This is a genomic window from Alloprevotella sp. OH1205_COT-284, from assembly GCF_003859795.1.
GTDB lineage: Bacteria > Bacteroidota > Bacteroidia > Bacteroidales > Bacteroidaceae > Alloprevotella.
Genome location: NZ_RQYI01000001.1, coordinates 115,344 through 229,747, shown reverse-complemented (window position 1 = coordinate 229,747; position 114,404 = coordinate 115,344). Strand labels below are relative to the sequence as shown.

General features: G+C 51.2%; 85 protein-coding genes and 7 tRNA genes (1 of these 92 only partly in view). 51 read left to right on the top strand and 41 right to left on the bottom strand.

The features are described 5' to 3' along the window. Positions 1–195: hypothetical protein (locus tag EII14_RS09430; protein WP_233569315.1), on the top strand; the 195-nt coding region annotated here is incomplete at its 5' end. A gap of 141 nt (positions 196–336) precedes the next feature. Here the strand turns inward: EII14_RS09430 and EII14_RS00900 are convergent. Next, positions 337–1,590, bottom strand: coding sequence for an acyloxyacyl hydrolase (locus tag EII14_RS00900; RefSeq protein WP_158608290.1), 1,254 nt, complete (start codon positions 1,588–1,590; stop codon positions 337–339). 140 nt (positions 1,591–1,730) lie between these two features. On the opposite strand from EII14_RS00900, the gene EII14_RS00895 reads away from it, so the two are divergent. From EII14_RS00895 to EII14_RS00880, 4 genes are all read left to right on the top strand, one after another. Further along, complete coding sequence (locus EII14_RS00895; RefSeq protein ID WP_124930684.1) at positions 1,731–2,447, top strand: M15 family metallopeptidase; 717 nt, start codon at positions 1,731–1,733, stop codon at positions 2,445–2,447. A 1-nt stretch (position 2,448) separates the two neighbouring features. After that, the gene (locus tag EII14_RS00890) at positions 2,449–3,639 is read left to right on the top strand and encodes an SAM-dependent methyltransferase (protein ID WP_124930683.1); all 1,191 of its coding nucleotides are present in this window, start codon (positions 2,449–2,451) and stop codon (positions 3,637–3,639) included. Positions 3,640–3,720: 81 nt separating this feature from the next. Beyond that, a complete protein-coding gene (locus tag EII14_RS00885; protein WP_124930682.1) occupies positions 3,721–4,242 on the top strand; it encodes an RNA polymerase sigma factor in 522 nt (173 codons plus the stop codon). A 102-nt stretch (positions 4,243–4,344) separates the two neighbouring features. Next, positions 4,345–4,854 (top strand): pyruvate ferredoxin oxidoreductase, encoded by a 510-nt coding sequence (locus EII14_RS00880; RefSeq protein ID WP_124930681.1) that lies wholly within the window; start codon positions 4,345–4,347, stop codon positions 4,852–4,854. Positions 4,855–5,149: 295 nt separating this feature from the next. On the opposite strand, the gene EII14_RS00875 is transcribed toward EII14_RS00880, so the two are convergent. From EII14_RS00875 to EII14_RS00865, 3 genes are all read right to left on the bottom strand, one after another. Then, positions 5,150–5,704: a DUF6155 family protein gene (locus EII14_RS00875; RefSeq protein ID WP_124930680.1), complete on the bottom strand. Its 555-nt coding sequence runs from the start codon at positions 5,702–5,704 to the stop codon at positions 5,150–5,152. A gap of 317 nt (positions 5,705–6,021) precedes the next feature. Beyond that, positions 6,022–8,403, bottom strand: coding sequence for a family 20 glycosylhydrolase (locus EII14_RS00870; protein WP_124930679.1), 2,382 nt, complete (start codon positions 8,401–8,403; stop codon positions 6,022–6,024). 104 nt (positions 8,404–8,507) lie between these two features. Next, positions 8,508–9,164, bottom strand: coding sequence for a carbohydrate binding domain-containing protein (locus tag EII14_RS00865; protein WP_124930678.1), 657 nt, complete (start codon positions 9,162–9,164; stop codon positions 8,508–8,510). Between the two features lie 1,034 nt (positions 9,165–10,198). On the opposite strand from EII14_RS00865, the gene EII14_RS00860 reads away from it, so the two are divergent. Beyond that, entirely contained in the window at positions 10,199–12,349 is a 2,151-nt protein-coding gene (locus EII14_RS00860; protein WP_158608289.1) for a beta-N-acetylhexosaminidase, read from the top strand. A 114-nt stretch (positions 12,350–12,463) separates the two neighbouring features. Continuing rightward, positions 12,464–13,486, top strand: a complete 1,023-nt coding sequence (ribD, locus tag EII14_RS00855) for a bifunctional diaminohydroxyphosphoribosylaminopyrimidine deaminase/5-amino-6-(5-phosphoribosylamino)uracil reductase RibD (protein ID WP_124930676.1) — start codon at positions 12,464–12,466, stop codon at positions 13,484–13,486. A 722-nt stretch (positions 13,487–14,208) separates the two neighbouring features. Here the strand turns inward: ribD and hisS are convergent. Then, positions 14,209–15,582, bottom strand: a complete 1,374-nt coding sequence (gene hisS, locus EII14_RS00850) for a histidine--tRNA ligase (RefSeq protein WP_124930675.1) — start codon at positions 15,580–15,582, stop codon at positions 14,209–14,211. A gap of 143 nt (positions 15,583–15,725) precedes the next feature. Next, positions 15,726–16,859, bottom strand: a complete 1,134-nt coding sequence (locus tag EII14_RS00845) for an endonuclease/exonuclease/phosphatase family protein (RefSeq protein ID WP_124930674.1) — start codon at positions 16,857–16,859, stop codon at positions 15,726–15,728. Positions 16,860–17,123: 264 nt separating this feature from the next. On the opposite strand from EII14_RS00845, the gene EII14_RS00840 reads away from it, so the two are divergent. The 4 genes from EII14_RS00840 (at position 17,124) to EII14_RS00825 (ending at position 22,999) form a co-directional block, all read left to right on the top strand. Next, the gene (locus EII14_RS00840) at positions 17,124–19,835 is read left to right on the top strand and encodes a TonB-dependent receptor (RefSeq protein ID WP_124930673.1); all 2,712 of its coding nucleotides are present in this window, start codon (positions 17,124–17,126) and stop codon (positions 19,833–19,835) included. Positions 19,836–19,847: 12 nt separating this feature from the next. Then, a complete protein-coding gene (locus EII14_RS00835) occupies positions 19,848–20,783 on the top strand; it encodes a DUF5689 domain-containing protein (RefSeq protein WP_124930672.1) in 936 nt (311 codons plus the stop codon). Between the two features lie 91 nt (positions 20,784–20,874). Beyond that, the gene (locus EII14_RS00830; RefSeq protein ID WP_124930671.1) at positions 20,875–22,017 is read left to right on the top strand and encodes a choice-of-anchor J domain-containing protein; all 1,143 of its coding nucleotides are present in this window, start codon (positions 20,875–20,877) and stop codon (positions 22,015–22,017) included. Positions 22,018–22,102: 85 nt separating this feature from the next. After that, positions 22,103–22,999 carry a DNA/RNA non-specific endonuclease gene (locus tag EII14_RS00825; protein ID WP_124930670.1) on the top strand — a complete coding sequence of 299 codons (897 nt, stop codon included), beginning with the start codon at positions 22,103–22,105 and terminating at the stop codon, positions 22,997–22,999. A 222-nt stretch (positions 23,000–23,221) separates the two neighbouring features. On the opposite strand, the gene EII14_RS00820 is transcribed toward EII14_RS00825, so the two are convergent. Further along, positions 23,222–23,303: transfer RNA gene (locus EII14_RS00820), tRNA-Leu, on the bottom strand. 229 nt (positions 23,304–23,532) lie between these two features. On the opposite strand from EII14_RS00820, the gene EII14_RS00815 reads away from it, so the two are divergent. The 5 genes from EII14_RS00815 to EII14_RS00795 all read left to right on the top strand — a co-directional run bounded on the left by EII14_RS00815 (position 23,533) and on the right by EII14_RS00795 (position 29,323). Further along, positions 23,533–24,606 carry a mannose-1-phosphate guanylyltransferase gene (locus EII14_RS00815; RefSeq protein ID WP_124930669.1) on the top strand — a complete coding sequence of 358 codons (1,074 nt, stop codon included), beginning with the start codon at positions 23,533–23,535 and terminating at the stop codon, positions 24,604–24,606. Positions 24,607–24,778: 172 nt separating this feature from the next. After that, positions 24,779–25,297 carry an OmpH family outer membrane protein gene (locus EII14_RS00810; protein ID WP_124930668.1) on the top strand — a complete coding sequence of 173 codons (519 nt, stop codon included), beginning with the start codon at positions 24,779–24,781 and terminating at the stop codon, positions 25,295–25,297. A 43-nt stretch (positions 25,298–25,340) separates the two neighbouring features. Then, a complete protein-coding gene (locus EII14_RS00805) occupies positions 25,341–25,847 on the top strand; it encodes an OmpH family outer membrane protein (RefSeq protein WP_124930667.1) in 507 nt (168 codons plus the stop codon). A 136-nt stretch (positions 25,848–25,983) separates the two neighbouring features. After that, positions 25,984–27,312: a D-alanyl-D-alanine carboxypeptidase/D-alanyl-D-alanine-endopeptidase gene (gene dacB / locus EII14_RS00800; RefSeq protein ID WP_124930666.1), complete on the top strand. Its 1,329-nt coding sequence runs from the start codon at positions 25,984–25,986 to the stop codon at positions 27,310–27,312. Between the two features lie 1,057 nt (positions 27,313–28,369). Continuing rightward, complete coding sequence (locus EII14_RS00795; RefSeq protein ID WP_124930665.1) at positions 28,370–29,323, top strand: NAD-dependent epimerase/dehydratase family protein; 954 nt, start codon at positions 28,370–28,372, stop codon at positions 29,321–29,323. A 146-nt stretch (positions 29,324–29,469) separates the two neighbouring features. Here the strand turns inward: EII14_RS00795 and EII14_RS00790 are convergent, their stop codons facing one another. The 3 genes from EII14_RS00790 to EII14_RS00780 all read right to left on the bottom strand — a co-directional run bounded on the left by EII14_RS00790 (position 29,470) and on the right by EII14_RS00780 (position 34,933). Continuing rightward, positions 29,470–31,128, bottom strand: coding sequence for a peptide MFS transporter (locus tag EII14_RS00790; protein WP_124930664.1), 1,659 nt, complete (start codon positions 31,126–31,128; stop codon positions 29,470–29,472). 162 nt (positions 31,129–31,290) lie between these two features. Next, positions 31,291–34,137, bottom strand: coding sequence for an excinuclease ABC subunit UvrA (gene uvrA / locus EII14_RS00785; RefSeq protein ID WP_124930663.1), 2,847 nt, complete (start codon positions 34,135–34,137; stop codon positions 31,291–31,293). 94 nt (positions 34,138–34,231) lie between these two features. After that, positions 34,232–34,933 carry a gliding motility-associated C-terminal domain-containing protein gene (locus EII14_RS00780; RefSeq protein WP_124930662.1) on the bottom strand — a complete coding sequence of 234 codons (702 nt, stop codon included), beginning with the start codon at positions 34,931–34,933 and terminating at the stop codon, positions 34,232–34,234. A 113-nt stretch (positions 34,934–35,046) separates the two neighbouring features. Here EII14_RS00780 and EII14_RS00775 point away from each other — a divergent pair. Beyond that, positions 35,047–35,131, top strand: a tRNA-Leu gene (locus EII14_RS00775). 319 nt (positions 35,132–35,450) lie between these two features. Here EII14_RS00775 and EII14_RS00770 read toward each other — a convergent pair. From EII14_RS00770 to EII14_RS00710, 13 genes are all read right to left on the bottom strand, one after another. Continuing rightward, entirely contained in the window at positions 35,451–36,128 is a 678-nt protein-coding gene (locus tag EII14_RS00770; protein ID WP_124930661.1) for a hypothetical protein, read from the bottom strand. Positions 36,129–36,301: 173 nt separating this feature from the next. Beyond that, on the bottom strand, positions 36,302–36,769 hold the full coding sequence (gene greA / locus EII14_RS00765; RefSeq protein ID WP_124930660.1) for a transcription elongation factor GreA: 468 nt from the start codon (positions 36,767–36,769) through the stop codon (positions 36,302–36,304). 35 nt (positions 36,770–36,804) lie between these two features. Continuing rightward, positions 36,805–38,880: a ribonuclease III gene (gene rnc, locus EII14_RS00760; RefSeq protein ID WP_124930659.1), complete on the bottom strand. Its 2,076-nt coding sequence runs from the start codon at positions 38,878–38,880 to the stop codon at positions 36,805–36,807. 141 nt (positions 38,881–39,021) lie between these two features. After that, the gene (fabF, locus tag EII14_RS00755) at positions 39,022–40,287 is read right to left on the bottom strand and encodes a beta-ketoacyl-ACP synthase II (RefSeq protein ID WP_124930658.1); all 1,266 of its coding nucleotides are present in this window, start codon (positions 40,285–40,287) and stop codon (positions 39,022–39,024) included. Between the two features lie 142 nt (positions 40,288–40,429). Continuing rightward, positions 40,430–40,663, bottom strand: a complete 234-nt coding sequence (locus EII14_RS00750; RefSeq protein WP_124930657.1) for an acyl carrier protein — start codon at positions 40,661–40,663, stop codon at positions 40,430–40,432. Between the two features lie 954 nt (positions 40,664–41,617). Beyond that, positions 41,618–42,121 (bottom strand): outer membrane beta-barrel protein, encoded by a 504-nt coding sequence (locus EII14_RS00745; RefSeq protein WP_158608288.1) that lies wholly within the window; start codon positions 42,119–42,121, stop codon positions 41,618–41,620. Positions 42,122–42,292: 171 nt separating this feature from the next. Further along, the gene (locus tag EII14_RS00740; protein ID WP_233569314.1) at positions 42,293–42,922 is read right to left on the bottom strand and encodes a metal ABC transporter ATP-binding protein; all 630 of its coding nucleotides are present in this window, start codon (positions 42,920–42,922) and stop codon (positions 42,293–42,295) included. A 45-nt stretch (positions 42,923–42,967) separates the two neighbouring features. Continuing rightward, on the bottom strand, positions 42,968–43,831 hold the full coding sequence (locus EII14_RS00735; protein ID WP_124930655.1) for a metal ABC transporter solute-binding protein, Zn/Mn family: 864 nt from the start codon (positions 43,829–43,831) through the stop codon (positions 42,968–42,970). 22 nt (positions 43,832–43,853) lie between these two features. After that, complete coding sequence (locus EII14_RS00730) at positions 43,854–44,270, bottom strand: YqaA family protein (RefSeq protein ID WP_233569313.1); 417 nt, start codon at positions 44,268–44,270, stop codon at positions 43,854–43,856. A 17-nt stretch (positions 44,271–44,287) separates the two neighbouring features. After that, the gene (locus EII14_RS00725; RefSeq protein WP_124930653.1) at positions 44,288–45,241 is read right to left on the bottom strand and encodes a hypothetical protein; all 954 of its coding nucleotides are present in this window, start codon (positions 45,239–45,241) and stop codon (positions 44,288–44,290) included. A gap of 54 nt (positions 45,242–45,295) precedes the next feature. Then, on the bottom strand, positions 45,296–46,567 hold the full coding sequence (purD, locus tag EII14_RS00720) for a phosphoribosylamine--glycine ligase (RefSeq protein WP_124930652.1): 1,272 nt from the start codon (positions 46,565–46,567) through the stop codon (positions 45,296–45,298). Between the two features lie 146 nt (positions 46,568–46,713). Beyond that, on the bottom strand, positions 46,714–48,378 hold the full coding sequence (locus EII14_RS00715; protein WP_124930651.1) for a S41 family peptidase: 1,665 nt from the start codon (positions 48,376–48,378) through the stop codon (positions 46,714–46,716). 16 nt (positions 48,379–48,394) lie between these two features. Then, positions 48,395–49,390 carry an adenosine kinase gene (locus EII14_RS00710; protein ID WP_124930650.1) on the bottom strand — a complete coding sequence of 332 codons (996 nt, stop codon included), beginning with the start codon at positions 49,388–49,390 and terminating at the stop codon, positions 48,395–48,397. Between the two features lie 123 nt (positions 49,391–49,513). Here EII14_RS00710 and EII14_RS00705 point away from each other — a divergent pair. Then, positions 49,514–49,587 (top strand) — tRNA-Asn (locus tag EII14_RS00705). 40 nt (positions 49,588–49,627) lie between these two features. Next, positions 49,628–49,701: transfer RNA gene (locus EII14_RS00700), tRNA-Asn, on the top strand. 1,312 nt (positions 49,702–51,013) lie between these two features. Here the strand turns inward: EII14_RS00700 and EII14_RS00695 are convergent. Next, positions 51,014–51,087: transfer RNA gene (locus tag EII14_RS00695), tRNA-Ile, on the bottom strand. 471 nt (positions 51,088–51,558) lie between these two features. Here EII14_RS00695 and EII14_RS00690 point away from each other — a divergent pair. The 8 genes from EII14_RS00690 (at position 51,559) to EII14_RS09425 (ending at position 59,868) form a co-directional block, all read left to right on the top strand. Further along, positions 51,559–52,911 carry a DUF2851 family protein gene (locus EII14_RS00690; RefSeq protein WP_124930649.1) on the top strand — a complete coding sequence of 451 codons (1,353 nt, stop codon included), beginning with the start codon at positions 51,559–51,561 and terminating at the stop codon, positions 52,909–52,911. Positions 52,912–52,915: 4 nt separating this feature from the next. Further along, on the top strand, positions 52,916–53,344 hold the full coding sequence (locus tag EII14_RS00685) for a thioesterase family protein (RefSeq protein WP_124930648.1): 429 nt from the start codon (positions 52,916–52,918) through the stop codon (positions 53,342–53,344). A gap of 167 nt (positions 53,345–53,511) precedes the next feature. Beyond that, a complete protein-coding gene (mnmG, locus tag EII14_RS00680; protein WP_124930647.1) occupies positions 53,512–55,404 on the top strand; it encodes a tRNA uridine-5-carboxymethylaminomethyl(34) synthesis enzyme MnmG in 1,893 nt (630 codons plus the stop codon). A 66-nt stretch (positions 55,405–55,470) separates the two neighbouring features. Further along, the gene (locus EII14_RS00675; RefSeq protein ID WP_124930646.1) at positions 55,471–56,007 is read left to right on the top strand and encodes an adenine phosphoribosyltransferase; all 537 of its coding nucleotides are present in this window, start codon (positions 55,471–55,473) and stop codon (positions 56,005–56,007) included. 191 nt (positions 56,008–56,198) lie between these two features. Beyond that, a complete protein-coding gene (gene uvrC / locus EII14_RS00670; protein ID WP_124930645.1) occupies positions 56,199–58,040 on the top strand; it encodes an excinuclease ABC subunit UvrC in 1,842 nt (613 codons plus the stop codon). A 10-nt stretch (positions 58,041–58,050) separates the two neighbouring features. After that, positions 58,051–58,503, top strand: a complete 453-nt coding sequence (gene dtd, locus EII14_RS00665) for a D-aminoacyl-tRNA deacylase (RefSeq protein ID WP_124930644.1) — start codon at positions 58,051–58,053, stop codon at positions 58,501–58,503. Positions 58,504–58,658: 155 nt separating this feature from the next. Beyond that, on the top strand, positions 58,659–59,594 hold the full coding sequence (deoC, locus tag EII14_RS00660) for a deoxyribose-phosphate aldolase (protein WP_124930643.1): 936 nt from the start codon (positions 58,659–58,661) through the stop codon (positions 59,592–59,594). A 79-nt stretch (positions 59,595–59,673) separates the two neighbouring features. Next, the gene (locus tag EII14_RS09425; RefSeq protein ID WP_124930642.1) at positions 59,674–59,868 is read left to right on the top strand and encodes a hypothetical protein; all 195 of its coding nucleotides are present in this window, start codon (positions 59,674–59,676) and stop codon (positions 59,866–59,868) included. A gap of 228 nt (positions 59,869–60,096) precedes the next feature. Here the strand turns inward: EII14_RS09425 and EII14_RS00650 are convergent, their stop codons facing one another. After that, positions 60,097–61,071, bottom strand: a complete 975-nt coding sequence (locus EII14_RS00650; protein ID WP_124930641.1) for a polyprenyl synthetase family protein — start codon at positions 61,069–61,071, stop codon at positions 60,097–60,099. Between the two features lie 166 nt (positions 61,072–61,237). Between EII14_RS00650 and polA the strand changes: the two genes are divergently transcribed. The 12 genes from polA to EII14_RS00590 all read left to right on the top strand — a co-directional run bounded on the left by polA (position 61,238) and on the right by EII14_RS00590 (position 80,176). Beyond that, the gene (gene polA / locus EII14_RS00645; RefSeq protein WP_124930640.1) at positions 61,238–64,024 is read left to right on the top strand and encodes a DNA polymerase I; all 2,787 of its coding nucleotides are present in this window, start codon (positions 61,238–61,240) and stop codon (positions 64,022–64,024) included. A 174-nt stretch (positions 64,025–64,198) separates the two neighbouring features. Then, on the top strand, positions 64,199–65,677 hold the full coding sequence (gene rpoN / locus EII14_RS00640) for an RNA polymerase factor sigma-54 (RefSeq protein WP_124930639.1): 1,479 nt from the start codon (positions 64,199–64,201) through the stop codon (positions 65,675–65,677). Positions 65,678–65,727: 50 nt separating this feature from the next. Continuing rightward, on the top strand, positions 65,728–66,345 hold the full coding sequence (locus EII14_RS00635) for a hypothetical protein (protein WP_199733838.1): 618 nt from the start codon (positions 65,728–65,730) through the stop codon (positions 66,343–66,345). 161 nt (positions 66,346–66,506) lie between these two features. Then, a complete protein-coding gene (purE, locus tag EII14_RS00630; RefSeq protein WP_124930637.1) occupies positions 66,507–67,010 on the top strand; it encodes a 5-(carboxyamino)imidazole ribonucleotide mutase in 504 nt (167 codons plus the stop codon). Between the two features lie 78 nt (positions 67,011–67,088). Continuing rightward, a complete protein-coding gene (locus EII14_RS00625; protein ID WP_124930636.1) occupies positions 67,089–68,948 on the top strand; it encodes a 4-hydroxy-3-methylbut-2-en-1-yl diphosphate synthase in 1,860 nt (619 codons plus the stop codon). A gap of 317 nt (positions 68,949–69,265) precedes the next feature. Further along, positions 69,266–70,603 carry a sialidase family protein gene (locus tag EII14_RS00620; RefSeq protein WP_158608287.1) on the top strand — a complete coding sequence of 446 codons (1,338 nt, stop codon included), beginning with the start codon at positions 69,266–69,268 and terminating at the stop codon, positions 70,601–70,603. A 716-nt stretch (positions 70,604–71,319) separates the two neighbouring features. Next, on the top strand, positions 71,320–73,182 hold the full coding sequence (locus EII14_RS00615; protein WP_124930634.1) for a DEAD/DEAH box helicase: 1,863 nt from the start codon (positions 71,320–71,322) through the stop codon (positions 73,180–73,182). A gap of 609 nt (positions 73,183–73,791) precedes the next feature. Then, on the top strand, positions 73,792–74,496 hold the full coding sequence (gene ispD, locus EII14_RS00610) for a 2-C-methyl-D-erythritol 4-phosphate cytidylyltransferase (RefSeq protein ID WP_124930633.1): 705 nt from the start codon (positions 73,792–73,794) through the stop codon (positions 74,494–74,496). Positions 74,497–74,550: 54 nt separating this feature from the next. Next, complete coding sequence (locus tag EII14_RS00605; RefSeq protein ID WP_124930632.1) at positions 74,551–76,056, top strand: GH3 auxin-responsive promoter family protein; 1,506 nt, start codon at positions 74,551–74,553, stop codon at positions 76,054–76,056. Between the two features lie 30 nt (positions 76,057–76,086). Then, entirely contained in the window at positions 76,087–78,018 is a 1,932-nt protein-coding gene (locus tag EII14_RS00600) for an Ig-like domain-containing protein (RefSeq protein WP_124930631.1), read from the top strand. A 78-nt stretch (positions 78,019–78,096) separates the two neighbouring features. After that, positions 78,097–79,155 (top strand): 4-phosphoerythronate dehydrogenase, encoded by a 1,059-nt coding sequence (locus tag EII14_RS00595; RefSeq protein WP_124930630.1) that lies wholly within the window; start codon positions 78,097–78,099, stop codon positions 79,153–79,155. Between the two features lie 91 nt (positions 79,156–79,246). Then, entirely contained in the window at positions 79,247–80,176 is a 930-nt protein-coding gene (locus tag EII14_RS00590; protein ID WP_124930629.1) for an acyltransferase family protein, read from the top strand. Positions 80,177–80,292: 116 nt separating this feature from the next. Here the strand turns inward: EII14_RS00590 and EII14_RS00585 are convergent, their stop codons facing one another. Further along, complete coding sequence (locus EII14_RS00585) at positions 80,293–80,649, bottom strand: L-rhamnose mutarotase (RefSeq protein ID WP_124930628.1); 357 nt, start codon at positions 80,647–80,649, stop codon at positions 80,293–80,295. Between the two features lie 36 nt (positions 80,650–80,685). Next, a complete protein-coding gene (gene xerD / locus EII14_RS00580; RefSeq protein ID WP_124930692.1) occupies positions 80,686–81,603 on the bottom strand; it encodes a site-specific tyrosine recombinase XerD in 918 nt (305 codons plus the stop codon). Between the two features lie 107 nt (positions 81,604–81,710). Between xerD and aroQ the strand changes: the two genes are divergently transcribed. Together aroQ and EII14_RS00570 are read left to right on the top strand one after the other, a co-directional pair. Beyond that, positions 81,711–82,157 carry a type II 3-dehydroquinate dehydratase gene (gene aroQ, locus EII14_RS00575; RefSeq protein ID WP_124930627.1) on the top strand — a complete coding sequence of 149 codons (447 nt, stop codon included), beginning with the start codon at positions 81,711–81,713 and terminating at the stop codon, positions 82,155–82,157. Positions 82,158–82,209: 52 nt separating this feature from the next. Further along, positions 82,210–83,658, top strand: a complete 1,449-nt coding sequence (locus EII14_RS00570; protein WP_124930626.1) for a MiaB/RimO family radical SAM methylthiotransferase — start codon at positions 82,210–82,212, stop codon at positions 83,656–83,658. 839 nt (positions 83,659–84,497) lie between these two features. On the opposite strand, the gene EII14_RS00565 is transcribed toward EII14_RS00570, so the two are convergent. Next, the gene (locus EII14_RS00565; protein WP_158608285.1) at positions 84,498–85,469 is read right to left on the bottom strand and encodes a glycosyltransferase family A protein; all 972 of its coding nucleotides are present in this window, start codon (positions 85,467–85,469) and stop codon (positions 84,498–84,500) included. Between the two features lie 236 nt (positions 85,470–85,705). Here EII14_RS00565 and EII14_RS09235 point away from each other — a divergent pair, with 236 nt between their 5' ends. Beyond that, positions 85,706–85,864, top strand: a complete 159-nt coding sequence (locus tag EII14_RS09235; RefSeq protein ID WP_158608284.1) for a hypothetical protein — start codon at positions 85,706–85,708, stop codon at positions 85,862–85,864. 523 nt (positions 85,865–86,387) lie between these two features. On the opposite strand, the gene EII14_RS00560 is transcribed toward EII14_RS09235, so the two are convergent. Together EII14_RS00560 and EII14_RS00555 are read right to left on the bottom strand one after the other, a co-directional pair. Then, positions 86,388–86,461, bottom strand: a tRNA-Pro gene (locus tag EII14_RS00560). Positions 86,462–86,647: 186 nt separating this feature from the next. Then, a tRNA-Arg gene (locus EII14_RS00555) sits at positions 86,648–86,719 on the bottom strand. Between the two features lie 155 nt (positions 86,720–86,874). Between EII14_RS00555 and nhaD the strand changes: the two genes are divergently transcribed. From nhaD to EII14_RS00515, 8 genes are all read left to right on the top strand, one after another. Continuing rightward, on the top strand, positions 86,875–88,245 hold the full coding sequence (nhaD, locus tag EII14_RS00550; protein WP_124930624.1) for a sodium:proton antiporter NhaD: 1,371 nt from the start codon (positions 86,875–86,877) through the stop codon (positions 88,243–88,245). A gap of 41 nt (positions 88,246–88,286) precedes the next feature. After that, positions 88,287–88,961 carry an outer membrane beta-barrel protein gene (locus EII14_RS00545; protein WP_124930623.1) on the top strand — a complete coding sequence of 225 codons (675 nt, stop codon included), beginning with the start codon at positions 88,287–88,289 and terminating at the stop codon, positions 88,959–88,961. Between the two features lie 48 nt (positions 88,962–89,009). Then, positions 89,010–89,285, top strand: coding sequence for a putative quinol monooxygenase (locus EII14_RS00540; protein WP_124930622.1), 276 nt, complete (start codon positions 89,010–89,012; stop codon positions 89,283–89,285). A 116-nt stretch (positions 89,286–89,401) separates the two neighbouring features. Beyond that, complete coding sequence (locus EII14_RS00535) at positions 89,402–90,409, top strand: rhomboid family intramembrane serine protease (protein WP_124930621.1); 1,008 nt, start codon at positions 89,402–89,404, stop codon at positions 90,407–90,409. Between the two features lie 25 nt (positions 90,410–90,434). Then, on the top strand, positions 90,435–91,565 hold the full coding sequence (locus tag EII14_RS00530) for an endonuclease/exonuclease/phosphatase family protein (protein ID WP_124930620.1): 1,131 nt from the start codon (positions 90,435–90,437) through the stop codon (positions 91,563–91,565). Between the two features lie 67 nt (positions 91,566–91,632). Next, the gene (gene argS / locus EII14_RS00525) at positions 91,633–93,450 is read left to right on the top strand and encodes an arginine--tRNA ligase (RefSeq protein WP_124930619.1); all 1,818 of its coding nucleotides are present in this window, start codon (positions 91,633–91,635) and stop codon (positions 93,448–93,450) included. A 94-nt stretch (positions 93,451–93,544) separates the two neighbouring features. Beyond that, positions 93,545–94,219 carry a viroplasmin family protein gene (locus tag EII14_RS00520; protein WP_124930618.1) on the top strand — a complete coding sequence of 225 codons (675 nt, stop codon included), beginning with the start codon at positions 93,545–93,547 and terminating at the stop codon, positions 94,217–94,219. 303 nt (positions 94,220–94,522) lie between these two features. Next, positions 94,523–94,966, top strand: coding sequence for a hypothetical protein (locus EII14_RS00515; protein ID WP_124930617.1), 444 nt, complete (start codon positions 94,523–94,525; stop codon positions 94,964–94,966). A 320-nt stretch (positions 94,967–95,286) separates the two neighbouring features. Here the strand turns inward: EII14_RS00515 and EII14_RS00510 are convergent, their stop codons facing one another. From EII14_RS00510 to ilvA, 6 genes are all read right to left on the bottom strand, one after another. Then, positions 95,287–95,631, bottom strand: a complete 345-nt coding sequence (locus EII14_RS00510; protein ID WP_124930616.1) for a MarR family winged helix-turn-helix transcriptional regulator — start codon at positions 95,629–95,631, stop codon at positions 95,287–95,289. Positions 95,632–96,007: 376 nt separating this feature from the next. Then, the gene (locus tag EII14_RS00505; protein ID WP_124930691.1) at positions 96,008–99,226 is read right to left on the bottom strand and encodes an efflux RND transporter permease subunit; all 3,219 of its coding nucleotides are present in this window, start codon (positions 99,224–99,226) and stop codon (positions 96,008–96,010) included. An 11-nt stretch (positions 99,227–99,237) separates the two neighbouring features. Beyond that, positions 99,238–100,341: an efflux RND transporter periplasmic adaptor subunit gene (locus EII14_RS00500; RefSeq protein WP_124930615.1), complete on the bottom strand. Its 1,104-nt coding sequence runs from the start codon at positions 100,339–100,341 to the stop codon at positions 99,238–99,240. A 39-nt stretch (positions 100,342–100,380) separates the two neighbouring features. Continuing rightward, the gene (locus EII14_RS00495) at positions 100,381–101,718 is read right to left on the bottom strand and encodes a TolC family protein (protein WP_124930614.1); all 1,338 of its coding nucleotides are present in this window, start codon (positions 101,716–101,718) and stop codon (positions 100,381–100,383) included. A 22-nt stretch (positions 101,719–101,740) separates the two neighbouring features. Further along, positions 101,741–102,100 carry a thioredoxin gene (trxA, locus tag EII14_RS00490; RefSeq protein WP_124930613.1) on the bottom strand — a complete coding sequence of 120 codons (360 nt, stop codon included), beginning with the start codon at positions 102,098–102,100 and terminating at the stop codon, positions 101,741–101,743. 667 nt (positions 102,101–102,767) lie between these two features. Beyond that, positions 102,768–103,961: a threonine ammonia-lyase gene (gene ilvA / locus EII14_RS00485; RefSeq protein ID WP_124930612.1), complete on the bottom strand. Its 1,194-nt coding sequence runs from the start codon at positions 103,959–103,961 to the stop codon at positions 102,768–102,770. Positions 103,962–104,517: 556 nt separating this feature from the next. On the opposite strand from ilvA, the gene EII14_RS00480 reads away from it, so the two are divergent. Beyond that, positions 104,518–105,060: an RNA methyltransferase gene (locus tag EII14_RS00480; RefSeq protein WP_124930611.1), complete on the top strand. Its 543-nt coding sequence runs from the start codon at positions 104,518–104,520 to the stop codon at positions 105,058–105,060. An 878-nt stretch (positions 105,061–105,938) separates the two neighbouring features. Here the strand turns inward: EII14_RS00480 and gpmA are convergent. The 5 genes from gpmA to EII14_RS00455 form a co-directional block, all read right to left on the bottom strand. Next, entirely contained in the window at positions 105,939–106,682 is a 744-nt protein-coding gene (gene gpmA / locus EII14_RS00475) for a 2,3-diphosphoglycerate-dependent phosphoglycerate mutase (protein WP_124930610.1), read from the bottom strand. A 96-nt stretch (positions 106,683–106,778) separates the two neighbouring features. Beyond that, positions 106,779–110,483: a phosphoribosylformylglycinamidine synthase gene (purL, locus tag EII14_RS00470; protein WP_124930609.1), complete on the bottom strand. Its 3,705-nt coding sequence runs from the start codon at positions 110,481–110,483 to the stop codon at positions 106,779–106,781. Positions 110,484–110,750: 267 nt separating this feature from the next. Then, complete coding sequence (locus EII14_RS00465) at positions 110,751–112,253, bottom strand: hypothetical protein (RefSeq protein WP_124930608.1); 1,503 nt, start codon at positions 112,251–112,253, stop codon at positions 110,751–110,753. A gap of 213 nt (positions 112,254–112,466) precedes the next feature. Further along, positions 112,467–114,125 (bottom strand): nucleoside kinase, encoded by a 1,659-nt coding sequence (locus tag EII14_RS00460; protein ID WP_124930607.1) that lies wholly within the window; start codon positions 114,123–114,125, stop codon positions 112,467–112,469. An 85-nt stretch (positions 114,126–114,210) separates the two neighbouring features. After that, a protein-coding gene (locus tag EII14_RS00455) for a C1 family peptidase (protein WP_124930606.1) crosses the window boundary here: on the bottom strand, positions 114,211–114,404 show its end. It continues 1,198 nt past the right edge of the window; 194 of the gene's 1,392 nt are visible here — the last part of the coding sequence; its start codon lies off the right edge, out of view; its stop codon occupies positions 114,211–114,213.

Below are 114,404 nucleotides of genomic sequence, written 5' to 3'. Positions count from 1 at the left end.
TATATTCGTTTTTTGCTTTCACATCGGCTCAAAATGCAAGCTTTCCCCACATGGGAAGCGGAAGCAGGTGAAAGGAGCAGCCGATTTTGCTTTCACCGTAACAACTATGATTATCAGCCGTTTGAAAAACACAAAAAGCGTTTGCCTTCACTTGCCTTCGCACAAAACCAACTGAATTTCAACGTCGTAGCCTAAAAAGCGAAGGTAAAACGGCAAAACATAAATTTCGGGTATAAATGGCAGCCAAAAACGGCGGTTTCATCGAGGCAGACGATTTTCGCGGCTTCAACATCTTTTCATTGCATCCTCCTTTGGGTCGCGGCACGCGCGCGCTCGTCAAAACTCCCACCCGATCGACATTTCGGCAAAATCAGCCTTGGTTTTGTGTGCCTTCACTCCGACGCCGAGGCTCATACCCTTTGAGCGCGACAAACGATAGCGCAGTCCGACACGTTCATAGTAGGGCGTTTCGTCGATCGGCTGCAAATAGCCGGTTCTGCGAAAAAGATAATATCCCAAACTCATGTAGAACGACAGACGTTCATAAAACGCTTCGTGTTTCAAGGCCAACCCCACCGAAAAGGGGTGATGACGGGCGGCAGGATCGACGACGGCCGCGAGGGTTTTCAGCCGTTCCACATAGGGTATGTAGAAAAGGTCGAGCCCCATGCCCGAAGCTCGGCAACGATGGTAGCGACGCATGCAGTCGAGCTGCAAATTGTAAGTGGGGTAAAGGCGAAAATCGGCCTTCCGATAGTCCGGATCGTCGGGCGAAAGGCCATACTGCGTGCGCAACCATTCTTCGAGCAATGTTCTTCCGCCCACACTCCATGTGGCTTTGCCATACCAAAAAGGTCGAAAAGGCCGAAACGATCGCCCTTCGACAGAAGCCAAACGCCGCGCTTCATCGAGATCATACTGCAAGGTCAGTTCGGGGGCAAGGGCGTTGCTTCCCTTGTTGGGACGGTCGAGTGCCCCATTGCTGACATGTCGAAAGGCAAGGTCTGCCCGCAGGCTCAACCTCTCGTCAAGACGACAGGCGGCATAGAGCGTCGCTCCGAAATAGAAAAGCAGATGCGACCCCGTCAGTTCGTTGTCGATATTGCCGTTTCGGTCGTAAGGGCGCGTATTGTAAGCCAAACCGCTTTCCAACGAATACCCCAACTGCCGGCCTCCCTTTCGCAAGACCGGCCGCGAAAACGAGCCGTAGAGGGCAATGAGCGTTCCCATGTCGGAAACATAATCGACCGGAACGAGCTGCCCCCAATCGGGCGAAGGGCGTTTTTGCATCTTCACGCCGGAGTAGTCGCCGACGGAAAGCGTCAAGCCCCATTCCGGATAGCCGTATTCTGCTGCAAAAACGTCGGTTTCATCGCAGTTTGTGCGGTGGCGAAGCCCGAAGCGGACACTCCTCATCGGTGTTGCCTGCAACCATTGACGCTGATAGGCATCGACCGCAAGCACATGCCCCGTCGAAATGCCGACCTCCGCCACGGGACGGCGAAACCAATCGGCGACGCCGAACCTTTCCGGCTCGACATCGCACTCATCGAAATGGAGGGCACGGGCTTCCGCCCCAAGGGTTGCCATTGCGGCCAAAGCGACTCGCAGGCAACTCCTGCACATAAAACGAAACATACGCCTTGCTTTTGGATACAAATATAGTCAATTCATTCGGGCTTCTTTTCCATTCTGGTGAAAAATCGTATTTTTGTGGCAAAATGCGATTTATGCAACGCTACATACTACTCTTTCTCTTACTTTTCCCGATCGGCTCTCTTTCGGGACAACAGACAACCTCCACCGAACTTGCCATGGAGTGCCAAGGGCTGGTCGATGTGCAGGATGTGGCGCCCGATGTTTTTGTGAGCCTGATGTATGCCCGCCCCGATAATTTCGTGGGAAAAACCCTCTATCGCGACCTCCGAAAGGCCTATTTGCTTCCCGAAGCGGCACAAGCACTCAAAAAGGCGCAACAGGCACTCAAACGCGCTCATCCGCAATACAGCCTTATCATTTTCGACGCCACGCGCCCCATGTCGGTGCAGCAAACCATGTGGAACGCCGTGGCCGGCACTTCAAAGTCGATCTATGTGAGCAATCCGAAAAACGGCGGAGGACTGCACAACTACGGACTTGCCGTAGATGTGGCACTTTGTTGGGCACGCGATGTGTTCGACCGAAAAGGCAGAAAGATCCATGCCGCAGGCGACACCGCCGGGATCGCCATGGGCACACCCGTAGACCACCTCGGACGACTGGCACACGTCAAAGACGAAACCCGGCTATACCGAAAAAAACTCCTGACCGACCGACATATCCGCAATCGGCACATTCTGAGAGAAGCGATGAAATCGGGAGGTTTCAAAGTTTTACCCACCGAATGGTGGCACTTCAATTTCAAAACGCGGGCAGAGGCCAAAGCGCGTTACCGCCCGATAAGATAGCATGGACAAAACACAAAAAACTGCCGATTTCATCGACAAAAACAGACATCGGAATGTCAAAGAAGTGGCTTTGGAACTCTCCAAACGACATGACCTCGACGCCGCTTTTGCCCTCCGACAAATCGAGGGGTGGCAAAAGTTGCACGACAAAGTCCCCTCTTGGGCACAATGCGACCAACTGATCTATCCGCCCCGACTTGCGCTCGAACAATGCAGCGGAGAAGCAGCCGCACGCTACAAAGCCGAAGTCGTCAGACGACTGCAAGCCGAAGGACGGCTCGGCATCAATTCTATGACCGACCTGACAGGTGGCATGGGGGTGGATTTCTCCTTTTTGTCACCGCTGTTTCAACGTGCCGCCTACGTTGAGCAACGCCCCGAACTGGTGACCGCCGCACGCCACAACTTCCCCCTCCTGCATCTTTCCAATGCCACCGTCACCCAAGCCGACGGCATCGCCCTGCTTCACACGCTCGACCCCGCCGACCTCCTCTTCATCGATCCGGCACGCCGCGATGAATTCGGACGAAAAACGGTGAGGCTCGAAGATTGCGAACCTCATGTGACGCCGTTGCTGCCGTTGCTGTTTGAAAAATGTCGTGTTTTGATGCTCAAACTCTCGACCATGCTCGATTTGCACCACACCGTCGACACCTTGGGCTGTGTGGCCGAAGCTCACATCTTTGCTTCGGGCGGAGAATGCAAAGACCTGCTGCTCGTTTGCACGGCCGAACCGGTGAGTGAAACCAAATATTTTTGCGCCAACGACACACAATCGTTTGCTTTCACACGCCGCGAAGAGGCCGAAGCTCTCAGCCCCATGGCCGACACAATAGCAGGCTATCTTTATGAACCGAATCCGGCGGTGATGAAAGCCGGTGCCTACAAGACTGTCGCGCAACGCCACGCTCTGCAAAAACTCCACCCCAATACTCATCTTTATTGCAGTTCGGAACGGCACGCCGACTTCCCCGGACGAGTGTTCCGCATCGACCGCGTCATGGGATTTTCAAAAAAAGACTTGCGAGAAATCACCGCCCTCGGCAAGGCCAACCTGACCGTGCGCAACTTTCCCGCGACGGTAGCCGAATTGCGCAAAAAGCTCAAACTTGGCGAAGGGGGCGACACGTTTCTCTTTGCCGCCACACAGGCCGACGGGCGAAAAATTCTTATTGTCTGCCGCCGCCCCTGACGACAAAAAATCGTTCTTTTGAAAAAAACTTTCTTTTTCCCGTAACTTTTTCGCTTCTCATCCGTCTTAATTTACAGAGGCATGAAAGAAATTGATTTCCAACACGACCTGCTGCCGCTCAAAAACAAACTTTTCAGAGTGGCATTGCGCATCACCCTCGACAGACCGGAGGCCGAAGACGTGGTGGAAGACACATTGGTCAGAACGTGGGAACAACGTCGAAAACTGACCGAAATCGACAATCTCGAAGCCTACTGCATCACCGTTTGCCGAAATTTGGCCATAGACAGAGCCGAAAAAAAAGAAGCACAACACCTATCGCTCGATCATTCCCTCACAGAACAAGCCGACAATGCCCTCGGAGCAGATGAAAAAATGGAGCAAGACGAGCGTCTGCAATGGATAAAAGAACTCTTCGACCGGCTTCCCGAAAAACAGCGTACTGCGCTGCAACTGCGCGACATCGAAGGATTTAGCTATCGAGATGTGGCGGAAATGATGAGCATCAGCGAAGCCGACGTGAAAGTGACCATTCACCGCGCAAGGCAGACACTAAAACAAAAAGTGGAGGCGATGCAGAAAACCAAACACAGCCTCATCTGAAAACCTTCATCGGCACGAACGAAAACAACTTCGCCGAAGCGTCGCATTCTCCTGCAAAACACCGCACAAGGCAGACACGACACACCGCAAATGACGAACTTTATGGACTACAAATATATCGAACAACTCATCGCACGCTACTTCGAAGCCGAGACTTCGAATGCGGAAGAAGACATTCTCCGTTCTTTCTTCCGCCAAAGCAGCCTGCCCCGACATTTGGAGCAATATGCGCCGCTCTTCGCCTATCAGTCGGAAGCGAAAACGGCAACCCCGCTCGACGAGGAATTCGATCGTCGCCTTCGGGCACGCCTCGAAGCCGAGGGCCATATGCCCGCCATCCACGTGAAAGCCATAAAGATGACTTGGAACGAACGTCTGCGCCCCTTGTGGCGATCGGTGGCCGCAGTGGCCGTTGTGGTGCTCGTGATCGGATCGGCACGACAAACCGCCGTACAGACCACCCAAACCTCCATCGTATTCGGAACGGAAGCCCACCAAAACAAACCTTCCGAATCGTCACTCATACATCCCGAAGCTCCCTATCGGCAAGCACGGGAACACATGAAAATGGCCGTCACACAAGACACACTGACCACCAAAGACGGACAATAAAAAGACAAACAATAAAAGACCGACAACAAAAGCGACAAAATCGCTTCGGCAAACGGGCGAAAGCTCTATCATTTCCCAAAAGAAAGTATAACAACTTTGCTTCATATTAAAACACCCCCTCTCTGAACTTTTGGTTTCAGTTCTCTCTCAAACACACAAGTCCGACGGGACATGACGAAACACACCGGGAAGCGGCTCACGCCACTTTCCGGTGTTTCGTGTTTTGACCGATACTGCCCGAAACAAGCAAGCAATTCACGTTCGGTTTGCTTCTTGGCTGCGCTGATGTCCGAACTTACGTTATTGTAGGATCTTTCGGTGCAAGCGATTGAGCTTTCGCCTTGCCGATCTCATATATTTCGGCTATGTAATCCGCAAAGCCATAGCCGCTATTCGAAGCCCATTTCACACATTTCACGAGCCTTGTTTCGTATTTCGCCCATAAGTCGTTGGTGATAATAAAATTGATCGTTTGGTCGAAGTTGATTTCAACCGAATTGTAATATTGCTCCCACATATCGCCATAATCGTATGTGAACTTGGTAGCCCATTCCATATACGACACCATCAGTTCGGCAATCGCATCTGCCGACGGTTTTAGTTTTTTGAAGTCAGCCACAGCTTTTCTGCAAACGGAGAAGCGTGTCTGAGGCTCTCGCCGTCTTTGGGGATAAAACTCTTCACGAATAATATTCTTGTATTCTTCGAGTTTTCCTTGCTCGTCAGGCATTGCGTAAAATTCCAAATACTCCTTGGCTTCCTTGCGAGCGGAATACATTTCAAGCACCATGGCGATAATCTCCTCTTTCGGCATGGATTGAAGGAGTTTCTTTACTGTTGATTTTGACATAACTTTCCTTTTGATGTTTCTTCCGACCTATTCTTTTCAAGCGGATTTCCCTACTTTTCACAATTTTGTGCGATTCTCCATTTGCGGAAGATACAAATTTCAAAATCGGCGAAAGAGCTGCGAGGCGTTGTTGTCATATGGTTGCAACGTGAGCCTTGCATAAGAAAGTGGCTCAAATCTTCTCCTCTCTTATCAACACACAGACACCGGGTAAAATAAGGGGGAGGGGGTAAGATCAAGCTCTTATGTCAAGCTCACGTTGCATGTATTCTAATAAACTGCGAGGAAATCCCGTTTCACATCTATCGTTGAAACCGTCATTTCACGACGATTTCATCGACAAAGAGGAATCCACGCTTTCCTTTGGCTCCCTCGTGCCAATCGGGAATGAACTTCTCGGGTTCGGCCAACACTTTGAGGTAGCGCGCCTGCGTTCCCTGTGGCAACAAGTAGGTGTGAGGCGTCACGCCATTTGGGTCGCTCTCTTTCAAGGCCGGGTATTCTTTCGTCACGACAGACGTGAATGTTTCGCCATCGTCGGAAACGGCAATCACGACACGCCGGGCATCGTAAATCCAACAGCCTTTGTCTACGCAGGTGTTGAACGAAACGCTGCTCACGGACGTAGGCGTGCCCAAATCGATGACGGCCTCCATGTCTTCGTTGTTGAAGCCGATCCAAAGCCCGCTTTGGAAGTTGGTGTTGGAGGCTTGCAATCCGTCCGACAAGGCGGACGCACCGCCAAACGCATATTGTTTGTTGGTGCCTTGCAGCAGGCGAATGGGCTTGGCCGTTGAGAGCGAGAAATTGAAGTCTTCGCCATCGACATATCCGCGCCCGGCGGTTTCGGTGACATCTCCCGAAGCCTCATCCCATTCTTGACGGAAAGGAGCGAAACGCAGCCGTGTGTCGGAAGCGATGACAATCGGTTCTACATAGCGCGGACTGCTCAGGGTGGGCTGCTCGCCATTGAGGGTGTAGCGTATCTCAGCGTTGTCTATGGTTGAAAGAACGGCCACGATGCCGCGTTGCGCATCATGTTGGTAAGAGGCCTTGACATCATAGGCGTTTTTGGCGAAATTGTAGTCTTTCTCCCGATAAAGCTCGAAGAGTTTGAGCAAGCGATGAAGAAAGGCGTCGTAGTCTTTCGTTTCGGGCTGCCGCCATTGCACTTCGGACAAAGCCGCCAAACGAGGCAGTGCCATGTATTCGACCTGTCGATAGGTTTTCATATATTCCGTCCAGAGATTGGCCTGCACGCCGATAATGTGAGTTGCGATCTCCTTGGGTGTGGAAGCCGAAATGGGTTCGTAGCCGTAGACACGTTCGAGGGGGACGTATCCTCCGAAAGCAAGCGGATCGCGGTTGGAGTTTTTAGACTGATAGTAGTCGAAATAGAGGTAGGTGTTGGGGGTCATAATGGCATCGTGACCGAGTCGGGCAGCTTTCAACCCACCCTCTTCGCCGCGCCATGACATCACGGTGGCTCCCGCCGGCAAACCGCCTTCGAGAATTTCGTCCCAACCGATCATTTTGCGGCCATGACTCGCCAGGACGGCGGCGGCATGCCCGATGACGTGGCTTTGCAAACGCTCCTCGGCGGTGTGTCCGTCGGCAGCATGAAGCCCGTTTTTCTCAATCATGGCCTGACATTTCTCACAGGTTTTCCAGCGCGTTTTGGGACATTCGTCGCCACCGATGTGAATGTATTCGGAGGGGAAGATGCTCACGATCTCGTTGAGCACTCTGGCGATGAATTCGTAGGTTTTCGGATTGCCGGCACACAACACGTCGTCGCTAACGCCCCAACGTCCCCACACTTTATAGGGGCCGCCCGTGCAACCGAGTTCGGGATAGGCGGCCAACGCACCGAGCATGTGGCCGGGCAAATCGATTTCGGGAACGATGGTGATGTTGCGCTCCGCGGCATACTTCACGATGTCTTCACATTCTCTTCGCGTGTAGAAACCTCCATGGGGCACGCCGTCGAATTGGTCGGTATTGCGACCGATGACCGTTTCGGCACGCTGACTCCCCACTTTGGTAAGACGAGGATATTGTTTGATTTCGATGCGCCAACCCTGGTCGTCGGTCAGGTGCCAGTGAAAACGATTGACGTTGTGCAGGGCGAGCATGTCGATGAAGCGGCGGATGCTGTCGGCCGGCATGAAATGGCGCGAAACATCCAAATGCAGCCCCCGATAGGCAAAGCGCGGAGCATCGTCGATTTCAACGGCCGCAATATCGACATGAGCGGCAGAAGAGGTAGCATTGGTTCGACGGGAGGGCAACGATTTGCGCAGGGTCTGAATGCCGTAGAACGTACCGGCGGATGTCGCACCGCTGATTTGCACGAAATCGGCATCGACAACGATGCGATAGGCTTCGGGATTGTCGTGACGCAAATCATCGGTCAGAATAATGGCATTGGCGGAAGGTGTTTTGCCGACGATGCGCAACTCATGGCCGATGCGCTCCGACAGATACTGACGGAGAAAACGGGCATTGCGTCGGGCAGACTCGCTGTGGCCGCTCACAATAACGGTTTTGGCGTTGAGCACGAACTTTCCTTTGCCGGAAAATGGACGGATGTGCTGCGGACGTGGCACGACATTGAAATCGGCCGACGATTGCGCCAAAGCGGGGAGCAATGTCGAAACGCCCAAAAGCAACGTAAGAAAAATGCTTTTGTTTTTCATATTTCTATCAAAAAGGTTATACACTTGGGCAAAGATATGAAATTCCCCGCAAAGTCATGAGGACTTTGCGGGGAATTTGTGTATCCATATCGGACAAAGGGTGTTTACTTCACCACACGCTTCACGCCGTTGATGATGAAGATGCCGTTTTCGGCTTTTTGAACACGACGACCGGAGAGGTCGAAGATCACATCGACACCCTTACGGGTTTCAGCCTTTTCGATGGCGGTAGGTGCTTTCTTCGAAAGGGTAAAATCATCTACAAAAATAGAGCCTCCACTGCTTTTATCATTGCGTGCGAGCACCCAAATTTCTTTTTTCTCGGTCAATTTGAACTCCATGGTTATTTTTGTCCATTCCGTAGTAGACAAATCTATTTTTTTACCATATTTATAACCGGAAGCTTTCAATTCCGTAGCATAACCTGCAACGGCCTTTTTTCCTTCAACTGCTCCTTTGGCATAAAAAGTGATGACATATTCACCGGCTTCCAATTCCACCTTTTGGGACAGGCGAGTGTTTTGGTAGTTGTCTTTGTACTTCGAGTCAGAAATTTCAACGGCTTTTCCGGAGCGTCCGGCTTCCACCACTTTGGCAACAATGTTAGTGGCAGTTGGTGCATCAGTTTTGTCCTTGGGTGCCCATTCGGTGGGCAGATCGTTCTCCCATGCTTCAAAGTCGCCATTTTTCACTAAATTCTGTGCATTGACACCGACAGTGGCCATTGCAGCCACGAAAAGAGTAAGTAAAGTTTTCTTCATTTTTTATTGATTAAAAGTTACGAGTAATGTTATTTTTGCAAAGGTATAGAATTTATTCGGACTCTCCCAAACTCCGAGATAAGAAAATCATTAAAAGGACGACTTTTGTTTATTCATACGGATAAATGAGAGGAAAAGCACAGAAAGCACTTTGGAAGAGTTTTCCACAGGGTAAAGATACGAAGAAAGGGGGAAATGACAAAAGCGAAACAGCAACAGTTTCACAAAAAACTCCAAAGACAGAAAGGGCGATGAGCCTTTCGCCGTCGCGTCTTCGATGAAACCGCCCTTTTTCGCCGGTTTCCACCTCATAATTTTGTTTTTTGCCGTTTTGCCTTCACCAAAACACTTATCTCATTGAGCATTAGCGAGTTTCATGCGAAGGCAAGTGAAGGCAAACTTTCGGAAGAATTTGTAACGGCCTGTAAATCAAAAACTCTCGGTGAAGGCAAAATCACCGTTTTGCTTTCACCTCCTTTCACTGCCGCAGTGCAAAAAACGCCGTTTTCAAGGTTGTGAAAGCAAAAATCCCTCCCAACATATTGGTCTTCAACGACTTGAAAAGCAACTTTTCATTTTGCCTTCACTTGCCTTCGCACGAAACAAACTAACAATCAGGCATTTGTGTTGATTTGCGAAGGCAGTGAAAGCAAAATATAAGGTATAGGGATACGCGCGTGCGCGCGAGATTGCAGCATTTCCGTGCGCAGATAGGAGGAAGAAATTCTTACCTTGGAGGTAGAAATTCCCACCTCTGAGCTAAATTCCGAAAGCTCCCGTCCGTTCTCGTTTCTGTGTATTGAAGACTCCCGACATTGAGCGACATTTCTATTTTTATTTGGTAGGGCAAATCCCTTTCCCACCCTCCCGGCCTACAAATCCTTGTTTCAAATGACGGCGGAAAGCCCTTGTAAGATTTAGGTGTGATGCAGTGACGAAAAGCATGCCGGACTTTTCTGCGGGCAAGGAAGAAGAGGGTGCTTTGCATGATCAAAAATAATGATGTATCTTTGTCGTCAAATAAATATCTTTTTATGAAAAAGACACTTCTTTCTCTCTTGTTCCTTTTTGCCTTGGGCGTTTCGGCACGGGAACTTGCCCTCTTGCCCATGCCTCAAAAGGTGGTGGTGAAACAAGAAACGGAATTTGTGTTGTCGCCCAAGACACCGATTTCTTTTGACGCATCGCTGGAACCGCAGGCAATTTATCTGCGCGATTTGGTTCGTCGTTCCACAGGATATACGCTGCCCCTCAAAGTCGGCGGCGAGAAAGGGATTGTGATGCGGATCGACCCCAAAATCGGGAAAAGCGAGAGCTATCGCCTCGATGTGAATGCACGAAGGGTGACGGTAGTCGGAGCCGATGCCGCAGGAGCTTTTTACGGCATACAGACGTTGCTGCAACTTTTGCCGCCCAACATCTATGACAGCCGTTTGCAGCCGCAGACACGCTGGACGGTGCCGGCCGTAGACATTGCCGATGCGCCCAATCGTCCGTGGCGCGGATTGATGATCGACGTGGCGCGCTATTTTTATGACACGGACTTCGTGAAGCGCGTCATTGACCTCATGGCGCACTATAAGTTGAACAAACTGCAAATGCACCTGATCGACGATTCGGGGTGGAGGCTCGAAATCAAGAAGTATCCGCTGCTGACGCAAGTCGGGGCGTGGGCAGGAGCAAAAGAGCATCGCCTCGGCGGATTTTACACGCAAGAGGAGATGAGAGAGCTCATTGCTTATGCCGGAGTGCGCGGCGTGGAGATTATTCCCGAAATAGAATTTCCGGCGCATATCTTGTCGGCCATAGCGGCTTATCCTTGGCTGTCGTGTACGGGAGAACGCCACGAGGTTCCGGTGCAGCATTTCATCAGTCGCGACCTGCTCTGTGTCGGCAAAGAAAGTTCGTTTGATTTTTTGCGCGATGTGCTGAATGAAGTTGTGGAACTGTTTCCCTCACCCATCATTCACATCGGTGGCGACGAAGCCGTTTACGATCGTTGGGCGGCTTGCCCGCACTGCCAAGCGGTGATGAAACGCGAAGGGATCGAAAAGCCCGACGGACTGCAAGGGTGGCTGACCAACCGCGTTGCCCGCATGATGAAAGAAAAACAACGCACCTGCATGGGCTGGGAGGAAGTCATCATGAGGGGCGAGGTGGCCGAACCGGTCATTGCCCTCTTTTGGCATCAGGTGAACGACACGATACAGGCCGTCAAAACCGGCCATAAAGCCGTTTTGACGCCGGCGACACATCTGTATTTCGATTTTCCGGAACAGAAAACACCGGGCGAGGTGCAGGCCGCGACATGGATGCCGCCGATTTCGCTCGAAAAGGTGTATTCAATGCCGCTCAACGATTACAGCGAAGCAGCCACCGTGCTCGGAGCGCAGGCCTGCTATTGGAGCGACCAATTCATACACGGACGGAAATTGCAGGAGATCGATGTGCTCGACGAGAACAGAAGTGAGCGATATGCCGAATATCTTCTTTTCCCACGCTTAGTGGCATTGAGCGAAATCTGCTGGATCAATGAAGGGCGGCGTTCGTGGGAACGTTTTTCGAAAAGCAATGCTTACAATTATCGTCGTCTTGATGCGCTCGACGTACACTACCGCGTGCCCGAACCGCGCATCGTGAACAAGACGACCAATGCCGACAAAACCACGTCTTTCGAACTTGCTTCCGCCATGGAGGAAGGGGTCATTGTCTATACGACCGACGGCACGCACCCCACACGGCATTCGGCGCGCTACGACGGACAAGTGACGGTGGAAGACGAAGAACTGTTTCATGCCGCCACGCTGAGCGGACGACGCGTGTCGCTGCCCATTTACATCTACCCCGATTATTCGGCCTACGCCGCCTTGGGCGAATATGTGGGCAAGCATCGCACGCTTGCCGACAAGGTCGAGCCGGTGACCGAAAGTTTCGACCTCACGGGAAAGATACGCGGCAACGGAAACTATCAAATCACGGCCGTTTCGCAAACGGGAGCACCGCCCATTTTCCAACACTGGGAAGTAAGAAAGCGGGGAGAAATCATGGCCGACGGAACGGCCAACGACGAAAAAATAGAATTTTCGATCACCCAATTTGAAGCCGGAACACCCTTTACGCTCAAAGTATCCCGACAAACGCAGCCGCAGAAACAAGAGTTTTTGCTCTTCATCAAAAAGCGATGAGCCGGCATGAGAGGCGCGCCCACGGCCGCTGCCGAAAGCAGGAGTTGTGCCCTCCTCTCTTCGTTGCCCCACCCTCTTTCTCCTCCCCTCTTTTCTCACACAAAACACATTGTCATGCCTAATCATGAAATTTGGATGCGTCGCTGTCTTGAACTTGCTCGCAACGGCGAACTCACCACTGCTCCCAACCCTATGGTCGGTGCCGTCATCGTTCATACGGCCGACGGCGTTTCGCGCATATTGGGTGAGGGTTATCATGTGCGCGCCGGAGAAGCGCATGCCGAGGTGAATGCCTTTCGCAGTGTCAAACTCTCGGATCGGCATTTGCTGCCGGAGGCCACGATCTATGTCAGCCTCGAACCCTGCTCTCATCACGGACGCACTCCCCCTTGTTGCGAACTGATCATTCGCAGCGGCGTGCGTCGTTGTGTCGTAGGGTGTGTGGATCCTTTCAGCAAAGTGGGCGGTCGCGGCATCAGCCGCATGCGCGAAGCCGGAGTGGAAGTCGTTGTGGGAGTGTTGCGCGAGGAGTGCATTTATCTGAATCGCCATTTTTTCTGTGTCAATACGCTGCGCCGTCCGTTTATCACGCTTAAATGGGCTGTCAGTGCCGACGGTTTCATCGACCGCAGGCGCAAGCTCGACGAACAAGATCTTCCCATTGGTACGCCGGCACGGCTGTCTACTCGCTGCACCATGATGCGCGTACACCATTTTCGTGCGGCGCATCAGGCCATTCTTGTCGGCCGTCGCACCTTTCAGCTCGACCTCCCCTCGCTCAATGTGCGCCATTGGGCGGGACGTTCTCCCTTGAAGTGCGTGTTGGGCAGTGTGGACGAGCGTGCGCTCGATGCCGGTTTTCAAGCCTATGCCGACATCGACGAATTGCTTGAATCGCTCCGTCGCGAAAAAATCCAATCGCTTTTTGTGGAGGGCGGACTCGCCACCTTGCAGTCGTTCATCGAGCGCGACTTGTGGGACGAAGCGTGGGAGGAGCAGTCGAAAGTGATTTTGGGAAATGGCGTGGCGGCTCCCGAAATGCCGTCGGAATTTCGTTTCGAGCGCGAATGGCATTACGGCGTGGAATTTCGCCACTGGAAAAGCCCGGTGGTGCAGCAAAACTACGTTGATTTTTAGAGAAAGGCATGATCTGCCTGCTCCCAATTGCGGAAACAGCTCAGATGACACTTGTTGCTTCTCAAAGGTGAGACCGCTGCAAAGCCCTTCAAAACACCAAATTTCACATGTATAACAAAATGATAATCAAACTTCATGTTTGGTGATTGTGTAGTTTTGCAGCAGTCTCGAATGGGGAGAGAATGTACGGTTTATTGTAACTTCCCATCGCAACAACAAACTCGAAACCATTATGAGGTTGTAGATAAAGGGTTTGAAATACTTACACGGAAACAGGGTGTCGTGTGGAAAATTTAAGGCCAATCAATTCCGATTGTTTCCGTATGCCGCAACTTATGTCATGCTCTATGATTTGAAGCATAAAACATTTGCGGGCAGTGAAGTTGCCTCTTTTACAATGGACTCTTTTATCGAGAAATCATGCTGAGCGCAGTTCTGATAGCAGAGCAAAAGTGTGCAATAAGGGGCAGTTTTTCGCCCCACCACAGGTATCGGGTGGAGATCACAAAACTTTTAAGCACGATAGCCGCATAACAAAAGTTATACGCATAAAATCATATACTCTCCTCAAAAGGAGAGTATATTGTCGTATCCATACATGATTTTTACTCTTTCTTCCTTTCACCTGCCTTCAAAATAAGAACGAAGGGGATTTTGAGCCAAGATGTCACTATTTGGGAATGAGTTTTATCGAAAGGCATTGGCAAGACGTGTTGAAGAAATCAAATTGCCGAGGTATGAATTATACAGTTTATCACTTCTTCGAGCGTGAGATTGCGCTGTTCGCCGGTGATCATGTTTTTCAACGAAATTCGACCTTCCTGCATCTCGCTCTCGCCCACCAAGGCCACAAACGGAATGTTTCGCGCATTGGCATAGTTCATCTGCTTCTTCATTTTGACAGCATCGGGATAGACCTCGGTGGCAATACCGGCTGCACGGGTTTCGCGAGCCAACGAGAGGCAATGGGCGGATTCGGAAACTCCGAAATTGATGAAGAGCAAATCGACACCGGCACAAGTGGCGGCCGGATAGAGATCAAGTTGATTGAGCACATCATAAATGCGATCGGCACCAAAGGAGATGCCGACTCCCGACAAACCGGGAAGACCGAAAATGCCGGTGAGATTGTCGTAACGACCGCCGCCGGTGATGGAGCCGATCTCAACGTCGAGTGCCTTGACTTCAAAGATACAACCGGTGTAGTAGTTGAGTCCGCGGGCAAGCGTGAGGTCAAATTCGATGGGATTGCGGAGCGTATCTCCAAGTTTGTCAAGCACAAACTCAATTTCGTCGCATCCCTTACGCCCGACTTCACTGTCGGTCAGCACGTTGCGCAAAACCGCCATTTTCTCGGCATTCGTGCCCGATAGGGCGATGATGGGCTGAAGCATTCGGATTTGCACTTCGGAAAGTCCCACCGAAGCCAATTCTTCATTGACCTTATCAATACCGATTTTGTCGAGCTTGTCGATGGCAACGGTGATGTCCACGATTTTGTCGGCGGCACCGATGAGTTCGGCCATTCCGCTGAGCACCTTGCGATTGTTGATTTTGATGCAGACACGAATACCGAAGCGTGTGAACACCTCGTCGATGATCTGCATCAATTCGACTTCGTTGAGCAAAGAGTCGGAACCGACGACATCGGCATCGCATTGATAGAACTCGCGATAGCGGCCTTTCTGCGGACGATCGGCACGCCACACGGGCTGTATTTGGTAGCGTTTGAAAGGCATTTGCAGCTCGTCGCGATGCTGCACGACATAGCGGGCAAAGGGGACGGTGAGGTCGTAGCGCAGTCCTTTTTCACAGAAGCGGGCGGCAAGGGCGGCCGGAGCGGTTTCTTCGTATTGAACGGCAGAAACCGAACGTTTGAAATCGCCGCTGTTGAGGATTTTGAAAAGTAGCTTATCGCCCTCTTCCCCGTATTTTCCCATGAGGGTGGAAAGGTTTTCCATTGCCGGCGTTTCGATTTGCGAGAAGCCGTAGAGACGATAGACGCTTCTAATGGTGTCGAAGATATAATTGCGGCGTGCCATTTCGACTGTTCCGAAATCGCGGGTGCCTTTGGGTATTCCTGTTTTTTGTGCCACGGGTGTTATATGTTTGGAAAGTGAGAAAAAAAGGAAAGCGGACAAAAATAATCGTATCGACGCGGCATAGGCTACAAGGATTTATTATTTTTGTCCGCTCTCTTGACGCACGCCTTGAAAGTGTGCGAATGATGTTAGAGCGTTTATTCTATGTGTTTGATGAGAAACACCTGAGTGGGCAGGTGGTCGGAGTAACCATTGAGCCATGTTCCTCCGGCGGTGGTGCGTTTCGGACTGCCCTTATAGCGTCCCTCGGTTTGGTAGAGATAGTCGCGCGTAAATACGGCATGGGTGTAATACTGCAAATGGCGTTTATCTCCGGTAAACATATTGCCCGACAAGATGATCTGGTCGAAGAGGTTCCACTTTCCGTTGTAGAAGAGTGTTCCCACTCCTTGTCGGTAAAGCACGTCCCACCAAGGGTTGAACAGATCTGTCGAAGTGAGTTTTTTCTTTTCGTGCTTCGCTCCGAGTGCTTCGGGCGAGGAAACGGAAAGGTCGGCAGGGTCGTCGTTGAGGTCGCCCATCACAATGATTTTGGCATCGGGATCTTGCTTGAAGAGGGCGTCTTTGAGATGTCGCACCTGATAGCCGGCACGTTCGCGGGCTGGACTTTGGGCACCGCGCGAAGGCCAGTGGTTCACGATGAAATGAAATTTCTCTCCGCCCAACAGTCCTGAAACGACCAGAAAACCGCGCGTGATGTAAGTGGTGTCGCCAAGGAGCTTTCCATTTTCATGAGGATGCGGTTGCACCACCCCTTGTTCGTCCACATAAAACCCAAGATCGACATCGGGTTGATCGGGCGTGCGATAAACATAGGGGACGAGCATCGCGCGTTGGAGTTTGAAAGCCTTGGGATTGTAGAAAAATGCAGGATCCACTCCGCGGCGATCAGGCCCTTCGATGTGGACGATTTCGTAGCCGCGTCCTTGCAGTGCGGGTTGTTGCAGGAGGTCTTCGAGCACACGGCGGTTTTCCACTTCCGTCATGCCGATGACAGCCGCTCCGACAGGATTTTTCGTCTTACCGACTTCGGTGCAGAGCTCGCTCAACACCTGTGCCATGTTGTGGAGTTTGGCTGCATATTTCTTTTCGTTCCACTTATATGAGCCTTCGGGCAGAAACTCATAATCGTTCTTGCCGGCATCGTGCTGGGTGTCGAAAAGGTTCTCCACATTATAGAAACCGATGCCGTAAAGCGCCTTTTTCTGTGCTCCCGCATCCACGGCCACGGCGCAAAACAGCACGAGGATGGAGAATAGTACTTTTTTCATTGCTTAGACTTAAAATGATATTGGCCGCAAAATTAAACAAGAAATTCGAAACAAGAAGTTTTTCGACAATTATATTCGGAAAAAATCCACTTTTTATGGAAAAACAACAGATCACACCGAAAAAAGAAAGGTAGAGAAGCGGCGATATGGTATTTTTTTCTACTTTTGCGGAGACAATACGCGACTAACGAGGCGGAGGATTGCCGAGATATGCTTACTTTTGCACCCCGCACTTAGTCTGATTAACACTATATTATTCATCTTATGACAAAAGGAGTATCCGTATTGGCCACGATGTGGTGCATTGCCGGAGCTACGGCAATGGCACAAATACAAAAGGCCGATACATTAAAACTTCATGAGGATAACGCCGATTTCACTTTCACCGAATCGCAGTTGGACGAAGACCTCGACGCTTCGCAGGCTGTGGCCTCGGTGGTGGCCAAAAACGACCTTTTCCTCAACCAAGTGGGTTTCCGTTTCAGCCCGATGCGCTTCCGCGTGAGGGCTTTGGACAACATGTACAGCCAAACCTACATGAACGGTTTGCGCTTGAACGACACGGAACTCGGACGTTTCAACTACGCCTCGATCGGCGGCATGAACGACGCTACGCGCAACAAAGAAGGCGTCGATGCTTACGACTACACCACGTTTGGCCTTGTCGGCCCCGGAGGCGGACAGAGCCTTAACACGCGCGCTTCCCAATTTGCACAAGGCCGCAAAATCTCTCTCTCCGCCACCAACCGCAACTACTACGGACGTGCCATGTACACCCACGCCACAGGACTCATGGCCAACGGCTGGGCTTTTGCAGGAAGCGTCGGTTATCGCGGTGCCACCGAAGGGGTGATCGAAGGTACCTTCTACAACTCCGCCGCCTACTTCTTGGCCGCCGAAAAGCGATTCGGCAACAACCATGCCCTCTCGCTCGTCACCTATGGCAGCCCCACCGAACGCGCACAACAGGGAGCTTCGACCGAAGAAGCCTATTGGCTGGCCAACTCACACTACTACAACCCCAACTGGGGCTATCAAAACGGAGAAAAGCGCAATTCGCGCGTGGTAGAAACGTTCTCTCCCACCACCATTCTCACATGGGATTGGGAAAACGACGCCCACACCTCCCGACTGACCTCCAACCTCGGTTTTGCTTACAACCAATATAGCGGAACGGCACTCGGTTGGAACGGAAACGCCTACGACCCTCGCCCCGACTACTACAAAAACCTCCCTTCGGGTGTGGGCGACGTTTGGGATCGCAACAGCGAACACTATGTGGGCAAGGAGCAGTTCTTACTTGATCAATGGCAAAGCCTCTACGAGCGTTGGACAAGCAACAAGGCCAATCGCCAAGTAAACTGGGACAAGATGTATCACATCAACCGCCAAAACGAAGCCGCCGGTGGCGAAGCCCTCTATTATCAAGAACGGCGACACAACGATCAGCTGGTCGGAGCTTTCAGTTCGACGCTCAACCACACGTTCAACAAGAACCACAAAATTGCCATGGGCGTGAACCTCAACCACACACATGGCATGCACTATAAGACCATGGCCGATCTGCTCGGCGGAACGCGCTACACCGACATCGACAAATTTGCGGCCAAAGACTACGGCAGCAAAAGCCTCGAAGCCCAAAACGACCTGCGCAACCCCAATCGTCAGATCAAGGTGGGCGACCGATTCGGCTACGACTACAACATCGACGTAAACAAAGCCGATCTTTGGTCTAATTACCAATACACCGGCGGATACAGCCAAGTCATCGTTGCCGGTCACATTGACGGAACGACCATTGAGCGAGACGGACAAATGGAAAACGGCCGTTATCGCAACAACAGCTACGGCAAGAGCGGAATGGCCAAATTCCTTGGCGGCGGCGGAAAACTCACGTTGGCTTTCACTCCCACTCGCAATCATCGTTTGTCATTGAGTGCCAACGTCCTTTCGCAAGCCCCACTCGCACGCAACGCTTTCGTTGCAGCACGCACCCAAAACAATTTCATCAACAACCTCACCAACGAAGACCACATCGGTTTCGACCTCAGCTATGCTTTCCGCTTCGGTCGCGTGGTGGGTAAAGTGAGCGGCTACCACACGCAAATCACCAACCAAGTCAAACAAACGGCTTACTACAACGACCAGCAATCCACCTTCACCTACCTCACGATGAGCAATATAAGCAAGGCTCATTACGGTGTGGAGGCCGCTCTCGAAATTCAAGCCACCACCAACCTCTCGTTCTCGATGTTGGCTTCCGTGGGCGATGCTCTCTACAACAACAACCCCTACGCGCAAGTGAGCTATGAAGGCATGAATCCCGCGGAATTGGCGAAACTCAACTCCGTAAAAAATCCCGTGACCAAGCAACCCATGCCCATGCGCGTCATAGCCAAGGGAATGCGTGAAGACTCTACTCCGCTCACAGCTCTCTCCGCCGGTGTGAAATACAGCTACAAAGGCTGGTTCTTTGAAGCTTCGGCCAACTACTACGATCGCGTTTATGTCGGTTTCTCTCCCTATCGCCGCCTCAACAGCACCTATGCCACCGATGGGCACTTCTATCTTCCCACAGGCGTCAGCCCCTCCGGGCTGCCCGTGTTTGAACCCACGCTCGCCCAACTCGAAAACGAAGGCGGCATATTGTTCAGCAACGACGGTTTTGAAATGGCATCATATGCCGCTGCACAAGAGAAATTCAAGGGTGGCGTGATGTTCGACGCCTCCATCGGCCGCTACATTCGTTTGCGCGGTGGAAAGAGTCTGAGCATCAACCTATCGTTCCAAAACATCGGCAATAACACCAATCTCCGAACCGGTGGTTACGAACAAAACCGCTCCGACTTCTACTACAAAGAAAGCGGAGGCAGCTATTCCAAAGGAGAAGGCAAGGCCTACAAGTTCTCCAAAAACTCGAAGTACTACTACGCCAACGCTTTCAACTTCTTTCTCAACATTGGCTTCAAGTTCTAAAACCGCATTCGCATGAACAAGATATTCTCCATCATCTTCGGTGCAACGCTCGCCTTTTCGATGGCTTCCTGCATGGACAGCCACGATGAGCCCAACACCGACAATTTTCTCATAACAGCCAAACAAATCGGTGAACCCAACACCACCATCTACGGCGTGAAAGAGAAGTTCAAAACCCCGATTTCTACCAACAACACTTTCGAGCAAGTCAAAGAAGACATCATCTTCGAAGGAGTGGTAGTGGGTAATGATGTGTCCGGAAACCTCTACCAAACAATCGTCATCCGTCACATCGGCAGCACCCCCGAAGCCACCGACGACCAATGCATTCAAGTAGGCATCAAGCACACTATTCTCTATCCCTACTTCGCATTGGGACAACGCATCCGCGTCAATCTCAAAGGCCTTTATGTCGGCAATTACAGCCGCACGCCCAAAGTGGGACAACCCTACTACACCTCTTCGGGCAACCTTCGCCTCGGCCCGATGCTTCTGGAAAAGGTAGCCACCAACATCCAACTCATCGGCAAGCCCAACTCCGAAGCTCCAGAGCTCACTCCGCGTGATTTCACCACCTCCGAAGGCGAGCAGTGGCTGCGCGACTCAAACAACCGCAACTACCTCAACTCACCCATGCTCGCCAAAGTGAGCGGTTTGATCAAAGAGGTACAAGGAAGCGAGAAAGACAACCCGGCCACGGGAGCACTCTCCGGCCGCAAAGAACCGCTTCCAAAAATCTTTGCGCCCGAAGTGCTCTACGATGCCGGATATGCCGTGGATCGCACCCTGCTGCTGAAAAGCAACAATTCCAGCATCACCATCCGCACATCGACGCAAAACGACATTGCATTTCTTCCCATTCCGGCCGACACACACACCTACACCGGCATTATGTCTTATTACAGCAACTGGCAAATGCAAATGCGCAGCGTGAACGACATCAAATAAAAACTATCAAAACAACGCAGACATCAAAAGGATCACCTCCAACGGCGATGGTGCATCTGTTTTGTCTGCTTCCATACACAAAAAAATCATCATGAAAAAGTATTTTTCTATCGTAACCTCGCTCGCCCTCGCCCTCGGTTTCACCGCCTGCGAAGACGTGCCCGCACCTTACGAAATCCCTTCCGATCAAACCGAAACTCCCGTAGGCGACGAACTGCTCAGCGAAACCTTTGCCTCAACTCTCGGCTCCTTCACCAATGCCACCACACAAGGCGCAGGAGAATGGAAAATAGACTTTAAGACCGCCAAAGCCTCCGGTTACGACAAAGACACGAAGAAAACCACGGCCGGCACTTACTACCTCGTCAGTCCCGAAATCAACCTCTCAGGCATCGACGCCGCGCACGTGACGTTTGAATACATCCTTGCCTACAACAAAGGTGCCGAAAACCAACAACTCCTCATCACCGACAAGTATGACGCTGCAAAACCGGCCGAAGGCTGGACGCTCATCTCCCAAGAGTGGAAAGAACCCAACAAAAAGGAAGATGGAAAGATCGATTGGAAAACCTTCCATTCCGCAGCCATCAACCTCCCGGCTCAATTCATCGGCAAGAAAGTACGTATCGCACTCCGCTACAACACCGATGCCACAAGCGGTTCGACTTGGGAAGTGAGAAACCTCAAAGTAAAGAAAGGCAACGTCACACAGTCCACACCCGACACCCCTCAACCACCCGTGAACGGCGATCTACTCAACGAAACCTTTGCCTCAACTCTCGGTTCCTTCACCAATGTCACCACACAAGGCGCAGGAGAATGGAAAATAGACTTTAAGACCGCCAAAGCCTCCGGTTACGACAAAGACACAAGAAAAACCATTGCCGGAACCTACTACCTCATCAGTCCCGAAGTCAATCTCTCGGGCATCAACGCCGCAAATCTGACGTTTGAATATATTCTCGCCTACAACAAGAGTGCCGAAAACCAACAACTCCTCATCACCGACAAGTACGACGCCGCAAAACCGGCCGACGGTTGGACGCTTATCTCCCAAGACTGGAAAGAGCCCAACAAAAAAGCCGATGGAAAGATCGACTGGAAGACTTTCCACTCTGCAACCTTCGGTATTCCGGCTGAATTTATCGGCAAAAAAGTGCGCATCGCTTTCCGCTACAACACCGAAGCAGCAGGCGGTTCGACTTGGGAAATCAGAAATCTCAAAATGAAATAACCCCTTCTTTTCATCCGGCCTTCGCACCGCCCGACGGACTCTTTTCGCATCCTTCGGACGGTGCGTCGGTGCTTTTTCCAACGCCATGTTTCAACGCATTCTGCTCCTTTCGGCCGTCACGCTCCTTTTGGCCGCTTGCGACAACTCCTCAAACGATTCGTTCCAGTTGGGCGGAGGAGAAACTCCCACGCCCTCGCCTTCTGCAAGCGGAATGGCAGCCCGCATCGAGATGCCCCGCTTGTCGGGAAACTCCTCCGAGATTTTTGTCGTTCACAAGACAGCACCCTCGCACTCCGGCGGCGACTCCGTCGTAAACTATGCCTATGCCTACGACAAGCGCGAATACCACTCCAAATGGGTGGCATTTCGATTTGACGGCGACACTCGTCCGCGCCGTGTTAATCGCAAAGACAACAGCATCAGGCCGCTCTACCCTCGCGATCCGAAGCTCCCCGTGGTCTATGCTCTGCACGACGACGTCTCCTTCAACGGCTACGACCACGGACACCTCTGCGCATCGGCCGACCGGCTCTATTCCAGAGAGGCCAATGACCAAACTTTCTATCTCGGAAATCTCAGTCCTCAAAACAGACAATTCAATCGCGAATACTGGGTCGCCCTCGAACAACACGTTCAAAACCTCGGTCGAAAAGCCTCTTTCGCCGACACCCTCTACGTCGTTAAAGGCGGCACGATCAACACCGGAAACATTCTGCGCCATGTGGCCTCCAATCGCATGGCCGTGCCCAAATACTACTTCATGGCATTGCTCAAAGTGAAAAACGGCATTTACACCGGTATCGGATTTCTGCTCGAAAACAAAGATTATGGCATTGACGGCACCCTCCCTCTCATGGCCGGGCATGCCATGAGCATCCGCAGTCTCGAACAACGCACCGGGATAGACTTTTTCCACAATCTCCCCGATGTCATCGAAAACGGAATAGAAAACACGTTCTCACTCACAGCTTGGCACATGTAAAATCTGCCCGAAGCCCATTTTCCACCCCACAAGCCACTTTCACACCAAGAGCAGACACACAACAAAAGAACGGTTAAAATCCACAGAAGCAAAATACAGGAATACGGGCAACACGCCGACACGGGCTAAGAGGCTTTGCGGAAATCTCGACTGAACCATTAAAAAATAAGAAGAAAGAAAAAACGCGAAGAAAATAAACTTTTCTTCGCGTTTCGCATTTTGTACTCCGAGCCGGGGTCGAACCGGCACAGGTTTCCCTACTGGTGTTTGAGACCAGCGCGTCTACCGATTCCGCCATCGGAGCAACAAACGGTGAAACCCACCGACAAACTGCTTGTGGCAGCATTGCGACCGCAAAGATACGGCATTTTTCGCAACACGCCAAAAAAGAAAGAGAAAATATGAGGTGCATCGGATAAAAGTTTGTTTTTCCTCTCTTTTACGACAATTATAGAGAGTCGTTCGCGTTTTAATGTTTATATTCGCATAGGCAAAAGCCTCTGCAAAAAGATTTTTACCAAAATAAAGATATCATGAGAGCCAATGATTATTGCATCATCTTAGCCGGAGGCGTGGGGCGTCGCTTATGGCCGGCGAGCCGCGAACAGCATCCCAAGCAATTCATAGACTTTTTTGGTGTGGGAAAAACGCTTCTTCAACTCACCTTCGAGCGTTTTGCAGCTTTTCTCCCGATCGAAAACATCTACATCTCCACTTTTGCCGACTATGTCGGGCTTGTACGAGAACAGTTGCCTCAGATTTCCGATGCGCAAATTCTCGCCGAACCGGTGCAGCTGTCCACCGGTCCGGCTGCGGCTTGGGCTTCATGGAGTTTGGCGCGCAAACATCCCGACGCCTGCTTCGTGGCCACTCCGGCCGATCAGTTCATCACGAGCGATGCTTCTTTTACAAGAGAAATTGTTCAGGGTTTGGACTATGTGCGCCACTCCGATCACTTTTTGGCCATGAGTGTCAAAGCCAATTCTCCCGTGACGGCTTTCGGCTACATTCAAAAAGGGGAGCAGCTCGACGAACACCGCCGCACCGTCAAATCGTTTACCGAAAAACCGCCGATCGAGTTTGCACGCACCTTTATCGAGAGCGGCGAATTTCTTTGGAACACCGGTTTGTTTTTGTGGAAAGCCTCTACCATGCAGGAGGAATTTGCCCATTTATTTCCCGTTATCGCGCAAACAGACGCTTCACATCTTGCCGATGCCGACGAAGAAGCACTGCTCAAACGCTGTTTTCCCATGGCAGAATTTTGCACGCTCGACAGCATCATTCTCGAACGACGACAAGACACCGTGGTACAAGAATGCACGTTCGGTTGGCGCGATGTGGGATCGTGGCCGGTGATGAAAGAAACGCTTCCCGGCAATGTAGATGGCAATGTCACGATCGGTGGAGCGGGCGTGATTTTTCAAGGCACGAAAAACACGTTGGTCTGTCTGCCCGAAACGATGGGAGCCGTTGTTCGAGGTTTAGACAATTATCTTGTCGTGCTCGAAGGAAACATGCTCGTCATCATGCCCAACAACGACGCCTCAATACCTCGCAGGCTTGCCTCAGAAGTACACGTCAGATTGGGTGAAGAATTTTTATGACCACTCCGTCTTTGTCTTCTCACGGTAGTGTTCCATTGTTAAAACGGCTCGTTGCAACGGCATTGTTCTGTTAAAAAATGCCCGACACATCACGTTTTGCCGTCGGGTGTTTTATCGTTCAAGTATTATCCTCTACATTTGTAGCAGTTTTTTTCTTTTTTCCTTTTCCGACATGAAAAAGTTTTTAGTTCTTCTTTTCCTCACGATCGCCTGCATCGGCGGCAGTCGTGCCCAAAAGTTCGCCCTCATCGACATGGAATACATCATGAGCAACATTCCCGCTTATGAGCGTGCCAACGAACAACTCAACCAAGTTTCCAAAAAATGGCAGGCCGAGGTCGAAGCGTTCGACAACGAAGCCAAAACCCTCTATCGCAACTATCAGAACGAATCGGTGTTTCTCTCCGAAGCCCAAAAGAAGGAGCGCGAAGAGAGCATTGTGGCCAAAGAGAAATCGGCCGCCGAATTGAAGAAAAAGTATTTTGGCCCCGAAGGCGAACTGCATAAAAAGCGAATCGCCCTGCTCGAACCCATTCAAGACGAGGTTTACAATGCCATAAAAGGCATTGCGCAGGCCAAAGGCTTCCAGCTCATCCTCGATCGCGCCAGCGAAGGGGCGGGCATCGTTTTTGCTTCGCCGGCCATTGACATTAGCAATGAGGTGCTCTCTAAATTAGGCTATTCCAACTAAAAGTAGTACTTTTGTCACCGAAAATCAACAAACCTTTATCAACATGTTCAAAAAACTCATGATCTTGGTGCTGATGATGGCACCCCTCACGATCCTCGCTCAGAAGTTTGCACACTTCGACTCCGGAGAAATCTTGAAAATCTATCCCGAAGCACAAGCCGCACAAACCGCTCTCGAAGCCCTCGGCAAACAATATCAGGCCGATCTCGAAGCCATGGAAAAAGAGTTGCAAACAAAGGTGCAGAAATTTGAATCGGAAATCAACGAAAGCACACCGGCCAACATGCGCCAACGTCGCCAACAGGAATTGCAAGAGCTCCAACAGCGCATTCGTCAAGCCTATCAAGACAACGAGCAGGCTTTCCGCCAAGAATCTCAGAAAAAGATGCAGCCCATTCAAGAAAAGGTGTATGCTGCCATTGAAGCCGTGCTGAAAGAAGGCGGATACGTCTATGGCGTAGACAAGGCCATCGTAGCAGGGCTGAGCATCAACAGCGCGCTCTCCACCGACATCAGCGCACAAATCAAAGCCAAACTCGGCATCAAATAAAACAAACGGCTTTCGTCCGTCATCATTAGCATTTGAAACAGAGAAACACGGGCATTCCTTTGCCCTTCTCCGTTTCAAATGCTATTTTTCATTCCTTCCGTCTGTCTTTCTCGTTTTCGAACATCAGTTGCCGCCCATGCTTCGATTTGTTCTTTTCGCCCTGCTTCTCGTCTTTCGATTTTCAGCCCTTCCGGCTCAAAACCGCTCGCTTCACAGAGAAAACGCTGCCGATTTCACCGCTCGACACTCCACCGAAACTTTCGCCAAAGTCATTAAAAGCCGCATCGACGAACTCCTGCAAGGCGATCTTTCCCAACAATCGCAAATCGGGCTTTACGTCTACGACCTCACCGCCGACACCGCCCTCTACCGCTACGGTCATCGGCAATTGTTGCGGCCGGCATCGACGATGAAACTCCTCACTGCCATCGTCGCCCTCGACCGCCTCGGCAGCGACTACAAGCTCTCCACCAACCTCTATGCCACGGCCTCACCCATTGACACCCTCCTCCCCGGCCATATCATAGTGAAAGGAGGTTTCGACCCGCTTTTCGGGCGCGACGACCTTCGTGCCATGGTCGCTCATTTGAGTAAAAAAGGCATTCGCCATATCGGTGGCGACATCATTCTCGACCGTTCTCTGAAAGACACCGCCACGCTCGGCTGGGGCTGGTGTTGGGACGACCGCGAACCTCCCCTCACCCCTCTCGCCTACCGGGGACGCGAAACTCTCGCCGCAGCCTTTCAACGATCGCTGGCGGCGGCCGGCATCGCTTTCGACGGTCAAATGCGCCATGGGCTGTTGCCCGATTCCGCCACGCTCCTTGTGTCGCGCTCGCACAACATCGACCAAATTCTTCACCCAATGATGAAGCGATCCGACAATTTTTATGCCGAAAGCCTCTTCTATCACCTTGCCGCACAATCCGCACACCCTTACGCCGATCGCAAACAAGCGGTCAAGAAATTCGAGCGTTTCTTCTCTTCTCTCGGCCTTCAATCCTCCGACTACCAAGTGGCGGACGGCAGCGGCTTGTCGCTCTACAACTATCTCACGCCGGAACTCCTCGTTTGTGCCTTGCGCTACGCCTATCTCAACGAAGAAATCTACAACCATCTCCTTCCCTCACTACCGGTCATGGGGCGCGACGGCACCCTTCGCCGCCGCTGCATCGGCACATCGGCACAAGGCAACGTCCGTGCCAAAACGGGCACCGTGGAGGGCATCACCTCGCTGGCCGGCTATGCCCTTGCCGCCAATGGGCATCAGCTCTGTTTTGCCGTTATCAATCAAGGGCTGCTTCGCTCCTCCGTGGGGCGACGTTTTCAAGATCGGCTTTGTCGTGCTCTCACCGAAGATCTTCCCCAAAGCAAAAACAGTCCCGACAGCCTTGCCCTGCCGGCGGAAAAAGACATTATAGCCCCGTCTTCGGACGACAATGTCGGAAATCCACTACCGATGTAGCTCCCGACAATCTCAATGGGACGTTTCGATATTCTTCCCCGTCTTCCGCGAATGCCTCTTTTTGCGTAACAAGTAGGAACTTGCGGAAATTAGGTCCGTGATAGATTTTTCTACATAACGAGCAGAAAATTTTAAGTAACGAGTAGTTTTTTCTACTCGTTACTCCGTTTTCCACAACTCCTTGGGCAAGATGACGACGACGCATGGAAGGTAGATCCGGACAAGCCGAAGAGAAGTCGGGAGAAATTCTCGCGAAAACAGCAATTTTTCGCCTCTACCGGGATTTTTCCTTCTTTTTATCTACATTGTCTACATTTCGACACTAAATCACAGATATACAAACCGTTGCGAATGTAGACAACGCGAAAAAACAACTACATTCGTCATCACAACCTACACACACTATCGGTAAGGCATCCGAATGCCCGAAGTCCCAACCATGTAGGCCGTGTAGGTTTTCGGAAAATCTGCCTACATTCCTATTCCCCTGTGCCTCACGGACTTAATCTTTACCGATGTATAATAGCAAATCGCTGCATACACTCGCATACCATTGAAATTCAGCAACATGAAAGACGCAGTGTATGTTTTTCGACGATTTCACGAAATAAACATTGGGGAAGCCCACATAATGCGCTCCCTCCCCTAAAAAACACATTTGATGTGCCGCCAAAGGTGCGTTCGGCCACGTCACGAAAAAATGATCCGACAAGGGAGTTTGCTTTTTCAAAAAGAAAGTCCGAAATCCCATTATGCAAGATTTCGGGCAAGATTTTTATGCGGTTTTGAAGTTTGCCGGACAGCAACAATAAAAAAGACAGAAAAACAGCTGAATATACCTATATTTTCCTATTGAGAATAATTTTATCCGCATAAACATGACGATTTGCGTATATTAACGTGCATAAAAAGAAAATACTCTCTTTTTTCTTTGTTTAATCGCACGGCTTGCCGTACCTTTGCTTGCATAAAATGAATGATTTGCTTATTGAAAATGGCTCGCTTCGGCGAGCCATTCAATAGTATGTCCAAACTTATTTATCCTTATTAGATTTACATGAAAAAAATACTGGTGATTGGTGCCACAGGACAAATCGGTTCTGAGCTAACTATGGAGCTTCGTGGCATTTATGGCAACGAAAACGTTGTGGCCGGCTACATTGTCGGAGCAGAGCCTAAGGGTGAGCTTCTCGAATCGGGGCCTGCCGAGATTTGCGATGTGACCGACGCCGGTGCCATCGCGGAAGTTGTGAGAAAACACAACACGGACACCATTTACAACCTCGCCGCCCTCCTCTCGGTGGTGGCGGAAAGCAAACCGCGTTTGGCTTGGAAAATCGGTGTGGACGGGCTGTGGAACGTGCTCGAAGTGGCACGCGAAAACGGTTGTGCCGTCTTCACCCCGTCGAGCATCGGATCGTTCGGCCCCGAAACGCCGCGCGATGCCACGCCGCAAGACACGGTGCAACGCCCTCGCACGATTTACGGGGTGTCGAAAGTGACCACCGAATTGCTCTCCGACTACTACTACAACAAATTCGGCGTGGATACGCGATCGGTGCGCTTCCCCGGTCTGATTTCCAACGTCACGCCTCCGGGAGGCGGAACAACGGACTATGCCGTAGACATCTATTATGCCGCCGTCAAGGGCGAAAAGTTTGTTTGCCCCATCGCCGAAGGCACCTATATGGACATGATGTATATGCCCGACGCACTCGACGCCTGTGTACGCCTCATGGAAGCCGATCCCACGCGCCTTGTGCATCGCAACGGGTTCAACATCGCCTCGATGAGCTTTGAACCGGGACAGATCTGCGAAGCCATTCGCCACCACCGCCCCGATTTCGAAATAACCTATCAAGTGGACGCGCTCAAACAAAGCATCGCTTCTTCATGGCCGAACAGCCTCGACGACAGTTGTGCACGTGCCGAATGGGATTGGAACCCTCGTTTCGACCTCGAATCCATGACCGCAGATATGCTCGAAAAACTCTCGGAACGTCTGCGCTAAAATCATCGCGACATTTCACGCGACACACGCGCAACATTCCGCGCACTCCTCACACAAAAAGAGCACCGCCCTTTCAAGCAGCAAGCCTGAAAGGGCGGTGGTGTTTTGAGGCGATGCCGTGCCCACGGCAACGACAGCGAAGGGGATCAGCCTACTTTTTCGAGTTTCTTCATCTGAGAGAAGATAAACAGGAAAGAGAGGAGGCAGAGCACGATGAGGATTGCCCAGAGCGACCAGAGCGGCAAACCGCCCCAAAGGTAGCCGATGATGCTCACAAGGTAGTTGCCGATGGCCGTGGCGGCAAACCAGCCGCCCATCATGGCGCCTTTGAGCTTGGGGGGAGCCACTTTGGACACAAAAGAGATGCCCATGGGAGAGAGCAGCAATTCGGCGAAGGTGAGCACGAGATAGGTGCTGATGAGCCAGTTGGGCGAAACGAGCGTTTGCAGGCCGGCGTCGGCTTTGAGCGCGTCGGGCGTGGGCAGACCGAGCGAACCGATGGCGAGAATGAGGAAACCGAGCGAGGCAATGAACATACCGATACCGATTTTGCGCGGCGCGGAGGGTTCTTTGCCCGATTTGGCCAACGACGAGAAGATGGCGAGAGAAACGGGCGTGAGGGCTACCACAAAGAAGGGGTTGAACTGTTGGAAATCGGAGGGCAGGAACTTAACCACCTCTTCGGTATTGACATACTTGAAAGCGAGAGCACCCAAGCAACCCACGGCCACGAGGCCGGCAATGGTCTTGGCTTTGGCCGTGGCCGATTGCACAACGGCAAAAACTGCGTAAATAAAGGCGGCGATGAGCGCGAGGTTGAACACGTCGAAACCGATGCGGGTCAGGCCTGTGGCCGTGGATTCGGTGTAGTCGCGCGCGAAGAACGTCATGGTAAGACCGTTTTGGTGGAAGGCCATCCAGAAGAAAATCACCACCGCAAAGACGAGCACGAGTGCCACCACGCGGTCTTTGGTCTCTTGCGGAGAAAGTTCTTCTACGGTGTTTTGCGTGCTTGCGGCGGCAGCCTTGGCACTGCTTTCAACATGCTTGAAAGATTTGCGGAAACCGAAATAGATCAACACCGACACGATGAGCGAAACACAGGCCACACCGAAGCCGTAGTTGTAGGCTTCGGAAAGACGGGCGATGTAGTCATTGGCAAAAGCCGTCGTTTCGCCGGCATAGTTTTGAGCGGCTTTGAGGTTTTCAAGAATCGTGCTGTTGGCCGCTGAAATCGTACCGTCGAGGTGCTGGTGAGCCAAAGCGGGGATTTGAGCCTCGTAGGTGAAGCCATACTTGGCGAGCATGTAGTTGGTCATCTTCTTGGCCGCCGTCGGGGCAAACATGGCGCCGATGTTGATGGCCATGTAGAAGAGCGAAAAAGCGGTATCGCGCTTACCGGAATATTTGGCATCTTCGTAGAGATTACCCACCATCACTTGGAGATTTCCCTTGAAAAGCCCCGTACCGATGGCGATGAGCGTGAGCGATCCGAACATCATTATTTTACCGCTCACATTGTCGGTGGGAATGGAGAGGAGGATGTAGCCGAGAAACATGACGGCGAAGCCCGAAACGACCATGCGGCCGTAGCCGAACTTGTCGGCCAGAATTCCGCCAATGAGGGGCAGGAAGTAAACACCGGCCAGGAAGCCGCCGAAGATAGTTGAAGTTTCTGCTTCGGTATAGCCGAATTTGGCTTGCAGAAAGAGGGTGAAGATGGCGAGCATGGTGTAGTAACCAAACCGCTCACCCGTGTTGGCAAGAGCAAGGGCATATAGCCCTTTCGGTTGTCCTTCAAACATAAAAAATAGAATTAGGGGGTTATTGATGATGAAATTGTTTTGAAAATTATATGTCGTCGTATGTGGCTGCCAAACGAAGAGCAAGAGGCAAGAGTCGTTTTGAAGAGAAGAATAAGACCGTTATTGCCTTTTTTTCCGTCTTTTGCGTCTTTTCTCCCATCTTTATTTCAGCGCGGCAGAACTTTCCAACTCCTCTTTCAGGAATCGTGCGGTGTGTCCCTTTCCGCTTGCGGCGACTTCTTCGGGAGTTCCTTCGGCCACGACAATGCCGCCGCCGCGACCGCCTTCGGGTCCCATGTCGATGAGGTGGTCGGCCACTTTGATGACGTCAAGGTTGTGCTCGATGACAATGACGGTGTTGCCCTTTTCGACGAGGCGGTCGAGCACACCGAGCAAGACGCGGATGTCTTCAAAATGCAGCCCCGTGGTGGGTTCGTCGAGGATATAAACGGTCTGTCCCGTGTCGCGTTTGGAGAGTTCGGTGGCCAATTTCACGCGTTGGCTTTCGCCGCCCGAAAGGGTTGTACACGATTGTCCGAGTTTCAAATAGCCCAGTCCGACGTCTTGCAAGACTTTGATTTTATGGAGAATGTTGGGAACATTCTCAAAAAACTCGACGGCCTGATTGATTGTCATGTCGAGCACATCGCTGATGCTCTTTCCCTTGAAACGCACTTCGAGCGTTTCGCGATTGTAGCGTTTGCCGTGGCAGGTTTCGCAGGGAACGTAAACATCGGGCAAGAAGTTCATCTCGATGGTTTTGTAGCCGTTTCCTTTGCAAGTTTCACAGCGGCCGCCTTTCACGTTGAAAGAGAAGCGACCGGGCTTGTAAGCACGGATCTTGGCCTCGGGGAGATTGACAAACAGCGTTCGGATGTCCGAGAAAACGCCCGTGTAGGTCGCCGAGTTGGAACGCGGCGTGCGGCCGAGCGGACTTTGATCGACGGCAACGACCTTGTCGATGTGTTCCAAACCTTCGCAACGTTCGTAGCAGAGAGGTTCGCGCAGGGAGCGGTAGACGTGTCGGGAGAGAATGGGGAGGAGCGTGTCGTTGATCAGCGTGGATTTTCCCGATCCCGAAACACCGGTGACGCAGGTGAGTGTGCCGAGCGGAAAGCTGACGTCTACGCCTTTCAAGTTGTTGCCTTTTGCGCCGACAATGCGAAAAAAACGGCCGTTGCCTTTCCTACGAAGGGCAGGCAACGCAATGCGTCGTTTTCCGGTAAGGTATTGTGCGGTGAGCGTTTCGGTTTGAAGCATGGTTTCCGGCGTGCCTTGAAACACCACCTCACCGCCTTTTCTGCCGGCCTTGGGGCCGATGTCCACCACATAGTCGGCGGCCAACATCATGTCTTTGTCGTGCTCAACGACAACCACGGTGTTGCCGGTGTCGCGAAGACTGTGGAGCGAGCGTATCAGGCGGATGTTGTCGCGTTGGTGCAGACCGATCGACGGTTCGTCGAGAATATAGAGCACGTTTACCAGTTGCGAACCGATTTGTGTGGCCAGACGAATGCGTTGGCTTTCGCCGCCCGAAAGGGTCATCGTAGCGCGATCGAGAGAAAGATAGTCCAAGCCGACGTCGAGTAGAAAGGATAGGCGCGTGCGAATTTCTTTCAGTATTTCGGTGGCAATGGCGCGCTGTTTCCCATTGAGTGTTGTTTCGATGTCTGCGAGCCATTCCGACAATTCGGCGATGTCCATGTGTGCCAGTTCGGCGATGTTTTTGTCGCCAAACTTGAAAGACAGCGCCTCTTGGTTGAGGCGTTTTCCCTGACAGAGCGGACATACGGCAGTACTCGAAAATTGATCTGCCCATTTTTGCGCCGCAGCCGACATTTCTGCGTCGGCCATTTGCTGAATGTATTTCACCAATCCCGAAAACTCCACATAATAATCGTCTGTGGTTTTCGCCGTGGAGGCCGGAATGCGCAAACGCTCGCCCGAACCGTTGAAAACTTCCTCCATGGCCTCTTCGGATATGTCCTCCACCGGAGTGGTGAGCAGGCAGTCGTATTTCTTCAACACGGCCTCAATTTCCCAAAAGATGAGCGCATTTCGGTATTTCCCCAACGGTTCGAGTGCTCCGTCCTTGATGCTGAGCCGGGGGTTGGGACATACTTTGTCGCGGTCGATCACACTGACGCTGCCCAATCCTTTGCATCGCGGACAAGCTCCTTGTGCCGAGTTGAAAGAGAAATTGTGCGGAGCCGGTTCGCGATAGGCCATTCCGCTCACGGGACACATCAAACGCTTTGAATAGTAGCGCACAGTGCCGCTCTCAACGTCGAGAATGAGCATCAGCCCGTCCCCCTGTTGCAGACTTTGTCTGACACTTTTTTGCAACCGCTCGGCATCTTTGGATTGCACTTTGAGTTTGTCCACCACGACCTCAATGTCATGGTTCTTGTAGCGATCAAGGCGCATGCCATGTTCTACGGCGCGCAACTCACCATCGACGCGCACGTTGAGAAATCCCTTTTTGCGGATGCTTTCAAACAGCTCCTTGTAGTGCCCTTTTCGTTGCTTGACGAGAGGGGCAAGAAGATACACCTTTTTGTCGGCATACCGGTCGAGAATAAGGTCGAGAATTTGCTCTTCGGTGTATTTCACCATACGTTCACCGCTGATGTGCGAATAAGCATCTCCGGCGCGGGCATAGAGCAGGCGCAGGAAATCATAGATTTCCGTTACCGTGCCGACGGTCGAACGTGGGTTTTTGTTGGTCGTTTTTTGCTCGATGCTGATCACCGGCGAAAGTCCCGTGATCTTATCGACGTCGGGACGTTCGAGGTTGTCCAAGAAGTTTCGGGCATAAGCCGAAAATGTCTCGATATATCTTCTTTGTCCTTCGGCATAAATCGTGTCGAAAGCCAAAGAGGATTTTCCGCTGCCGCTCAACCCGGTGATGACCGTCATGGCGTGGCGCGGCAAAGAAACGTCCACATTCTTCAGATTGTGGACGCGAGCGCCGAGAACTTCTATTTTGCCTTTGTCTGTCGGTATCATGCGGTGAAGAGATAGATTGGGAGAGAAGTATAAGAGAGGGAATAAGGTTTAACGGCTGTTCGGCAGCAGTTTCGGCCAGTCTGACGAGGAGGTTCTAATGGCTCGAAGTGCCCCCTATTTCTTGGTGTTTTCGCAAGAGGGTAATGGTCTTTTTGATGTTGTAGCGTCGGCCGTCGGCTCCGCGAGCTTGCACAACGAGGTAGTAGGCTCCGTCGGGAGCATCGTTGCCATTGCAGCGGCCGTCCCAACCATCGGCCGGATCAAACCATTCGGCCAGCTTCTTCCCCCAGCGATTGATGACAACGGCCTTAAATTCCACAAGGCTGCGAAACCCTTCTTTGGCGCGAAACACATCGTTCACACCATCGCCGTTGGGGGTAAAAGCGTTGGGTAGTTCGAGTTTGCTCTCGCCGATATGTATGCGAAAGGGCTCGTCCATTTCATAATTGACAGTATCGGTGCCTTCCACAAAAGAAACCAACAATTTCACCAAAAACGTACCGCTTTCCTTGAAAATAAATTCAGTGTTTTCATCGTAGCGAATGAGCAACGGTTCGGCAATTCCTTCCTTGACAAATCGCCATTCAAAAAGGGCTGTACGTGTGCCGATGTTTTCGGGGTGTGCTTCAAATCGAACGCGGAGCGGAGCACCTCCCTCATATTCCGTTTCTTCGCTTTCTGTATCGTCGGCGGTCGTAACGAGCATCGTCGGCGAAACGGAGGGCAGAACGGAAGTCTGCGCTCTGACGCTCCATGACCATGTGAGAAACAAAAAAGAGAGCAGGGTTTTTGTCATGACGATAAGAAAATTTCAAAATGCAAAAATACCAATTCGGAGGCGAAAAGCAAAAAAATAACGCCTGTTTCTTTGCAATCTGAATAGATTGATGTATTTTTGCCTACAGTTTTGCGCCTGTGGCGAAATTGGCAGACGCGCCAGACTTAGGATCTGGTGTCGCGAGACGTGTAGGTTCGAGTCCTATCAGGCGCACCACAAAAAGAAAGAAATAGCAAAAAATCCAAACGACTGACCACAACAGTCCGTTTGGATTTTTCTTTTTCATTGCTGTCCGAGATCCAATCGTGCAGGGCAAACAGCGGCGGCCAAACGGCAAATTTCCTTATTGGAAGGCGTTGTTTCAAAAAAGGATTGCAGAGGGTATGCCGAGCGGCTAATGCTTAGGAAGAAGAAAAACGAGTGTGCGATAAAAGGGTTTGTGAGATCACAGCAGAAGATCCGTTTTGCGGTTCGACAACCCTCTTATCGCACACCCATTGTTTCTTTCGATGTTTCGGGCGAGCGGAATGCTGCCTTATCGACCGGGAGCATCATTCCCCTTGTTGCCGCGAACGACGGCGGAAGGGAAAATGGTATCCGTCTCCTCCGTTTGCGGAGCGTCCGGAGCAAAAGGAGTTATGCTCTTCTTCGGCGCATAGTTTCCGTCCGACCACACCCAATCGTCGTAGGGGGCGAAAGAATAATTGCCGTTGAAACTGTTCCAATCATTGAAGTTCATGAGTTTGAAGAGCTTGAACTTGAAGTTGGAATATCCGATGCGCCCCGTGAAAACGGATCTGTCCAAGTAGTAGTCGTGGATTTCGACATTGAGAGAGGCGTCGTAGGGGTAGACCAAGTAGAGCACTCCGCCTCTCACCGACCAGTTGAAGTGGTAGTATTGGTAGCGATAAGGGCCATTTCGATAGAAGTCCACTTGTTTACCCCAACCGCTGCGTGCTCCCTGGTAGTCGCTGTAAAAGCGTATGTTGGAATAATCGGCATCGAAGTGTATCCATTCGCCCGTGCGGGGATGCCGTGCTTTGTAGAACATGCCGAAATCGCCTTTCCACTGGCCGGAAATGATATTGGCGCGCTGACGATCGGTGTGGTGGTTATAGTCATCGTTTTCGATGTAGACGTCGCAGGCGTTGAGCGTAATCACACTGACGGTCAAAAGAAAAAGACGAAGGCAGAACAAGCGTATTTTTTTCATGGTCGTATGTTTTTTTGTGTGTTCGCAAATGTAGGCGAAAAAGGAATATGCTCCAAATGCACGGGACTTAAAAACAAAGAAATCCTCGAAATTTTCACATATTTCGAGGATTTTATGGGCGGAAATATTCAAATTGTCCATTGAAATGCTGCCACAGAGCGATGACCAAGACCTCAGCCGACGCTGATGTCGAGGATTTCGAGCTGCATCACGCCGCGAGGAGTGTTGGCGTCCACCACGTCGCCAATTTTGTGTCCGAGCAAGGCTTGAGCAATGGGCGTGGTGCTGGAAATCTTGCCGGCACGCAGGTCGGCCTCGCTCTCTGAAACGATGGTGTATTTCATGACCGAACCGAGCTTCACGTTTTTCATCTCTACGGTGGAGAGTATTTGCACGACATCGGTACGAATCATCGAGGTGTCGATGATTTTTGCGGCGGCAATGGTGGTTTTGAGTTCGTTTATTTTGGTTTCGAGTGTGGCTTGCGCCTCTTTGGCAGCATCGTATTCGGCGTTTTCCGAAAGGTCACCTTTGTCGCGCGCTTCGGCGATGGCTGCCGATGCTGCGGGGCGTTCGATCTGCTCCATGTGTTTGAGTTGAGCCACGAGTTTGTCGTAGCCCTCTTGTGTCATATATGCCATGGTATCTTGTTTTTTTTTCGAGTGATGAATGTTGTTTAGTTTTCGTTGTAGGCAGCGGCTTCGGCTTGTGCGATAAGATCTTCGCGTTCGCGTCGTTCGGCTTCCGTCGGCTCGTTTGAGGCGGCTTTTCGGTTTGTCCGTTTGTCGTTGCGTCGGCGTTGCGTTCGCTCTTCGCTTCCGTTTGTGCCGTTGTCACGGTTGTCCGAGGGGCGATCGGCGTTGCGGCGTTGCTTCCGACCTTCATTGCGTTTTTCTTCGCTTCCCTCCTCCGTTGCCGGCGGCAGGTTTTGCTCCTCGGGAGCCAAGTCGTTTCTTGCCTTTTCATAGGCTCTGCGTTTCAGTTCCTCTTGTTTCTTCCGTTCGGCCTTTTCGGCTCGACGGGAGGTTTCGGCCGGAATGCCTTCGGTATTGGCGTAGTCTTTTGCGCTTTGCCGTTTTCCGGAACGTCTGCGCCGCTTCTTCGTTGTCGCCTCTTCTTCCTCCCGTGCGCTCTCCGCTTCGGGTTGAGGGTTGGCGTTGTCTGGCGTTTCGCCGTCGTCCTCCTCCGCTTTCGGGGTTTCCGTGGGGTTTTCCGTCTGTTCGGCGGCAGCGAGGGGAGTGTCATCGGTGGTGAGCGGCGATTGAGCATTGGGGGCGACGGCCGCTTCGCCGGAAGAGGGGGAGGCTGTTTCCGCCACCGTTTCGCCGACGGCCTCAACCTGTTCGGCATTCTCTTTCGGCGGGAGGAGTGTGGTTTGCACGTCCGGTTCGGCTGCCGGCAAAAGGTTGTCTACGATGATGAGGTCGGCTGCCGGCGTCGGGTCGGAAACCTCGGAAGCAACGGCCGAAACTGAGGAAAGGGGCGCAGGGGAGGCATCGGGCTGCGGTGCGTCGGTCTTCGTTGTGAGCGGTTCGGATTGTGCGATGAGGTTTTCGACGATTTCGATGGCTTTTTTGAGAGATGCCTTTTCGTCTTCGTTCGTCGATGCCGACTCCTCTTGTCGGCGTTCCGCATCGGCGACGGCTTTTTGTCGCTCAGCTTGTTTTTTGGCGTTGCGTTGCTCTTTGGCTTCTGCGGCGGTTTCTCTGTCGCCGTTTTTGTGGCGTCCTTTCGTTTCGGCGCGTTCCTGCTTTCCGCCGTTTTTCGATTCGGCCTTTGTGTCGGCTTTGGGGGTGTTTTTGCTTCCGGCCGCCTTTTCGGTTTTGCTTTTGTCCTTTTCGCCTTTCGGTGTCGTTTTCTTTTCTTTCCTTTCTTGGCGTTTCGGACGTTCCGTTTTTTCGTGTTGTCCCCGATTTATTTCAGATTCGATTTCGTCGATTTTGGGCAGAACGAAAAACTCGTCGGCCTCCATGGCCGTGCGCTTCTCCTTGGAACGAAATATGCTGTCGAGGAATTGTGCGTCGCGCCTCATCTGCGTGAGTGCGTCTTTCGAAGCGTTTTGGTGGCTTTCTTTTTTTGAAAATCCTTTGCCTTCGCCGACGAACAGGCCTTCGATGATGATTTCGGTGAAGAAGTTGGGGGTGTTGCCGTTGTTGTTTCCGCTTTGGCTTTCCTTAAACTCGATTCGCATGCGGTTTTTCTGACTCCATTCGAGCAGTTTGCTCTTGAAGTTCACTTCCTTGTGTGCCACGCCTTCGAGGTCGAGCATGACTCCGATGATGCGTTTTTCGACGAACCGGAAAGCGTAGCGAAATCCTCTGTCCAAATAGATGGCTCCCATGAGGGCTTCAAAGGAGTTGCCGGCCAGATAGGAATTGTGGGATCGCGAGTGGGTTTGGCTTTGTATGAGGCGATCGATGCCCAGCTCCTTGGCCAATCGTCCGAGCGATTCGCGCGACACGATTTTGGCGCGTGTATTGGTCAGAAAGCCTTCTCGCTTGTTGTGGAAGCGGCGATAAACGATGTCGCTCACAACGGTTTCGAGCACCGCATCGCCGAGAAATTCGAGCCGTTCGTTGTTGAGCGGTTTGTTGCCCGATTTCTTCGACCGGTATTCTTGCGACTTATGGGCGAAGGCGATGCGATAGAGATCGATGTTGTGGGGGTAGAACCCCATGATGTGGTAGAGGGCAGAACGAAACTCCTTGTCTTTGCTGAAAAAGAATTTAGCCCGATCTATAAAATTTTTCATAAGTATAGTCAAACTGGTGACAGACGTTTTGCCGAGTGTTTCTCACGGATACAAAAATAGTTTTGTACGCTCAACCGGTTACTCTGTAACGGCTGAGCGTACAACTATTTCAAAAAGTCGACAATCTGTCCTAAAAGACGCTTAGTCTTGGTATTTCTTCACGATGCAGCAAGCATTGTGTCCGCCAAAGCCAAACGTGTTGGAAAGAGCGGCGCGCACGGTGCGCTGTTGTGCTTTGTTGAAGGTGAAGTTCATCTTGTAGTCGATGTTTTCGTCGCAATCGTCGTCTTCGTGGTTGATCGTTGGCGGAACGATGTCGTTCTTCACCGAGAGGCAGCAAACGATGGCTTCGACCGCTCCGGCTGCTCCGAGGAGGTGTCCGGTCATCGATTTGGTGGATGAAATGTTGAGTTTGTAGGCATGCTCTCCGAAGACCTGTCCGATGGCTTTGGCTTCCGACACGTCGCCCACGGGGGTGGAAGTGCCGTGTACGTTGATGTAGTCGATGTCTTCGGGCGCCATCCCCGCATCTTTCAATGCGCGGTTCATTACGAGATTTGCTCCCAAGCCTTCGGGGTGGGAGGCGGTGAGGTGGTGAGCGTCCGCACTCATGCCCACGCCTGCGATTTCGCAATAGATCTTCGCACCGCGTGCTTTGGCGTGTTCGAGTTCTTCAAGGATGAGGATGCCCGCACCTTCGCCCATCACAAAGCCGTCACGGCTTTTGCTGAACGGACGGCTGGCACGCATGGGGTCGTCGTTGCGCGTGGAAAGGGCGTGCATGGCGGTGAAGCCTCCCACGCCGCCTTCGGTGATGGCAGCTTCCGCGCCGCCCGTGACGATCACATTGGCTTTGCCCAGACGAATGAGGTTGAAAGCGTCGGCAATGGCGTTGGTGGACGAAGCGCAAGCCGACGTCGTGGTGTAGTTGGGGCCGTGAAATCCGTATTGAATGGAGATGCGTCCCGAAGCAATGTCGGCGATCATCTTGGGTATGAAAAACGGATTGAAACGAGGGCCTTTTTCTTCTTTGGTGAGCGCGTATTCGCTGATTTGCTCCTCAAAGGTGTGAATGCCTCCGATGCCGACGCCCAGCACCACGCCCACCTCGTTTTTGTCGATGGTTTCGAGGTTCATGCCGCTGTCTTTCACAGCTTCCATTGCTGCCACGAGCGCATATTGCTCATAAAGATCCATTTTGCGGATTTCTTTGCGGTCAATGAAATCTGTGGCCTGAAAGTTTTTGACTTCGCAGGCAAACCGAGTTTTGAACTGAGAAGCATCGAAACCTTTGATGGGAGCGGCGCCGCTGACACCTTTAACGATATTCTCCCATGTTTCTTCAAGATTGTTACCCACGGGGGTAAGTGCACCGAGACCGGTGACTACGACTCTTTTTAATTCCATAAGTATGAATGATGTGGGAAGGGGGTGGAGTTATGCTTAAATGTGCTAATATGTATGACTCTGAAAGAAATCCAAACACATTAGCACATTCAGTTTTACAAGTCTGCCCGAAAAGGAGGCCGACTCATGGCGCAGCCGTGATTTATACGTTGGCTTTGATGTATTCGATAGCCTCACCTACGGTGGAGATCTTTTCGGAAACTTCTTCGGGGATGGTGATGTTGAATTCCTTTTCGAGATCCATCATGAGTTCCACGGTTTCGAGAGAGTCGGCACCGAGGTCATTGGTGAAGCTTGCTTCGTCTTTCACGTCAGCTGCGTCAACGCTGAGCTTTTCAACGATGATAGCCTTTACTTTTTCTGCAATTTCAGACATGTTCTTAGATTGTTTTATAATTAGTAATTCTGTTGTTTGAAACAATTACGTCGGCAAAAATAGACTTTATATTTAAGATAAACAAATGATAGCGTGATTATTTGCCGTTTTTTGCGCAAAACACCTCATTTTGTGCATTCGAGTTGCAGGTTTTTCAAATATCGCTCCGTCATTCTGCCATTTTTGTCGCCCGAAGGGTTGTTTGCCGTCGGTTTTTGGGTGACGGCCGGGCGTTTCCTCTTTCAAAATCTACTTTTCCCCACTTTATCGCCGATGGGAAAACCTCCGGCCGAATCTCTCGCAAGGGCATCGCAGGGTGTTTTGCCATGGAGCTATTTCTTTCTACACGGCTTGTAGAAAATTCCGGCTCTGAGGTAGGGAAATCTACCTCCCGACAAATCGGAAAAACGGCCTCTTTCGCGCGCACGCGCGTATTCCTTGTGATAACATTTTGCTTTCACTGCCTCCGCAAAACAGCACAAAGCACTGAACACCAGAAAGTTTACGGTGAAGGCAAGTGAAGGCAAAACAAAAGTCCTTCTCCCAACTCCCTGCCAATCAACCTATTGGAGCTAAATTTTGCCTTCACCGCCTCGAAAAAGGAGAATTTACGCACCGCAATGGCGGAAGCAGGTGAAAGCAAAACGAGGGATTTGCCTTCACCGGGAATTACTGAAATTCAGCATATTACAAAATCTTCCGGGCGTTTGCCTTCACTTGCCTTCGCACAAAACGAACTCATAATCAACGCGATATGCGTTTTAGTGAAGGCAAAACGGCAAAAAATAAAATTATAGGGGGAAATGCACCCGAAAAAGGCGGTTTCATCGGAAACGCGACGACAACAAGAGCGGCTTTGCTTACGGCTTCGCCACATCAAAAAAGACACATCCCTCCCTGCTTCCGAATAAGGAAGATGCGGGGAGGGATGTGGCGGAGAGTCGGGGGGAGTGTTCAAAATCGCATGCCGATGCCGAGAGATACGACGGTTTGATCGTAGTCGCTGACCACCTGCTTCTTCACTTCCAAAAGCGAGAAAACACGATCGCTGATGTTGTATTGCGCTCCAAGACCGAAGTTGGCACCCAAACGGCTGCTATAACTCCAAATCTTTTCCGTTTTGTTCGTCACATTGTCCGTCACTTCTCTTGCCGCTCCCCAGTTGGTAAGGGTGAAACCGAGAATGGGATAGAAAGCCACTTTTTCGGAGAGGTTGAACACATAGTGGAGATTGGCATTGATGTCCCACATGTTGGTGTTGCTTTTGTTGAGAAAACGGTTAAATCCGAGCTCTGCCCGCACCTCGTCGGTGATGAAGTAAGCTCCTTTCAAGCCGACGCCGACGTTTTTGACTTCTGTGCCATAGGCCAGATTCAGACTTATGGACTTGCTATCCTTTTGAGCCATTGCCGTCATACCGAAAAAGACAATGCCCATGAGCAGTAAAATTCGTTTCATTGTCATAAAATTGTTGTTGAGAGAAAAAAGAAAGTTGATGTGAACGGTTTCCTCCGAAAAAGTCGGCGGCAAAGATGCCCATATGACCATAGGGAGGCGATTGCAAATATAGTGCTTTTTTATCAAACCGCTGCAAAAAGGAGATAAAATCGTAAAAGATGAAGAGAACACTCATCCGACCTCCACGATGCGTGCTTCGGGGGACAACGGAATTGTATTGTCGTGGCTCACTATCACGATGGCGCGAGATTGGTGTTCACGCAAGAGAGCGGCATACAGCTCTCCCTTGGCCTGAACGTCCAAATGCGTATCGGGTTCATCGAGCAGCAGCAGTTGGGGACTGCTCACCAGCGCACGCGCCAAAAGGGTGCGCTGCCATTGGCCGCCGCTAAGGGTGTGTATGGGACGCCGGGCGAGGTGGAGCAAATTGAGCTTTTCAAGTTGCCGCAACGTCGTTGCCCGATGAGAACTGCCGAAACGCTGCCACCAACGAAGCGAACTTTGAAGACCGCTCCGAACAGTTTCTTCGACCGTTATGGGAAAACGGCGATCGATGCTCCGATATTGCGGCAAATAGCCCAAGGTGAGCTTCGGCGCACGCTCCACACGCCCCTCCATAGGGGTCAGCAGGCCGACAAGAAGTTTGAGAAGGGTGGTTTTTCCGCCGCCGTTCTTTCCTCTCAACACGATAAAATCACGGTCGGAAACAACCAGCGAAAAATCGGAGAGCACAGGGCGACGGTCATAACCGGCAGTGACATGATGTAGCGACAACAGTTGCATGGGGCAGGAGGAAGACATACGGCAACAAAAAACAAAAAGACAGGCGAGCAAACGCATTGAGGCCTATTCGGCGAGCGAACGTGCGATGTGGAGCAATTGTTTGTCCCAATCGCGAGAAAGGGGAGCAATGCTCACCACGCGCCCGCCAATGGCTTCGGCAATGCGTCGTGCAGCCCTTCCGGCATGCTCTTCTTGGACGAACACTACTTTTACGCCTTCGGCACGAGATTGCCGAATCAGTTGTTGCATTCTCTCCACGGAGGGTTCCTTTCCGTCTTGTTCGACAGAAATCTGCCTCAGCCCGAAATCGCGCGCGAAATAGCCGAGTGCCGGATGATAAATGAGAAACGTGCGATGTTCGAGATCTTTAAGCTGCTCGCGCACTTGGGTTTCTATCGTGTCGATATGCCGCACGAGGCTGTCGTGGCGGGCAATATAGGTTGCAGCATTCATCGAGTCGGCGGCACAAAGGGCTTTCAACACATTTTTGGCTATTCTCCGCCCCGATGTGGTTGAAGGCCAAGTATGAAGATCCATGCCGTCGGCATGATGATGCCCGTCGGTTTTGCAACAATCGCCCTCCGTGAGCAGCGGAGCGATGCTGTCGGACACATTCACGATGAGCAGTCGGGGATTGTTGTGTGTGAGTTGTTGCAGACGTGTGTGTTCAAAGCCGAGCGTGCCGATCGTGCAATAAACGGCACTCTCATTGACTTCCACCACCTGCTTGGGCGTCGGCTCATAAGTTTCGGGGCTGACACCGGACGGCACAAGCGTGTTCACCTGACAACGATCACCGCCAACGGACTCCACAAAATAGCGAAGCGGATCGATGCTGACAGATACCAGCAACTTGTCGTGCAGATTTTCGGAACAAGACGCAAACAAACCGACAAGAGCCATACAGGCAAAAAGAGACTTCAACATAAGCAGAAAACAAAGAGAAGGTTCAAAACAAAGACAAAGCACCGGTCGTGGCGGCAATGATGAGCCAATAGCGCACCAATTTACCCACAAATATGGTGAACATGGTCAGTGGGAAATTGGTGCGCAAATAGCCCAAAGCGACCGTAATCAGTTCACCCAAAACAGGAATCCATGCCATCAGTCCTGCCCAATATCCGAAACGGCGGACATGACGCTTGCCGCGTTCGAGCTGTTCGGGTTTGATTTTCGTCCATCGCTCAATCCACTCCTCCTTGCCCAAACTTCCCAACCAGTAATTAAAACACGAACCGAGCGTATTGCCTGCGGTGGCAGAAAACAACAGTTCGAAAGGAGTACCTCCGACGGCCACCAAACCCATCAAAACAAACTCGGAAGAAAGCGGAACGACACTGCCGGCCAAAAAGGCGGAGAGAAACATGCCAACCGTACCGTTGTCTATAAAAAATTGCAGAACAGATTCCATAAATCAAAATAATTGGCCACTCCCGTCATCATCACGACCGACAGCCACAGACAGAACCAAAAATTAAGGCCGCGCCCACGTGCCAAAGCAAAGTAGTGGGCGATGAATGGGCTGTTGTTGAGAATAAGCAGAGGGAAAAGCACAGAAAACGCATGGGGATAGAGCAATGTCAAAGCCACAAGCGGAAACTCTTGAACGAGCAGAAAGTAGAAATACTGACGAGTGCGTATTTTGTCGTTGTAAGAGGTGCTCAGAAAATGCAAAATCGAAATCAAACCGAGGAAAACGAGTATCCCCCACCCCACTCCATGCGCCAAAGGCACAGAGGAATAATCCGAAAGACGGGGAAGCTGTCTGTTCCACCAAAGGAGCAGTTCCGAAACATTGAAACGCCCCTCTCGGAGCAACACCGGGAGATATATCCACAAAGGCAACAGCAATCCCAAAAAGCCGGCCAGCAGTCCCTTGAAACTCAACGCCCTCAACTGCACATGGATAGAAACGACCAAAAACGGAAGCAGCAATAGCAACGGCGGAAAGACGAAAGCTCCGAGGCTCAAAAACAAAAACGCATGAAACAGCAGTCCCTGAGGCTCATGTTCGCCGTAAGCGTTGAACAAAACGACATAACATAACTGCAAACAAACAACCGGCAGAAAACTCCACGACAGACGGTGCAGTTCGGGGAAAACGGCAAACAGCGTCAGAAAAACGGCAGCCGTCATCTGCGTGCGAATGCGCAACAGCTGAAAACGATTGTTGCACTCCACGAGAATATACGTCATCGCACCTATTACCAAAAGGCCGCCCCAAAGATAATGATCTTTGAAATCGGGCAAAACCCACAGCAATGCCCCGACGACGGCAACGACGGGCAGCGTTGCCACGCTATTGACGACACGATGCCGGAAAGTGCGTTCTCGCATAATCAGGGGTGTTTAAGGGAATATTTTTAAGAAGAGATGCGGCTCAACCATATATCAGAGATCGAGATCGAAACCGATGTCGCGACGGAAGTATTTCTTTTCAAAACGAATGCGTTCCGCTCCTTCCATAGACTTCTTCAATGCCTCTTGGCGAGTCGCCCCATAGGAGCTGACGGCAATGACCCGTCCGCCGTCGGTCACGACCTGTCCGTCTTTCAGCGTCGTACCGGCGTGGAAAACGACACTCCCCTCAATATCGGTATCGGTGACGGCAAATCCTTTTTCGTAGGTTTGAGGATAGCCACCGCTCACGCACATCACGCAGACGGCCGCACGCTCATCGAAGGCAATGGAACGAGTTTCCAAATCTTCGGCCGCCACTCCTTCGAACAAATCTACCAAATCGCTCTTGATGCGGAGCATCACGCTTTCCGTTTCGGGATCACCCATGCGACAATTATACTCGATGACTTTCGGATTGCCCTCGCAGTTGATCAATCCGAAGAAGATAAATCCTTTGTAGACAATGCCTTCTTGCTTCAAACCTTCGACCGTGGGACGGATGATTTCGCGATCGACACGCGCCAACCATTCGGGAGTGGCAAAAGGCACCGGACTCACCGACCCCATACCTCCGGTGTTCAGACCGGTATCTCCCTCTCCGATGCGCTTATAGTCTTTGGCTTCGGGGAGAATTTTATAGTTCGTGCCGTCGGTGATGACAAAAACCGAGCATTCGATGCCGGAAAGAAACTCTTCGACCACCACTCGGCTCGAAGCAGTGCCAAACATACCTCCGAGCATCTCTCGCAATTCGCGTTGCGCTTCTTCGAGCGTGGGAAGAATCAACACGCCTTTTCCGGCGCAAAGCCCGTCGGCTTTCAACACATAGGGAGGTTGGAGCGTGGCCAAAAAAGCACAGCCTTCTTCGACCTGCGTTCCGTCAAAAGTGCGATAAGCGGCCGTGGGAATGCCGTGACGCGACATGAAGGCCTTGGCAAAATCTTTCGACCCTTCGAGCACGGCACCGGCTTTGGAAGGGCCGATGACGGGAATATGTTTCACGTCTTCATGCGCAAGGAAATAGTCGTAAATCCCCTTGACCAAAGGATCTTCGGGGCCGACCATCACCATATCCACGCCATTTTCTCGCACAAAACGCGCGATGCCGGCGAAATCATCGGCCGCAATGGCCACGTTTTCTCCGACAGATGCCGTTCCCGCATTGCCGGGAGCAATGAAGAGCCGTTCTATTTTGGGACTTTGTGCGATTTTCCAAGCAAGGGCATGTTCGCGGCCGCCTGAGCCTAAAAGCAGAAGTTTCATGTGAAATAATGGGCTTTACGGACACGGCATCGGACGAAAACGCCGGCAGTGTCGGGAGTGAGGAAGCAGAATGAAGGTTTATTGAAAGTGCAATCAAGGAGCGAGGGACACAGTCGTCCGTCATCTCCTTGCTTTGAAGCATTATTTTATTTTTTACCCAAAATGGCCTTATAGCGCGCCTCATCGTTGAGGACTTTGACCGCCGCATCGAAATCCGGATCCCGTTCGAGCGTATATTCCACGATGCCGCGCTGTCCGTAGTAGTGTGCGACAATGGTCAACTCTACAATCTTTTTCACGTCCTTCTTCCACAGTTCGAGATCATCGGCCAATTTGTGGCTGAGTTTGGCTTCGAGGGCTTCAAACTCGGCTTTGGCCTCGGCGGCATAGCCCTCAAACTCCGCCCAACGGCGCACAAGTTGGAGCGCATTTTTGGTTTGATTGTCATAAGTAAAATTCGTCGCGGCCATGAAGCGTTTGAAGTTCTCAAACTCCTCATCGGAAAGCGAAAATTCACGAGCCGGAGCGATAGAGGCATGACGATTTCGGAAATCTACGCCATAGTCAAACAACTCCTCCGAAGCTCCGAGATAGGAGATGAGGTTGGGCAGGGAGTCTTGCTTCACGATAATGTCGGGAATGATACCCCCACCGTCTTTGACCGGTCGACCGCCTGCCGTTTTGAAGGTTTTGCAGAGAGAGTCGGGCAGGTGCTTGGGTTGTCCGTCGGCTCCGCGATTTTTGAAATCATACGCCTGCACACATCGCCCGGAGGGAATGTAGTATTTTGAGGTGGTGAGTTTCAAAACCGTTTCGTAAGGCAACGGGCGCGGTGTTTGCACCAATCCCTTTCCATAAGTTCTACGCCCGACGACCACCGCACGATCATAGTCTTGCAGGCCTCCCGAAGTAATTTCGGCCGCCGAGGCGGTAGCATAATCCACAAGCACGGCAATCGGCATTTCCGTATCGAAAGGGTCATCTTTGGTTTTCAGCGTCTGATTGGATTCCGGATCCTTGCCTTTGGTTTCGAGCACGAGTTTTCCTTTCGGAAGAAAAAGATTGAGCACCTTCACCGCTTCTCCCATCAAGCCTCCCCCATTCGATCTGAGATCTAAGACAAGGCGTTTTGCCCCTTTGCCTTTCAACGCTTCAAGAGTGGCTTTCATGTCGCGACCCGTATCTTCCGTATATCCGTCGAGCAGCACATAGCCGATGCCGTCCGGACGCAATGTACTGTACAACACGGAAGGACGTTTGATGGTTTCGCGCGTCAGTTTGAGATGCAGCGGTTTCTCCGTGCCGGGACGTTTCACGGTGAGAATGAACGACGTGCCTGGCTCTCCGCGCAAACGCGAGGTGACGGAGGCGGTGTATTCGGAACGGCTTTGCTTTCCGCAAACACCCACGTCCTCACCATTGACTTTCAAGATCACATCGCCCGTTCTGACACCGGCCTTTGCCGCCGGCATGTCTTCGTAAGGAGCATCGAACACACAACGATCCGATCCTTTGTGAAAACGTATGGGCGACCCTATTCCGGCATATTTTCCGGTGGTCAGCGTGCGCAACTCATCGGTGCGGTTTTCTTTATAAAACTCCGTGTAAGGATCAAGTCGTCCCAACATGTAGAGAATGGCATCGCCCACGGCCTTTTCGGCATTGAGCGTGTCTACATAGAAAAGATCGAGATCCCGATAGAGGGCATTGAAAATTTCGAGGGCTTTGGCCGTTTCAAAATTATGGTTTTCCTGCGCTTTGAGCGGAAAAACCGTCGTTAGCACAAGGAGAAAAGAAAATATTTTTCGCATAAGAAAAAGAGGAAAATCAAAATACACCGGATGGGCAACCGCTCCCGACATCGCCTCGAAGCCGCTGCCATGTCAAAGCGTCAAGTTTGGTGCCGAGCACCTGAATAACAGCTCCCGCACACCGCGTGCCTTCTCGCAAACAGGTTTTCAAATCCGCTCCGAGGGCATGCCGATACAGAAACCCTCCGGCAAAAAAGTCGCCGGCACCGGTTGTATCGACAACCCGCCCGACCTCTTCGGCAGAGACATGCACATACATTCCGTCGGTCATTCCCGTTGCCCCACCCGAACCCAGTTTCACAACGGCCGTTTCGCAATGTTCGGCCAAAGCAGCCAAGGCCAACTCCGGGATTTCTCCCGTCATCGCCAAAGCCTCCTCCTCGTTGGCAAACACCATGTCGGTTTTGGAAAGCAGGTATCGAAAAAAATCACGATCCTCCTCGACAATGTTCCATGAAGCCAGATCCAAACACACTTTGCATCCGCTTTTTCGCGCCATATCCACGGCCGTGTCGATGAGTTCGTGATTTTGCACGAGATAGCCCTCGATGAAGAAATAATCGCAGGCGGCAAACCACTCTTCCTTCAATTCTCCGGCCGTCATATCGGCTGCCGCTCCGAGATAGGTGGCAAAAGTTCTTTGTCCGTCGGGTGTCACAAAGGTCATGGCCACCCCGGTAGGCAGATGTTCGTCAAACAGTTCGATAGGGATCACCCCTTGCGCTTTGCGTTCACGAGCATAAAACGCTCCGTTTTCATCGCGACCCAACTTGCCGATGAAAGTCGCAGAGCCGCCCAAACCCGCCACGGCGAGCAGGGCATTGCCGGCAGAACCTCCCGTGCTGCGTTCGACAGAAAAATTCTTCAAGCGAAGGCAGATGGCCTCATACGTCTGCTCATCAATGAGCGTCATCCCCCCTTTGGGGAGATTCAACTCACTGAGAATAACATCATTGTCTATTCTTATGAGCATATCAACAAGAGCATTGCCAATGCCTAAAATTTTCTTCATGTCATTTTTTTCTAAAAAACTTCTGCAAAGATAGTGCTTTATTCAAAATAATATACTACTTTTGCACCGCAAACAACAAAAGTCCGTGCTTTTTTATTTCGGATTTTGAAACATTTGCACACTGCTTCAGTAGCTCAGTTGGTTAGAGCACCTGACTGTTAATCAGGGGGTCGTTGGTTCAAGCCCATCCTGAAGCGCAAACCGCTCATCCTTGGCGGTCAAAACAAAAAGGATACTGCTTCAGTAGCTCAGTTGGTTAGAGCACCTGACTGTTAATCAGGGGGTCGTTGGTTCAAGCCCATCCTGAAGCGCACAAAACAGACCGCATCAAGACTTATTGGTTTTGATGCGGTCTGTTCGATTTTTGATGTTTGCGCACCTCATTTTCCGAGGCCTCTGCAAAAGCCTCTTAAAATTGTCCTATCCATTCTTTTTCTCGGATTGGACAATTTTGCTTCGAAAATTCCGTGAATTTGACGTTTTTAGTTCTAAAAGGGCATTTTCGTAGCCCAATTTCCCCCTTATTGAGACCTCTGCATATAGCTATGAACAAATGGTGGAGTTTAACTCTTTGCTACTAAATAGTAAGGGGAAGAGGGAAGATGTTCTTGCTTTGCTTATGGCACTTTTAGATGAAGAAAAAGGTTTTATTATAGAAGAGTTCAAGAGCAAAATTTAACAGGTAAATATTTTACTGTTTCTACTTAATCTATTGAGACCTCTGCAAAACTATTTTCTTTGTTTATTTTGTCAATTCTTTTTTTGTATCTTCACCCTATGAAGGGGATTTTGCAGAGATCTCAGATTATAAACCATGAAAAATAAGGCTATTTGTTGCACTTTGATTCGGAAAGTACATCATCTCGTAAAATAGTCGAAAAACATACACTACACCTTTTACATCACTGAAATTCAGAAATATGCGAGTGTATGCAGGCGGTTTAGCATCATACATGGAAAGAAGGTAAATCAATGATACACAGACTAAAACAGATGTAGACAGTTTTTCCGAAAACCTACACTGCCTACATAGTCGTGATTTCGAACATCTGCACACCTTTATCCATGCCGTGTGTAGGTTGCAAGAACGAATGTAGTTAATTCCCCATATTGTCTACACTCACAACAATCTATATATCTGCAATTTAAGCAACAAAATGTAGATAATGTAGATAAAAAAAGAAAAAGTCCCGGTAGAGGCAGAAAGTTGCTTCTTTTATCCCCAATGTTTTCATCCTCTCTTCGGCTTGTCCGAATATGTCTCAACCGGTTGAAACGCATCTTACCTAAGGAGTAGTGCAAACGGAATAACGAGTAGAAAAATCTATGCCTGATCTAAATTTCAAAAGTATCTCATTCGGATTTTGATTGAAGTTTTTCCGAACAATAAAAATCCCTTACACATTCCGTAGAATGACGTCCTTATGAGCCTTTGCAAAGGCGTCCTTCATGGGGTAAAGACACAAAAAAGAAGGAATAGATAAAATAAAAAGAGTGTTGCAGAAGTCTTGGTGTTTTGTGCATGTATGCCCCACAGCGCAAGTTTTCCGTAAGACAGAGGAATGTTGAGCAGAAACAAAAAACAGCGGCCTACGCCGAAGCGTAAGTCGCTGAATAGAAGCGTGGACCAGCCTGGGCTTGAACCAGGGACCTCCAGATTATGAGTCTGTTGCTCTAACCAACTGAGCTACAAGTCCGAGAAAACCATAAGGCTTTCGATGTGCAAAGATAAAAAAAAAGGAAAAGGCAACCAAATTTTTGGCTGCCTTTTTGAGTTTTCGGAAAAGCGATGTGCAAAAAGGGGGTCTCTGCAAAACTCTTTTTATTTTATCTATTCCTTCTTTTTTGTGTCTTTACCCTATAAAGACTCCCCCTACTCCCAACTTAGTTTTGCCGACCAAATCGTTTCCGATCACAAAGTAAAAGATGTATTCGTTTATACCTCCATCACTCGAAATTCCTGATAAACCTCTTTTAGCGGAGGCAAAACGGCAAAAACAAAAAAATGAGGGTAGAAAAGCGACAAACGTCCATGCCTCGGTCGCCTTTTTCCGACTTCAACGAATGTCAGCTGCCGTTTTTCGCTAAATTCACGGAAGAAACATTCCATTTTGCCCGACTCGAAAAAGTTTCATAACTTTGCAGACTGATTCCCAACGCCCCATTCCATGGAACGCCTTCTTCACTATGTCTGGAAACATCGTTTGTTTGCCCAGAGCAGTTTGTACACCGACGACGGAAAACCGGTCGAAATCATCGATCCCGGACTGCACAACAACGACGCCGGCCCCGATTTCTTCAACGCCAAAATACGGATAGACCGACAGATGTGGGTCGGAAACGTAGAAATCCATCTCCGTTCTTCCGATTGGTTCAGGCATCGACACGACACCGACGCCCACTACAACAACGTCGTCTTGCACGTGGTAGAAACGATGGACTGCGAAGTGAAAACCGAAATGGGCAACGTCATCCCGCAACTCCGAATACAGATCCCCGAAAACGTGGCCGAAAACTACCGCCAACTGATGAAAGAAGACGATTTTCCGCCATGCCACCGCATCATTCCCTCCATTCCACCGATGCACGTACACCATTGGCTGAGCACATTGAGCCTCGAACGCCTTGAAGCCAAAACGGAGCGCATCGAGCGATGGTTGCGCGAAACAAACGGAGATTGGGAACGAGTGTTTTTCATCACCTTGGCACGAGCCTTCGGCTTTGGCAAAAACACCGATGCTTTCGAACTTTGGGCGGCCACGATCGATCCGCAACACATCGGAAAACATCGCGACAACCCGTTTCAAGTAGAAGCCTTTTTCTTGGGGCAAGCCGGTTTGCTCGAAGACGACAGCCTCAAAGCCGACCAACGAGACAAACACTTTCTGCGCCTCCAAAGCGAATACCGATTTTTGCAAAAGAAATTTCAAATTTCGCCCATTTCATCGACAAATTGGAAATTTCTCCGACTTCGACCTCAAAATTTCCCCTATCGCCGTTTGGCACAACTGTCGGCGCTCTATGCTGCGCGAGAACTAGATTTTTCGAAAGTAAGAGAAACCGCTTCGCACCCGGAAATACTCCGACTGCTCAACGCCGACACCCTGCCCTATTGGCACAACCGCTACACCTTCGGGCAAAAGACCAAAGAACGCGACGAACCCGAAGACTCGAACCTCGAAAAAAGACCAAAGAACACCGGCAAACGCCCGACCGACGGCGCATTGTCGGAAAGTTCCATCGATCTGCTCATCATCAACGCCGTTTCGCCAATGCTCCTCTCCTACGGCAAGCACCACCAAGACGAACGGCTCACGGAACGAGCCTTTGAACTGTTGGAAGCCATCCGCCCCGAACAGAACCACATCATTCGCGCGTGGCAAAAGGTCGGCATCTCCGCACAGCATGCCGCCGACTCTCAGGCACTCATCCATTTGCAACAACACTATTGCGATCGTCGCGACTGCCTGCGTTGCCGTTTCGGCAGCCGATATCTGCGACACGCTCCATCAAAACTATAAATACATGGAACCCATTTTTGTTCTCAAAATGCGCGTTCGCGACTACGAATGCGACATTCAAGGCATTGTCAACAATGCCATCTATCAACACTACACCGAACACTGCCGTCACGAATTCATCGAGACAAAAGGCATAGAGTTTGCCGAATTGCACAACCGCGGCATCGACGTGGTCGTGGCCAATCTCGAAATGCGCTTCAAAACCTCCTTGCGACCTCGCGATCACTTCGAAGTGCGTTTGAGCATGGAGAAAAGCGGTTTGCGCTACGTTTTCCACCAAGACATCGTGCGTGTTGTCGATCCCGTCCGCGCCCAGGCTGACCCGTCTTATGCCCAAGAGCGGCTTTGCGTGCGTGCCAAAACCGACATCGTCGCAGTTGTAAACGGACGACTCTCCGACTGCCCCGAACTCAACGAGAAATTCGGACTCTGACCCTCTTTCAAACCGAAAAATGCCTAAAAACTTCGGTTTCATCGAAAAATACACTTTTCTCATCCCCTCGACGCCTTTTCAAGACAACGAGGGGATTTTCTTTCTCCTATCCAAAACTCTCTTAATTTTACTTGCGTCTGCGGCAAAATCACTAAATTTGCATCCTTATGGAACAGACATTTACATACGACGTCATCGTCATCGGAGCCGGACACGCCGGATGTGAGGCCGCCTGCGCAGCGGCACGCATGGGTGCCAAAACCGTGCTCATCACGATGGACATGAACAAAATAGCACAAATGAGCTGCAACCCGGCCGTTGGCGGCATTGCCAAAGGGCAGATCGTCAGAGAGGTCGATGCATTGGGCGGCCACATCGGACAAGTGACCGATGCCACGGCCATACAGTTTCGAATGCTCAACCGCTCCAAAGGCCCTGCCATGTGGAGCCCAAGAGCGCAATGCGACCGCACACGCTTCATCGCCGAATGGAGAAAACGAGTGGAAAACACCGACAACCTCGACATCTGGCAAGACGAAGTGGCCGAAATCACCACCAAAAACGGTGCCGTCACCGGACTGCGCACGGTGTGGGGCGCGGAGTTTACGGCAAAATCCGTTATTGTCACGGCCGGAACATTTCTCAACGGCCTGATGCACATCGGACGGAGAATGATACCCGGAGGAAGATGTGCCGAACCGGCATCTACCCTGCTCACCGCCTCCATCAACGCCATGGGCATCGAAAACCTGCGCATGAAAACGGGAACTCCCGTACGCATCGACGCGAGGTCTGTTCATTTCGACGAAATGGAGGTGCAACACGGAGAAAACGATTTCCACCGATTTTCTTTCATCTCGCAAGAACGCCCGTTGCCCCAACTGACCTGCTGGACGTGCAACACCAATCCCGAAGTGCATCGCATTTTGCGAAAAGGGCTCGACGAATCGCCCCTCTACAACGGACAGATTCGTTCGATCGGGCCGCGATACTGCCCTTCCATCGAAACAAAGCTCGTCACATTTGAAGAAAGAGAATCGCACCCCCTATTTCTCGAACCCGAAGGCATCGACACACACGAGCTTTATCTGAATGGTTTTTCGTCTTCTCTCCCTATGGACATTCAAATCGAAGCATTGAAACAGATGCCGTGTTTTCGCGATTTGAAAATCTACCGTCCGGGCTACGCCATAGAATACGATTTCTTCCCGCCCACCCAGCTCCACCACTCGTTGGAATCGAAAAAAATGAGCGGTCTTTTCTTTGCCGGACAAGTAAACGGCACCACCGGCTACGAAGAAGCCGCCGGACAAGGGGTGGTCGCAGGCATCAATGCCGCCTTGCACTGCAACGGCAACGAACGCTTCACCCTCGGAAGAGACGAAGCCTATATCGGCGTACTCATCGACGATTTGGTCAATAAAGGTGTAGACGAACCGTATCGCATGTTTACTTCGCGCGCAGAATACAGAATACTGCTCCGACAAGACAATGCCGACATGCGCCTCACACCCTATGCCGAACAATACGGTTTGGCCTGCGCGGAAAGAAAACAAAGATTTCATCGCAAAAAAGAAAGCATAGAGCAAATCCTATCGCTGGCAAGAAACACGAATCTGAAACCCTCCGAGATCAATCCTCTGCTCGAACGCAAAGGTTCAAAAAAGCTCGCGCATGGTGCAAAATTATTTGAACTCATCGCCCGCCCCGAATTGCAGTTGTCGGATTTTATCGAAGACGAATCTGTCGAAACGCTCAACAACTTCCGTTCCGTAGTCCAAGCACTCCAAGAAGACAAAGCCGAAACCATGGAAGCGGCGGAAATACTCATCAAATACGACGGATACATCACACGCGAACGATCCTTGGCCGACAAAATGCAGCGTTTGGAGAATATCAAAATCATCGGAAAATTCGACTACGAAAACTTGACGCAACTCTCCACCGAAGCACGCCAAAAACTCGCAGCCATCAACCCCGAAACGCTCGCTCAGGCCTCTCGAATACCCGGAGTTTCTCCGTCCGACATTTCCGTACTTCTCGTGCTACTTGGCCGATGAATACGAACGAAAAGAAGCGTTCCACGTGAAACAAAAACAAATTACACAACAAAATATCAAGACTTTATGAAAAAAGAATTGTTGCTCGCTCATCTGAGAAACATTCCCGATTTTCCGAAACCCGGCATCCAATTCAAAGACGTATCCACGCTTTTCAAAGATCCGACCTGCATACGAGAAATGCTCGATGAAATGGTGCGTATCTACAAAGAAAAGGGCATCACAAAGGTCGTAGGCATCGAAAGCCGCGGTTTTGTGATGGGCGCAATTTTGGCCGCCGAACTCGGAGCCGGATTCGTGATGTGCAGAAAGATCGGAAAACTTCCGGGCGACACACGCCAAATGAAATATGGCAAAGAATATGGCGAAGACGTCATAGAAATCCACACCGACGCGTTTTCACCGAAAGACGTGGTTTTAATTCACGACGACTTGCTCGCAACCGGCGGTTCGATGAAAGCGGCCATTGATTTGGTAGAGTCATTCGGCGTGAAAGACATTTTCGTCAATTTCATCATCGAACTTCGCATGGAAGGATTGGAAGGACGCGAGTTTTTGGGAAACAAAGCCGATATTACCACCCTCCTCACGCTTTACAATTAAGACACAGACGCAACGGCAGAGCATACACGAAAGCATCAAAATCCACTCTCTGCCTCCCAACATCACGGACGGCAGCATTTTGCCGTCCGTTTCTTTATTTCGCACGATCAATTCGGCAACCTTTACTCAACAGCTTCGCGAAATAGCTATTGGCAGCCGTACGCAAAAGTCCAATTTCATCTCGCTTGACCATGACCGACAACGACAGAAAGGCACTCGAAAGCCATTTGAAAGGCATCGTAAACAATCTCCCCGAACTTCCGGGGAGCTACCAATACTATGACGAAACGGGGAGCATTATCTACGTGGGAAAGGCTAAGAATTTGAAACGCCGCGTGGCTTCCTATTTCAACAAAGACCGACAAAGCGGAAAAACGCGTGTATTGGTCTCGAAAATACGAAACATCACCTACACCGTGGTCAATTCGGAGGAAGACGCCCTACTTTTGGAAAATTCGCTCATCAAGCAATACAAACCGCGCTATAACGTATTGTTGAAAGACGACAAGACCTATCCGTCAATCGCCATTACGAAGGAATATCTGCCGAGAGTGTTCAGCACTCGAAAAATCGATCGAAAAGGCGCGACCTACTATGGCCCATACAGCCATTTGCCCACCATGCACGCCCTATTGGAGCTGTGTCAAAGACTTTATCATCCGCGGCCGTGTCGGCAACCAATGACGGAAGAAGGGGTAAAATCGGGGAAATACGAGGTTTGTTTGGACTATCACATCCGAAAATGTGCCGCTCCCTGCTGTGGGAAGCAATCTCGAGAAGATTATTTGAACAACATCGAGGCTTGTCGGGAGATTTTGAAAGGCAACACACGCGAAGTTGCACGAAAACTGCGCGAAGAAATGGAGCTTTTGTCGGAAGAAATGCGTTTCGAGGAGGCACATGTACTCAAAAAGAAGTATGAATTGATCGAGAATTTCCGTGCAAAATCGGAAGTAGTGTCGAACGTGAACTACGACATCGACGTTTTCTCTATGGAAAGCGACGAAAAAAACGCATACATCAATTTTCTACACGTGGTAAACGGTGCAATCACCCAATCGTTCACATTTGAATTTAAAAAGAAGCTCGATGAAACCGACGACGAGCTTCTGGCACTCGGCATCGTGGAAATGCGCAAACGCTTCGACTCTCAATCCAAAGAGCTGGTGCTGCCTTTTCCCGTGGAGTTACCCGAAGAATACGCCCGACAGACCATACCGCAAATGGGAGGCAAGAAAACCCTGCTCGACCTATCGCGGCAGAATGTCAGGCAATTTAAGTTTGACCGCCTCAAACAGGCCGAAAAGCTCAATCCGGAGCAAAAGCAAGTGAGGTTGATGAAAGAAATTCAAACCCAACTCGCCCTACCCTCCCTGCCGATGCACATCGAGCTGTTCGACAACTCAAACATATCGGGAGAAGACGCCGTGGCAGCCTGCGTGGTGTTTGAAAAACTGAAACCGGCAAAAAAACAATACCGTAAATTCAACATCAAATCCGTGGTGGGAGCCGACGACTACGCTTCGATGCGAGAAGTGGTGGAGCGCAGATACAGCCGCCTTGTGGCCGAAGAAGCCCCACTGCCCGACCTCATCATTGCCGACGGCGGTAAAGGACAAATGGAGGCCATACGGAGCATTGTGGTCGAGAAGCTGGGTTTGTCGATCCCGATTGCAGGTTTGGTGAAAGACGGGAAGCACCGCACACGGGAGATGCTCTTCGGAGCGTCGTACACGTCGGTGGCCGTACGTCCCGACACGCTCCTCTTCAAACTACTCACACAAATGCAGGACGAAGTACACCGCTTCGCCATCAGCTTTCACCGCGACAAGCGTTCAAAACGCCAACTTTCTTCCGAACTGGACAACATCAGCGGCATCGGCGAAAAGTCGAAAGCGTCATTGCTCAAAGAGTTTGGCAGCGTAAAACGCATTAAAGAAGCCACACTCGAACAAATTCAGAAGGTGTTGGGCAAGGCGAGAGGAAATCACTTTTTTATGCAGATTCATCCGGATTTCAAAGAAAAAGACTAACTTTGCAACAATGAGAATCGTCATTCAACGCGTTCGCCATGCCGGCGTCAGCATCGGCGGCCAAATTTTCAGCCAAATCAACCAAGGTCTTCTTATCCTTCTCGGAATAGAAAACACAGATAATCAAGAAGATATAGATTGGTTAGTCAAAAAAGTCGTCGCGCTTCGCATTTTCGACGACGACCAAGGGGTGATGAACCGCAGTGTTGCCGACATCGATGGAGAAGTGCTCGTCGTGAGCCAATTCACGCTCATGGCTTCTTATAAAAAAGGCAATCGCCCCGGCTATACTCGCGCCGCGCCGCCCGACATATCCGTTCCGCTCTACGAAGCATTTGTGAAAACCCTCGGCCAATCGCTCGGAAAGCCCGTGGCCACCGGCCGTTTCGGTGCCGACATGCAGGTAGATCTTCTCAACGACGGTCCTGTCACGATCTGCATGGACACGCGCAACAAAGAGTAAAGCGTTTCGCATTTTCTCATCCCCTACCCTCTCAACTCCCCCGTGGGGAGGGCAGGTTTTGCTACTATAAATCCGTTTAACCATCCGCCGACTTTTCCGAGCCATTGCCACAGCAAGACGGCACACGGGGGCAGGCCGACGGACGACTAATGATTATGTCAGAACAACATCAAGGTGAACTCCACCAAACAGACAAGTACGAACAAACGTTTGCTTTGTACGACATGAACCTCGACGATGCGCAGGTGAGCGCAGCCGTTCGCAAGATTGTGGCCGAAAATCGTGAGAAATACAACACGCCCGAAGTGCTCAAAACCCTTCTCAGCACCGTTGAGCTGACCACGCTCACCGTGACCGACTCGCAGGAAAGCGTGTTGCAGTTCACCGAAAACGTGAACCGTTGGAGCGATGCTCACCCCGACCTTCCTCCCCTCGCCACCATCTGCGTTTATCCCAACTTTGCCTCCACCGTGAGCCAAAGCCTCGAAGCCGACGGCGTGAAAGTGGCCTGCGTGAGCGGTGGTTTCCCCGCTTCGCAAACATTCCTCGAAGTGAAAACCGTGGAAACTTCACTTGCTTTGGCCGACGGTGCCGACGAAATCGACATGGTGCTCTCCGTGGGCACGTTCCAAAGCGGCGACTATGAGACTTGTGCCGACGAAATTGCCGAACTCAAAGACGTTTGCGGCGATCGCGCCCTCAAAGTTATCCTCGAAACCGGCGAACTGAAAACCGCCTCCGAAATCAAAAAGGCCTCTATCCTCTCGATGTATGCCGGAGCGGATTTCATCAAGACCTCAACCGGAAAAGTAGCCGTTGCCGCCACTCCCGAAGCGGCCTATGTGATGTGTAACGCCATCAAGGAATATCACGAAAAGACGGGTCGCCTTGTAGGTTTCAAGGCCGCCGGCGGCATCAAAACGGTAGACGAAGCCGTAGACTTCTACACCATTGTGGCCGAAGTGCTTGGCGAAGAATTCTGCAAGGACGGTCATTTCCGCATCGGCACGAGCCGTTTGGCCAACCTCTTGGCCTCGGCCATTTTGGGAGAAGACATCACTCCCTTCTCCGGAAGCGGAACGAAGTATTAAGCCTCCCTTTACACACAACAAACGCGCAACGCGGCTTTTCAGGCCACGCTGCGCGTTTTCTTTTGCACAAAGCAGAACGGTGCTTCGAGGAAAGCAAAACATCGCCAAATGCCGTTTTTCGACCATTTATCCGTTGGCAATGCTCCTTCAAATCAATGCCCGGCATAAAGATGAAGACGCCACAGAACGCAATGCTCCATTTTCAACATCCGACTTTCGACTGTCGGAAGGCGTTTCCATCTCTCCGCGCACCCTCGAAAAAAATATCAGATGAAACGGCCGAAAATCTACCTCTGAGCCCGTTTTTTCTACCTCTGAGGAAGAAATTTCTATCTCTGAGGTAAGTTTTTCCGCAACCATGGCAGGAGTGAATGCTTCGTTCAAGGCTTCGGTATTTTTTGAAGCAAATAGCTGTAACACAAGTTTCTCTTCGTCCCCCACACTCTCCCACACTCTCTATCCGCTCTCCAACACAAGCAGCTCGAAAAAAGTAAAACGCGCCTCAATGGGCGCGTCCTATCACAAAGTCGATGTATTGCTGCAAAGCGGTTTTGACGGCAGCGTTTCTAAAATCGGCAATGAGCGCAAAAGCCTCATCGCGCAATTCATTCATGCGGCGTTCGGCGTAGTCGATGCCGCCGTTTTCCTTGGCAAACGCAATGAGGAAGGCAATTTCATCGGGCGTGGCCTTTCCTTGCTTCACTTTTCGTGCGAGTTCGGCAGCTTTTGGGTCGGCCGTTTGGTTGAGCGCATAAATGAGGGGAAGGGTGAGTTTTCCCTCTGCCATGTCGTTTCCTCTGGGTTTCCCTATCGCGGGATCGTCGTAGTAATCAAAAATGTCGTCGCGAATTTGAAAACATGTGCCGACAATATCGCCGAAAGTGCGAACACGCCGTGTGAAATCGTCATCGGCCTCCATCGAAACCGCCGCCAATTCGCCGCAGGCCTCAAAGAGAGCTGCCGTTTTTCGACGAATAATGGTGTAATAAGCCGCTTCCGAAAACTCCTCGTTGCCGACATTGGACAACTGCAAAATCTCTCCTTCCGAAAGGGTCGATCCGAGACGCGCCACGGCATCGACCACCGACAGATTGCCCGTTTGTGCCGACTGTCTGAGGGTTTGTGCCAACAGGTAGTCGCCAAGCAAAACGGCTATCTTATTGCTATACAAGGCATGAAGACTGGCTTGCCCCCGACGCTCGTTGCTTTCATCGACCACGTCGTCGTGAATGAGCGAGGAGGTGTGGAGCAATTCGAGGGTGACGGCACTGCGCAAAGTGGGCATGCCGATTTCGCCCCATTCCTTGGCCAAAAGCAACACGAGAATGGGACGCATCATTTTGCCCTTTCGGCTGCGCACATAGGCCAAGGCCTTACTCATGAAATCTTCTTCATGCGTGAGGACTTCATCGAAGAGGAGATCGAAATGCTCCAACTCGGCGGCCACGGGTTGTCGAATTTGTAGCAATTGGTCCATCGGGGAAACACGGATACGAGAGGTTGAAAGTTTCGCAATGGAGAAGTATAAACTTCTGTTTTTGAGAGAAATAAGAAACTTTTATTTTTTCAATTTACAAAAGTACGAAAAAAAGGGGATAATGCAGATTATTTTGATTACTTTTGAGGGTCAAAAAACAGGATACATGCAAAAATTAATACTCCTTGACGCTTATGCTTTGATCTTCCGTGCCTACTACGGCTTGATCCGCTCTCCGCGCGTCAATTCAAAAGGTCAGAACACCTCGGCCGTTTTCGGTTTTGTCAATACGCTCGAAGACCTCCTTCGCACCCTCCGCCCCGACTTCGCGGCCGTTTGTTTCGATCCGCCCGGAGGCACATTCCGTCACGACATCTTCCCCGACTACAAAGCCCACCGCGAAGCCACGCCCGAAGACATCAAATGGGCGGTGCCCGAAATCAAACGCATCGTCGAAGCCTACCAAATTGCCACCATCGAAGTGCCCGGCTATGAAGCCGACGACGTTATCGGGACAATCGCCCGAAAGGCCGCACAAGAAGGCGTGGAGGTCTACATGATCACCCCCGACAAAGACTATGCCCAACTCGTGGCCGAAAACATCACCATGTGTCGCCCCGGAACGGGAGCCGCCGGATTGGAGAAACTCGGTGTCGAGGAGGTTTGTCGGAAATACTCGATCGACCACCCCACCCAAGTCATAGACTTGCTCGGACTGATGGGCGACACGGCCGACAACATTCCGGGATGTCCCGGTGTGGGAGAAAAAACAGCCATTAAGCTCATCGGAGAATTCGGATCCGTCGAAAATCTCCTCGCCTCGTCCGATCGCCTCAAAGGCGCACAAAAGAAAAAAGTGGAGGAGAATGCCGAACTGATCCGTCTTTCCAAATTTCTGGCCACGATCAAAACCGACGTCCCCCTACAACTCGACTGGGAGAAAATGAGCCGCAAGGAGCCGAACAAGGAAGAACTGAGAAAAATCTTTGAAGAATTGGAATTTCGCTCCTTCATCACTCGTTTTTTGGACGAAGAGAAGAAATTGCAAAAAAATCCCAACAAAGAGCCCTCGCTATTCGATCCCAGCCCCTCTCTCTTTGGCTCAGATTCGAGCAACTTGTCGGAAAACGATTTCGACGCCGATTTTGAGAGCATAAAAACAAGAGAGCACGAATATCATCTCATTGATAATCTTGAAAAAGCCCAAGAAGTTTGTAGAAAACTATTGACATTTGAAGTCGTAGCATTCGACACCGAAACGACTTCCGTCAATGCCCACGAGGCGGAATTGGTGGGAATAAGCTTTGCGGTCGAGGGAAATTGCGCTTGGTATGTTGTTGTTCCACGTGAAACAATCGAAGCTCGAAAAATGCTCGAAGTTTTCCGTCCGTTCTTTGAAAGCGAAAAAACAGAGAAGGTGGGGCAAAATCTCAAATACGACATCATCGTTCTCTCACGGTATGGCGTCGAGATCAAAGGCCGACTTTTCGACACCATGCTCGCACACTATGTCGTGCAACCCGAACAGCGGCACAACATGGACCACTTGGCCGAAGTCTATCTACACTATCGCACCATTCGTATCGAGGAACTCATCGGCAGCGGTCGCACACAAAAAAACATGGCCGACCTCCCGCCGTCCGAAATCAAAGACTACGCTTGCGAAGATGCCGACATCACTCTCGCCCTCAAAGCTCCGCTCGAAACCGAGATGAGAGAAAAGGAAGTTTACGACGTGTTTCGCAACATCGAAATGCCCCTCATGCCCGTCTTGGCACGAATGGAACAAAACGGCGTGCGACTCGACACCGATGCACTCCGAGAAACCGGCAACCAGTTCAGAGAAAGAATGCTCCGCCTCGAAAACGAGATTTACGAAATGGCCGGGCGTGAGTTTACCATCACCTCTCCAAAACAAGTGGGCGAAGTGCTGTTTGACGAACTCAAAATATCGGAGAAAGCCAAAAAGACCAAAACCGGACAATATTCCACCTCCGAAGAAGTGCTCGAAAGCCTCCGCGGAAAGCATCCTATCGTCGAAAAAATTCTGGCGCACCGCGGCTTGAAAAAGCTGCTTTCCACCTACGTCGAAGCCCTTCCGCAACTCATCAACCCCCACACCCGTCGCATCCACACCTCTTTCAATCAGGCCGTAACGGCCACCGGCCGCCTATCCTCTTCAAATCCGAACTTGCAAAACATTCCCGTGCGCGGCGACGACGGGCGAGAAATTCGACGCGCTTTCGTACCCGAAGAAGGCTGCACCTTTTTCAGTGCCGACTACTCCCAAATCGAGCTGCGCATCATGGCACACCTGAGTGGCGACACCCACATGATCGACGATTTCAACAACGGCCGCGACATCCACGCCGCCACGGCGGCACGCATCTTTCAAAAGCCGCTCGAAGAAATCGACCGAGACGAACGCCGAAAGGCCAAGACCGCAAATTTCGGCATCATCTACGGCATCTCCGCCTTCGGACTTTCGGAGCGCATGGGCGTATCGCGAACAGAGGCCAAGGAACTTATTGACAACTACTTCGCCACCTATCCTCGCGTACGGGAATTCATGGACGAAAGCATCGAACGAGCGCGCGAAACAGGACACATACTCACCCTCTTCGGACGCCGACGCTACCTGCCCGACATCAGTTCGCGCAACGCCACCGTGAGGGGGTATGCCGAGCGCAATGCCGTCAATGCTCCCATTCAAGGCACGGCGGCCGACATCATCAAACTGGCCATGATCGCCATTGACCGCAGATTGCAACACGAAGGTTTGCAAACAAAAATGATCCTGCAAGTACACGACGAACTCAACTTCTCCGTGCCTTTCGACGAACTCGAACGCGTCCGCACCCTCGTGGTGGAAGAAATGGAACGTGCCTACGCCATGCGGGTGCCCCTGCTCGCCGAATGCGGAGAGGGCAAGAACTGGCTGGAAGCCCACTGACGAGAGGCATGCGGCATCGGGCGGTGATTTTGGCCGAAAGCGTGTTTCGTGCGGAAAATGCCGCCACACGATTCACAAACGAAAAGCCTGCCACCTCCCCATGCAATAAATCGGCCTTTGATGCGGAGAATGCGGAAAAAATCGTATTTTTGCAGTAATAATCACGCGTAAAATATGGCTCACCGACAAGGTTTTCAACAACAGCAACAGCAAACGCAGGTGCAAATCGCATCGAGCGCACAAGTCTTGCTGTCGAGCCTCATAGAGATGCCGCTGGCCGATTTCGAGGAGCGGTTGCAAAACGAACTTCTCGACAACGAAGCCTTGGAAGTGGGCGAAAACGAAGACAACGAGTGGGGCGAACCCGACTACGACAAAGAAACGCCGGGCGACGCCTTGAACGATGCCCTCGGCGACTATCGCACACTCGACGACGTGCCCGAAAATCTGCGGGAGGCCTACAACCGTTTGGGCGACGACAACCGTCACGAACGTCAGATTGCCGACGACGAAACGTCTTACGAAAATCTGTATCGTCAAATCGGCGAACGCTCTCTTGACGAGCACGAAACAGCCATTCTCACCTATCTCGTCGGATCGCTCGACGAGAACGGTTTTCTCACAAAGGACAACGCAACGCTATGCGACGAGTTGGCTTTTCAAGAGTATATCGACACCACCCCCGAAGAGATCGATCGTCTGGCCGCGATGCTGCAAAGTTTCGAACCACGCGGCATCGGAGCGCGAAACCTTCGACAGTGCCTGCTGTTGCAGCTCCCTCTCACGGGTTGGACGCGGCAAGTGGTCGATGAGTGTTTCGACGACCTGATGCACTCTCGCTGGACAAAAATTCGGGAGCGGCTCGACGTAGATGAGGAAACCATTTCCTGCATCCGCCACGAGATAGCACACCTTAACCCACGCCCCGGCAGCATGCTCTCGGAAACGGCACGCAGCACCGCACCGACCATTGTACCCGACTTTCGCGTTTACCTCGACGAGAGCGGAGAACCCACGGTCGTGCAACACCGCGGACAAATTCCCGAACTGCGCGTCAGCCCCTCCTTTGCAGAAACCATCGTCATGCACCGACGGGCACACGACAAAGCCGCCGAAAAAGGCGAAAAAGGCGAAAAAGCCGCACTGACCCGCGCACAAGAGGAAGCTTTCCTTTATGCTCGACAAAAAGTGGAGGCGGCACAGTCGTTCATCGAAAGCATACGTCGCCGACATTATACCTTGCAGCGCGTCATGGAAGCCATAGTCGAACGGCAACGCGACTTTTTTGTGGCCGACGACGACGAAACCCTGCTCCACCCCATGGTGCTCAAAGACATCGCCGAAACGGCCGGCGTGGACATCAGCACCGTTTCGCGAGCCGTCAATTCAAAATATGTCGAAACCGACTTCGGCACTTATCCGCTCCGCCACTTCTTCTCGACACAATTCACCTCGGCCGACGGCGAAACCCTCGCCGCCCGAAAAGTCAAAGCCGCCATTGCCGAAATCGTGGCCGGCGAAGATCGAAAAGCCCCTCTTTCCGATGAAGCACTGGCCGCCATGCTCGCCGAACGCGGCATGAAAGTGGCACGACGCACCGTTTCCAAATATCGCGAGCAACTCGGCATTCCCAAATCGGGACTGCGCCGATGAAACTCACCAGCACAACACATTTTCGCCATCCACAACCATTCCGTCGGGCAATGAAAAACAGATATATCATCCTCACGGCCAAAGCGATTTCCGTATTCTTCACGCCGTTCTACCTCCCCACCGTGGCGGTCACGCTCTTGTTGCTGTTCAGCTACCTCAATCAGCTCGACAACCGATACCGACTCGCTTTCGGCAGCATCGTGATTATTTTCACTTGGATCTTTCCCCTTTCGGCCATCTACCTCTATCGTCGCATCAACGGCTGGACGAGCCACCAAATGAGCCGTCGCGAGCGACGCTTCGTGCCCTATATCATCAACATCCTCTGCTACGGCAGTCTGTACATCTTGATGAAATCGCTCCACATCCCCACTTTTCTCTCCACCGTGGTCATGTCGGCACTTCTGCTCCAAATCGTGTGTGCCGTGATCAACATGTGGATCAAAATCTCTACCCACGCGGCCGCTTCGGGAGGCGTCATCGGCATGCTCATGGCCTTTTCGCTCGTGTTTCAATTCAACGCCACCTTTTGGCTCTGCCTTGCCATTTTGCTCAGCGGTGCGGTTTGCAGCAGCCGCATGATTTTGCAAGTACACAACTACCGCGAATTGCTTTTCGGCGTCATCGTGGGCATTCTTTGCGGTTGGGGCGTTGTCTTTTTCATCTGAACACGCCGCGCGCCGTCGCCGGTGCGGTTCTTCCGACAAGCTCCCTGCACCCCACTCCTTCCGATCTGCTCAAAATCAATCCATAACCTCCGCTCCCTCCGAAAGATCCGGCCTCTCCTCCACACGCCGGTCATCGCAGAGCGTCTATTCTTTTCACCACTATGACTCCACTCATCAGTATCATCATGGGCAGCACGAGCGATCTCCCCATTATGGACAAAGCCGCACGTCTGCTCGACGAACTCGAAATTCCGTTTGAAATCAATGCCCTTTCGGCACATCGCACGCCGGCCGAAGTGGAAGAGTTTGCCACGGGAGCGGCCGATCGCGGCATTCGCGTCATCATCGCCGCCGCAGGCATGGCCGCCGCTCTGCCCGGTGTCATCGCCGCCAACACCACCCTGCCCGTCATCGGCGTGCCGATCAAGGGCATGCTCGACGGCCTTGACGCCCTCCTCTCCATTGTGCAGATGCCGCCCGGCATTCCCGTTGCGACGGTGGCCGTGAACGGAGCGATGAATGCCGCCATACTTGCCGTTCAGATGCTTGCTTTGGGAGACGAAACCGTGGCACGAAAACTTGCCGACTACAAGCGCAATCTCAAAAACAAAATCGTGAAAGCCAACGAAGAACTGGCCGCCACGGACTACAAATTCAAATGCTAAACAAAAGAAGTGGGCAGAACGGCGGCGGACGACGCATCCTCTCTGCCCACTTCTCTCTTCATCTGCCCCATTTCGAACATGGACTTATTCAACTACAATCCCCGTCCCAGCCACGAAGTGAGCGTGGGCAACACACCCCTCGGTGGCGGAAAGCCATTGCGCTTGCAGAGCATGACCACCACACTCACCACCGACACCGAGGCCAGCGTCGAACAGTGCATACGCATCATCGAAGCCGGAGCCGACTACATACGCCTCACCACTCAGGGAAAACGAGAGGCCGAAAACCTGCGCAACATCCGTGAAGAACTGCGCCGCCGCGGCTACAACACTCCCCTCGTGGCCGATGTGCACTTCAATCCCAACGTGGCCGACGTGGCCGCAACCATCGTCGAGAAAGTGCGCATCAATCCCGGCAACTACGTAGACCCCGCCCGCACGTTCAAAAGCCTCGAATACACACCCGAAGAGTATGCCGCCGAACTCGAACGCCTCGAAGCCCGATTTCGCCGACTGCTCGACATCTGCAAAACCCACGGCACTGCCCTGCGCATTGGCGTGAACCACGGCAGCCTCTCCGACCGCATCATGTGCCACTATGGCGACACGCCCGCCGGCATCGTCGAGAGTTGCATGGAGTTCTTGCGCGTTTGCGTGAAAGAGGACTTCCGCAACGCAGTCGTTTCCATCAAAGCCTCCAACACCGTTGTCATGGTCGAAAGCATGCGTCTGCTTGTCGACACTATGCGCCGCGAAGGCATGACCTTCCCGCTGCATCTCGGCGTGACCGAAGCCGGAGAGGGCGAAGACGGCCGCATCAAGAGCGCAGTGGGCATCGGCGCGCTTTTGGCCGACGGCATCGGCGACACCATTCGCGTTTCTCTCTCCGAAGCTCCCGAAGCCGAAATTCCCGTGGCCTATCAACTCGCGGCCTATGTGCTCAATTCGCGTTCCGGTCACAACCGCATTCCGGCCTCGCAATGCCCTCTTTTCGACTGGCTTCGACCGCAGCGTCGCCCCACCTGTCCGGTGCTCAACATCGGCGGCACACACGCTCCCGTCGTCGTGTCCTATCGCGCCGATGCCCGTTTGGCCGTGCCTTCCGCCACTCCCTCCACTCCCCTGCCCGACTACGCTTATTTCGGCGACACACTCCCTTCCGACTGGCGCAAACACACGGCTTCGGCCATTGTCGATGCTCCCTCGTGGACGGGAGAGGCAGGCACTTTCCCGGCCTACACGCCGCAGTATCTCATGTTTGTTCATCAGAGCACGGCAGCCGCCAAATTTCTCTTCCTTTCTTATGCTCAACTCAACGACGAAGTCAAAGCCTGCCTCCGCGTGCATCCCGAAATGGTGGTCATCGCGCAAAGCCACCATGCCAACCGCAGCGGCGAGCTCCGTGCCTTGGTACACGAAATGGGCAACGAGCGGCTCACAAATCCCATTATCTTCTGCCAACAATACGGCGACGCCGACAAAGAGGGCTTTCAAATCAAGGCGGCGGCCGACACGGGCGTTTTGATGTTCGACGGCTTCACCGACGGCCTCATGCTCGCCTCGCCTTTGGCCGAACGCGACGAAACGGCCTTTGCCATTTTGCAAGCCGGACGGCTCCGCATGACCAAAACGGAATACATCTCTTGTCCCGGTTGCGGACGCACGCTCTACGATCTGCCCGGCACGATCGCCCGCATCAAAGCCGCCACCTCCCACCTGAAAGGGCTGAAAATCGGCATTATGGGCTGCATCGTAAACGGCCCCGGCGAAATGGCCGATGCCGACTACGGATATGTCGGCGCAGCTCCCGGCAAAGTCAGTCTGTATCGCGGAAAAACCTGTGTCGAGCGCAACATCCCGACCGAAGATGCCGTCGATCGCTTGCTCCGCCTCATCGAAACCGACCAAGCCAAAAACGCATCTCCGTCAGAAACATAGTTTCGCCGAAGCCTCCACCCCTCCGCTTTGGCAGGCATCGGCTTCGCCCCTCTCTTCACTCCGCCCTATCCGCAAACGGTTTGGGCGGAGTTTTCTTTGCCCCACATTTTCCCTCGGCTTTTGGCGGATTTTCCGAAAAGACGCTTTCCGCTCCCCCCTTTCACTTTTTCGATTTTCAACGCGATGACCGCGTTTTTGTCCCCCAATGGTCGGAAAGCCGAAAATAGGCAAGGAAAAATCCATCAATTCTTTTCATTTTTCAACAATTATGAAAAGAATTTACTATATTTGCTCCATCACCAATGTCCGTCTTCATCATGAAACGTTCTCTCTTCGCCACTCTTTTTCTTCTTGCCGTCGGCCTCGGTCTTTCGGCACAACAATCCGGCATGCCCGCCCCTGCCGCCGCCCCCAAGTGTGACATCGGCATGGAGCAGCCTCTTTTCAAAACCCTGCCCGGACAAACTCCCTATCGCATCCCTGCCATTGCCTCCACCCACAACGGCACACTCCTCGCCATCACCGACTATCGTCCCTGTGGCGGCGACATCGGTTTCGGTCGGGTCGATCTCCGCTATCGGTTCTCCGCCAACAACGGCATGACATGGAGCGAAGAGCTGGTGTTGGCCGAAGGCGACGGTATCAAAGGCTCGCCCACCTGCGGCTATGGCGATGCGGCTATCGTGGCCGACAGTCGGTCTGACGAGGTGATTATTGTCTGCGTCACGGGCAACACCGTTTACTCCCACTCCTCCACCACGCGCCAAAACCCCAACCGCGTCGCCATTCTCCGCAGCCACGACAACGGCCACAGTTGGAGCACGCCGCAAGACATCACCGAGTCTGTCTACTCCCTTTTCGACGGCAGCCGTCTCGGCAACGTCAATGCCCTCTTCTTCGGCAGCGGCCGGATCTGCCAAAGCCGCATCATCAAAGTCGGCCGCTACTATCGCCTCTATGCCGCCCTCTGCGCACGCCCCGGCGGCAACCGCGTGGTGTATAGCGACGATTTCGGACGCACATGGAAATCGCTCGGCAGCATCCACACCTCGCCCGCTCCCGAAGGCGACGAACCCAAAATCGAAGAACTGCCCAACGGCAACGTCGTCTTGTCGAGCCGAGCATGGGGCGGACGCATCTACAACATCTACTCCTACATCAGCCGCCGCAAGGCCACCGGCGTGTGGAGCGAGCCTGTGGCTTCGGCCGGAGTGCAAGGCGGAGTGCAGGCGGTGAAAAACAGCTGCAACGGCGAGATACTCATCGTGGACGCCATCCACAAAAAGAGCCGAAAAACTGTGCGCCTTGCCTTGCAAAGCGTACCTCTGGGGCCCGGACGTTCGCGCGTGGGCATCTATTTCAAACCCCTTTACTCCCAGCTCTACTACCGCACCCCCTCGCAGTTTGCCGCCGATTGGAAAGGCCCTTACGAAGTGTCGAAAATCAACAGCGCATACAGCACCATGGTTCAGCAACCCGACGGCCGCATAGCTTTTTTCTACGAAGAGGAAACCTACGGCCAAGGAGCAGCCTACACGCAGATCTATGTTCCCCTCTGCATCGAACAGATCACTCACGGAGAATTTACGGCCAAGATGCCGCGCAAAAACCTCCTTGCGCCCATAAAGAAAACCCTTTCTCCCCAACATCGCTGACCCTCCGGCAACACACACACAGTGGGCAGCCGGCACTGCCCTTCGGTTCGACATACCCTCGTCCACAGCCCTCGACCTCAATACGCCACGCCCTTTGCGGAGAAGGTAGAAAAACCCAATTCTCCCACCGGGCGGCCTCATCGAAACCACATTGCCCTTTTTCGCCCACTGTTCGCCCGAAAATCTACCTCAGAGCTAAAAAAATCCGGCTCTGAGGTAGAAATTTTTAGCTCTGAGGTAGATTTTTTTCAACGCATAGGAGGCAAATCCGAGCCCGTCTGTCGGCGTCGCATCGGCACGCCGGAACATCGGGAAAACACGGAAAAAACAATCGGTCTTTTCAAAATTCGGCCGAGTATCGTCCATCGATTTTCGGATTTCAGCCCCACATCCCGCTCCCTTCATGCCATCGAAGCGAGCCTTCCGAACGGGCAATTTGCTTCATATCCCGAGCATTATCACTCCTATTCTTCGGAATGAAAGTTAAAACAAATTTGTTTTATCGAGTTTTTACACACAACTCAATCAAATCCGCTACCTTTGCAGTCGAACTGCACGACAATGAAAAGGCGAACATGAGAAATGGCTGCCCTGTTCAGAAATTCATTGTTTGCCTTTTGTATCGGTTTTCGCGCACGAAATGCTCTTGCAAAGCGATGGTTTATCGAGCCGAAGCGCAGAAAACTCGTTTTTATCATTGTTAAAACATTTCCTTTTTGAAAACATTTGCCGAACTGGGCGTCAAGGACGAAATCCTTACCGCCATCAGTGAAATAGGATACGCCTCCCCCACCCCTGTGCAGGAGGCCGTCATTCCTTGCTTGCTCCACAACGACGAGAGCAACACTCCACAAAACGACATCATCGCATTGGCACAAACCGGCACGGGCAAAACCGCCGCCTACGGCCTGCCCGTGCTCCACAACATCGATGCCGACGATCGCACCACGCAAGCCGTCATCCTCAGTCCCACACGAGAATTGTGTCTGCAAATCGCCGACGATCTCAAAGATTACAGCCGATACATCGACGGCCTGCACGTGGCCGCCGTATATGGCGGAACGAGCATCGAAGGACAGATCCGACAACTCAAAAAAGGCTGTCAGGTCATCGTCGCCACCCCCGGACGCCTCATCGACTTGATGAACCGCGGCGTGGCACGCCTCGAAAACGTGAAAAACATAGTGCTCGACGAAGCCGACGAGATGCTCAACATGGGCTTCACCGAAAGCATCGACGAAATCCTTGCCGGAATGCCCGAAGAGCGACAAACTCTACTCTTCTCGGCCACCATGGGACCCGCCATTGAGCGCATCGCCAAAAGCTACTTGAAAGAATATCGGGAAATCGTGGTGGGAAGCCGCAACGAAGGAGCCGAACACGTGAACCACGTGTATTACATGGTCAAGGCACAAGACAAATATCACGCACTCAAACGCATCGTGGACTACTATCCGCGCATCTACGCCATCGTCTTTTGCCGCACGCGCATGGAAACGCAGGAAGTGGCCGACCAACTCATCAAAGACGGCTACAACGCCGAAGCACTGCACGGAGATCTGGCACAGGCACAACGCGATCTGACCATGCAGAAATTCCGACAACACCGCACCCAGCTGCTCGTAGCCACCGATGTGGCCGCAAGAGGTCTCGATGTGGAAGAACTCACACACGTCATCAACTACGGACTGCCCGACGACGTCGAAAACTATACCCACCGATCCGGACGAACCGGAAGAGCCGGAAAACGAGGAACTTCGATCTCCATCATCCACCTGCGCGAAAAGAGCAAGGTGAAGCTCATCGAAAAGGTCATCGGCAAAAAATTTGAAGCCGGACTCCTGCCCGACCCCAAAGAAATCTGCACCAAACAGCTCTACAAGGTGATCGACGAGTTGGAACATGTCGATGTCGACGAAGAACAAATCGCACCCTTCCTCCTCGAAGTGACGCACAAACTGGAATGGCTCTCGAAAGAAGACCTCATCAAACGCATCGTGCAAAGCGAGTTCGGACGTTTTGCCAACTACTATGCCAACGCGCCACAAATCGTGCAACCCTCCGAACGACCCGAAAAAGAAAGCGCGAAAGGCGGAGAACGCCCCAAACGACAACGCAACGCCAACGGAGAACACGTCGCAGAAGAAGGCTACAAGCGGCTCTTCCTCAACTTCGGAAAACGCGACAACTTCTTTGCTCGCGAAATCATCAACCTACTCAACCGCTACATCAAGGGCAAGGTGGAAATCGGGCGTATCGACCTGCTGCCCAACTGCTCCTTCTTTGAAGTGCCCGAAGAAGATGCCGAAATGGTGATCCGCAAAATGGCAAAAGCCAAAGTGGGAGAACGCCGAGTCGTGGTAGACAGTGCCGACAAATCGGAACACGAACGTGCCGAAGACAAACAACGACGACAAAACAACAAACGCCGCACCGAACACTCCCGAAATGGCAAACAAAACGCCGAGGGAGGAAACGGCGCGAAAGACAAAAAGAAAAACCGAAAAGGAACGGAAAAAGATTTCGCCACGCCTTCAAAAAAATACGGCAAGGACGACTGGCGACAATTTTTCGACTGACCCCCACAACGGGCAACACACCCCTGTCTGCGGATGAGCCGATGCACACCCCGGCGACCATGGTCGCAACTGCAAACACTCACCACATGACAAGATTTTCACCCTTATTCTTGACATAATAAGCCGTTTTTCGGATCCAAATGGTGATAAATAACACTTACTACTCCGAAAAGGGTATCACAAAATCACTAAAAATAGGTATTGCGAGGCGCACAAAAACTCTCTACCTTTGCAGTGCAATCTGATAATAAGGCTGTCGGCCGAAAAGCCGAACCCTTTCTTATCAGAGTAAGAATTTAAATTGTTATGTCTATGTTCGAAAGATGGCCGTCTTCAGTGGAAGATGGCTTCTTTCGTTTCGGACACAGCGGCAATAGAAACGCCACTCCTCCCGACACACACCGAGAATTGCGTTTTTGGCACATACAACGCCAACTCCGTCGGCCGAACATCGGCCAACCTTTCTAAAAATGCCGCGAGGGCGTCACACTTTCGCGCGAAAACACTAACTTTGCGGAACACAAGGCCAAACGACAACAGCCCAACGCGATCCACCGACGGAAAACGACGATTGCACCCAACGGCCTTGCAACCATTCACCTCTTCATCATGCGAAAAAACATAGCCGTGTTGCTGGCCGGAGGCAGAGGCAGACGCTTGGGAGCGGAAAAGCCGAAACAGTTTCTGAAACTTGCCGAAAAAACCGTGCTCGAACACAGTTTGAACGCCTTTCAAACCTGCGACCTTATCGACGAGATCATCATCATCTCACACGCCGACTTCGTGCAAGAGGCAGAGAAGATCGTTTCGCAGACGGCGGCCGCGAAAGTGAAAGGCGTGTTGCCCGGCGGACGCGAACGCTACGACTCTTCGCTCGCCGCACTCGCCGCCTACGAAGGAGAAAGCGTCAATTTCGTGTTTCACGACGCCGTGCGCCCCGCCGTCAGCGTCGCCCTGATTGACAAAGTGTGTGCCGCGCTCGAAACGCACGAAGCCGTAAATGTCGTGTTGCCCGCCATCGACACCATGATCGAAGTCGATGACTGCGGCAAGATGATTTCCCTGCCCGACCGCTCACGACTTCGCCGAGTACAAACGCCGCAGGCTTTCCGCTCCGAAACTATCCGCGAAGCGTATCGGCGCGCATTGCTCGACCCTTCATTTTGCGGAACGGACGACTGCGGAGTCGTTTTTCGTTATCTTCCCGAAACCGAAATAGCCCTTGTCGAAGGCGAAGAAAGCAATATAAAACTGACCTATCCCGAAGACATCGCCACCCTCGAACTCCATCTCAGCCGCACACGCCGGCAATGAATCGCCGTGGGGCGGTGTGTTTTTCTTTCTTTTTCCACACCCCATTCTCACAACATGAACATCACTCCTCTTGTACGTCATTTTTTCAGTCGTCGCGTACGCATTATAGACAGTTATGCCCATCGTGCCGAAGAATTGCAACGAGCCGTTTTGACACGACTGATCCGTCAAGCCTCCCACACGTTGTGGGGCGAACAACACGGATATGCCGACATTCGTTCTTACGAAGATTTCGCAAACCGTGTGCCGACGGGTGACTACGAGATGCTCAAACACCACATCGACCGCATGCGACACGGAGAGAAAGACATTCTTTGGCCGGGCAGGGTGAGGTGGTACGCCAAGTCGTCGGGCACGACCAACGACAAGAGTAAATTCATCCCCGTCAGCGCACAAGGATTGCAAGACTTGCACTATTGCGGCGGTCGCGACTCCGTTGCACTCTACCTGCGCAACTATCCCGACAGCCGCCTGTTTTCGGGCAAAGCCCTCATTCTCGGCGGCAGCCACCAGCCCAACTACAATTCGCCCCACTCGCTCGTGGGCGACCTCTCGGCCATTCTCAACGAAAACGTCAGCCCCTTCGTGCGCCTCTTCCGCGTGCCGAAAAAAGAAACGGCACTGCTCGAAGATTTCGAACTCAAACGCGACCGCATTGCCCGCGAAACGATGAATCAGGACGTGACGTCGATCAGCGGCGTGCCATCGTGGATGATGTCGGTACTCAACCGCATGCTCGAAATCACGGGAGCGAAAACCGTCGATGAGGTGTGGCCTAATCTGGAAGTGTTTTTCCACGGCGGCGTGGCTTTCACACCCTATCGCGAACAATATCTGCGCATGATCCCCTCCGAGAAAATGCACTACATGGAAACCTACAACGCTTCGGAGGGCTTCTTCGGACTGCAAACCGACCCCGAAGACAAGGCCATGACACTCATGCTCGACTACGACGTGTTCTACGAGTTCATTCCCTTGGAAGAAGTCGGCACGGAGCACCCCACGCTGCTCCCCATTTGGGAAGTGGAGGCCGGCCGAAACTATGCGCTCGTCATTTCGACCTCTTGCGGTTTGTGGCGTTACCAAATCGGCGACACGTTGAAGTTCACCTCCGTCCGTCCCTACAAGTTCATCATTTCCGGTCGCACAAAGAGTTTCATCAACGCTTTTGGCGAAGAACTCATGGTAGACAATGCCGACCGCGGACTCAAAGCCGCCTGCGAGGCCACGGGAGCCGAAGTGAGCGAATATACCGCCGCACCCGTCTTCATGGATGCCGAAGGAAAATGCCGTCATCAATGGGTGGTGGAATTTCGACGCCGACCGGACGACATCGAGGCTTTTGCCGATGCACTCGACAACGCACTGCGCAACATCAACTCCGACTACGACGCCAAACGATACAAAGACATCACCCTCCAACGACTCGAAATCATTCCGGCACGCGAGGGACTGTTCAACGATTGGCTCAAAAGCCGCGGCAAACTCGGCGGACAACACAAAGTGCCCCGTCTGTCAAACCATCGCGACATCATCGAGCAGGTGCTGACCATGCTCTGATTTATTGTTTACACACCATTTTCATTCTCCGTGAAACGCATTTCCTTCTTCTTCCTCTTGCTCTCTGCCGCACTCCACCTGACAGTGAGTTGCGCCAATCAAGGCAACGGGCCCGACGGCGGAGCCTACGACGAGACACCGCCACGCATTGTCCACATGACGCCGCCCGAAAAAGTGGTGGGAACAAAGCGAACCAAGTTTTCGCTCATTTTCGACGAACTCATCAAAGTGGACAATCCGAGCGAAAAAATCGTGGTCTCGCCGCCACAAAACGAACCGCCCGAAGTAAAAGTGTCGGGCAGAAGGATCACCGTCGAAATTCTCGACACCATTCAGCCGAACACAACCTACACCGTAGATTTCTCCGACGCCATATCCGACAACAATGAGGGAAATCCGCTCGGCCTTTACACCTACATTTTTTCCACTGGAGCCGTGACCGACACCATGGAGATGTCGGGACGGGTGCTCAATGCCGAAGATCTCGAACCGATCAAAGGCATACTCGTGGGTTTGCACGAGAGCGATGCCGACACGGCATTTACGAAAACGCCTTTCCGAAGAGTGGCGCGGACGGATGCCTCCGGCTTTTTCTCTATCAAGGGCGTTTCGGCAGCAAAAAACTACAACATCTTTACTTTGCAAGACGCCGACGGAGATTTTCGTTTTTCGCAGCCCGGCGAACAAATTGCGTTTCACGACAAACAGCTCACGCCAAGCTCCATACCTGCCGTGCGCTACGACACACTGTGGGTAGACACCATTCGCTACGACTCCATTCGCGTCACTCCCTACACTCGCTTCCTGCCCGACGACATTGTGTTGCTGGCTTTCAAAGAAGCGCGACAGCCGCGACATTTTCTCAAAGCCCAACGCGACATTCCGGAGCTGTTCACCACGTTTTTCACCGCCCCTTCGACACATGTTCCCACCATTCGCGGCCTCAACTTCAAGGCCGAAAAAGCGTTCATCCAACAACGCTCGGAAGGCAACGACACCATACACTATTGGCTGGCAGACACCACTTTGCTACAACAAGACACCTTGCGATTTGCCTATACCTTTGAAGCGTGGGATGACTCCTTGCAAAAAAACTTTCTCAACACCGACACCCTCGAACTCGTGCCACGCACCACAATGGCCAAACGAAAGGCCGAAAAAAGCAAGGAACTGGCCAAATGGGAAAAACAACGCGAACGACGGCACAAACGGGGAGATTATTCCAACGAACAACCGCCCATCGATTTCCTGAAACTCACCGCCGGTGTGAGCGGCACGCTCGTGCCCGACAAAAATGTGATGATCCGATTCGACGAACCGCTCGCGCGCCTCGACATCAAGGGCATACACTTGATGCTGAAAGTCGATTCGCTATTACACGAAGCTCCTTTCGAACTCGACTCCGTCGCCGGAGATATCCTTGCCCGAACCCTCAGAGCCGAATGGCGACCGGGACAACAATACGAATTGCAAATAGACTCAACGGCATTTCAAAGCATCTATGGCCGCTTCAACAACAAATTGACGACCAACTTCTCTATCTCCAAACTTGAAGATTTCGGCACTGTCTTTCTCTCGCTCGCGGGAGCTTCCGAGAGTTTTCGGGTTCAGCTGCTTGACAATTCCGGCCGAGTGGTGCGCGAAAGCCCCGTTGTCGGAAATCGTGCCGAGTTCTACTACGTCACTCCGGGAGCTTATTATTTGCGCTGCTTCGACGACAAAAACGGCGACGGACGCTGGACGCCCGGAGAGTGGGCAACACGACAACCGCCCGAAGCCGTGTTCTATTTTCCGGAAGAGCTGGGCGTGCGTGCCAACTGGGACATCAACCAAAATTGGGATATTCGCTCGAAACCGCTCGATCGGCAAAAACCCGGTAAGCTCATCAAACAAAAAAAGGATCGCAAAGAGATCAACACTCACCAACGCAACATCGAACGCCTCAGAAACCGAGGCGAATAAGCTCTTTGCCACCCTGCTCTCCACACACTTGCAGCCGTTTTTCAACCGTTTGCCACACCGCAACCCACTTTCAAAGCCATGCTTCTCATCATCGACGACAACATTCCCTTTATCCGTGGCCATGCCGAGCGATTGGGCGAGTGCATCTACAAACCCGGAGCCGAAATCACGGCCGACGACGTACGCCATGCCGACGTCTTGATCGTTCGCACCCGCACCCGGGTTGATCGCAGATTGCTCGACGGGAGCAGCGTGCAACTTGTGGTCACGGCCACCATCGGCCATGACCACATCGACAAGGACTATCTCGAAAGCAAAGGCTTGGTTTGGAAAAACTGCCCCGGTTGCAACGCACAAAGCGTGGCACAATATGTGCGCAACTCCATGTTGCTCGCCTCGGCCAAAGGTTTGATCGACACGCGTTTTTCTTCGGGCACACTACCCTTCGACCGCCCGCTCACGGTGGGCATCGTCGGGATGGGAAATGTGGGGACGGCCGTGGCCGAAACCCTCCAAGCCGAAGGTTGCCGCATTCTGCGTTGCGATCCGCCGAAAGGCGAACCGGCCACTCTGGCCGATGTGGCACGCGAAGCAGACGTCGTCACGTTTCACACTCCGCTGACTACCGACACTCCTCACCCCACCCACCATTTGGCCGATGCCGACTTTTTCGGAAGCCTGCGCCGCCGTCCGCTTTTCATCAACGCCGCCCGCGGCGAATGCGCGGACACGGCCGCACTCAAAGCGGCTCTGCGCAAAGGTTTGATTTCGGGAGCGGTGATCGACACGTGGGAAAACGAGCCTTGCATAGACGAGGAATTGCTCGACAGGGCATTTATCGCCACCCCACACATTGCCGGTTACAGCGCAGACGGAAAAGCCAACGGCACACGAATGAGTCTTCAAGCCGTAGCCCTACATTTCTCTCTCGCCGTCGATTTCGACATCCGGCCACCCATGCTCCCTGCCGACTTCTCCTATGGCAACGCTCATCGCGAGCGGACGGCCGCCCTTTCGCCTGCCGCCAAAGAACAGTTGCGCCTCTACGACCCCTCCGAAGACACTCGCGCGCTCAAAGCCGATGTTTCGCTATTCGAACAGCTGCGCGGACACTACCCCTTGCGAAGAGAGCAATAGCCCTCCCTGCCTCTCGCCAATCGCCTACCCTACCGAATGCCAATCGCCGTTTTCACTCCCCTCCTCTCCCAAGGAAATTTCCGTTTCAACCATGACACAAAGAAATGAAAACATAGATTTTTTGAAAAGCGTATTTATCCTCTTGATGATTCTCTTTCATTTGGTCTACATCGGCGACAAATATCCTTATCTCAAATCGGTGGTCTACACCTTCCACATGTCGGGATTTCTGCTGTTGTCGGGGCTGCTGATGAATACAGCCAAATCACCGTTTCAATTCTTCAAAACGCTGCTTTGGCTGTTTGTGCCCTACGCCGTTATGGAAACGGGCTATGTGTTGATGGCTGCCGTGTTGCCCATTCGGGAACACATCGAAACGCTCACACCGCTCGTTTTTCTTGAAAAACTCCTTGTTCACCCTTTGGGGCCTTATTGGTATCTCCACACACTGATCCTTTGTTCGCTCGCGGCATACGGATGTCTTCGTCTGCCGCTTCGACACACGGCGAACCGATTTTTTCTGCTCGGCTTGGTCTTCTTTTTGTTTTCCGAAGTCGGTTTGCTTTCGTGGGACAATGCGCTCTATTTCGGCCTCGGCGTTGTGTTGCGTCAAAGCCGTCTTTCTTTTTCGGCGGTGTTCAGACCGAGTTTTCTCTCCCTTCTTCCGCTTGCTCTGCTGTGCTCTCATCCCGACAATCTTCATCGCGGCACGCTGCCGGGGCTTTTCATCACCTATCTCTCCTTCTCGCTGCTGCTCGCCCTCTATCCTCATTTGCCGCTACGCGTTCGCACGTGGAGCAATTTTGTGGGACGCAACACGCTTCCGTTGCTGTTGTTTTCTCCCATTTTCACCCTTTTGTGCAAACCGCTCGTTGCGGTCTTTTCGTTTGATCGGACGGGAGTTCTTTTTGCCGTCGTCGCGCTCTTCATCAGCGTTTCGGGAAGTTTCATCATCACTCGGGCAATGAAACTGTCGGGTGTCGCCCGCTTCTTTTTCGGCGATCGAAAAGTGTTGGTCTGACTTCTTTGGGCATTTCACTTTTGTGCCGAAACGAGCGAAAAAGGGCATGCGCCCCTGCCTTGTCGCGTTTTTCATCGACAAGTGTTTTGACACGAAGCCGCCCGTGGGGCAGAGGCCTACATTTCAGACAACTTAAAGAAACGTTCCGTCATTTTCCACTTTTCCGAAGAAGGACGTCCGGGAACACATTCCTGAAATCCGTCCATCAGCGTTTCCCACTCCTTTTGTCGGGGCAGGATAGAGAGTGTGTCGAAAGCCTCTTCCCAACAAAAGTCGTCGCCTGCCTCGACGATCATCACAAGCCGATTGTCGGCAATGTAGATTTCCATCTCTTCCACTCCGACGGCTCTGAGTCCGTCTACCACTTCGGGAAAGATGTGTCCTTTCGTGTGCCACTGTTTGTAGGTACGAATCAGTTCGGGATCGGATTTCAAAGATAGCACTTGCACGTATCGTTGTGTTTTTTTGTTCATGATTTTAGGTATTTTGAAGTTAAACCAATCGGTGTTTCAAAGCATCTCGTCGTCATTGAATTTTCTGTTTCTCGGAAAACATTCCAACACCTGTTTTCTCAGATTTCTGCTGTCGAGATGCGTGTAGATTTCGGTTGTTCCTATACTTTCGTGTCCCAACATGTCTTGAATAGCCCTGAGCGATGCCCCTCCCTCCAAGAGATGTGTGGCGAAGGTGTGGCGGAAGGTGTGTGGCGACACTTCTTTTTCGATGCCGGCAGTCGAAACATATTGTTTGATGTTGTGAAACACGGTGATGCGCGAAAGGTGTTTCCCCCGCCTCTGCGAAACAAAAACATAGTCTTCCTCTTCGGGTTTGATTTTGATCTGCCGGCGCGCGTCAAACCAGTTGTAAAGCTCATGAACGGCACGTTTGGAAATCGGAACGATGCGCTGTTTGTTGCCCTTGCCGATAATTCGGATAAAGCCCTCATCGAGAAAAAGATCGGAGAGCTTCAAACTGCAAATTTCACTCACGCGAAGTCCGCAACTGTAAAGCAACTCTATCATGCAATGATCCCGCTGCCCTTCCGGCAACTCCAAATCAATGGCCGCCATGATGCTTTCCACCTCTTCAAGACTCAACACATCGGGCAAATGCTTCGGAATGCGCGGACTTTCGAGCAACTCGGTGGGATCTTGTGCTATTTGTCCGTCGAGTTGAAGAAAACGATAAAACGAACGTACGCCGCTGAGCATTCGGGCTATGGATCGCGGAGAAATGCCCAACTCAAAGAGATGCCGGGTGTACAGATGCAGTTGGTCGAGCGTGACGGTGAGCGGATCCGTATCGTCTTGCGAGAGATATTCGAAGAAACGACGCAAATCTCGCTCGTAAGCCTCACAAGTGTTTTCCGATAATCCTTGTTCGAGGAGAAGATACATTTTATAGCGTTCGGTGTGGTCGGAGAGCATGGGCGCGGGGTTCACAAGTTTTAGAGCGTTAAGTTTGACGTAACGCACGGATTTTCGTATTTTTGCAGCCAAATTTACCACTTTTCTTCCACATAATTTTTCGTGTCATGAAGATTTTAGTGCTCAACGGCCCTAATCTGAATATGCTCGGCCGTCGCGAACCTCAAATTTACGGTGATCGCTCGCTCGACGACCTCCTTGCCGGTCTGCGTTCCGCCTTTCAAGACAGGGTCGAAATTTCGGCCCTCCAATTCAACAGCGAGGGCGCACTGATCGATGCACTCCAAACCGCATGGCACGAGGGGGTGGACGGAGTGGTGTTCAATGCCGGAGCCTACACCCACACCTCCGTCGCACTCCATGATGCCATCAAAAGCATCGCACCCATACCCGTGATCGAAGTACACATGAGCAATGTGCATGCCCGCGAAACCTTTCGCCACACATCGGTCATCGCCGCCGCGTGCAGAGGCGTGATTGCCGGCTTCGGCTTCGACAGCTACCGGCTCGCCATTGAGGCCGTTTTATCGTGCAAAGCAGACATTCCGCAATAAAAACGGAAGCACAACTTCGTCTTTGCCCCCCACATTTCCGACACCCAAACTCATGAAAAAACTTTTTATCGAAACCTACGGCTGCCAAATGAACGTGGCCGACTCCGAAGTCGTGGCCAGCGTGATGAAAATGGCAGGCTACGAACCCTGCGAATCGGTCGATGAGGCAGACGCCGTGTTTCTCAACACCTGTTCCGTGCGCGACAATGCGGAACAAAAGATCATACACCGTCTTGAAGCCCTCAATGCACTCAAACGAAAGGGCAGACCGCTCATTCTCGGCGTTTTGGGATGTATGGCCGAGCGCGTCAAAGAGGAATTACTCAACAAACACCATGCCGACCTCGTGGCAGGGCCCGATGCCTATCTCTCACTGCCCGACCTCATCGCACAGGCCGAAGTGGGACAAAAAGCCATCAACATCGAACTCTCGCTCACCGAAACCTACGGCAACGTGATGCCCGAACGCTATTGCGGTTCGAAAATATCGGGATTTGTGAGCATCACCCGCGGCTGCAACAACTTCTGCCACTATTGCATCGTGCCCTACACGAGAGGAAGAGAGCGCAGCCGATCGGTGCAAAGCATCATCAACGAATGCAAAGACTTGCAGCAAAGAGGGTTTAAGGAAGTCACCCTACTCGGGCAAAACGTGAACTCCTACAAAGCGCGGCGCGACAGCATGCTCGAAACCGAAAACGCTCCCACCGAAACACCGCCCAACGCACAAGACGAAGCAACCGCGCAAGCCGAAGCCATTGCCCAAACCCACATACAATCGACCGAAGCACAAGCCGACTTCAATCCCGAATACGTATTCTTCCCCGAATTGCTGCGCACCGTGGCACGTGCCGTGCCCGAAATGCGCATACGATTCTCGACGCCACACCCCAAAGACATGAGCGACGCCACACTCAGGGTCATCGCCGAAGAACCCAACGTGTGCCGACACATCCACCTGCCCGTGCAAAGCGGATCGGACGCCATTCTGAGAAGAATGAACCGAAAATACAACCGAGAGTGGTATTTGGGACGCGTAGAGGCTATTCGCAACATCGTGAAAGACTGCGCCATATCGACCGACATCTTTGCAGGATATTGCGGAGAAACGGAAGAAGACCACCGCGACAGCCTCGACATCATGCGCCGTGTGGGCTACGATTCGGCATTCATGTTCAAATACTCCGAACGACCCGGAACTTTTGCCTCCAAACATCTGCCCGACGACATCGACGAAGCCACCAAGGTAAGACGACTCAACGAACTCATCGCCTTGCAAAACGAACTCTCGCTGGCCGCCAACCGGGCATGGATCGGACGAGAAGCAGACATCCTCATCGAGGGCATCAGCAAACGAAGCAGAGAGGAACTCTTCGGACGAACCGAGCAAAACAAAGTGGTGATCATTCCTCGCGAAGGACGACGCATCGGGCAAACCGTGAGAGTACGCATTCTCGAAGCATCGAGCGCAACGCTCAAAGGAGAAGTCGTGAAAGACTGAACGCACAAAATCGACAGCAACGACAACGCAACCTCCTCCACCATTCGACACGATTGAGGTCGCGACATCCTTCTTCCACTTGATAAGGATGTCGCGACCTCTTTTTTGGCTTCCGTTTCCGCAAATTCCCCCCCTGTTTTTTTGTTTTTGCCGTTTTGCCTTCGCAAAACGAGATATTATGCTGTTTTTTAGCGAATTGGATGCGAAGGCAAGTGAAGGCAAAAAGAAAATGATATTTTCAAGCAACTGAAAATCAATATACATACGGTGAAGGCAAAACCCCTGTTCTCCTTTCACCTGCTTCCGCTTCGTTGCGCTCCGTTGCGTGTGAAAACAGCTTCTTTCGAGGTTTGCGGAAGCAAAAACAGCATTAAACAAATGATCTGCAAATACTTGCACGACACTTTTTCTTTTTGCCTTCATTTGCCTTCACCGTATGTATATTGATTTTCAGTTGTTTGAAAACAGTCTTGATTTTTTGCCTTCACTTGCCTTCGCATCCAATTCGCTAAAACACAGCACAATACTCCATTTTGCGAAGGCAGTGAAAGCAAAATTCAAACACAGGTAACGCGCGTGCGCGCGAGGGCAGGGTGGTCGTATGGATGCTGCAAGCAAGAAAAACGCCACTACCTCCAATGCCGCCGTTTCTACATAAGAGCTAAAAAACGCTACCTCTCACCTAATTCGTTCGACATACATACGACAACAAGTTTCCTTCTTTCCATGCCCCAATTCATTCCACCGACATTTTTGCAAGGGTGGAGTAGAGTAGGGTAGGGCAAAACTGTCGGAAATCGTTTTTTCAAGAGTGAGGCGTCGTTTTTGAAATCCCAACATCAAAGCATCAAGATGGCCAAACGCCAGGCACCCCGACCGCCCCAAAACACATAGTGGCGCAAAACAACACCGCACATGCGCGTCCACAGACTCATCCGATGACCCGATGCAAAGGGCTGTTCAAGAAACCGCGCGGCCAATTGCCGGTGTCCTTCGCGCAAGAGCAATCCGGCGACAATGGCACTGCGAAAAAATAAGGCTTTTCGGGCACGTTCACGCATCGGAGCAGAACAATCGCGGTCGATCGTTTCTTGCACGGCGCAAAGAGCGGCGGCAATCTGTTCGCACTTCCCGCCCACAGAATTGCCCGTGATGCTGTCGGCATGCTGATAGATGCGATGATACACCCCTTCGTTCCAAACAGGGTGGGGAGAGGCACAAAGAAGAGCCGCACCAAGCGCATAATCGTTCCAACAAGGCAAACTTTCATTCCATTTCCCGACATGGTCGAGCAGCTCACGATGAACAACAAACGATTGGGTGGAAATGAAATTTCCCAAAAGATGATGGCAAATCGACGGATTTTTCCAACCGGCTCTCACCACCTCACGACCGTCGGACATCACCATCAGCGTGCGAGCCACCACCCACGAAAAACGATTGCAAGATGCAGGTTGGGAAAGGAGAGATTGCATCATGTTTTCAATAAAACACGGCGACATCTCGTCGTCATCGTCAAAAAAGGCAATCCATTCTCCCCCGGCATGCCCAAGTCCGGCATTACGCGCCACACAAGCCCCTTGTCGCATCTCGTCCACAAGCAGACAATCCACTCGATGCCCATTGTTTCTCGTGAGCTCCCGTGTCATCCAGCGTTCGACAATGGCGCGCGAATTGTCGGAAGAAGCATTGTCTACCGCCACAATCTGCAACGGCCGATAGGTTTGTGCCGCCACCGATGCAAGAGCACGCTCGACGGTTGCTTCCCGATTGTGAACAGTAACAATTACGCTGACAAGGGGTTGATTCATGTTTTGGTGTTTAGTCCAAACCAATGTTCGGAATGAAAAGAATAGAAAAAGATAAAGTTCAAAGACAAAAATACGATTTTTTATTTGTTTCGTGCAAAATCGTATACAAAGAAACGTTTCAACCATTATCCCTGCATGGCATCACTGTCTTTTTTCCACAAAAAAAGCATTGATCATCAACTGATAGCCAATGCCTTCATTTAAGTCGGGGTGATCGGACTCGAACCGGCGACCTCATGCTTCGACAACGCATCACCACCGAGGAAACCGGTGTATCGCAAATATCGGACAAGATCGGCAACAAGCGGGTTGCCCAATCGTGGTTCTCCACCTCGTGGGCAATCTCCCGACGAGTGCTCGCTGACCGCCATGCCTTAGTCTTTGAAAAACACTGATCAAGCTGTTCGTTTCTCTCAAAAAAATGGCTAAACTCTTGGGAATATGGAAAAAATGTGCTATATTTACGGCATCAAAAGTTGAACCCTAAATATAATGTTATGGCTATTTTCTTTTGGATTTTATTATTCGCGTTCGCTGCTTTCTGCGGATATGTGCAAGGGAATTACAACGAAAAGCATCAAGATAAAGGTAAAAAACGTCTAAAAAAATTGGAGAGGGAACGATATAAGCGCATCGAATCAGAAGCGTACAGCAAATATCCCGGTATCGGGGGGCAAGTGATAAAACGTCGAGAATACATCGAAAAGAGATTGAGAGAATAGGACTTACCTAAGTTGTCCTTTTTCAGATACAAGCATGTTACTTTTGGATTTCCAAGAGAATACGCTTTACTTACGGACACAAAGAGCTTAAAACTTACGGTTCTTCCGCTGCCCTCCGTTTTCTACATCTCACGTTCGTTTTTTTTGAAATAAAAAAGCATTGATCATCAATTGATAACCAATGCTTTCATTTAAGTCGGGGTGACTGGACTCGAACCAGCGACCTCACGCCCCCCAGACGCGTACTCTAACCAACTGAGCTACACCCCGATTTTTTTGGAGGATTTGGAAACATGTCGTTTCCTTGTCGTTTGCGTGTGCAAAAGTACGACAATGAGATGACTTAACCAAATTATTCGGTGCCTTTTTCGTAAAAAAACGGACTTTTCCATTCTTTTCCGAATTTCATTTTGTCATTTTCGGCTTTTCGTCACTCGAAAAAGCAGACCCAAAAAGTAGCTCCGAGGGGAATCGAACCCCTATCTGCCCTTTAGGAGAGGGCCGTTCTATCCATTGAACTACAAAGCCTTATTTGGATAAATCGTGTGCAAAAATAAGGATAAAAAATCAAATCATATCATTATTTGCAGTTATTTTGAAGAGGGTGTTGTAAATGAGTGGCTGTTTGTTTGCGCATAAGAGATTTTTTTGCGAATTTTGCGCCAAGTATTTTCTGAAAATCCATATCTATGCTCACTCCTCTTATTGTCGCTGTTTTTGCGATAGGCTACTTGTGCATCACTCTTGAAGACGGCTTGAAGGTGAACAAGGCGGCGATTGCGCTGTTGATGTGTGTGACCTGCTGGGTGTTGTTTATGTTTGGTGCGGAGGAATATATCCCCCTTTTCCATGCGGAAGCCTTTGCCCAAGCCGGCGAGAGCGTACATCGTTTCGTCACATCTCACATCTTGCGCGAGCATTTGGGCGAAGTGGCCGAAACGCTGTTTTTCCTCATCGGAGCGATGACGGTCGTAGAAATCATCGACACAAACGGAGGTTTCAACTTTGTGCGCGACGCCCTCGATACACGATCGAAGCGTTTGCTGATGTGGAAAATGGCTTTCATGACGTTTTTTCTATCGGCCACGCTCGACAACCTCACCACGACGATTGTGATGATCATGGTGTTGCGCAAATTGGTGTTCGATCGAAACGACAGACTCATTTATGCCTCTCTCATTGTCATTGCCGCCAATGCGGGAGGAGCCTTTTCGCCCATCGGAGATGTCACCACCATTATGCTTTGGATCAAGGGAACGGTGAGCACGGCAGGTGTGATCCGAGAATTGTTTTTACCCAGTTTGGTGGCCATGGTGGTGCCGGTGTTCATCATGCAATATCAAATCAAAGGCCAACTGTCTGCATTCGCCCAAACGGAAACCGAAGAAATCATCTCGCACTATCAATTTTGCAGTTTTGAACGCAAAAGCATCTTTGCACTCGGTGTGGGCGGTTTGCTCTTCGTACCTGTGTTTCACAGTTTCACACACCTACCTCCCTTCATGGGAATGTTGCTCGTATTGGGAGTGCTGTGGACGCTTACGGAATTGTTTTATCGCAGAAAGAAGCACAAAGACAGCACGATGAAACAACGCGTCACGAGCATTTTGAGAAAAATAGACATGACGACGATTTTGTTTTTCTTGGGTATTCTTTTGGCAGTCGCCACTTTACAGGAAACTGGCGTGTTGCGCTCTTTCGGGCAATGGCTCAATGAGGTTTCCAATAAAAATCACTTCCTCGTTACGGGCGTGATAGGCTGTGCTTCGGCCGTTGTGGACAATGTGCCGCTTGTGGCCGGCTGCATGGGAATGTACGAGATCGCTCCCATGGGCGACTTTGCACGCGACGGAATTTTTTGGCAACTTTTGGCCTACTGTGCCGGCGTCGGCGGATCGATGCTCATCATTGGCAGCGCGGCAGGAGTAGTGGCCATGGGATTGGAGAAAATTCCTTTCGGATGGTATATGAAAAAAATCACATGGATAGCTGCCGTCGGATATTTTTCGGGAATAGCCACCTATTATGTGATACGTGTCGTTTTGGGTTTCTGAAACGGAAATCAAGTTATTATTTTCATTAAAACAAAGCTGTTATGAAAAAACTTTTTCTTTCCCTCATTGCCATGTTGGCAAGTTCGCTCACGGCGAATGCTTTCGTAGACATCGATTGGGGTGTGACGGGAGGCTACAACCTTTCCAGTTTGAACATTGACAAATCTGAAATCACCAATACGCTGAAAGGAAAAAGCGGAACTTCGGGGTGGTACATCGGCCCCAAAGTGAACGTAGGGCTGTTTCTCGGTCTGAGTGCCGACGCGGCGGCCGTGTATAACCAACGCGAGTTTAAGGTGAGCACAAACAACACCGACAACCAAACGAAGCATTCGAAAACGATCGATTTCCCCATTAACTTGAAATACCGGCTTTCGCTGGGAGGAACGGGCGTTTATGTCAGCACGGGCCCTCAATTTTCGTTTAATGTGGGCAACAAGAAGTGGGACATCGGCGAGCTGCTCGTCAATACGGGCATGGGCGGTTCTATCCCGACTCCGGTGAGCGGTGTGTTCAAGAGCGAAAACATGACCACCAAGTGGAATGTCGGCGCCGGCGTGATGCTGATGGATCGCCTCGAAATCGGTATTTCCTACAACAAAGCTCTCGGCAAAGAGGGAAAGACCTTGCTCGAAGGTGCCGGATTGCCTATCGGCTTTGGAGTTTCCGAATATAAGGCCGACACTTACAGCCTGCAAGCCACACTTTATTTCTAATCCGAAAATCGGATAGACCATTGTTTCAAACATTTCAATCATTTTTTTATGATTCGCATCAATTGTTTTTTTCAGGCCAACGAAGGCCAATATGATGCAGCCCTCGAAGCTGCCCTCACGCTGACCGCCGCCAGCCAAAAGCACGAAGGTTGCATCTCCTACGACGTGTTTGAGAGCGGCACCCGTGCCGATATCTTCATGTTTTGCGAAACTTGGAGCAACGCCGAAGCCGTAGCCGCACACACCGCCACCGAAGATTTCAAAACACAGGTGGAAAAACTGGAAAGCCTCGGCAAAATGAAAATCGAACAATTCGAATTTTAAGGCCAACGGCACAAGCCGTTCTACAAAAGAGAAAAAGGTTTAAGGAGGAAGGGTCGCCACGAGATCCGACCGCCTTAAACCTTCACTCATAAGAAAACGTATTCTCTCCGCACCACATGCTTAAAAATATACCTACCGTCACTCGTAACCTGCTGTTCATAAACATCATCATCTTTATGGTGCAGCAAGTCATCTCGCAACGCACGGAAGATGTTCTCACACATTATTTCGGCCTGCACTTCTACATGGCCGAAGATTTCAGAATTTGGCAGCTCGTCACCTATATGTTTCTGCACGGTTCGTGGCAGCACGTGTTGTTGAATATGTTTTCGCTTTGGATGTTTGGCCGCATCATCGAAAACACGATGGGGCAACAGCGTTTTTTGATCTATTATTTCGTTTGCGGCATAGGAGCCGGTTTGTGTCAGGAGCTTTGGCAAACGGGTGAGTTTTTCTTCAAACAACTTTACCTGCACGACATGGTCTATATCGAAAACACGGTGATTCCGTTGAGCGATTATCTCAACCTTTGGGTGACGATCGGTGCAAGCGGGGCGTGCTACGGCGTTTTGTTGGCTTTTGGCATGACGTTTCCCAACGACCGCATCATGCTGCTCATTCCCCCCATTCCGATGAAAGCCAAGTATTTTGTGATCTTCTATGCGCTCATCGAAGTTTGGTCGGCTTTCTCTTCAAACGGAAACATCGCCCACTTCGCCCACCTCGGCGGAATGCTTTTCGGTTTTCTTCTGATTTTGCATTGGCGCAAAAAAGAACGCCGAGGTTCGCAAGGGTTCAGTTGGGGAAGCTACGGCGGAAATCGCAACACACATTCAAAAAGCGGAGGAGTGTTGCAAAGCATACGAACGGCCTTTCAGCGTTTCGGTGCGGCCATAGAAGAAGGCGTTCGCTCCTTTTTCGGAGTGAACAACAAAAACGACGGTTACGATCGCAATTCCAACAGCCGTCACCGATATTCCAATCCCGACCACGAATACAACGCCCGAAAACGTGCCCAACAAGAACGTATCGATGAAATTCTCGACAAAGTGAGAAGATCGGGATACGCATCGCTCACGGAAGACGAAAAACGAGAACTTTTCGACAACAGCAACCGCCGTTGATTTCTCTTCCTCTTTCAATCGTCGCATGAAAAATCCGTTCAAGATATTCACCCGTCCCGAACGAAGCACCGGTTCGCGTGTTGTTTCGTCGATGGTCGCCGGCGCATCGTGGTTGTCGGTGCTGACGTTGTGGATATCGGCATCGAGCGTTTACGTCAATCCGGTTCACTTCAAGTGGTTTGGCATCATCGGTTTGGCCTTTCCCCTTTTTCTCGGCGGAACGGTGGTCATGTTGTTTGTCGCTTTGCTTTTTGCACCGCGCCGCAGCTGGATACCTCTGCTCGGCATTGCGGCCTGCTTCGGATCGATACGGAGCTACATCCCCTTTAATCCGTTCAAAGAAGCCGTCACTCCCGACCGGTCACATCTGCGTGTGGTGAGCTATAACGCCCACATGTTTTTGTTTGAAAACGACAAAAATTACACAGAAACCTCCGCATACCTGCGCGATCTCCACGCACAGATCATTTGCATTCAGGAAGGACCTCCTTCGCCGGCACTCAACGACACCCTCCGCCAACGATTTTCCAACACGTCCACTCCTCACTACGATTACGACTGCGTGAACGCCTCTTCGATAGGGATTATCTCTTCTTATCCGATCGTAAAAAAAGAGGTCATTTCACGCCATGAGGGAAACGGCATCGTGGCCTATTGGCTGCTGCCTTCAAAAGAAGACAGTTTGCTGGTCGTAAATTGCCACCTTCGCTCAAACATGCTTACTCCCGATGAACGCTCGCAATATCATGCCATGGTCAAATCGCCCGACACGCAAACGGAAGACGAAATGGTAAACACCTCCCAAAAACTGGCTTCCAAAATTGCATCTTCCGCACAAGTTCGTGCCGGCATGGCCGACACGTTGGCATTGTTTATAGAGAAACATTCCGACACGCCCACCATTGTTTGCGGAGATTTCAACGACACGCCCATTTCCTATTCGCGCTATCGTGTTGCACGCACCGGCATGACCGACGCATTCCGAGAAGTGGGCATGGGAGTCGGACGGACTTTCAACCGCGACGCCATCTACGTGCGAATCGACCACATGTTTTGCTCCTCACACTTCTCGCCCATTACCACGCGCATCGACGACCATTCGGATTTCTCCGACCACTACCCCATTATCTCCACCTTCCGACGGAAACGAGAATAAACGGGAAGTTTGGCATAATCATTGAAAAATAGTACTTTTGCAACTCACAACAAGCTCTCATAAAGACATGAACATAGAATCTTTGCTCACCGCCTCGATAGTGAAAGCCGTAAAGCAACTTTACGACACAGACATCACTTCCGAACAAGTGTCGATACAAAAGACAAGACCCGATTTTGAAGGACACCTCACCCTCGTGACCTTCCCCCTTCTGCGCATTTCCAAGAAAAAGCCCGAAGACACGGGAGAAGACATCGCCTTGTGGCTCGTGGAAAACACCGACCTTGTCTATACCTTCAACATCGTCAAGGGTTTTCTCAACCTCATCATCTCACCGGCAAAGTGGGTGGAGCTTCTCAACCACATACACGCACAACCACAGTTTGGCACCACGGAAGCCGGAAACGACGCTCCGCTCGTGATGATAGAATACTCGTCGCCCAACACCAATAAACCTCTCCACCTCGGCCATGTGCGCAACAATCTGCTCGGGTGGTCGGTAGCCAAAATAGCCGAAGCCAACGGAAACCGTGTCGTCAAAACAAACATCGTGAACGACCGCGGCATACACATTTGCAAATCCATGTTGGCTTGGCAAAAGTTCGGAAACGGCGAAACTCCCGAAACCTCCGGCAAGAAAGGCGACCATCTCATCGGGGACTACTACGTGGCCTTCGACAAGCATTATCGCGCCCAAATCAAAGAAATCGCAGAGCGACTGACCGCCGAAGGCATCGCACCCGAAGAGGCCGAAGCACGCGCCAAAAAAGAAGCTCCGCTCATGGTCGAAGCTCACCAAATGCTCGTCAAGTGGGAACAAGGCGACGAAGAGGTGAGGGCATTGTGGAGAAAAATGAACGAATGGGTATATGAAGGTTTCGATGAAACCTACAAAGCCCTCGGCGTTTCGTTCGACAAGATTTACTATGAGTCAGACACCTATCTCGAAGGTCGGGAGAAAGTGGAAGAAGGCTTGGAAAAAGGCATTTTTCATCGCAAAGACGACGGCTCGGTTTGGGCAGATCTCACGGGCGAAGGTCTTGACGAAAAACTCCTGCTCAGAGCCGACGGCACAAGCGTCTACATGACGCAAGACATCGGAACCGCCAAACTCCGATTCCAAGACTATCCCATCGACAAAATGGTCTATGTCGTCGGCAACGAGCAAAACTACCACTTCCAAGTGCTCTCCATTTTGCTCGACAAATTGGGATTCTCTTGGGGCAAAGATCTCGTACACTTCTCCTACGGCATGGTCGAACTGCCCAACGGAAAAATGAAAAGCCGGGAAGGCACCGTGGTCGATGCCGACGATCTGATCGAAGGCATGATCGAACAAGCCCGGCGAACCATGGACGAAGCCGGAAAAAACACCGATATGAGCGAAAGCGAAAAACAAGAAATCGCCCGCATCGTCGGACTCGGCGCACTCAAATACTTCCTCCTCAAAGTCGATGCACGCAAAAACATGGTGTTCAATCCCGAAGAGTCCATAGACTTCAACGGAAACACCGGCCCGTTCATACAATACACTTACGCACGCATACGCTCCATTCTCCGCAAAGCCGAAGATGCAGGCATGACCCTTCCCACCGAGCTGCCCGCAAATGTGGAGATTTCCACAAAAGAAGAAGAAATCATACAACATATCGCCGATTTCTCCGACGTCGTGCGTGCCGCCGGACAAGACTATTCGCCCTCGGCCATTGCCAACTACTGCTACGAATTGGTGAAAGAATACAATCAGTTTTACCACGAATTTCAAATTCTCCGCGAAACCGACACCGACAAGCGCAACTTCCGCCTCGTACTTTCGCAAAACGTGGCCAAAATCGTGCGTATCGGCATGGAAATGCTCGGCATAGAAATGCCCGAACGCATGTAGTCGTCGCCTCTATCCCCCTATACCACGGACGGCAAGGTGAACATAGCGTTCACTCTGCCGTCCGTTTTTCGTTTTATCGCAAAATTTCAGCGTCATGGCAAAATCTCCGAAATACTATGTCGTATGGCAGGGACACAATCCCGGCATCTACACTTCGTGGAGCGAATGCGAAGCCCAAATCAAAGGCTTTGAGAAAGCAATCTACAAGAGCTTCAAAACGCTCTCCGAAGCACAAGCCGCCGCACAAGCCGATCCGGCGAAATATATCGGAAAATCGGGCAACAATTCAGCTCCCACGACAACCACAGACCAAACCCGACCCCGAAGAACGGTAAACATGCCGGCCTCTCCCGACGTGCTCCGACACATCGAACACGAGGCCATAGCCGTAGATGCCGCCTGCTCGAAAAATCCCGGGCCGATGGAATACAGAGGAGTCTATTTAAGAACGGGAAAAGAAATCTTTCATTTCGGCCCCATCAAAGGCACCAACAACATCGGCGAATTTCTCGCCATTGTTCACGCCCTTGCCCTGCTCGAAAAAAAAGGACTGAAAATGACCATCTATTCCGATTCGGTCAATGCCATGTCGTGGGTGCGACGCAAACACTGTAAGACCACCTTACAACGAACCCCTCAAAATGCGCAGCTCTTCGAATTGATAGATCGCGCCGAAAGGTGGTTGAAAACACATCCCGTAAACTGCCCCATTCTGAAATGGGAAACACAGGAATGGGGAGAAATCCCGGCCGATTTCGGCAGAAAATAGAAAGTAGAAATCTGAGAGCAAAGCGTTCAGCCGATTTACAAACAGACACGCCAAATTTCATGACATCAACCCGCCTCCGAAAAAGGCAAACCCTTCAACGCTCCGCAAAAACGGCATCGCTCCAAAACTGCAACTTTTCATCGCTCGCGCCGCCGTTCTGCTTTCGGTGCTTCCTCCTCCGCGGCGTCTTCGATGAAACCGCTCTTTTCGGACGTTTTCTTACCCTATAATTTTATTTTTGCCGTTTTGCCTTCACCAAACGGATTATACCATTGAATATGAGTGAGTTTCGTGCGAAGGCAAGTGAAGGCAAAACTTTCGAAATCATCGCAATCTCCTGAAAATCAATATACCTTTGGTGAAAGCAAACCCCTCGTTTTGCTTTCACCTCCTTTCACTGTCGCAGTGCGTGACATCTCCGTTTTTCAAGGCAGTGAAGGCAAAAAATCGCATCAACAAATTGATTTTCAATTTATTAGAAAACACTTTTTCATTTTGCCTTCACTTGCCTTCGCACAAAACAAACTGATATTCAGAGGATTGCCTCATTTAGCGGAAGCAGTGAAAGCAAAATGTGATCACATGGTATACGCGCGCGTGCGCGAGAGCAACTGTTTTACAATTCGACAGGAGGCAGATTTCTCTACCTTGGAGTTAGAAAATTCTAACTCAGAGGTAGTTTTTCTTCGCTCAGAGGTAGTCGTGTCGGTCTGTCCTGCTCAAATCGATATTCGGGCAGGTATATAAAAATAAGGATTGGTGCAGCGCAACAACATGACAGTTGCACACATATTTGGTGTAAAACTCTTGCTTGGCAAAACAGCCCGACAAAGAGGCATGAGGTATAGAAAAAATGCGCTTACACGCATGTATGAGCATAAAGGCGATGCTCACTTCCGAGAACATAAATTCTGCGTAAATATCTTTATAAAAAGCCTTTCGGAGGATATTCGTTATTTCGTCGGGCAGCCATAATTTCAAAAAAGCGGAAAACGATCGTTTTCCGCAAAACAACGCATGATCCCGTCAATGAAAACGGGATCGATACATTTTATTTATCGACCGACTCAACGAAGCGGTTCGGGCAATTCGACGGGATCGGCTTTGAGCGTTGAGAGGCGATCGGTGCCCTGAGGGGTAAGGGAAAAGAGCATCTTTCTCTTGTCTTCCTTTCCCATCGAACGCTTGATGAGCTTTTTCTTTTCGGCCGAGGCTATCACTTTTGAAGTATTCGAGCAAGTAAGTCCGAGACGTTCGGCCAAATCTCCGGCGGTGAGCTTATTGTTTTCAAAAAGCGTGCAAAGAAGCATGGCCTCGTTGAGGTTGAGGTTGTAGTTTTCTTCGAAATAATGTTCCAAAGAAAGGACGGCACGATAAACGTCGCGCACCTTGCAAATATTGAAACTATTCATATTAGAATTGATAGACTGAACAAAAACAAAGCACGGTTTCCCATTCAAAAAATGCGAAACGAGCATAAAACACACCGCCGACACGACGAAGAAATCATCGCGTTGAACGGCAAAAGGCATATCTCGGATTTATTTCCGACTACAAAGATAGGAAGAAATGCCGCAATTTTGCGAAATAATGAGCAAAAGTTTTGTTTTTTATCTCCCAAGGGTACTTTTATGCCATTTTAATGGTCATAAAACGTCGCAAACGCTTGATATTCGCAATCATATTGTTTGTTTCACTAAATTGAAAAACGTAGATGAAAATCTCCCCGAAAGGGACTTTGCCGTACCCTTTCGGGGAGTTGAATAGGTGAGATGATGTCGAAAAGGGTCATTGCACTTTTCCGCGCATGGCTTTGAAATAGAGCAACGGCACTACGACGAGGGTGAGAACGGTGGACGAGATCGAACCACCGATGAGCGAAATGGCCAATCCTTGGAAAATGGGATCGAACAGCATGACAATCGCACCGAGCACCACACCTCCGGCGGTGAGGAATATGGGGGTGGTGCGCACTGCTCCCGACTCGACTATGGCCTGACGAAGCGGTATGCCGGCTTTCAAACGAAGGTTGATGAAGTCGATGAGCAAGACCGAATTGCGCACCATGATTCCTGCCAAGGCAATGAAGCCGATCATCGAGGGTGCGGAGAAGTAAGCTCCGAGCATCCAGTGTCCCAGCACAATGCCGATGAGAGAGAGGGGAATGGCGGTCATTTGCACAAGCGGAGTGACAAAACTTTGAAACCAGCCCACGATAAGGATGTAGATGATGATGAGCACGGCTGCAAAAGCCAATCCCAAATCACGGAACACTTCGTAGGTGATTTTCCACTCTCCATCCCATTTGACGGAAAAGTCTTCTTCATCGTGAGGTTGTGCGCCGTATTCCTCCGAAAGCGTGTAGCCTTGGGGAAGTTTGACCTCTTTCAGACGTTTGCTGACATCGGTCATGGGGTAGATCGGACTTTCGAGCTCTCCCGCCACTTCTGCCAACACGTAGACCACTCGTTTTTGATTTTTCCGGTGAATGGTCTTGGGCTTTATTCCTTGTTTTACTTCCACCACGTCGGCCATGGGAACGGGCATTCCCCGTGTGTTGATGATCGAGAGGTTTTTCAGATTTTCGGGCGTTGCCTTGTCGGCGTCCGACAGGCGCAGAGTGATGCGGGCAGGGTGTTCGGCTCCGGGTTGGCTGAGGCTTCCGACCTGAATTCCGGCCAGCGCACCGTGAATTGTTCCCGACACTTGCGCTGCGGCCACTCCGAGTTTTCCGGCCTTGTCCTTGTTTACTTCCAATAGTATTTCGCGTTGGTCGTCTTCCACCGTCCAATCGACATCGGCCACGTTGTCTGTCTTGGCCAAGAGTTCTTTAACCCGGCGGGCTATTTCGATCTGCTTGTCGTAGTCGGGGCCGTAGACTTCGGCCACGATCGTAGACATGACGGGAGGGCCCGGAGGGACTTCCACGATTTTGACGTTGGCTCCCAGACGTTGTCCGATTTTTTGGAGTTCGTCGCGCATTCCGGTCGAAATTTCGTGACTTTGCGCGCTGCGCTCGTTTTTATCCACCAGATTAACCTGTATGTCGGCCACGTTGTCGCCTTTTCTCAAATCGTAGTGGCGCACCAGTCCGTTGAAGTTGATGGGAGCCGATGTTCCGACATAGGTTTGGTAGTGTGTCACCATGTTTTGCCGGGCAATGTGTTGTGCCAACTCTGAGGCCACGGCAGCGGTGCGTTCGAGCGTTGTGCCTTCGGGCATGTCGATGACGACTTGAAATTCGTTTTTATTGTCGAAAGGCAGCATTTTCACCGCCACGCTCTTCGTGTAGAACAAACCGAAAGAGGCAAACAACACCGCCGTCAATCCGAGCATGAAAGCCCAACGGTTTCTGCGCTTTTCAAGGAAAGGGAGCATCACGCTTTCGTAGATGCGATAGAGCTTCGTGCGCGGCACGGTGTAGGTGTTTTCGTCTTCCGAGGCAACGGTCGTTTCGTTCTTACCGCTCTTATCCTTTGCCCTCAAAAACAGAAATCCGAAATAAGGAGTGAGTGTCAGTGCGAGCAAGAGCGAGAAAATCATCGCTATCGACGAACCAATGGGCATGGGGCTCATGTAAGGCCCCATCATGCCCGACACAAAAGCCATGGGGAGCACAGCGGCAATGACGGTGAAGGTGGCGAGAATGGTGGGATTGCCCACTTCGTCAATGGCCGCCAATGCGGCTTTGAGCGGCGGGAGGCGATTCATTTTGAAGTGGCGGTGCATGTTTTCGGCCACAATGATAGAGTCGTCCACCACGATACCCGTCACAAAGACAAGTGCAAAGAGCGTGATGCGATTGAGCGTGTAGTCCAAGAAATAATAGGCAAAAAGCGTAAGGGCGAAAGTGACGGGGACGGAGAGAAAAACCACCAATCCGCCGCGCCAGCCCATTGCCATCATCACAAAGATCGTGACCACAAGAATGGCCATGGCGAGGTGCATGAGCAATTCCGACACCTTTTGAGAAGCCGTTGCTCCGTAGTTGCGCGTCGATTCCACACGCACATCGTCGGTGATGACGGTTTGTTTGAGTTTTTCGATCTTTCGGGTCACCACTTCGGCCAGTTTCATGGCGTCGGCACCTTTCTTTTTGGCAATGGCAACGGTCACGGCTTCATACTCTCCGGGATGCTGTTTTCGGAGTTCCGGATTTGCCGCACCATATCCCATGGAGACGTAGTCGGAAGGAGTTTCGACGCCGTCTTCTATCCGTGCCACCTGATGCAGATAAACGGGCTGCCCTTCATTGACGCCGACAATGGTGTTTCTCACCTCTTCGGCCGAAGCAAAAAATCCTCCGGTCGAAACGGCAATGGCTTCATCTGCTGCCACCAGCTTTCCGCTGCGCATTTGTGCATTGTTGCCCTGCAACACCTGCGCCACGCCGAGCATATCGATCTTGGCCGAAGCCATTTTTTCTTTGTCGAGCACAACGTTGATGCTGCGCGACTGTCCGCCGATGACGTTCACCTGCGCCACATCGTGAATCTTTTTGATTTCATTGCCCACCACTTCGGCCACTTGTCTGAGGCGATAGCCGTCAAGACTGTCGCTCCACAACGTAAATCCGAGTGCGGGAACATCGTCGATGGCTCTTGTTTTCACCAAAGGCATCATCACTCCGCGAGGCATGCGATCCATATTTTTCATCAACTCGTTGTAGAGTTTCACCAACGACCGCTCCACGTCCTCACCGACGTAAAACTGCACGGTGAGCATGGCCATTCCATCCATGGAGGAGGAATAGACGTCTTCGACTCCTTTGATGTTGGAGGCTATTTTTTCGAGCGGAAGCGCAACTCCGGCTTCCACCTCGGCAGGCGTCGCTCCGGGATAGGCGACGAATATGTCGGCCATCGGCACATCGATCTGAGGCTCTTCTTCACGAGGTATGAAAGACACGGCAAACGCGCCCAACAACAGAAAAGCGATCATCAGCAACAAGCTGAGTTTGGATCGAATAAATCCTTTGGCTATAATTCCAGATAGTCCGTTTTCCAAATTCATGATGTTCAGGATTTAGAAGAATTTTGAATGGTGATTTTTCGACCGTTATACAGTTTTCCTTCTCCGATTCGGATCACTTGTTCGTTGGCATTCAAACCTGCCAACACCTCCACTTTTTCTCCAGAGGTTTCACCCGTCCGAACCCAACGCAGCTGCGCACGGCCGTCGGTAGAAACCACGTAAAGGCCGGTGAGTTGGTTGCGGCGCACGAGCGATGTCGTTTCTACCCAAACCCCCTCTTTGTCCGAAGCGGCAGCCGCTACCGAGCCGCCGGGAATGCGGAGCGAAACATACATGCCGGGATGGAGATCCGTTTGATTGGAAACGATCGGAGTGACTTTAATTTGGTAGCCTCCGCCAGTCATCGAAGCCGAAGGAGAAAGTTCCGAAACGATGCCCTTCAACGTTCGGCCGGCGGCCTTGACGTCGGCGCGCAGCGTATCGCCCACTTTAACCCATTTCAAATAGTCTTCGGGCAGGGCGGCGGTGATGTTCACATCGCCCGTCTGTTCCACCACGAGGAGCGGATGTCCGGGATTGGCCATCGAACCGGCATCGACCATTTTTTGCGTCACCACTCCCGAAAAAGGAGCTTTTATGGCCGTATAGGCCATCATGGCTTTCACTTCTTGCAAACCTTGTCGTGCCATCTGCAATTTGGCCTGCATGGAGGTGTTGTTGAGTTCTACGTTTTCGAGTTCTTTGTCCGACACGCTTTTTTGGGCATGAAGCGCACGAAAACGCTGACGATCGCGCTCTGCATTGGCCGCTGCCGCCTGCGCTTCGGCCACCATGGCCTCAGCTTGCGATCGGCGTGCTTTGAGGTCTTCGCTATTGATGGTGAGCAATAACTGTCCGGCTTTTACGCGATCTCCCTGTTTCACATAAACACGTTCCACAAAACCCATGTGGCGTGTGCTGATCATGGCTGTTTGACGAGCCGTAACGGTTCCGCTGACAAAAAGATTGCCGTCGGCGGAAACGTCGGGACGATATGTTTCCACGCCAATCGGAGCTTCTTCCGAGGCAGAGGGTTTGGGATTTGAGGTGCAAGCCGACACGAGAAGCATCATGGGAACGGCAAGCCATAACTTTGCGAAAAGTTTCATAGATGTATGATGTATATGGAGTATTTTTGTTCTAACGATTTAATGAGATGAAGTGATCAGTTGGCGATAGTAGTGAGCAATGTTGTGTTGCATCACCGCTTGCGCCCTTCCGAGACGCTGTTGCGAAAGTTGCGCCTGTGCTTGCAACAGGTCGGTGGTCGAGGCCAATCCCTCGTCGAAACGATGACGAATGATGCGAAGGGCTTCTTCGGCCTGTGCCACACTCATGCCGTGCTTACGGATTTCAAAATCGGAAACAACAAGATCGCGCCGGTTCTTATCGACTTCCGTTCGGATCTGATCCGTTCGGTTTTTGAGTTCTTCGCGCATCTTTTCCGATTTCAAAAGGGCAGACCGGGTTTTGTGAATGTTTTGAGTGCCTTGAAACAAATTCCATGTGAGATTGATGCCCATCATGTAGGCTTCGTTTTTGAAAGCAAAGGGTTTTCCGTTGTTGAGTTGAAACGTTCCGAAAGCGTTCACCTTCGGTATGAAAGCCGATTGTGCCGAGCGCGCCATCCAATCCGTTGCCTCCGATGCTGCTTCGAGCGCACGCAAATCTGCCCGATGAGGCGAAAACACCAATTCGTCGGCCGAAGAAGCAAGCGGCATCAAACTGTCCGTAGCGTAAACCATTCCCTCCACTTGCTTTTCTCCCATCAGAAGTGCCAATCCCTCGGAAGCAGAAGTGATATTGCTTTCGGCATTGGCCAAAGCCGCCTCAATGGTATTGACCTGCACTTGGGCATTGAGCACGTCGCTTCGTTGCACCAAACCTTGTTTTTCAAAAGAGAGCACCGTTTCGTGTATGCGACGCACATCCGAAAGCGCAAGTTCGAGCACGGATTTCGCACAATGCGCAAATTGAAGTTGCGTGTAGGCTTTCTGCGTTTCAAAGCGAATGTACCGACGAGTGTATTCGGCCTTGTGAGCATTCACTTTCTCCATGGCTTTCGCACCCTTTCGTGCATAAATCATGTCGAGATTGAAAATCGGCATTTTCACATCGAGAGAAACATTGTAGAGATCCGCAGCCGAAGGGTGATTCAAAACCGCCGGATTGAAATCGGCTTGCGAAACATTGCGCTGTTGAAGCAAAAATCCGAACGCATTGAGCGGATTGTCCGTAACCATGGCCGTATATCCCAAAGATACTTGCGGCAAAAACACGGCATCCGTGCTGCGATGATCGGCCGCACTGATACGGCGTTCGATTTCCGACACTCTGATTTGCGCATTTCCTTTTTCTACGGCAACAAGGGCTTGTTCGAGCGTCAACGGCTCCACATGTTGTGCCGAAACGACAAGAGTGGACAGAAATCCAAAAATTCCTGTCCATAATCTTATCGAAAAAAGCTGATGAAAACAGATATTCATTGCAGATACGAGTAATACAACATTATTTCAACAAGAAAGAATCAACGGCATCTTTGAGTTGTCCGTAAGAAAGTGCTCCTTGTGCCTGTTGAGGATTTCCCTCGCGAGGAATGAACAACAAAGTGGGCACGGAACGTATGCCAAAAATCTGCGACAATTCGGCTTCCTGATCGACATCCACTTTGAGCACATCGATCTGACCGTCGTATTCCTGAGCGATTTTATCCAAGTTGGGAGACATCGCTTTGCAAGGGCCGCACCAAGAAGCGTAAAAATCTACAATGGCCGGACGACTGCCCTTAAACTTCCATTCGGAAGGATTGTTTACGTAGTCAAACACGTTTTCCAAAAAGTAAGCATTCGTAATTTCTTTTGCTTTCATAATCTATTGTTTTTAAGTTGTTTTTTTGCTTTGTATTTATTTATTTCCAAAGGAAACTTGTGCAAAGATAAAACAAATTTCTAAACTAACAAATTTCCAAAAGAAAATATATTAAACAGATTAAGTTTCAGATCCGTTTCTGAAATATCCACATGCAATAATTCAACCATTCGGTTTGATCGAAAAAAAACAACGAAACAATTCAAAAGCACTATAAATACAATGGAAAACAATTATTTCAACGAAATTTATTTTCCTGCAAAATATAATAATTTTAGAAAGGGTCGTTGTAAAAGAAAAAATCGTTTACGAATAGCGGAAACAGACATTTATTTTGCCTGTTTTTTCATAGAAAAACAACTTTTTATGCAGAAATATTTGTTTATATCAAAAGCAAATGCTATCTTTGCAGCGTCGTTAAATAATAGGGTAAAACAAATGCAATTATTCCTTTTAACGAATTGATTCAGATAGTTTTTTCATCTCTATATAAGTTCTGTGAGGGAATGTTTCGTCGGGAGACGATTCATTCCCATTTTTTTGCAAAAAAAGACAATCGTATAAGAAATCGCCGAGAGGCTGTGATCAACATCCTTCCGGCGATTTTTGAAAAGTTGGGTCTTAAAAACGTTTTGTCAAGCCCACCACAGGGCTGCCCGCATCTGCATCACAAAATGAGAAATCCGGCTGCCGTAATGGCTTTTTTGATTTGAACGATGTGTTCAAAGTTTCTTGTTTCGAGCACGATGCGGAGATTGCAGGAATTGACGTCCGGACTTTCGCCGTTGCGTTCGTGGTGAATGGAGATGATATTGGCCACTTCTTTGGCAATGACGCGCGTCAAACTCAACAAAGATCCGGGACGGTCGGGAAGTTCGATGAGCATTTCGGTAGTGCGTCCCCCTTTCATCAAACCTCTGTTGATCACACGCGAAAGAATGGTCACATCGATGTTTCCGCCGCTCACAATGCAACACACGTTGCTGCCTTCCAACGGAACCTTCTCAAACATGGCCGCCGCCACGCTCACCGCACCTGCCCCTTCGGCTATCAGCTTATGCCCCTCGATCAAGGCGAGAATAGCGGCACAGATTTCGTCTTCGGTCACGGTGACGATCTCATCGACATATTGCTGACAGAGATCGAAGGTGTGTTCGCCGGGCGATTTCACGGCGATGCCGTCGGCAATGGTAAGTATGCGTGGGAGCATTTCGATGTGCTCGCTCTCCCGGCTCATTTTCATGCAAGCCGCTCCTTCGGCTTCGACACCGATCACTCTGACCGACGGTTTCAGCGATTTTATAGAATAGGCCACTCCTGCCGCCAAACCGCCGCCGCCGATAGGTACGAAAACAGTGTCTATATCCGGATTTTCGTTTAAGATTTCCATGCCGATCGTGCCTTGTCCGGCAATGACTTGCTCGTCATCGAAAGGATGCACAAAAGTCATGCCCGTCGATTCCTGCAATTCTATCGCCCGACGGTAAGCATCATCGTAAACACCGGGCACCAAACAAATTTCGGCTCCCAGTTCGCGAGTAGCTTCCACCTTCGAGATGGGCGCGCCTTCGGGCATGCAGATGAGTGCCTTGATGCCCAACTGACGTGCAGCCAGCGCCACGCCTTGCGCATGATTGCCGGCCGAACAGGCTATGACACCGCGTTCTTTTTCTTCGGGTGTGAGTTGAGAAATTTTGAAACCTGCGCCGCGCACCTTAAAAGAACCCGTCACTTGAAGATTTTCGGGTTTTATCCATACCCGACAATGCGAATTGACTTTGTCGGTGGCGATGAGTTCGGTGTGTCTAACCACACGATTGAGCACGGTAGAGGCTTTGTAAACCAGATCGAGTGAAAGCATAACAATATGGGATATAGGTTTCTTCTGTGAAAAAGGAGGCTTTCAAAACAGCCGGCCGTCAATTTTTCAAAAGAAGACAATGATCAAACAGAAGTTGCAAAAATAATCATTTTATTTTTTCTACATGCCCATTTACGATTTCAAAAATGATTTTCCACAGCCCACATCAATAAAAACATATTTCTTTCTTTTTTCAAAAAAGATATTGTTTATAAGAAAACAGAAAGATACCTGTGGTTATTGATATAGATTGCGGAAAGTGTGGATAAATGGGGATATTGACGAATCAAACCTTTGTAAATCTTATTTTTAGGAAAGGTTTGAAGGTTGCGAAAAAACGGGTGTTTTTTGGTGGAAACGATCTGTAAAAACGGGCGAAAACGGTGGAGAATGAAAGTAGGTTGAAACGGATTGTCCGTAAAATGTTTTCCTCATCTTTTCAACAAGGTTTTCCTTGTGTTTTGCACAGGTTTTTCCACAACTTTTCCCGATGTTTTTTGTAGAGCTTTTGACCTGTCGGAATGAGAATATTGTCGAAAACGATTATCTTTGCACCATGAACGAAAAACTGAATGTGGAAGAAATGGGACGCATGGACGTCGCCGCTTTCAAAGCATCTGAAAAAATCCCCCTCATCATCGTGTTGGACAATGTGAGAAGTCTGTACAACGTGGGCAGTGTGTTTCGCACGGCCGATGCGTTCAGAATTTCCGAAGTTTGGCTCTGCGGCATCACTGCCACGCCTCCCAATGTTGAAATTCACAAAACGGCACTCGGAGCCGAAGATGCCGTGCAATGGAAGTATTTCGATCAAACGCTTCGCGCCGTAGAACAATTAAAGGCAGAAGGCTGTCAAGTCATTTCGATCGAACAGTGCAGAAATTCCGTGATGCTCCCCGATTTTGAACTTGATCCCAATCGGCGTTATGCCTTGGTGTTGGGAAATGAAGTGAAAGGTGTTTCGCAAGAAGTGGTCGATGCAAGCGATTTGGTCATAGAAATTCCGCAATATGGCACGAAGCATTCGATGAACGTGAGCGTCACGGCAGGTATCATGATGTGGGAAATGGTGCGGCAATGGAATTATTTTAAGCCTTAAAACAGCTTTTTATTTGTGGAGCGTTGAAATGTTTTAGAGCCTTCAAAAGGGCTTTAATTCTATCGGACAAGTCGGCCATCGTTTGCTTCGACGCCTCTTTTCTCTCTCCGGTGATTTCTTCGTGTATTTTCTCCGTGATAGACTCGAACGCATCTTTGGATTCGCATCAAACGTGTTTTTTGGGAAGAAGAATGGCACTTTATGCGGGCTTTCCTCTATGTTCATCTCGTAAAATTGTCGAAAAACATACACTGCGACGACCATTTCGCTGAAATTCAGTGATATAAAAGTGTATGTGGCAGCGTTCCAATATACATTGACAGAAGCTAAGACAATGATAAACAGACGAAAAGGAATGTAGACAGATTTTCCAAAAACCTACACTGCCTACATGATTTGGGGTTAGGACATCTGCACACCTTCTTGATGCAGTGTGTAGGTTTCGGCTACGAATGTAGTTAATTTTCCGTGTTGTCTACATTCGCAACGGATTATATATCTGTGACTTGGCAAGGGTAGTGTAGACAATGTAGACAAAAATAACAAAAAGTCTTGGTAGGGAGTGAAAGTTGCTTCTTTTACGAAGCATTGTCCATCCTCCTCTTCGGGTTGTCCGGATATACCTTAATGCTTCGAAACGCGTTTTACCTAAGGGGTAGTGAAAACGGAGTAACGAGTAGAAAAATCTATCACTGAGGCAGTATCCGCAACATGGGGAGGGCAGTGTATTTTTTAAGGGAGGATGATCAACATTATCCGGACGGCACTCTGTTGATCTGACGAACACAAAAATAAGGGGTCTTGACAAAAAAGAAAGAGTTTGACAAACCTGTCAAACTCTTTCTTCGTTTTTCAAATAGACTTGTGAGACCGTTGGCTTATTTCTTGCCTTGGTTGGCCACTGCGTCCATGAGTTTTTTTACTTCTTCGGGATCTCCGAGGAAATAGTCTTTCACGAAGTTCAAATCGTCGTCGAATTCAAACACGTAAGGAATGGCAGTGGGGAGGTTGAGGCTGATGATGTCTTCGTCGCTGATGCCTTTGAGATGTTTGATCACTCCGCGAAGGCTGTTGCCGTGAGCAACGACGAGGAGATCGTCTACTTTTTTCAACGTGGGGAAGATGACGGCCGTCCAATAGGGGAGGGTGCGTGCGATGCACTCTTTCAAAGATTCTGTGCGAGGCAGTTCGGCATCGGCAATTTCGGCATAGCGTGCTTCAAACTTGGCGTTGCGCTTGTCGTCTTCGGGAATGGCATTGGGAGCGATGTCGAAGCTGCGACGCCATACCAACACTTGTTCTTCACCATATTTGGCTGCGGTTTCGCTCTTGTTGAGGCCTTGGAGTTCGCCGTAGTGCTTTTCGTTGAGGCGCCAGCTTTTTTTCACGGGAATCCAGTCGGCGTCCATTTTGTCGAGCACGTTGTTCAGGGTTTTAATGGCGCGCTTCAAATAGGAAGTGTAGGCCATGCCGAAGTTGAAACCTTCTTTTTTCAATAGTTCTCCGGCTTTTTGGGCTTCGCCGATGCCTTTTTCGGTGAGATCCACATCTGTCCAACCGGTGAAGCGGTTTTCTTGATTCCACTGACTTTCTCCGTGACGGAGCAATACGATTCTTTTCATATCATTATTTATTGGGTTTGTCTTTTGACGAAGATGTTTTTATGCTGAGCAAAGATACAAAGATTTTCTGATGAAAAGTTCATTTCTGCATCGAAATCATGCTTTGTGTGCTTCAACCCATTGACGGGCATTGACGAAGGCTTCGAGCCAGGGAGTGCAATCTTGTGTGCGGCGTTCGGCCGGATAGTGTGGATTTTGCCACGGCAGGAAAGAGCGTTCCAAGTGGGGCATCATCGCCACGTGGCGACCGTCGGCACTGGCAATGCCGGCCACTCCGTAGGAAGAGCCGTTGGGGTTGGCGGGATAGCCGTCGTAGTTGTATTTGAGCACAACGTTGTAGGCTTCCTCTTCGAGAGGGAGGGAGAATTTGCCTTCTCCGTGAGCCACCCAGATGCCGAGACGATCGCCGGAGAGCGAACCGAAGAGCACGCTGCGATTGGTTTGGACGGTGACGCCCACGAAGCCGCTTTCAAACTTGTGGGAATCGTTGTGGAGCATTCGGGCGCGGCTTTGGTGTTCGGGGTTGATGAGGTTGAGTTCGACCATGAGCTGACAGCCGTTGCAGACACCGAGCGAGAGGGTGTCTTGGCGGGCATAGAAGCGGTCGAGAGCGGCTTTGGCTTTGGGGTTGTAGAGGAAGGCTCCTGCCCATCCCTTGGCCGAACCGAACACGTCGGAGTTGGAGAAACCGCCGCAGAACACGATCATGTTGATGTCGTCGAGGGTTTCACGACCGGAAACGAGGTCGGTCATGGTGACGTCTTTCACGTCGAAGCCCGCGAGGTGGAGCATGTAGGCCATTTCGCGCTCGCCGTTGGTGCCCTTTTCGCGGATGATGGCGGCACGGACGCCCGACGGCTCTCGGCGGTCGGGATTGATGCCGAGACTTTTGAACGTACCCTTGAATTGAGGGCGGAAGTTGAATTCGAGGGGTTGTTGCTTGTAGTTCTCGAAACGTTCGGCGGCTTTTCCGTTGAAGCTCTGGCGGGTGTCGAGCAGGTAGGAGGTGGAATACCACACTTCGCGCAAGTGGTCGATGCCGAAATGATATTGTGCGCCGTCTTTTTCAACGAGGATGTGGCGTTCTCCGGTGGGTTGTCCGAGAGCAGTGTAGGCAATGCCTTGGGTGTCCATGAGCGAACGGAAGGCTCCGTCGTTGCTTTTCGACACTTGAACCACGATACCGGGATTTTCGGCAAAGAGGATTTTGACGAGATCGGTGTCGGCAAAGCCGTCGAGCGAAATGTTGAGGCCGCCCTCGACGTTGGCAAAACACATTTCGAGCAGGCAGGTGAGCAAGCCGCCGGCACTGATGTCGTGACCGGAGAGGATGACACCTTCCTTGATGAGCTGCTGAACGGAGTTGAAAGCGTCGCGGAAATATTCGGGATTTTTGACGGTGGGCACGTCACTACCGATTTTGCCGAGGGTTTGGGCAAAGGCCGAACCGCCGAGATGCAGATTGTCGAACGAGAAGTCGATGTGGTAGAGGGTGGTGTCGGCATTGTTGTCGACAACGGGACGCACAACCTTGCGCACGTCGCTCACTTCTCCGCCTGCGCTGACGATGACCGTGCCCGGACTGATGATTTTTTCGCCGTCGGGATATTGTTGTGTCATCGACAGGGAGTCCTTGCCGGTGGGTACGTTGATTTGCAATGCGCAGCAGAAGTCGCTCAGGGCTTCGACGGCGGCATAGAAGCGGGCGTCTTCGCCCTTTTGGGAGCGACACGGCCACATCCAGTTGGCCGAGAGGCTGACGCTGTCGAGCCCGTCGGCAAGGGGAGCGAAGACGAGGTTGGTGAGGGCTTCGGAAACGGAAAGCACCGAGCCGGCGGCGGGATCGGCCAAACCGGCCTGAGGAGCATGGCCGATGGCGGTGGCAATGCCGGAGCGGCCGCGATAGTCGAGAGCCACTACGCCACAGTCGGCAAGGGGAAGTTGCAATTCGCCCTGCGTTTGCTGATGAGCCACTTTTCCGGTGACGGAACGATCGACTTTGTTGGTGAGCCAGTCCTTGCAGGCCACGGCTTCAAGACGGAGCACGTTTTGAATGTAGCCATCGAGGCGGGTCACGTCGTAGGCGGCGTTTTCGTATTTGCGCTCCACGGTTTCGTCGGTCATGATCGTTTTGGGCGAATGGCCGAACATTTGTGCCACGTCGAGGTCGAAGGGGCGGACGCCGTCGGCCTGACGGAATGCGAAATGAGCATCGCCCGTGGTTTGGCCGACCACATACATCGGGGCGCGTTCGCGTTCGGCGATGCGGCGCACGTGGTCGATGTGTTCTTCCTGAATGAGGAAACCCATGCGCTCCTGACTCTCGTTGGCTATGATTTCCTTGGCCGAGAGGGTAGGGTCGCCGATGGGAAGTTGGTTCATATCGATGATGCCGCCACATTCCTCGACGAGTTCGGAGAGGCAGTTGACGTGTCCGGCAGATCCGTGGTCGTGAATGGAAACGACGGGGTTCACCTCTTCTTCGCAAAGGGCGCGCACGAGATTGGCGGCACGCTTTTGCATTTCGGGGTTGGCGCGCTGAACGGCATTCAGCTCGATGCCCGACGAGTAGCGACCCGTGTCTACACTCGACACCGAACCGCCGCCCAAACCGATGCGATAGTTGTCGCCACCCACGACAACGACTTTGTTGCCTTTTTCGGGAGTGCCTTTGAGGCAGTCGCGCTTCGTGCCGTAGCCCACGCCGCCGGCGAGCATGATGACTTTGTCGTAGGCGTATTTTTCGTTGTTTTCGTTGTGTTCGAACGTGAGCACCGATCCGGTGATGAGCGGTTGTCCGAATTTGTTGCCGAAGTCGGAAGCTCCGTTGGAGGCTTTGGTGAGAATTTGTTGTGGCGTTTGGTAGAGCCATTCGCGTTCGGGCAGGGTGTTTTCCCATTCGCGTTCATCGTTTTCAAGACGAGGGTAGGCGGTCATGTAGACGGCCGTTCCGGCAATGGGCAGCGAACCGACGCCACCGCCCATGCGGTCGCGAATTTCACCGCCCGTGCCCGTCGAGGCTCCGTTGAAGGGTTCGACCGTGGTGGGGAAATTGTGGGTTTCGGCTTTGAGGGAAATCACGCTTTCGATGTCGCGAATGACGAAGAAATCGCTCGTGTCGTGGCGGACGGGTGCAAATTGCTCCACCACGGGGCCGGCACTGAACGCCACGTTGTCCTTATAGGCAGAAAGAATGCGATGAGGATTTTCGGCCGTTGTTTTTTTGATCATCGCAAAGAGAGAAGAGGGTTTCTCTTCGCCGTCGATGATGAAGGTTCCGCCGAAAATTTTGTGGCGACAGTGTTCTGAATTGAGTTGGGCAAATCCGAATACCTCGGAGTCGGTGAGCGAACGTCCCAACTGCTGTTCCACTCCGTGCAAATATTCTATTTCGGCCGGCGAGAGCGCAAGACCTTCCTGTTCGTTGTAGGTTTCGAGATCGGTGATGGTTTCGATCTTGGCCGGCCGGCGGTCAATGGTGAAGATCTCTTGGTCGAGACCGTCGTAGAGTCTTTGCAACATCGGGTCGTGGTCGGCGGATTCGCTTTCGACGGGGAAGAACTCTTCGATACGAGAAATACCGCTGAGATTCATGTTTTGTGTAATCTCAACGGCATTTGTACTCCAAGGGGTGATCATTTCACGACGCGGGCCGACAAACCGACCTTTCAAGACGGTGTTTTCTTCGAGCACGGCATCGCCGTAGAGCCAGCAAAGCTCCTTCACTTCTTCGGGCGAGAGATGATGATCGACACTCGTGGCGATGATGCTCTTCGCAGGGGTGCGGAAAAAGAAAATCATGGGAAAGGATATTTGAAAAATACTATTTTTTCGAGAGAAACACCGACCCGAAAACCGACTTGCGAAAGATAAGAGCCATCGGGCTATCGGGCGGAAACGGATCAGCCGTTGTTTTATAGGGCAAAGTTACGTATTTTTTTATGCTTCTCAAAGGTTGGATGTCTGTTTTGTCGAAAACCCGAAAATCCCAAAAATGAAACAGATCGCATTTGGCTTACAAGACAATGCGGAAAGAGGCAGGAGCGATGTTTTGCCGAACGAACGAGTTTATCGGATGTTTCGTGTTTTGTGACGTATTTCATGTTTCAACAAACTCCAAGAAAACAATAACGAAACAAGCAGGCAGGTCATGGCAGCGATATATTTCCAATGTGCCGGAAGAAACACCGCGCCAATGCCGGAGAGCAACAGCAAAAACTGTATGAAAGAGCGGCGCAGAGTGCCGCGATTGAACGAAAATCCGAAATGACGATGATAAGTGTGCCACACAACTCCCAAATAAAGGGCGTAGCTGGCCGAAAGTCCGAGACCGGATCCCATAAATCCGCCGTAGTAGAAACCCAAACCGACAAAACACACAAAAAATAACGAATAGCTTGCTTCCACAAGCAGATAACGATGACTGTCGGCATGTGCCAAAGCCAAATAGGCTATGGGCGTGCTGACGGCTTTGAAATACATATAAAGGCTTGCGGCAACGGCCATGGGAACGGCTGCCGTAAAGTCGCAAGTATAGAGCAATTGTACCAAAAAAGGCAGCAACATGCAAAAGAGAATGAGAAAAGGAGCCATGAGCAGCACCAAAACTTCGATCTGACGATTGACGACGATGTTTTGACGCACCACGTCGGTGGTGGCGGCCGAAAGGCGGGGATAGTAGTCGGCGTCCATGGACATCAATATCAAACGGGCATAAGAAACGGTCAGAGTGAAACCGGCGGCATAGATGCCCACGGTTTCCATACCGCTCAGGCCGACGCGTTCGGATATGCGAAACAACAACGACCGCACCAACACTTCACTACCGGCGGCGATAAACCCCGACAGCGCATAAGCCAATCCTAAACGCACCATGCGATAGCCACGGCGAAGAAAACGCCATGAAGTCAGACAAACGACATAGGGGACGCGGCGATGCGTGTGGTGTAATTGGAGAAGCAACGAGAAAAAAGAGGAAAGCAGCAGTGCGGGAATGATACCCTTCAACCCCCATTGCCAATAGAAAAAAACACAAATCAAAAGGGTGAGAAAAGCTCCGATGGTAGAAATAAAAGCTATGCTTCGCAAGCAGCGGAGACCTTTGAGAACAGCCATTTCGCCTCCCGAAATCGTACTAATGGAAACCAAAGGAGCAAGGGCGATGAAAGGGAGGGTATGCGAAAAACTCTCAAACATCAGATAAGACCACAGCGGAGAGAGTAAAGCCGTGAGTAAACCGCCCAAAAGGGCGGCAAGCATGATCCACGAACGTACCAAACGAACGTAGTGGGAGATGGCTGTTTCGTTGCCGATGTCGTAGAGACGTGAAATGTGTTGAACGGCACTAAACGCCACACCAAAATTGGTGGCCGAACCAATCATTTCGGCAGAACGGGCATAACTGTCGAGAAGTCCCATGCCGGCCGTTTTGAGAAATATGGCGGAAAACTTATTGCGCAAAACGGACAATAACACATATATCCCCTGCACACCTCCGAAAAGGCCGGTGTATTTCAATACACGACCCAAGTTGGCTTCGTTTTTCGGAGAGGAGGTTTTCGGCATCGACATGTCTGTAGAATGATAAAGACAGAGAGGGAAAAAGAGAATCTGTGTGTGTTAACACTTCATGACGAGTAGAGAAGAAGCAAAGAACTGTGGCGATTAAAAAAAGGAAAGAAACGGCGTATGGAGTTGTAAAATCATGACGGTCACATCGAGTATCGAAAAAGAGTTGTGTCAAAACAATCGTTTTGGCACAGCTCTTTTGATTTTTCGGCAAATCTAATGTTTAAAAACGCTGTGTCCCATAAATTCTCGCAACAAAGAGGTGGGAGGAACGGCCTCAATGGGCATAGGAGTGAAGTAGGTGATAAATTTGCGCAGGCGATAGGCTTCTGAATATTCGGCTGCACATTCGGGCACCATTTCCAATAATGGCAGGGCTTGTGCGCGCAAAGCCGCCAACTCATAGATGAGTGCGGTGTTGATCATCACGTCGGCTTGTTCTTGGAAAGGAAATATCCATTTCTCTTCACCGGCCGTGACAGAAGCACATCGACGAATAACTTCCTGAGGATGGTATCCCCGATACTTATAGTCGCGACAGATGCGGCGCAACAATCGGCTGTCGGTGGTGGGGATATAGTTGTGGTCGTCGAGCATGATGGTGGTCAGTGCCGAAGCATAGATTTTATATTTGTTTTCGGCCGGGATACATTCGCTCATGCGAGGGTTCAACGCATGATTTCCTTCGAGAATGAGAATGGTGTCGGGTTTTAGACGCAAGTTTTTTCCGCTCGGTCTGCTCTTGCCGGTCGGAAAGTCGAATACGGGCAATTCCACTTCTTCTCCATTGAGCAAACGACACATTTGATCGTTGAAAAGCGGAAGATTAACCGCTTCGATGTGTTCAAAATCATAATCACCTTTTTGGTCGAGAGGAGTGAGTTCTCGATCCACGAAATAATTGTCCATCGAAATGCTGACAGGCTTTTTCCCCGAGGCCATGAGCTGTACGCTCAGTCGTTTGGCAAAGGTTGTTTTTCCCGACGAAGAAGGCCCTGCAATCAGCACGACTTTGAGTTGTTCGTGTTCGGCGATATAGGTGGCGATTTGTGCAATTTTTTTTTCTTGCAATGCTTCTGCCACGTTCACCAAGTCGTTGGTGTAACCGGCTTTGATGGCTTGATTGAGTTCGCCCACCGTTGTGCAACCCAAGATGTCTTGCCAGCGATGCTGCTCTTGGAATATGCTGAATATCTTGCGCTGTTCTTTCATTGGTCGAAGCCGATCCGGATTTTCGGAGTCGGGGACACGGAGTAAGATGCCTTCGCCGAAACTCATCACGTCGAACAAACGCAACTGACTTGTGCGCAAAAGGAGCGATCCGTAAAAGTAATTGACCGTTCCGTCGAGGATATAATAATGAGTATAGAGATCGCCGATGCTTTCGAGGAGTTTCACCTTTTGCGTCAAACCTTGTGATCTAAACAGTTCGATGGCCTCTGTGGTGTGTGCCGTGACACGTCGGAAAGGCAAGTCGGCTCTGACGATGTTCAACATTTGTTCGCGCAGTCGATCCACCACTTCGGGCGTCACTCCTCCCTCGATGTCGAGCCGGCAATAGTAGCCGTTGCTGACAGGAGTTCCGATGCGAACTTCTCCACCGGGATAGAGATCGTAAACAGCCTTGTAGAGCACAAAAAAGAGGCTGCGAGTGTATGTGCGCAGGCCGGAGGGAGAGGTGAGATTGAGGTATTCGATGTCGCGAGAGTCATTCAGCGTATAGTGTAAACCTTCGACGCGGTTGTTCACCTTGCAGCTCGTCACGCAATGAGGTATCTGCAAATTAAGCAACTCATATACGTCTTCGAGCGTAGCTCCTTTCGGCACATCGTGATAGGCATTGGTGTTTTTGCAAAAAATGCGGATGCTTTTCATTGTAATCGGAATAAAGCAACACGATATGCACAATGCCTCCTCCTATTGTGGAAAGCGGCCTTGTGCATATCGCGGCTGAAAGTATTTACTCCTCGCCCTTAAACAAAGGATCCCAAGCGGGGAGAAGTGTGGGCTTTTGTTTGAGAAGTTCGAGCGTTTTTGCCGGAACATACTTCTTTTCTACGACAAGTCGGAACGTATACTCGTCAAACCATTTGTCGCTCATGATCAGATGACCGCCCACGCCGTTGGTCGGTCCCCATGAGTTTTCCACTTTCC

What these genes read in the sequence shown, in the direction of transcription:
- EII14_RS00625 (WP_124930636.1), top strand. Translation starts at nt 67,089, where the DNA reads ATGGACTTATTCAACTACAATCCCCGTCCCAGCCACGAAGTGAGCGTG.
- dacB (WP_124930666.1), top strand. Translation starts at nt 25,984, where the DNA reads ATGCTTCGATTTGTTCTTTTCGCCCTGCTTCTCGTCTTTCGATTTTCA.
- EII14_RS00500 (WP_124930615.1), bottom strand. Translation starts at nt 100,341, where the DNA reads ATGAAACTTTTCGCAAAGTTATGGCTTGCCGTTCCCATGATGCTTCTC.
- EII14_RS00535 (WP_124930621.1), top strand. Translation starts at nt 89,402, where the DNA reads ATGCTTAAAAATATACCTACCGTCACTCGTAACCTGCTGTTCATAAAC.
- EII14_RS00715 (WP_124930651.1), bottom strand. Translation starts at nt 48,378, where the DNA reads ATGCGAAAAATATTTTCTTTTCTCCTTGTGCTAACGACGGTTTTTCCG.
- EII14_RS00480 (WP_124930611.1), top strand. Translation starts at nt 104,518, where the DNA reads ATGAACGAAAAACTGAATGTGGAAGAAATGGGACGCATGGACGTCGCC.
- EII14_RS00825 (WP_124930670.1), top strand. Translation starts at nt 22,103, where the DNA reads ATGTTTCAACGCATTCTGCTCCTTTCGGCCGTCACGCTCCTTTTGGCC.
- purD (WP_124930652.1), bottom strand. Translation starts at nt 46,567, where the DNA reads ATGAAACTTCTGCTTTTAGGCTCAGGCGGCCGCGAACATGCCCTTGCT.
- uvrC (WP_124930645.1), top strand. Translation starts at nt 56,199, where the DNA reads ATGACCGACAACGACAGAAAGGCACTCGAAAGCCATTTGAAAGGCATC.
- EII14_RS00860 (WP_158608289.1), top strand. Translation starts at nt 10,199, where the DNA reads ATGAAAAAGACACTTCTTTCTCTCTTGTTCCTTTTTGCCTTGGGCGTT.
- EII14_RS00585 (WP_124930628.1), bottom strand. Translation starts at nt 80,649, where the DNA reads ATGAACAAAAAAACACAACGATACGTGCAAGTGCTATCTTTGAAATCC.
- EII14_RS00805 (WP_124930667.1), top strand. Translation starts at nt 25,341, where the DNA reads ATGTTCAAAAAACTCATGATCTTGGTGCTGATGATGGCACCCCTCACG.
- fabF (WP_124930658.1), bottom strand. Translation starts at nt 40,287, where the DNA reads ATGGAATTAAAAAGAGTCGTAGTCACCGGTCTCGGTGCACTTACCCCC.
- EII14_RS00590 (WP_124930629.1), top strand. Translation starts at nt 79,247, where the DNA reads ATGACACAAAGAAATGAAAACATAGATTTTTTGAAAAGCGTATTTATC.
- EII14_RS00885 (WP_124930682.1), top strand. Translation starts at nt 3,721, where the DNA reads ATGAAAGAAATTGATTTCCAACACGACCTGCTGCCGCTCAAAAACAAA.
- EII14_RS00870 (WP_124930679.1), bottom strand. Translation starts at nt 8,403, where the DNA reads ATGAAAAACAAAAGCATTTTTCTTACGTTGCTTTTGGGCGTTTCGACA.
- EII14_RS00900 (WP_158608290.1), bottom strand. Translation starts at nt 1,590, where the DNA reads ATGGCAACCCTTGGGGCGGAAGCCCGTGCCCTCCATTTCGATGAGTGC.
- EII14_RS00790 (WP_124930664.1), bottom strand. Translation starts at nt 31,128, where the DNA reads ATGTTTGAAGGACAACCGAAAGGGCTATATGCCCTTGCTCTTGCCAAC.
- EII14_RS00530 (WP_124930620.1), top strand. Translation starts at nt 90,435, where the DNA reads ATGAAAAATCCGTTCAAGATATTCACCCGTCCCGAACGAAGCACCGGT.
- EII14_RS00890 (WP_124930683.1), top strand. Translation starts at nt 2,449, where the DNA reads ATGGACAAAACACAAAAAACTGCCGATTTCATCGACAAAAACAGACAT.
- EII14_RS00740 (WP_233569314.1), bottom strand. Translation starts at nt 42,922, where the DNA reads ATGTCTTCCTCCTGCCCCATGCAACTGTTGTCGCTACATCATGTCACT.
- ribD (WP_124930676.1), top strand. Translation starts at nt 12,464, where the DNA reads ATGCCTAATCATGAAATTTGGATGCGTCGCTGTCTTGAACTTGCTCGC.
- EII14_RS00710 (WP_124930650.1), bottom strand. Translation starts at nt 49,390, where the DNA reads ATGAAGAAAATTTTAGGCATTGGCAATGCTCTTGTTGATATGCTCATA.
- EII14_RS00840 (WP_124930673.1), top strand. Translation starts at nt 17,124, where the DNA reads ATGACAAAAGGAGTATCCGTATTGGCCACGATGTGGTGCATTGCCGGA.
- greA (WP_124930660.1), bottom strand. Translation starts at nt 36,769, where the DNA reads ATGGCATATATGACACAAGAGGGCTACGACAAACTCGTGGCTCAACTC.
- polA (WP_124930640.1), top strand. Translation starts at nt 61,238, where the DNA reads ATGCAAAAATTAATACTCCTTGACGCTTATGCTTTGATCTTCCGTGCC.
- EII14_RS00810 (WP_124930668.1), top strand. Translation starts at nt 24,779, where the DNA reads ATGAAAAAGTTTTTAGTTCTTCTTTTCCTCACGATCGCCTGCATCGGC.
- aroQ (WP_124930627.1), top strand. Translation starts at nt 81,711, where the DNA reads ATGAAGATTTTAGTGCTCAACGGCCCTAATCTGAATATGCTCGGCCGT.
- mnmG (WP_124930647.1), top strand. Translation starts at nt 53,512, where the DNA reads ATGGAACAGACATTTACATACGACGTCATCGTCATCGGAGCCGGACAC.
- argS (WP_124930619.1), top strand. Translation starts at nt 91,633, where the DNA reads ATGAACATAGAATCTTTGCTCACCGCCTCGATAGTGAAAGCCGTAAAG.
- EII14_RS00835 (WP_124930672.1), top strand. Translation starts at nt 19,848, where the DNA reads ATGAACAAGATATTCTCCATCATCTTCGGTGCAACGCTCGCCTTTTCG.
- EII14_RS00675 (WP_124930646.1), top strand. Translation starts at nt 55,471, where the DNA reads ATGAAAAAAGAATTGTTGCTCGCTCATCTGAGAAACATTCCCGATTTT.
- EII14_RS00565 (WP_158608285.1), bottom strand. Translation starts at nt 85,469, where the DNA reads ATGAATCAACCCCTTGTCAGCGTAATTGTTACTGTTCACAATCGGGAA.
- EII14_RS00830 (WP_124930671.1), top strand. Translation starts at nt 20,875, where the DNA reads ATGAAAAAGTATTTTTCTATCGTAACCTCGCTCGCCCTCGCCCTCGGT.
- EII14_RS00545 (WP_124930623.1), top strand. Translation starts at nt 88,287, where the DNA reads ATGAAAAAACTTTTTCTTTCCCTCATTGCCATGTTGGCAAGTTCGCTC.
- EII14_RS00780 (WP_124930662.1), bottom strand. Translation starts at nt 34,933, where the DNA reads ATGACAAAAACCCTGCTCTCTTTTTTGTTTCTCACATGGTCATGGAGC.
- EII14_RS00650 (WP_124930641.1), bottom strand. Translation starts at nt 61,071, where the DNA reads ATGGACCAATTGCTACAAATTCGACAACCCGTGGCCGCCGAGTTGGAG.
- EII14_RS00465 (WP_124930608.1), bottom strand. Translation starts at nt 112,253, where the DNA reads ATGTCGATGCCGAAAACCTCCTCTCCGAAAAACGAAGCCAACTTGGGT.
- trxA (WP_124930613.1), bottom strand. Translation starts at nt 102,100, where the DNA reads ATGAAAGCAAAAGAAATTACGAATGCTTACTTTTTGGAAAACGTGTTT.
- gpmA (WP_124930610.1), bottom strand. Translation starts at nt 106,682, where the DNA reads ATGAAAAGAATCGTATTGCTCCGTCACGGAGAAAGTCAGTGGAATCAA.
- uvrA (WP_124930663.1), bottom strand. Translation starts at nt 34,137, where the DNA reads ATGATACCGACAGACAAAGGCAAAATAGAAGTTCTCGGCGCTCGCGTC.
- purL (WP_124930609.1), bottom strand. Translation starts at nt 110,483, where the DNA reads ATGATTTTCTTTTTCCGCACCCCTGCGAAGAGCATCATCGCCACGAGT.
- EII14_RS00895 (WP_124930684.1), top strand. Translation starts at nt 1,731, where the DNA reads ATGCAACGCTACATACTACTCTTTCTCTTACTTTTCCCGATCGGCTCT.
- EII14_RS00730 (WP_233569313.1), bottom strand. Translation starts at nt 44,270, where the DNA reads ATGTTTCTCTCCGCCTTTTTGGCCGGCAGTGTCGTTCCGCTTTCTTCC.
- EII14_RS00690 (WP_124930649.1), top strand. Translation starts at nt 51,559, where the DNA reads ATGGAACGCCTTCTTCACTATGTCTGGAAACATCGTTTGTTTGCCCAG.
- EII14_RS00540 (WP_124930622.1), top strand. Translation starts at nt 89,010, where the DNA reads ATGATTCGCATCAATTGTTTTTTTCAGGCCAACGAAGGCCAATATGAT.
- EII14_RS00620 (WP_158608287.1), top strand. Translation starts at nt 69,266, where the DNA reads ATGAAACGTTCTCTCTTCGCCACTCTTTTTCTTCTTGCCGTCGGCCTC.
- rnc (WP_124930659.1), bottom strand. Translation starts at nt 38,880, where the DNA reads ATGAAAAATTTTATAGATCGGGCTAAATTCTTTTTCAGCAAAGACAAG.
- EII14_RS00570 (WP_124930626.1), top strand. Translation starts at nt 82,210, where the DNA reads ATGAAAAAACTTTTTATCGAAACCTACGGCTGCCAAATGAACGTGGCC.
- EII14_RS00685 (WP_124930648.1), top strand. Translation starts at nt 52,916, where the DNA reads ATGGAACCCATTTTTGTTCTCAAAATGCGCGTTCGCGACTACGAATGC.
- EII14_RS00745 (WP_158608288.1), bottom strand. Translation starts at nt 42,121, where the DNA reads ATGAAACGAATTTTACTGCTCATGGGCATTGTCTTTTTCGGTATGACG.
- EII14_RS00495 (WP_124930614.1), bottom strand. Translation starts at nt 101,718, where the DNA reads ATGAATATCTGTTTTCATCAGCTTTTTTCGATAAGATTATGGACAGGA.
- EII14_RS00795 (WP_124930665.1), top strand. Translation starts at nt 28,370, where the DNA reads ATGAAAAAAATACTGGTGATTGGTGCCACAGGACAAATCGGTTCTGAG.
- EII14_RS00845 (WP_124930674.1), bottom strand. Translation starts at nt 16,859, where the DNA reads ATGAAAAAAGTACTATTCTCCATCCTCGTGCTGTTTTGCGCCGTGGCC.
- xerD (WP_124930692.1), bottom strand. Translation starts at nt 81,603, where the DNA reads ATGCTCTCCGACCACACCGAACGCTATAAAATGTATCTTCTCCTCGAA.
- EII14_RS00520 (WP_124930618.1), top strand. Translation starts at nt 93,545, where the DNA reads ATGGCAAAATCTCCGAAATACTATGTCGTATGGCAGGGACACAATCCC.
- EII14_RS00595 (WP_124930630.1), top strand. Translation starts at nt 78,097, where the DNA reads ATGCTTCTCATCATCGACGACAACATTCCCTTTATCCGTGGCCATGCC.
- EII14_RS00735 (WP_124930655.1), bottom strand. Translation starts at nt 43,831, where the DNA reads ATGTTGAAGTCTCTTTTTGCCTGTATGGCTCTTGTCGGTTTGTTTGCG.
- purE (WP_124930637.1), top strand. Translation starts at nt 66,507, where the DNA reads ATGACTCCACTCATCAGTATCATCATGGGCAGCACGAGCGATCTCCCC.
- EII14_RS00875 (WP_124930680.1), bottom strand. Translation starts at nt 5,704, where the DNA reads ATGTCAAAATCAACAGTAAAGAAACTCCTTCAATCCATGCCGAAAGAG.
- ispD (WP_124930633.1), top strand. Translation starts at nt 73,792, where the DNA reads ATGCGAAAAAACATAGCCGTGTTGCTGGCCGGAGGCAGAGGCAGACGC.
- EII14_RS00865 (WP_124930678.1), bottom strand. Translation starts at nt 9,164, where the DNA reads ATGAAGAAAACTTTACTTACTCTTTTCGTGGCTGCAATGGCCACTGTC.
- EII14_RS00725 (WP_124930653.1), bottom strand. Translation starts at nt 45,241, where the DNA reads ATGCGAGAACGCACTTTCCGGCATCGTGTCGTCAATAGCGTGGCAACG.
- EII14_RS00770 (WP_124930661.1), bottom strand. Translation starts at nt 36,128, where the DNA reads ATGAAAAAAATACGCTTGTTCTGCCTTCGTCTTTTTCTTTTGACCGTC.
- EII14_RS00635 (WP_199733838.1), top strand. Translation starts at nt 65,728, where the DNA reads ATGAAAAACAGATATATCATCCTCACGGCCAAAGCGATTTCCGTATTC.
- ilvA (WP_124930612.1), bottom strand. Translation starts at nt 103,961, where the DNA reads ATGCTTTCACTCGATCTGGTTTACAAAGCCTCTACCGTGCTCAATCGT.
- rpoN (WP_124930639.1), top strand. Translation starts at nt 64,199, where the DNA reads ATGGCTCACCGACAAGGTTTTCAACAACAGCAACAGCAAACGCAGGTG.
- EII14_RS09235 (WP_158608284.1), top strand. Translation starts at nt 85,706, where the DNA reads ATGCTTCGACAACGCATCACCACCGAGGAAACCGGTGTATCGCAAATA.
- EII14_RS00880 (WP_124930681.1), top strand. Translation starts at nt 4,345, where the DNA reads ATGGACTACAAATATATCGAACAACTCATCGCACGCTACTTCGAAGCC.
- EII14_RS00510 (WP_124930616.1), bottom strand. Translation starts at nt 95,631, where the DNA reads ATGAATAGTTTCAATATTTGCAAGGTGCGCGACGTTTATCGTGCCGTC.
- EII14_RS00460 (WP_124930607.1), bottom strand. Translation starts at nt 114,125, where the DNA reads ATGAAAAGCATCCGCATTTTTTGCAAAAACACCAATGCCTATCACGAT.
- EII14_RS00605 (WP_124930632.1), top strand. Translation starts at nt 74,551, where the DNA reads ATGAACATCACTCCTCTTGTACGTCATTTTTTCAGTCGTCGCGTACGC.
- EII14_RS00750 (WP_124930657.1), bottom strand. Translation starts at nt 40,663, where the DNA reads ATGTCTGAAATTGCAGAAAAAGTAAAGGCTATCATCGTTGAAAAGCTC.
- dtd (WP_124930644.1), top strand. Translation starts at nt 58,051, where the DNA reads ATGAGAATCGTCATTCAACGCGTTCGCCATGCCGGCGTCAGCATCGGC.
- deoC (WP_124930643.1), top strand. Translation starts at nt 58,659, where the DNA reads ATGTCAGAACAACATCAAGGTGAACTCCACCAAACAGACAAGTACGAA.
- EII14_RS00815 (WP_124930669.1), top strand. Translation starts at nt 23,533, where the DNA reads ATGAGAGCCAATGATTATTGCATCATCTTAGCCGGAGGCGTGGGGCGT.